Raw genomic sequence first — 115,343 nt, 5'->3', positions numbered from 1 at the left:
TTTACAGATATTCGTGAACCTTCGGTTTCTCTCTTCCGTTCAAAATGACTCCTCCCCCCTTTAACTGCCAACTGCCACTGTTTGCTGTTCATTGTTCACTGACAACTGCCTACTCCATTTGTTCCAGATAGGTCTTGCTATGGGTGACCAAAAAATCTATGAGCTGAAATTCATTGCGCTTTTGCAACAGGGATCTTTCCGGCAATTGGGCATCGCAATACAACAGAAAGTCGTCTATTTTATCCTGTGGCAATTTAAGATCCAGCACAAAAAATTCGTCATCATATACCTGCCGCAGCACCTCACTTACCTTTAAGGGCTCGCGCTCCACTTCGGTATTATTCCCTTTGGCAGCCAACATCAAGGCCTTAAAAATATTCACAAAATTAAGTCCGTCCTTCATCCCCTTGTCCGCATTGGACATGGCTATATTTTCCACCTCCGTTAAACGGTCCGTTTCGTATTCGTATTCCTTTTCCAGGAATTCCTTGTTTTGGGCCTGAAGAAATTTCTCCTGATTTTCAGGGGTTACCACTACCTCGTCCAATTCGGTCACCTTTTCGGTAACCTCTACTACCAACCTATTCTTTTCCAGAATTTCACTGGTAATATCCACTACCATCATCTGGTAATTAATGGCCGTAAACACCAATTGGTCGCCCTCTTTTACCATGATCCCGAACTCTCCCTTTTCATTGGTGATCGTAGCCCTTTCCGTGGTAACATTAATAACATTCTCATTGGGAACGTTCACATTTCTATACAGTACCTGCCCCCTTAAATACTGGCGATCATCATCTTGGGAATAGGAGATAGCGACACATAAGAAGAAAAGCAGGAAGAGAATTCTATTTTGCATTTTTTTATTTAAAATTAGATAAATTAAGCGTCAACTATCCTATTTTTCTCAAAGAAGTGTTTTTAACTTTACAAATTGGCTAAAAAATCGCCTCAATCCATAAAATTTAAACCACTTCAAAGAAATAAAAGGTATTGAACCTAGATCCCGCCGAAAAAGGCGGGATTAGTTCAACTTGCAATTTTAAGTGCGTCTTACCGACTTCCCAAAATTGAGTTTCACTAATAATAGGATCGACCCCAAAATCGAGGTAGTGGACCTGGATCCCGCCGAAAAGGGCGGGATTAGTTCAACTTGCAATTTTAAGTGCGTCTTACCGACTTCTTAAAATTGAGTTTCACTAATAAACTTAAGTGCTGCTTTTACCCCAATATCGGATAAAGAAAAAACAACTTAGGTTCATAAAAAAGATAAAGACCTTTAAACTTTTGTTAATTTGTATTCACCTCACCCGGCACGGGCGGATAGGAAACCCTGCCTAACGAACAGGCAGGCCCGATGCAGAGGCATAGTGAAAACTTTAGATTGAACTAGAAACAAGTAATTACCACCATATGAAACAAATATTATTGGCAAGTACCTCTACCCTGTTTGGACAAGGGTATTTGGAATATCTTTTGGAAGAATTGGAGTCCTTTTTCAAGGAGCGTTCCACCATTACCTTTATCCCTTACGCCAGACCTGGCGGTATTTCCCATGATGATTATACCGCCCTGGCGGCAATGGCCTTTTCCAAAATAAATAAAACAGTGGTGGGACTCCATACTTTTAAAGATCCGCTTGAAGGCCTTGCCCAAGCAGAAGGTATTTTTACGGGCGGGGGAAATACGTTTCTCTTGGTGCAACAATTGCACCAGCTGCAGCTTATGGCCCCTTTAAAGCAAAAAATAGAAACTGCCACCCCCTATCTAGGCAGCAGTGCAGGTAGTAATATTGCCGGTCCCAATATGAAGACCACCAATGATATGCCCATAGTGTACCCACCCAGTTTTGACACCTTGGGCGTGGTCAATTTTAATCTTAACCCCCATTATTTGGATCCGGACCCCAAAAGTCAGCACAAAGGGGAAACCAGGGAGACCAGGATCCGTGAATTCCATATCCTTAATACCACCCCGGTCATAGGCCTTCGGGAAGGCAACTATATTTTAGTGGACGGAGACCATAAAAGTCTTAAGGGAGAAGGTACGGCCCGTATCTTTGAAACTGGAAAAAAACCTTATGAAAGTAAGAATATTCCCTTTTAACAAGGATTCATTTCAGTTCACCTAGTAGTAACGTATTTTACCCGATAAAACTGTAAATATCTTACGATAACTTTACTTTTGATAGCCCATAAATTAAAAGTATAGGCATCCTATTTTTATAACGTATGGATTTAGGTATAAATCCGCCGGTTATGGATGCAAAATACTTTGGTCTTTGAACTTTAAAACAACACAATAGGAGAACACTAAAAAAAAATTGAAAATGAAATATATCCACTTCTTTTTTTGCCTGCTATTGGGAATGGCTGTGCAGGCCCAGATAAAGATCGGGGACAACCCGCAAAATATAGACCCTAGTTCGGTATTGGAGTTGGAGAGCAGCTCCAGGGTACTGGTCATAACGCGTGTAAACACTGCACAAATGAACGCCATTACGCCATCGGCAGGCGCCATGGTGTACAATACGGACATAGAATGTATCCATTATTATACAGGCGCGGAGTGGAAGGACATCTGCGATGCCGTGGCCGGTTCCATCACCTTTACCTCGGACGATGGCACGGTTGTAATTACTTCCACAGGGGGCAATAACTACGACCTAAAGGTAGGGGAGATTACCGGGATGAATATAGTTAACGAAACTGTATTCGGTGCCGATATTGCAACGGCCACTATTGGGGAGCGACAATTGGCGCCCAATTCCGTTGGCACCTCCGAACTACAGGACAATACGGTAGGAAAAACCGAAATACAGGAAGCTGCAGTAGGTACTTTAGAGATAATTGATGGCAGTATTAAACCAGAGGACGTAGAACCCGGGGCCTTTGATCAGCTATTGACGACCGATGCCGGCGGCAATGTGGTATGGCTCAACAAGAACGAGTTGGGGGCTACCCAGGCAGACCAGACCACCATTACGGGAGCAGGTACTGCAACGGATCCCATTAAGGTGGCCGATACCGTGATTGGGGATATTCTTGCCAATGCCAACAGTATTACCGTGAACGCCAACAATATTGCACAGAACAGTACGAACATTGCCACCAATGTTGCTACACTACTCACCAAGGAAGATCTTTCCAACAAATCGGATGATACGGCCCTGGGAAATTCCACTACCCTCTACCCCACCCAGAATGCGGTAAAGACCTATGTGGATTTGGTGTCTGGGGCAGCCAGCACCTTGAACGATGGGAATATTTTTGTGGGCAATGCCGCCAATGTAGCTACAGGGGTTGCCATGGGCGGGGATGCAACCATTGATAATACGGGAGCGGTAACTATTGCCGATTTGGCCATTAGTTCCCCAAAAATAGCACTGAATGCCGTGGGGGAACCACAGCTCGCCAACAATTCCGTTACCTCGGGGATTATTAGGGATGGCGAGGTAAGGACCGGGGACATTTTAAATGGAAATGTTACCGACGCCAAATTGGACAAGGCCAATATTCCCTTGAGTGGATTTGGGCCTGCTGCAGCCGATGTAAGCTTGGGCAACAATAGAATAATCAATTTAGACGACCCACAAGACCCTCAGGATGCCGCTACTATGGCGTATGTAGATGCCCAGATAGGTGGTTCTGCCCAGACAATTGTGAGTACAGATACTCCAACAAATTCCATAACAGCCGGAACGGATGGTGGCGCATATTATGTTGATGGAGATGATGATTCCAATAACGAAATAGAACTCCCGACCGGTGGAAACGCCGGACAAGTACTTTCCACTAATGGCGCTGGTGTTTATACTTGGGTTGATGATGATGGTGGTACTGATACTGATGAGCAACAATTGACACTAGAGGCAGGCAACCTTCTTACTTTAGAAGATGGAGGTACGCCTATCAATCTTACTCCATTTCTTGATAATACCGATAATCAACAATTGACTCTAGAAGCAGGTAACCTTCTTACATTAGACAACGGAGGAACACCGATAAATCTTACTGCTTTTTTGGATAACACCGATTCACAAAACGCGGCTGCAGTCCCGGTAACCGCCACACCAACTAATTATACAGCAGGTACAGCTAATGTAGAAGCACATTTAGCGGGAATAGATGTGGCAATTGGGGCCATAGTAGGTAATCAAGACCTGGCCAGTGTGCTCGGAAATGACAATAGTGCTGGAAACCTTCAAATTAGTGATCTTATGGATCCAACGCTGGACCAAGATGCAGCCACCAAAAAATATGTGGATGACAACATTGTGGCAGCTGGGGGTGGTGTACCAACGGACGAATTAATAACGGCATTCGGACTTAATACTACGACGCTTACTATTACGGAAGATGGTGTTGATTGGCCTGTAGATTTAGACGCTGTGTTTGCAACTGATGCGGAGCTTTCATCTAACATAGCTTTAAAAGAGGATACAGCGAACAAATCAACCGATGTCAACCTGGCGGACGCCACAAATACCCTTTTCCCGACAGAACTAGCGGTAAAGACTTACGTCGACACCCAGATCGCAACCGTATCGGACGATGATATTACCGCAGTCTCATTTGATGGTACGGACCTCACAGTGACCGAAGGCGCCACTTCTTTTTCCGCTGACATCTCGGCACTGGACGATTCCTCGGCCATAGCAACGGTACAGGCAGATGTCGATGCAAACGAAACTGCGGCAAACAACGCCATCGCATTGAAGGAAGATACAGCGAACAAATCAACCGATGTCAACCTGGCGGACGCCACAAATACCCTTTTCCCGACAGAACTAGCGGTAAAGACTTACGTCGATACCCAGATCGCAACCGTATCGGACGATGATATTACCGCAGTCTCATTTGATGGTACGGACCTCACAGTGACCGAAGGCGCCACTTCTTTTTCCGCTGACATCTCGGCACTGGACGATTCCGCGGCCATAGCAACGGTACAGGCAGATGTCGATGCAAACGAGACTGCGGCAAACAACGCCATCGCATTGAAGGAAGATACAGCGAACAAATCAACCGATGTCAACCTGGCGGACGCCACAAATACCCTTTTCCCTACAGAGCTAGCGGTAAAAACTTACGTCGATACACAAATCGCTGGAGCTGCGGCAGATGACGATATTACAGCTGTCACATTTGATGGTACGGACCTGACGGTGACCGAAGGCGCCACTTCTTTTTCCGCTGACATCTCGGCACTGGACAATTCCGCGGCCATAGCAACGGTACAGGCAGATGTCGATGCAAACGAAACTGCGGCAAACAACGCCATCGCATTGAAGGAAGATACAGCGAACAAATCAACCGATGTCAACCTGGCGGACGCTACAAATACCCTTTTCCCGACAGAACTAGCGGTAAAGACTTACGTCGACACCCAGATCGCAACCGTATCGGACGATGATATTACCGCAGTCTCATTTGATGGTACGGACCTCACAGTGACCGAAGGCGCCACTTCTTTTTCCGCTGACATCTCGGCACTGGACAATTCCGCGGCCATAGCAACGGTACAGGCAGATGTCGATGCAAACGAAACTGCGGCAAACAACGCCATCGCATTGAAGGAAGATACAGCGAACAAATCAACAGACGTCAACCTGGCGGACGCCACAAATACTCTTTTCCCTACAGAGCTAGCGGTAAAGACATACGTCGACACCCAGTTAGGGGCAATTTCCGCACCGACCATCGTAAGTGGAGATACAGGGAATCTCATTTCGGCAAGTGGAACCGACGGTGGGGCACTTCTTCTATCAGGTACTGTGCCTAATATCTTTACTACAAATGGGAGTCTATCTGGTCCAAGGACTCTTAATTTAGATGGTAACAATCTAGTTTTGAGTGGTTCTGGAAATGTGGGTATTGGAATCGCCCCAACAGTAAAACTACATGTTGATGGAGATATACTGGCAACTGGCACCATAACTCCTGATTATGTTTTCGAAAAATATTTCCAAGGCAAAAGTATTCTCAATTCCAATTATGAGATGCTTAGTCTAAGCGAAATTGAGGAATATACTAGAACGAATAATCATTTACCAGGTGTTCCCTCTGCCAAGGAAGTTGAACAAAAAGGAGGGATTCTTGTGAATAGAGCTACTGAAATCAACCTCGAAAAAATAGAGGAATTGTTCCTACATACCATAGAGCAGGAAAAGAAAATAGAACAATTAACATCCGAAAACCAATCCCTGTCCGCAGAACTACAGTCGCTCCGCAAGGACATGGATGAAATAAAGGCGTTATTAAAGAATAAGAACTAAGGGGGTTGGCCCAAAGAAGATGAAACGTATAATCAGCATACTCGTATTGATGATAGGGCTAGGCCTACAGGCCCAAACGGCCCTGTACAACAGTGGCAACATCCGTATCCACGATGAGGGACAGATTGGTTTCCACACCGATCTGATCAACAATGCGGCCTTTGACCAGAATTTGGGACTGGCCGGTTTTTATGGCAGTAATACGATCAGTGTTTCCGGCGCCTTTATGCCTGCTTTCTTCGATACCGAGATTGCCAATGACCAAGGGGTATTGCTCAACATCGGTATGAGCGTTAGCTCCAACACCAATTTTGTGGCAGGCAACTTTATGACCCCAAGACTACAACAGGATATTTATTTTAATTTTCTGCAGGATGCCTTTTATGTAGGCGAGGGCGATCTTTCCAAAGTTGACGGCTATGTTACCCTTAACAACGAACAGAATTTTATTTTTCCAGTAGGCGATTCGGAGCAGTTGCGCTCCCTGACCCTAAATAGCAGTGGCACCAATAGCTTTGCCAAATGTGCCTATTATTTTGAAAATCCATCCAACCCTGCCACCTTTCCACAGAGTTTTGATCCCACCAAAAAGCCCAGGACCATGGGCGATATCAGTGAGGTGGAGTTTTGGCATTTGGAGGGCAGTGTTTCTTCCAGCATACAGATCAGCTGGAACGAGCGCAGCAATATGGCCGCCCTTACCGAGGAGGTGGCCAAGATAATTCCGGTAGGTTGGAACATTGGCGGTAAATCCTGGGTTAACCTGGGCGCTGCCTCCGTAGTAGGCGATCTGAACCAGGGCTTTTTAATTTCGGACAATTTTGTACCGGACGATTATGCCATCATCACCTTTGCCGCGGAAGCCACGGCCAAGGAATTGCTTACGCTGGACAATTACCTGGTAACCCCCAATGGGGATGGTGTAAACGATGCCCTATACATTGAGGAACTGGAACTTTCCAATGACGATACCATCAGTATTTATAACCGGCAGGGCCAAAAGGTATATGAGGAGGACAATTATACCAACGGATTCACCGGTTTCTCCAATCTGGACAATTTGGTCATAAACCGTGCAGCCGGATTGCCCAATGGTGTCTACTTCTACGTAATTGCCATGAAGGACCTTAAACTTAACTATCAAGGATTTTTGTATTTGGAACACTGAAAGTTTCAAAGTTGAAAGTTTTATATCCAATTTCCCATATCCAGTATCCAATTTCTAGCAACTAAGCCCCTTTATCCATCATCTTGTATGTATTTACTTACAAGTATTCCATCGATGAACGGCATATTCCTTGGTTCAAATTTTCAACTACGCTGGTACACAACAGCTTTTATTGTATTCACAACATTTATTTAACATTCCTTTATAGGTCAGTTAATTTTGGAGTCATATAGGTTTTTGCACCCCAAACCCCCTTCAATGGACTTTAAAAAATTATTTCTTATACTGATCTTGATGAGTTGCACCTTTGCAACTGCACAAGTAAAAATTGGTGAAAACCCAAACAGCATTAATGCGGCTTCCATAGTTGAATTGGAAAGTACTACCAAGGCGTTTGTACTTACAAGGGTTACCAATTCCCAAATGCAAACCATTAAACCTCTTCGCGGGGCAATGGTCTTTAACACGGATGCGCAATGTGTTTTCTTCTACAACGGAACACAATGGAACAGCCTTTGTACAGGTGGCCCCTCGGCTACCGGAGGTGTAGGCATACAATCTACCGTAGACAATGGCAACGGGACGTTTACCTTCAATTATACAGACGGAACAAATTTTACGACTTCAAACTTAACAGGACCACAAGGTCCTGCTGGTATTAATGGTATAGACGGAGCCAAGGGTGACACTGGAGCCAAGGGAGATCAAGGCGAAAAAGGAGACACAGGTGCCACAGGCCCTCAGGGTATACAAGGAGTAACCGGAGCGACTGGTGAAAAAGGTGAAACCGGAGCCAAGGGCGACCAAGGTGAAAAAGGAGATACAGGGGCCACAGGAGCTCAGGGAATCCAAGGAGCAACTGGAGCAACTGGTGCCAAAGGTGAAACTGGAGCCAAGGGAGACCAAGGCGAAAAAGGAGATACAGGTGCCACAGGAGTTCAAGGAATCCAAGGGGTAACCGGCGCTACAGGCGAGAAAGGTGAAACCGGAGCCAAGGGAGACCAAGGTAAAAAAGGAGATACAGGTGCTACTGGTGCTACTGGTGCTCAGGGAATTCAAGGGGTAACCGGCGCTACAGGCGAGAAAGGTGAGACCGGAGCCAAGGGCGACCAAGGTGAAAAAGGAGACACAGGTGCTACTGGTGCCCAAGGTATACAAGGAGTAACCGGTGCTACAGGAGAAAAAGGTGAAACTGGAGTCAAGGGCGACCAGGGCGAAAAAGGAGATACAGGTGCTACTGGAGCTCAAGGAATACAAGGGGTAACTGGCGCTACAGGCGAAAAAGGTGAAACTGGAGCCAAGGGAGACCAGGGCGAAAAAGGAGATACAGGGGCCACAGGACTTCAAGGAATTCAAGGGGTAACCGGCGCAACTGGTGCCAAAGGTGACAAGGGTGAGACCGGAGCCAAGGGCGACCAAGGCGAAAAAGGAGACACAGGTGCCACAGGAGCTCAGGGAATTCAAGGGGTAACCGGCGCTACAGGCGAGAAAGGTGAGACTGGAGCCAAGGGCGACCAGGGCGAAAAAGGTGAGACAGGTGCTACTGGTGCCCAAGGTATACAAGGCGTAACTGGAGCTACAGGAGAGAAAGGTGAAACTGGAGCCAAGGGAGACCAGGGCGAAAAAGGAGATACAGGTGCCACAGGACCTCAGGGAATTCAGGGGGTAACCGGCGCTACAGGCGAGAAAGGTGAAACCGGTGCCAAGGGAGACCAAGGTGAAAAAGGTGAGACAGGTGCTACTGGAGCTCAGGGAATTCAAGGAGTAACTGGAGCAACTGGTGAAAAAGGTGACAAGGGTGAAACCGGAGCCAAGGGCGACCAAGGTGAAAAAGGAGATACAGGTGCTACTGGAGCTCAAGGAATTCAAGGAGTAACCGGGGCTACAGGCGAAAAAGGTGAAACCGGAGCCAAGGGAGACCAGGGCGAAAAAGGAGATACAGGTGCTACTGGTGCCCAAGGTATACAAGGGGTAACCGGCGCTACAGGCGAGAAAGGTGAGACCGGAGCCAAGGGCGACCAAGGTGAAAAAGGAGACACAGGTGCCACAGGTCCTCAGGGAATTCAAGGGGTAACCGGGGCTACTGGCGAGAAAGGTGAGACTGGAGCCAAGGGAGAACAAGGTGAAAAAGGAGATACAGGTGCCACAGGCCCACAAGGAATTCAAGGTGTAACCGGCGCTACTGGCGAGAAAGGTGAAACTGGAGCCAAAGGCGACCAAGGTGAAAAAGGAGATACAGGTGCTACTGGTGCCCAAGGTATACAAGGGGTAACCGGCGCTACTGGTGAAAAAGGTGAAACCGGAGCCAAGGGAGACCAAGGTGAAAAAGGAGACACAGGTGCTACTGGTGCCCAAGGTATACAAGGAGTAACCGGCGCTACAGGAGAGAAAGGTGAAACCGGAGCCAAGGGAGACCAAGGTGAGACAGGTGCCACAGGCCCTCAAGGTATACAAGGAGTAACCGGTGCTACTGGTGCTCAGGGAATTCAGGGAGTTACCGGCGCTACTGGTGAAAAAGGTGAAACCGGTGCCAAGGGTGAACAAGGTGAAAAAGGAGATACAGGTGCCACAGGCCCACAAGGAATTCAAGGTGTAACCGGAGCTACTGGCGAGAAAGGTGAAACCGGAGCCAAGGGCGACCAGGGTGAAAAAGGAGACACAGGTGCCACAGGTCCTCAGGGAATCCAAGGGGTTACTGGAGCTACAGGAGAGAAAGGTGAGACAGGTGCTACTGGCGAGAAAGGTGAGACCGGAGCCAAGGGCGACCAAGGCGAAAAAGGAGATACAGGTGCCACAGGAATTCAAGGAATTCAAGGGGTAACCGGCGCTACTGGCGAGAAAGGTGAAACCGGAGCCAAGGGAGAACAAGGTGAAAAAGGAGATACAGGTGCTACTGGTGCTCAGGGAATTCAAGGGGTAACCGGCGCTACAGGCGAGAAAGGTGAAACCGGAGCCAAGGGCGACCAGGGTGAAAAAGGAGAGACTGGAGCCAAGGGCGACCAGGGCGAAAAAGGTGAGACAGGTGCTACTGGTCCTCAGGGAATTCAGGGGGTTACAGGAGCGACTGGCGAGAAAGGTGAAACCGGTGCCAAGGGCGACCAGGGTGAAAAAGGAGATACAGGTGCCACAGGTCCACAAGGTATACAAGGAGTAACCGGAGCAACTGGTGAAAAAGGTGAAACTGGAGCCAAGGGCGACCAGGGCGAAAAAGGAGACACAGGTGCCACAGGCCCTCAAGGAATTCAAGGGGTAACCGGCGCTACAGGCGAGAAAGGTGAGACCGGAGCCAAGGGCGACCAAGGTGAAAAAGGAGATACAGGTGCTACTGGTGCTCAAGGTATACAAGGAGTAACCGGAGCGACTGGTGAAAAAGGAGATACAGGTGCTACTGGTGCTCAGGGAATTCAAGGGGTAACCGGCGCTACAGGCGAGAAAGGTGAGACCGGAGCCAAAGGTGACCAAGGCGAAAAAGGAGACACAGGTGCTACTGGTGCTACTGGTGCCCAAGGTATACAAGGCGTAACTGGAGCTACAGGAGAGAAAGGTGAGACTGGAGTCAAGGGTGACCAGGGCGAAAAAGGAGATACAGGTGCCACAGGCCCACAAGGAATTCAAGGAGTAACCGGGGCTACAGGAGAAAAAGGTGAGACTGGAGTCAAGGGAGACCAAGGCGAAAAAGGAGATACAGGCGCCACAGGAGCTCAGGGAATTCAAGGCGTAACCGGCGCTACTGGCGAGAAAGGTGAGACCGGCGCCAAGGGTGACCAAGGCGAAAAAGGTGAGACAGGTGCTACTGGTGCCCAAGGTATACAAGGCGTAACTGGAGCTACAGGAGAGAAAGGTGAGACTGGAGCCAAGGGAGACCAAGGTGAAAAAGGAGACACAGGTGCCACAGGTCCTCAGGGAATCCAAGGAGTTACCGGCGCTACAGGCGAGAAAGGTGAGACTGGAGTCAAGGGAGACCAAGGTGAAAAAGGAGATACAGGTGCTACTGGTGCCCAAGGTATACAAGGAGTAACCGGAGCGACTGGTGAAAAAGGTGAGACTGGTGCCAAGGGCGATCAGGGCGAAAAAGGAGATACAGGTGCCACAGGCCCACAAGGAATCCAAGGGGTTACCGGCGCTACAGGCGAGAAAGGTGAAACTGGATCCAAGGGCGACCAGGGCGAAAAAGGTGAGACTGGAGCCAAGGGCGACCAAGGTGAAAAAGGTGAGACAGGTGCTACTGGAGCTCAGGGAATTCAGGGGGTTACTGGAGCGACTGGCGAAAAAGGTGAAACCGGAGCCAAGGGCGACCAAGGTGAAAAAGGAGATACAGGTGCCACAGGCCCTCAAGGAATTCAAGGGGTAACCGGCGCTACTGGCGAGAAAGGTGAGACTGGAGTCAAGGGAGACCAAGGTGAAAAAGGAGATACAGGTGCTACTGGTGCCCAAGGTATACAAGGAGTAACCGGAGCGACTGGTGAAAAAGGTGAGACTGGTGCCAAGGGCGATCAGGGCGAAAAAGGAGATACAGGTGCCACAGGCCCACAAGGAATCCAAGGGGTTACCGGCGCTACAGGCGAGAAAGGTGAAACTGGATCCAAGGGCGACCAGGGCGAAAAAGGTGAGACTGGAGCCAAGGGCGACCAAGGTGAAAAAGGTGAGACAGGTGCTACTGGAGCTCAGGGAATTCAGGGGGTTACTGGAGCGACTGGCGAAAAAGGTGAAACCGGAGCCAAGGGCGACCAAGGTGAAAAAGGAGATACAGGTGCCACAGGCCCTCAAGGAATTCAAGGGGTAACCGGCGCTACTGGCGAGAAAGGTGAAACCGGTGCCAAGGGCGACCAGGGTGAAAAAGGAGATACAGGTGCCACAGGCCCTCAAGGAATTCAAGGGGTAACCGGCGCTACTGGCGAGAAAGGTGAAACCGGTGCCAAGGGCGACCAGGGTGAAAAAGGAGAGACTGGAGCCAAGGGCGACCAGGGCGAAAAAGGAGACACAGGTGCCACAGGCCCTCAAGGTATACAAGGAGTAACCGGTGCTACAGGAGAGAAAGGTGAAACCGGAGCCAAGGGAGACCAAGGCGAAAAAGGAGATACAGGTGCCACAGGACTTCAAGGAATTCAAGGGGTAACCGGCGCTACAGGCGAGAAAGGTGAAACCGGAGCCAAGGGAGACCAGGGTGAAAAAGGAGATACAGGTGCCATAGGTGCTACTGGTGCCCAAGGTATACAAGGAGTTACCGGCGCTACTGGCGAGAAAGGTGAAACCGGTGCCACAGGCCCACAAGGAATTCAAGGAGTAACCGGCGCTACAGGAGAAAAAGGTGAGACCGGAGCCAAGGGCGACCAGGGCGAAAAAGGAGATACAGGTGCCACAGGTCCTCAGGGAATTCAAGGGGTAACCGGCGCTACAGGCGAGAAAGGTGAAACCGGAGCCAAGGGAGAACAAGGCGAAAAAGGAGATACAGGTGCCACAGGACCTCAGGGAATTCAGGGAGTAACCGGTGCCACAGGAGAAAAAGGTGACAAGGGTGAGACTGGGGCCAAGGGCGACCAGGGCGAAAAAGGTGAGACAGGTGCTACTGGTGCCCAAGGTATACAAGGAGTAACCGGTGCTACTGGCGAGAAAGGTGAAACCGGAGCCAAGGGCGATCAGGGCGAAAAAGGAGATACAGGTGCTACTGGTCCTCAGGGAATTCAGGGGGTAACCGGCGCTACTGGCGAGAAAGGTGACAAGGGTGAGACCGGAGCCAAGGGCGACCAAGGTGAAAAAGGAGATACAGGTGCCACAGGCCCTCAAGGTATACAAGGAGTAACCGGTGCTACAGGAGAAAAAGGTGAAACCGGAGCCAAGGGCGACCAAGGCGAAAAAGGAGATACAGGTGCCACAGGTCCACAAGGTATACAAGGAGTAACCGGTGCTACTGGAGCTCAGGGAATCCAAGGAGCAACCGGCGCTACAGGCGAGAAAGGTGAAACTGGTGCCAAGGGAGACCAAGGCGAAAAAGGAGATACAGGTGCCACAGGACCTCAGGGAATTCAGGGGGTAACCGGTGCTACAGGAGAGAAAGGTGAAACTGGAGCCAAGGGAGACCAAGGCGAAAAAGGAGATACAGGTGCCACAGGACCTCAGGGAATTCAAGGCATAACCGGTGCTACTGGCGAGAAAGGTGAGACTGGTGCCAAGGGAGACCAAGGCGAAAAAGGAGATACAGGTGCCACAGGCCCTCAGGGAATCCAAGGGGTAACCGGCGCTACAGGCGAGAAAGGTGAAACCGGAGCCAAGGGAGACCAAGGTGAAAAGGGTGAGACAGGTGCTACTGGTGCCCAAGGTATACAAGGAGTAACCGGAGCGACTGGTGAAAAAGGTGAAACCGGAGCCAAGGGCGACCAAGGTGAAAAAGGAGATACAGGGGCCACAGGAGCTCAGGGAATCCAAGGAGTAACTGGAGCTACAGGAGAGAAAGGTGAGACTGGAGCCAAGGGAGACCAAGGCGAAAAAGGAGATACAGGTGCTACTGGTGCTACTGGTGCCCAAGGTATACAAGGAGTAACCGGAGCAACTGGTGAAAAAGGTGAGACCGGAGCCAAGGGCGACCAGGGTGAAAAAGGAGATACAGGGGCCACAGGCCCTCAGGGAATCCAAGGGGTTACCGGAGCGACTGGTGAAAAAGGTGAGACCGGAGCCAAGGGCGACCAAGGTGAAAAAGGAGATACAGGTGCCACAGGCCCTCAAGGAATTCAAGGGGTAACCGGCGCTACAGGAGAAAAAGGTGACAAGGGTGAGACTGGAGCCAAGGGCGACCAAGGTGAAAAAGGTGAGACAGGTGCTACTGGTGCCCAAGGTATACAAGGAGTAACCGGAGCGACTGGTGAAAAAGGTGAAACCGGAGCCAAGGGAGACCAAGGTGAAAAAGGAGATACAGGTGCTACTGGTGCCACAGGCCCACAAGGAATTCAAGGAGTTACCGGTGCTACTGGTGCCCAAGGTATACAAGGAGTAACCGGAGCAACTGGTGAAAAAGGTGAGACCGGAGCCAAGGGCGACCAGGGTGAAAAAGGAGATACAGGGGCCACAGGTCCTCAGGGAATCCAAGGGGTTACTGGAGCGACTGGTGAAAAAGGTGAAACTGGAGTCAAGGGAGACCAAGGCGAAAAAGGAGATACAGGTGCTACTGGTGCCAAAGGTGACAAGGGCGATAAAGGTGATACGGGAGCTACCGGACCAGCGGGTCCAGCAGGATCTGATGGTATTGATGGTGCCATTGGACCTAAAGGAGATAAAGGAAATACCGGTGCTACCGGTCCAACCGGTGCCGCTGGCACCAACGGAACCGATGGGGCCACTGGACCAACAGGGCCAGCAGGACCAACGGGACCCCAAGGAGATAATATGATCAAAGCTATAGGAAAAATATCGGCAGCTGGTGGAATTATTAAAGCAACAGCAGGAATAACGGTAACCAAATTATCCGGAAAAGGGCATTATAGGGTTAACCTTCCTTCCGGTATGGTCTCCACTGATAATTATATTATTCAATTGACCCAACCAGACCGTAATGGAGCTGGTAACGACAACCCAGGCATAGGATACATTAATCAGACATCCTCCAGTTTTGAAGTCATAATTGGGGATAATGACAATGGAGCGTCCAACCGGGTAAGATTTAATTCTGAATTTATGTTTATGATTCTGGATTTTTAAGAAATGATGAAGAGAATATTTAACCTGATCATATTATTTAATTGTATTATGGCCCTAGAGGCCCAGGTAGATGGCGAGCTGCTGTTGACCGTGCACAACCTTGATGCCACTGAATTGGCTGGTGTTACCGGTCCCAATACAGGTAGTTTGGCATTCAATAGCACTAGCAATTCCTTTACCAACTATGACGGTATTCAATGGACCCAAGCCACAACGGATGTATACCTAGGCGATATTAAGACAGGTTTTGGCAATTCGGACCAGGGTGGTTGGTACGTACTGGATGGAAGAAGAATCAATAGCCTGCCCTCCAATGCCAGAACGGCTGCCTCAGCCTTAGGATTTAGAAGAAGGCTGCCCAATGCCCAAGATAGGGTCCTTAAACAAAGTAACGGGAGTCAAGGTCTTGGTAACACCGGAGGTAGTAATCAAATATCATTGACCCAGGCAAATTTACCCAATGTAAATTTTTCTGGAACCACCTCAGCCAATGGGAACCATAACCACCGCGTGTCCGGTTATTTTAGTGATGAGAGAATAAGAAACAATGTTGATGCCTACAGAAATTTATTATTGGCAGGAGGTGGAACCATTTCCAGCACAGACGGCGATCACGATCACAGTTTTACGGTAAATAGTGGTGGGTCATCCAGTGGCATAAACCAATACCAACCCTTTATTGTGGTAAATACATTAATTTATTTAGGCGAATGAAACATAACTTATTAATTCTTCTGATAATCATTTTGGTGTTTCCCTATTCCAGGGCACAAACGCCGAGCGCCGAGGAATTGGTTACTATTCATTCCGTAGCCAATAGTACCGGCATGAACAGTATAAGCGGTGCCTCCGCCGGAGCTTTGGTATTTAATCTAGCCGATAAGAACCTATATATTTATGATGGAACAACTTGGCAGTTGGTTGGTGGCAACGGACCGGAAATTGGACGAACAAAACACAGTTTCCAAGCTACGGATCACGGTGGATGGTATTTACTTAATGGAAGATCGTTAACCAGCCTCTCCACTTCCGCAGCCAGTGCAGCCAATAGCATAGGGATTACAGGAAATCTCCCCAACGCCACGGACCGCGTCCTAAAACATCCAAAATCGGGGGAAAGCCCTGGCGATATAGGGGGCGAAGCTAGCACTACCCTAACCCAGGCCAACTTGCCCAATGTAAACTTTAGTGGTTCCACGAGTAATGATGGCAACCACAATCACGACTTTTCGGGCTATTTTTCCTGGGAATCCATCAGACATAGTGCTGATGCCTATAGGAATATTTTGCTTAGTGGAGGAAGTAACAATACCAATACCACGGGCAACCACACCCATACTGTAAATGTTAGCAGTGGAGGTTCCGATCAGCCTTTCGAACAGTATCAACCTTATTTGGTAGCAAATACCTTTATATATCTAGGCGTATAATTCAAAATAAATCTATCTGTAACCAATGACCAAAAGAATTGATCCTACCATTCCCAAAAATAATACCGCTCCCACTAATCCAAGGATTCGTGTGGTATACGCTTATATTATGGCTGTATTGTTTTTTGCTACCTCCTTTGTAACCCAGGCCCAAATAGACCCGGAATTACTATTGGGGCTGCATAGTGCCAGCACTACGGAGATGAATGCAATCAGCGGATCTATTACAGGCTCCATGCTCTACAATACCACAGATAAAAAAATATACTTTTACAATGGAACCAATTGGACAGCCCCCTCCAATGACAACTGGTTGTTGGACGGGAATACGGCAGTTGCAGGAGCCTCTTTTTTAGGAACTAAAAATGATGTGGCCATGGACATTAGGTCCAATAATACCAGCATTCTGAAATTTGGTCGTAGGCAAACCCTTGGATTGGTTCAAAATTATCCGGATTATACGGACCAAAATCAGTATTTAACCTACCTACAAGGGAACAATGGTGTATCTGCCCTTCAATTCCAGGCGGATGGGGCATCTTTTTACAAACCTATGTTCTTTACAAATTCTGATGGTAATTTTAGACTTAAGGGCAGTGCTGCCGGAACCGATTTATTTGAGATCGGATCTGCCGGCACTTCAAATAACGGAGAGGTAGAATTTATTATCGGCGACGACGGAGCGGAACCCTTTATCTTTAAACGATATGATTATAGGGATGGTTTGCTCAAAGAACTTTTCCGGGTACAGGGAAGTACCGATTCCCAAAATGCACTGCCCAGGGTAGGTGTCAATACCGGATCGCTTGCCAATTCAACCTTACAGGTAAACGGCTCCCTATCTACCGCCATTACCACTGCCGGAAGTAATCTAAGCCTGAACGAAAGCCATCATACCGTGGTGATAAATTCTAATATATCCATTACCCTCCCCGCGGCAAATGGAGCAACGGGTAGAGTATACGTCTTAAAAAATATTACACAGCAAACTTTGACCGTTGGTTCCTATATAAATGAATTGGGGGATCCAACTACCGAATTAACTCCCAAAACCGTTATCTGGTTACAGAGTGACGGGACCCAATGGCAATTGATCAATCGCCTGGGCGGTCTGAACGGAAATGGAGGCAGTGACCCTGACGGCACCTTGACCACAGATTTAACCGTTTATACCTTCCAGGATCAATGGAACAGCGGATTTCAATTACAATTCGGGAATAGGACCAATTCCCCAATAGATTACAGGATCGTAGTTGAAAATGTCCCCTATGATACCATCCCAAACCTAAATTTAGGCAACCATACCCATGAGGTAATAGATAACGGGAATGGTACCTATAACCATATATTTGGAAGCACACAGGCACTAGGGGCCTATGACAGTACCACCATAAGAGGATCCAGGGTTTCCCCCAGGGGCATTGGGGATAGCTGTAACTGTGTCTCATTTTATAAACTGTAACGAACTAAAAAATATTGAACATGTATCCAGTGAAGTTAATCAGGAAATACCCAGTTTTATAAGCTTTAGGCAGCTCAAAAATGATATATCATGAAAAAAAGGCCTGCCAGGTAAGAGTTAAAAGCAAATAATTGGATAAACACAACAAACAATGCTAAAGTCACCCATATTTCCAAAACCTTATGAACTGTATTAAAAACATATTTATTACAATGATATTCATAGGTGTATTGTTAGGTAATGCACAGGATGCAGTACATAACTATGGCAATATTCAAATCCATGAAACCGCCAAGGTAGGTTTCCATATGGACGTCATAAACGATGGCACCTTTGATGAAAATTTAGGGTTGGTGGGCTTTTATAGCGATAAGGACCCCTTGACCATCTCGGGAGGCTTTACCCCTGTTTTTTATGATTCCGAGGTGGCGGTGAATGACGGACTTTATCTTGAAACAAGCGTTGGGATACTTAATAATTTCAACTTTATAGACGGAGACGTATTTACACCTAGGGACCGCTCCAACGTATACCTAAACTTTTCCGATGATTCGTTTTATGTAGGAGAGGGAAACACTACCAAAATTGACGGTTATGGAGCTATTGCCAATAAGGACAGTTTTACTTTTCCCGTTGGCGATGAAGGCCGTGTTCGTCCCTTGACCATAACTTCGGAAAGCGTTAATGCCTTGGCCAAATGCGCTTATTTCTATGTTGGGCAGGATAAACTATCCAGTTTCAATGAAAATTTTGATCCGGGCATTAGGGATTTTAATGTAGCTGTAGTTAGCAACGAGGAATTTTGGCGCTTGGAAGGAGACACCCCTAGCACAGTTACTTTGAGCTGGGATAACAGGAGCAATATAAGTAATCTTGGAGAGTATATTAGTGACCTTATAGTGGTAGGCTGGAGTAAAAGTGAACAGAAATGGATGAACCTGGGAAATTCGGACTTGCAAGGGGAGTCTTCCTTTGGATCGTTAAGTTCGGATACCTTTGTTCCCAATGATTACGAAATAATTACAATTGGTGGGGCCCTTGATCTAAATGAAAGCCTTACCACCATAGAATTGGGCAATTATTTTTTAACACCCAATGGGGATGGCACCAACGATTACCTGGTAATTGACGGCATAGAGGAATCTCCCAACAATCTACTGCAAATCTTTAATAGATATGGTGTTTTGGTATATTACAAAGAAAACTATAACAACGAATTTGAAGGGATTTCCAACCGAAATATGTTGGTCAATGGCGATACAGGACTATCCTCGGGGGTATATTTTTACATTATAACCTTAAACAATTTAAAAATAAAACATCAGGGCTATTTGTACCTGTCCCAAAATTCGGAGAATTAATTTAAAGGACCGTTGCATACGCCTATTTGTTGTCCCCTTTTATCAGGGTAGAACAACAGTAAAGTATTACTTGTCCAAGGAAACCTGCCACCCTTACACCCCCTTACCCTTTGTCGTAATTCCACCCCGGTCCGAACCAAATCTTGCAGAAATTAAGTAACTTTATAATTTCAATTTTATCCATAGGTCCCAAATTATATGGCAAATTATCCATTCAATGTAAAACGTGGCAGAATTTTTGGGGTATTTGGAGTGCTTATAATTAAATAATTATTACGCTATGCAAAGAAGATCTTTTATTAAAAAAAGTAGCTATACCGGAATAGCGCTTTCACTATTGCCAAGCCTCACGCTATCCCAGGATACAATTTATTCCGTAGACGAACTAATGGGCAAAGTGGATATTGAACTATACGGCAAGGACATCAACCTGAGAAAGGAAGCCCATGACGCCTTTGTAGAGATGAAAAGGGCAGCCTATAGTGATGGTATGGATCTAAAAATTGTATCCAGTTATCGTAATTTTTATCGTCAGGAGGGTATTTGGGAACGTAAATATTTACAATATACCGAGGAAAAAGGGATGACCAAATTAGGTGCCATTGAAAAAATTATAGAATATTCTACCATCCCGGGCACCAGTAGACATCATTGGGGAACGGACATAGACATCATTGACGGCTATCCAAAGACCACAGGGGACGTGTTGGTACCCGAAAAATTTGAGGAAGGCGGTCCCTTCGCGCTTTTAAAAAAATGGATGGACGACAATGCAAACAAATATGGCTTCTATTTAGTGTATACCGATAACCCCAAAAGAAAGGGATTTAAATACGAACCATGGCATTATAGCTATGCTCCTATTTCCATCCCCATGCTAAAGTCCTTTAGACGAAAGAATATTTTTAAACTGCTGTTGGAGGAAGATATCATTGGAAAGGAAAACTTCACCTCAGGATTTCTTAAAGGCTATATTCAGAACAATATTTTAGACATTAACCCAGACCTTCTCTAAATAGTTTTTTGTAATTTCATAACTATACCATAAAAAACACAGATGAGAAGAGGTAGTTGGAAAATTAGGATATTCATAGGCTTGGCAATCGTGGCCTTCGCTTTTGTACAGCGCTGCAATAACAGGGAGGAAAACCCTTATACCGGTAGGGTCCAGAACATAAACATGAGTACGGATCAAGAAGTAGCCATTGGCCTGCAAAGTGCTCCCGAGGTGGCCCAACAATATGGCGGTCTATATCCTGATGAACGACTACAGTCTTTTGTAGATCAGTTGGGAAATAAACTGGTAAACAATAGTATTGCCAGGGAAACACCATATAAGTATGATTTTCATTTATTGGCAGATGAGCAGACCATCAATGCCTTTGCCCTACCCGGTGGACCTGTTTTTGTAACCTACGCCCTCTTCTCCCAATTGAACGAAGCACAACTCGCCGGAGTATTAGGACATGAGATTGGGCATGTAATTGGTAGGCACTCTGCAGAAAGAATTGCGGATAGCAACTTTTGGCAGACCATAAGCATGGGAGCATCGGTAGGTGCCGATGCTGGTGGAATTGTCAATAGCATTGGCCAAAACACCCTCTTGACCAACGGCAGGGACGATGAATTGGAAAGCGATGAACTAGGGGTGCTTTTTATGATACAATCCGGTTACGACCCCTATGAAATGATCAAGGTAATGGAAATACTAAAAGCTGCCGGTGGACCCAATAGAGTCCCCGAGTTTCAGAGTACACATCCGGACCCCGATAATAGAATTGAACGGATAAAAGAAGCCATTGAGCGAATTAAAGGGCAACAATAACCAATTTCCCTTTCCAAGATTAGTATTTAAGTCGATTATTAGTATATTGCACCAGATCCAAATCTTATTACCTAGAAAACTTTACCCCTTATAGCTTTGATTTACAATCATCTAAATGAGACTATATGGGAACTTTATTACATTTTAAGAACATTTATTTAGCGGCATTCGAAAATTGTAAACCAGAATTTGTAGTAGTATTTTTAAAGATCTACTCCGTTTTCTGTGTGGCAATGTTATCCATGGCACTCTATGCATTTGCATTTAGAGCCTTTACCGGATTTGAATTCTAGATCATCAAGATTTGCTCTTTTACCTGAACACTATAAAGCAAATTGAAGCAATAAAAAAACCTATCGATTATTTTCGATAGGTTTTTTTTAAATGCATGCACTACAACTATTTCTTCTGTAGGCTGGCATTGATTACTTCCAGGGCCTCGGTGGCATTGGACAGTTCTGCGTGTTTTTTTGCGTTGTAACCATTATCGCACTTAATTTTAAGATCGGCTCCATTGGCAATAAGGAGTTCCAAAATCTCAACCTTATTGTAACGTGCGGCAAAGATGGCAGGTGTTTTTCCCAAAGATTTTTGGTTAACATCCTCACCTAACTCAATTAGTCGCTTTACGGTTTCCAAATCCCCCTTAATGATAGCCTTGCAGAAAGAGCTTAGATCACCCGGGTTGCCAAATAAAGCCGTTTCATTAATAGCATAGATACTGTTACTACTTTCAGCGCGAACGCCCGCAACCATAAACAATAATGCCATGGTGACTGTTAAGACTGTTTTTCTCATGATGAATAAGATTAATAAGTTGTTATTGATTACCATAACAGACTCCATTTGGTTAAATTTGTTTCACTTTTTTGGGTTAAATAACAAAATTTTAACAAAAAGCCTTCTTTTGACCCATCACTTAAAAAATAATCTTCAAGGGGCCTAAAATTTTCAAAAAAGCTGTCCCAAATTCTAGCAATCCAAATACAATAGTTATATTTTTGACATCACCAATAAACAAATCATGAATAAAAAAGTAATTTTAATGATTTTGGATGGATGGGGTAAATCCCCAGACCCTAAAGTCTCCGCTATAGACAATGCCAACACCCCCTTTATAGACTCCCTTTATACCAAATACGCCAATTCCAATCTCTTGACCGACGGAATGAATGTAGGATTGCCGGAAGGACAAATGGGCAACAGTGAGGTAGGCCATATGAACCTGGGTGCCGGCCGAATTGTATACCAAGATCTGGCAAAGATAAACTTGGCTATCGATCAGGATACCTTAAAGGATGAGCAGGTGCTAAAAGATGCACTACTTTATGCCAAAAACAATGATAAACCGGTCCATTTCCTAGGATTGTTGAGTGACGGGGGCGTACATAGCCACACCTCACACCTCAGGGGGCTTATTGATGCCAGCGAAAGTTACGGCCTTAAGAACACATTTATCCACGCCTTTAGTGATGGCAGGGACGTAGACCCCAAAAGTGGGATAGGGTATGTGGAAGCATTAAACAAATATTGCTCCGATAAGAATGCCAAGTTGGCCAGTGTTATTGGCCGCTATTATGCCATGGACAGGGATAAAAGATGGGAACGGGTAAAATTGGCCTACGACCTATTGGTGAATGGTGAGGGCCAAAAAACAAAAAATATTGAAGAATCCATATTGGCCAGTTATGAATCCGGTATTACGGATGAGTTCCTAAAACCTTTATTGGTCACTGATGATGAAGGATCCCCTTTATCCACAATTAAAAATGGTGATGTAGTTATCTTTTTCAATTTTAGGACAGACCGTGGCAGGGAACTTACCCAAGTGCTTAGTCAAGAGGACATGCACGAACTAAACATGCACAAACTGGATCTATACTATGTAACCATGACCAATTACGATGATTCCTATAAGGGAGTGAAAGTAATTTATGACAAGGATAATATTAGTGAAACTTTAGGGGAAACCTTGGCCAAAGCCCACAAAAAACAGATTAGGATTGCGGAGACCGAAAAATATCCCCATGTAACCTTCTTTTTTAATGGTGGCAGGGAAATTCCTTTTGAAGGGGAACAACGAATTTTATGTCCGTCACCCAAGGTAGCTACCTATGATTTAAAGCCAGAGATGAGCGCCTACGAGATAAGGGATGCCATCATTCCGGAATTGAACAAAGGCGAGGTGGATTTTGTTTGTCTCAATTTTGCCAACCCCGATATGGTAGGCCATACCGGAGATATGCAAGCCGCCATTAAGGCCTGTGAAACCGTGGATAGCTGTGCGGAATCGGTAATAACGGCAGCCTTGGCAAACGGTTATACCACCTTGGTCATTGCGGATCATGGAAATTGCGAGACCATGGTAAATCCGGACGGTAGCCCCAATACGGCACACACCACCAATCCAGTTCCCTTAATTTTGGTGGACAAGGAATTAAAGACTATAAAAGATGGGGTTTTAGGTGATATTGCACCAACCATCCTTAAGCTGATGGGGGTTCCACAACCGGCCTTAATGACAAGAAAACCCTTGGTATAATAATTTTTGAAATTTCAATACATTTGCCAGTACCCCCAAAGGTGAATTTTTAAAAGTATTGTTTTACATTTGCAATCTATGATAAAGATCAAGACTCTAGAAGAGATCGAATTAATGCGCGAAAGTGCATTGATCGTAAGCAAGACCTTGGGAATGTTGGCCAGTGAGGTAAAGCCGGGTGTAACCACCTTACAGCTGGACAGTTTGGCGGAAGCTTTTATAAGGGATCACGGAGGTGTCCCAGGTTTTTTGGGATTGTACGATTTTCCCAACTCCCTGTGCATGAGTCCCAATGCCCAGGTAGTTCACGGAATTCCCAACAACACCCCTCTTGTTGAAGGCGATATTATCTCTATAGATTGTGGAGTCCTTAAAAACGGATTCTATGGCGATCATGCCTACACCTTTGAGGTTGGGGAAGTTGAGGCCGAAACAAAAAAATTATTACAGGTCACCAAAGAATCCCTTTACGCAGGAATTCGTGAATTTAAGGTTGGAAATCGAGTAGGCGATGTAGGTTACGCCATTCAACAATATACAGAAAGCCAGGGTTATGGCGTTGTTAGGGAACTGGTCGGTCACGGATTGGGCAGGGAAATGCACGAAGATCCCGAAATGCCCAACTATGGCAAACGGGGAAGGGGCAAGAAATTTGTGGAAGGCATGGTAGTGGCCATAGAGCCCATGATTAATTTGGGCACTAGAAGAATAAAACAACTAAAGGACGGTTGGACCATTCTAACGGCCGATAATAAACCAAGCGCACATTTTGAGCATGATGTAGCCATCATTGATGGAAAACCAGAGATATTATCCACCTTTGCCTATATCTATGAGGCCTTGGGGATACAAAGTGATGAGGAAGCGGAGTTCCGCCAAAAGGCATTGGTGCTTTAACACTATAGGGGCTTCTTCAGGCTGTAACAAGTAAAGGACTACAGTACCACATATCTTTCTAGGTCAAAGAGTGCCATGGGCGTATAAAGCCATTAAAAATTACCTCTTGATAAATTTTGGTGAATTTCCTTTATTTCTATGGTAAATCCAGTAAAGCACTTTGAAAAAATTATTTAAATACATCTTAAATACCATCCCCCGGCCCATTCTTATTAAATTAAGCTATTGGGTGCGTCCCATTATGGCCCTTGGCATGCGGGGCGATCGATATACCGACCCCATTGATGGAAAAAAATTCAAAAGCTTTCTCCCCTATGGTTATGAACATCCCAGGGAAAATGTATTATCGCCCTCTACCCTATCTTTGGAACGGCATCGCTTATTGTGGCTCTATTTGAAAAATGAGACCAATTTTTTTACGGACCACCTTAAGGTCTTGCACTTTGCTCCCGAACAAGCCTTTTACAAAAGGTTCAGAAACCTAAAGAACATATCCTACACCACCACCGATCTAAATTCGCCCCTGGCCGATGTAAAAGCGGATATATGCAATCTTCCCTTCCCCGAAAATTCCTTTGACGTCATATTTTGCAACCATGTGCTGGAACATATTCCCGATGACACCCAAGCAATGAAAGAAATGTACAGGGTACTAAAACCTGGAGGATGGGGCATTTTTCAAATCCCACAAGACTTGAATAGGGCCGTTACCTATGAGGATAATAGTATAACGGACAAAAAGGAAAGGGCCAAAATATTCGGCCAGTACGACCATGTCCGAATTTACGGAAGGGATTACTTTGCAAAGCTTAGATCTGTAGGCTTTAAGGTAGTGGAAGTTGATTACACCAAAAAGCTATCCGATGCCGAAGTGGACCATTTTAGATTGGCCAAAGGTGAGATTATCCCCTTGGTTGCCAAATAACTACTCCAAGATATTCTCCTTAAAACCGTTGGTCATATATTCCAAGACCTTTCCCTCTGGGTCCAAATAGATAATATAGCCTTCCAATTCTTTATGTTGTGCCAATATTGTTTTTGTTTTCTCCAAATCCATGGCCATAAAAGAAGTGGCAAAGGCATCGGCAGTGGCACAATCATTTGCCATTACACTTGCTGCCAGGATATTTGAATTCTTGGTATAACCAGTTTTGGGATCGATGGTATGGACATATTTGGCACCGGTTTCTGGATCAATTTTGAATTTTCTATAATTTCCAGAGGACGCCATGGCAATGTCTTTCATATACAAAGTTCTTTTATAGGTCCTGCTTTCCTCCATCATGGGATCATCAATGGCCACTACCCATCTTTTTCCCTTGATCCTGTTCTCCCCTTGTGCCACCAACTCGCCCCCTACTTCGACCAAAAAATGGGCAATACCTTTATTCCTTAACAAAACTGCCAGACGATCTACCGCATAACCTTTGGCTATGGCGTTAAAATCGAAATAGATGGCAGGGTCCGCTTTTTTGATCCTATGGTCCAAATTAATGGCCACTTTGTTGAAACCCACGTAATCCAAAAGGCTATCTACCTTAGTACTGTCCATTTTCAACTCCGCACCTGGGCCAAAGCCCCAGGCGTTCACCAAAACCCCTACGGTTGGATCAAAATAACCATCCGTGGCTTCAAATACTTTGGCAGAAAGCTCAAAGACCTCCCTGAACATTGCATCCACAACAATGGTGGAATCCCCTGCATTTATTCTTGAGATGTCGGAAGTGGGTATGTAAGTGGACATCGACTGATTTAAAACTTGAAAAAGGGAATCTATTTCCCGTTCAAAATTCAATTCAGACTTGGACAAATAAGTGATGTTGTAGGAAGTTCCAAGAGCCGAGCCAGAACTCACATTCTTTACCCATTTAGTCTCACTGCTCCCACACCCTGCCCCCAACAGTATTAAAAAAAATAATGCTATACGGAATCCTTTATATTTTGATAAGTCCATCATATTCCAACACATAAGCTTCATTAAGATAAACCGGTAGGCTTCTATCCTCCGCATTGTAGAGACCAACCCCGGCATAATAGGCCTCACCGTTTTGGGCAAGGGCATGATCCTTAATTTTCTGCATTAGGGACCTGTCGTATTCCCTTGGATCCTGTGGATGCGGCACAGAGCGCACCACTATAAAAAATAACTTTTTATCCTTAAGACAGACAAACTGTGGATTGCGTTTGGGTTTGCTATTAACTCCCATAAACTCGAATCCTTCGGCTTCCAATTGTTTTCCAACAATGTTCATCGCCAAATTGTGCAATTCCTGTTCCGTTAAGGGCGTACTCATTGTCTTTACTTTAAGTTCCTACACCAAAAACAAATTCTGGCCTATTCACAACATGCTTATAAAAAAAACCTGTCAGGTTTTGAAAACCTGACAGGTCTATAATTAGACCTTCAAGGTCTTGGAATTCAGGAAGGTTATAGATTAACCTCCAAAATCGTCAAATCTAATATGTTCATCAGGGATTCCGAAATCCTCTCCCATTTTTTGAACAGCCTTGTTCATCAATGGCGGTCCACAGAAATACAATTCTATATCTTCCGGCGATTCGTGATGGTTCAAATAATTTTCTATTACACAGTTGTGAATAAATCCTACGAAACCATCTCCTGGCGCATCAATGTTCTCTTTCACTTTCCAGTTGTCCTCTGGCAAGGGCTCGGATAGTGCCAAATAGAATTTGAAGTTTGGAAACTCCTTTTCCAGTTTGTAAAAATGATCCAAATAAAACAATTCGCGCTTAGACCTACCTCCGTACCAATAGGTAACTTTTCTGTTGGTCTTTAAGGTGTTGAACAGGTGATATAAATGCGAACGCATTGGCGCCATTCCTGCACCACCACCAACATACAGCATCTCTGAATCGGATTCGTTGATAAAGAACTCACCGTAAGGTCCGGAAATTACCACAGGGTCTCCTTTTTTCAAATTGAAGATATAGGAAGATGCAATCCCGGGATTTACATCCATCCAACCGTTTTTGGCCCTATCCCATGGTGGGGTTGCAATACGAACGTTCAACATAATCTCCCTTCCTTCAGCAGGATAAGAGGCCATTGAATAGGCTCTTTCCACAGTTTCAGGATTCTTCATGACCAGAGGCCATAGGTTAAACTTATCCCATTCTGCCTGAAACTTATCAGGGGTTTCGTGCTCTTCCGGATGCGCGGTGATATCCATTTCAGAGAATTTCACCTCACATGGGGGAATTTCAATCTGAATATATCCACCGGCCTTATACCCCATATCTTCAGGAATTTCAACAACAAATTCCTTAATAAAGGAAGCTACGTTGTAATTACGAACCACTGTTCCCTGCCATTTTTTAATTCCGAAAACTTCTTCTGGAATAGTGATTTCCATATCCTGTTTCACTTTCACCTGACAGGCCAAACGAGCGCCATGGTTCAATTCCTTTTTGGAAAAATGTGGCGTTTCTGTTGGAAGGGCTTCCCCTCCACCGGAAAGTACGTGACATTCACACTGAATACAGGTTCCTCCGCCTCCACAGGCAGAAGGAAGAAATATTTTTTGGTTCCCCAAAGTGGACAACAGGGACCCCCCTGAACCTACTTCAATTTTCTTTTCACCATTAATCGTAATGGTTACCGGGCCTGATGGGGATAATTTCTCCTTGGTAAACAGTAATAATGCCACCAATAATAACAATAGTATTAAAAAAGCAACTACCGTTATCAGTATTGTTCCAATTGTACTTGTAGCTAAAATCATTTTTACTCGTTTATTATAGCGTTGTTATAAGAAACCGTATTTTCTTTGGTTTCCTCAATTATTTTATCTTCCTCTACCTTTTGGGCCGTATTCTGCTCTACTTCTTTTGGAGCTTCATCACCACCTGTCAACATACCGCCAAAACTCATAAAACCAATAGCCATAAGTCCAGTGATTATAAAGGTAATCCCAAGACCCCTGAGTGGGGCAGGAACATTGGAGTATCTGATTTTTTCACGAATGGCAGCAATGGCCAAAATAGCCAAAAACCAGCCAATTCCAGAACTTAGTCCGTAATTGAAGGCCAGTCCCAAGGTTTGGATATCCCTGGACTGCATAAACAACGAACCTCCCAAGATGGCACAGTTAACAGCAATAAGCGGTAAAAATATACCCAATGAATTATAAAGTGCAGGGGAAAATTTCTCCACAACGATCTCTACCAATTGCACCATAGTTGCTATGGTAGCTATAAAGAGTATAAAAGATAAAAAGCTTAGGTTATAATCGGCGTACTCAGGTCCCAACCAGGCCAAGGCCCCATCCCGTAACAGATACTGATCCAACAACCAGTTTAGGGGAACCGTTACCGCCAATACAAAGATCACAGCTGCTCCAAGACCAACTGCAGTAGTCACTTTTTTAGAAACGGCAAGGTAGGAACACATTCCTAAGAACGTGGCAAATACCATATTATCTATAAATATGGATTTAAAAAATAATTCTACATGTTCTAACATAACATTCTATACTTATGATGACTACTAGTTTTCCTCTATTAAAGCTTTGTTGCGTGAACGTTGCACCCATATAATGAGGCCAACAACGATCAGGGCCATGGGGGACAACAACATAAATCCGTTGTTCTCATATCCAATGGCATATAAACCTGTTTTTTCAATGGGATCTCCCAAGACCTTATACCCAAGTAATGTACCTGAGCCCAATAGTTCCCTAAAAAATCCAATTATGATCAATATTAAACCATATCCGGCAGAATTCCCTATACCATCCAAGAAGGACCTCCAAGGTCCGTTGGCCAAGGCGAAGGCTTCAAAACGCCCCATAATGATACAGTTGGTTATGATAAGCCCTACGAAAACAGAAAGTGTTTTACTCAATTCGTAAGCAAAGGCCTTTAGCACCTGATCTACCATAATTACAAGGGCGGCAACAACCACCAATTGTACAATAATTCTAATTTTGGACGGTATAATGTTCCGCATTAAGGAAATAACGACATTTCCCATGCCCAATACGAACATAACCGATAGGGCCATTACTATGGACGCCTTTAATTCTGCTGTAATTGCCAAGGCGGAACAAATTCCCAATACCTGGATGGTAATAGGGTTATTATCGGCCAATGGGTCTAATATTAGACTCGTATCTTTTTTTGAAAGTAGTGCCATAGTTTAATTTTTAGCTCTTATTGATTCCAAATAGGATTTATATAATTTTACGCTTTCCTTAATCATTGCGGAGAGGCCGTTACCGGTAATGGTTGCTCCTGCCAATGCATCAACTTCATTATCATCCTTGATTTCATTGGTTGGGTCGTTATTTCCCTTGGCAACTGCAATTCCCGCATATTCAGTACCCTTTAATATGGATTCTCCTGCAAAATCGTCCATAAAATAGCGCTGTTTGATATTGGCTCCCAAGCCCGGGGTTTCTCCCTTATGGTCAAAATACACGCCTTTTACCACTAAATTATTATCCAGGGCAACGAATCCCCATATAGCATCCCAAAGACCTTTGCCCCTCATAGGAATGATATAATACTTTGATCCGTCCTTTTCTCCAATAAACAAGGGCAACTTTCTTGTTTTGCCGGCTTTGGCCTCGGTTTCCTGTTTCTTAAGGTCTATTAGATAGGCATTGTCATCCTTTGTAATCTTATCCCCTTCAATGACCAATTGTTCCTTGATATATTTTTTAAATTCCCCGGCGACCTTATCGGTAGAAACAAAATTGACACTTCCTTCGTCCTCATTTTCGTTTACGCCCATGGCATAAAGAATATTCTGTTGCTTCTCCAGTCTTTCGTTCTCCTGGATCTTTTCACTCAAAGAGGAGGCAAAAAATGCCAAAAGAGACCCAACAATGACCACCATAATGGCGGCGAAAATAACGGTGTAACTATTTTTATCTGTATTAACTGCCATGATTATACTGTTTCTGCTTTTAATTCCTGTGCTTTTCCTTCTCCGTCCCTGGGCAAAATAGTAGCGTTCTTAGCCCGCTTCAATCTTTTATTTATATTCCCCCTAACCACATAGTGATCAATAGTTGGGGCAAAAACGTTCATCAACAAAATAGCCAGGAATACGCCTTCTGGATAAGCAGGGTTGAATACCCTTATCAATACCGAAATAAATCCTATAAAGAATCCATAATACCATTTGCCCTTATTGGTCTGTGCACCGGTAACCGGATCGGTTGCCATATATACTATACCAAAGGCCAAACCACCCACGATCAAATGCTGCCAAAATGCAAAACTCATTAATCCGTAGAACTTACTTGTTTCGGTTATCCAGCCCGCATCTACCACTCCGTTAAAGATAAGACCCATAATCAGGGCTCCTATTACGGCACTCACCATAATTCTCCAACTGGCAATCTTACTATAGATCAAGAACAGTCCGCCCAACAAAATAAGTATTGTAGAGGTTTCCCCAACAGATCCCGGAATAAATCCAAAAAACATATCCGAAACGGAATAAGACATTTCTGCCTCCTTACCCTGAGCCAAATAACCCAAAATGGTTTCCCCGGAAATAGCGTCCGGGCCACCGGCCAGGTCCACCGCCTGATGCACCCACACCTTATCCCCACTCATCCAGGTGGGATAGGCAAAGAATAAGAATGCCCTAATGGTAAGCGCAGGGTTCAAAATATTCATTCCCGTACCTCCAAAAACTTCTTTCCCGATAACCACTCCAAATACTACGGCCACGGCCAACATCCACAAGGGGGTATCTATAGGTACGATCAAGGGAACCAACATACCGGTAACCAAATATCCTTCCTCCACCTCATGGCCTTTAATTACGGCAAACAAGAATTCTACCGCCAGTCCAACCGCATAGGAAACGATTACCAAAGGCAGCACGGTCCATGCCCCCATAATAAAATTCTCCCAAGTAAGGAAGTTACCAAACAGGGAAGCTTGCCTTACAACGCCATTGGCAGCATCCACAGCTGCATAGTGCTGATAACCCGCATTGAAAATTCCAAATATAAGCACAGGCACCAAAGCCAAGATCACCGTATTCATCGTACGCTTAAGATCATCCACGGCACGTACATGGGACCCAGAATGTGTAGTTTCGTTGGGAGCATACAAAAAGGTATGGATTGCATTGAATGCAGGGGCCATTTTTTTACCCTTGTACTTCTCCTTTAGGTTATGTAAATTACTTTTTAAGCTCATCTTTTATCCTATTTCTTTATATAATAAATCCAACCCTTCCCTAATAATCTGCTGATGGGGCTGTTTAGAGATGCAAATAAATTCTGTAAGTGAAAAATCTTCGGGAGCAACTTCGTAAAGACCCAACTGTTCCATTTCATCCAAGTCCTTCACCATACAAGCTTTTAGAAGTTGTAAGGGGTATATATCCATTGGAAAAACCTCTTCGTACAATCCCGTTACCACAAATGCCCTGTGTTCACCATTGGTATTGGTATCCAAATCGTATTTCTTTTTGGGCTGCAACCAAGAGAAGGTCAAGGCCCTTGTTGAAGATATTTTATTGAAAACAGGCTTGTTCCATCCAAAAAATTCGTAATCATCCCCTTCGGGAATTGCCGTTACGGTATTGTTATAATGCCCTAAATACCCATCCGGTTTTGTTTTCGAACCTGTAAGGACATCCCCATTGATCACCCTGAAGTTTTCGGTATTCACACCACTGGCATATAGAAAGGTGGCTATTTCCGACCCTATTCTGGTAGTGTAATATTTTGGAGCCTTAACGCTAGACCCAACCAGGGCCACGACCCTTTCAGGATTATATCGTCCCGTTATCAGAAGCTCCCCTATAATTACAAGGTCCTGTGGCGTTATTGTCCAAACCACTTCACCTTTGTTAATGGGGTCTATTTTATTGATCTGGGTACCTACCAGACCTGCTGGATGGGGACCGGAAACCTTATGTATTTCAGCTCCTTCCATTTTGGAAAAAATAGACTCTTTACCTTTGCCAACAGAGACATGTACCTTTCCGGGAGTTAATTTTCCCAGGACAGTAATTGCTGCCTGAATTTCATTTTCCTTACCCTTTAATGCGTAATCCAAATCGGCCGCCATAGGACTGGTAACATATGCCGAAATAAATATGGCCTTAGGGGTTACACTTGGGTTCGCAATAATATCATAAGGTCTTTGCTTAATAAAAGGCCAACACCCAGATTTTAAAAGCAACGCCTTCACCTCCTCAGCTTTGGCGCTTTTAGGGGACAAAGGTGCATGGGACACAAATTCCTGGCTTTTGTCCGCCAATATTTTCAATGTTAAAATTCTTCTTCTCGCACCTCTCACTACCTCAACCAATTCTCCGCTAACAGGGGAAACAAAAAGCATCTCTTCTACATTTTTATTGTAAAAAAGTGGCTCTCCCGCCTTTACTTCAGCTCCTTGCTTAACTAATAATTTAGGTGTAATTCCGTGAAAATCCTGAAGATTGATTGCATAAACATTACTTAAAACAGCTTTGGAAGTGGTCTTTTCCGCATCACCAATAAGATTAATGTTCAAGCCTTTTTTAATTCGGATGTCTTTAGACATATTTAGTAGACCTTAGGTTATCAAAATTTCGAGCAAATTTACTACTTAATAGAAAGTTTTCATAATTATTACTTATAAATTTAGAGATTAAACCACCCTAACTTATTTAGGCTTGCTTTTTGCTTACCTTTACTGTAAAATATTACCAAATGAGATTGAATCTTTTTGCGCTTATTCTGTTCCTGTGCATCCGTTTTACTTTTGCCCAGGTTCAGATGGAAATCAACCCTCCAACCAATATTAAGACCATTATATTTAAAGGTGATACCGATGACCAATTTCCGGTCGTAAACTTGGGCGACCCGGTTTATTTGGAGTTTGACGACCTACTCGCCAATGAACAGGATTACTATTACAAGATTGTACATTGCGATTACGATTGGACCCCATCTTCCCTTTTAAAATCGCAATATCTAAACGGAATGGACAACGAGCGCATAGTAGATTACGAAAACAGCTACTCTACCTTACAACCATATTCCAACTACAAGCTTACCATACCCAACGATAATACCCGATTAAAAGTTAGCGGCAATTATGTATTGGAAATTTACAACAGTTATAATGAGTTACAGTTTTCCAGAAGATTCGTTGTCTATGAGGATAGGGTTACGGTGGGCGGCGTGGTAAAACGTTCCAGGGATTTCAACTATTTAAATGAAAAACAGGTTGTACAATTTACCATTAATGCCACCCAGGTGAAATTGGTAAACCCCAACAAGGAGGTAAAAGTGGCCATAATTCAAAACCACCTTTGGCCTACCGCCATTACCAATATAAGCCCTCAATTTATCCTGGGGTCGGAATTGGTATATAAATACGATAAGGAAACCAGTTATTTTGGCGGAAATGAATATTTCAATTTTGACACCAAAGACCTAAGGGCGCCAAGTTCTTCCATTTCCCGAATAGAACTTACAGACCTTTACCACCATTATTTATTTATGGACTATTTTAGGGATGACAGGCCCTATACCTATTATCCCGATATCAATGGCGATTTTGTGGTCCGAACCCTGCAGGGAGAGGACAGCTCCAGGGAGGCCGAGTACAGTTACATACACTTTACCCTGCCCTACACGGCCAAGATTGGCCTGAACGATGTATATGTATTTGGAAAATACAATAATTATGCACTTGAAGAGGAAAACAAAATGACCTATAATGAGGCTACGGGCAATATGGAGGCGGTTATAAAGATGAAACAAGGATTTTACAACTACAAATATGTGATGAAAAACAATGAAGGCGGCATTGACATGAACACTATTTCTGGGAATTTTCATTTTACCGAAAACAACTACCTCATCCTAGTCTATTATAGGAATTTTGGCGATATCTATGACAGCATTATTGGAGTTGGCTCTGCCAATTCCCGTTCCATCACCAATTAACCCCTGTTTCAGTCCGGCTTTACAACCCCTAATTCCTAAGGTGTCTTTAGGGCCATTAAGATATGGACAAGCTCCAATACCCTGGCAACAACAATTTAGCTTAATGAAAAAAGCGGCCAAGAAGATATTAACACTAGCTTAAACGTGTAAACAAAAAGTCTTATTATATTGCACCCTCTTAACTACAGGAGTACAAGAAAATCCTTAACCAATAATCAATAATGAACAGCAGCCTTCACCCAATTTGGAACAAAGCCATTTTTACCCTTCTTCTTTTCTTCGGACTAAGCTCCCAAGCGCAAGAGAGCAAACTCCAAAGCATCCTGAACGATTTCCACAACCACCCGGAACAGGTACTCGTTGCGGCCCACAGGGCCACCAACCCCAACTATCCGGAAAATTCCTTGGCGGCCATAGAGGAAAGCATCCGCATAGGGGTAGATATCGTAGAAATCGATATTAGAAAAAGTAAGGACGGGGAACTGGTAATTATGCACGACAAAACTATTGACAGAACGACCAATGGTACAGGGAAAGTGGACGATTTCACCCTTGCCATGCTCAAAGAGTTAAGACTGAAATTCGGAAATGATATTACTGAGGAGCAGGTACCCACTTTTGAAGAGGTTCTACAGTTGACCAAGGGCAAGATCCTATTGGATGTGGATTTTAAGCTAGAGGGCGAGGCAGCCGTAAGACAGACTTTTAAACTTATTGAAAAGTACGGAATGGCGGACCAAATATTATTTTTCCTTTATGACTATCCCGAAACCACACAGTACCAAGAATTGAACAAGGACATTAAAATAATGCCGAGGGCCTATTCCAGAAAGGACATTAGGGCCATTAAAAAACTAGAGGATATTTCCATTATACATATTGATGAAAGCTATTACAAAAATGGAATTATGCGAAGGACCATAAAATCCGGATATCGGGTATGGATAAATGCATTGGGCAAGTATGATGCAATGGAAAGACAAAGGAAAGATTCCGGGTTTGATGCCCTCTTGACACGAAAATACGTCAACGTAATTCAGACCGATTTGCCTGAAGAACTTTTAACCTACCTAAGATCCAAAAACCTACACCGATAACCTAGTTGCGAACAAAATCCAGGATAGAGGGATCAAAATTTAATTTCATAAATCCCCTTGCCATATCCATCACCATTCCTGATCACCAGTTTATGGCCTTGGTCGTCGTATTTCCAAAATACCTCATTTTCCAATAGTTTTCCGTCCAATAAAACCGATTCCGGGATTTTATTGGAATGAATCCTTAAAAGATGGGGGAATTTTTCTCCTTCCAGGGAAAGCTTTAGAGTCCCGGCTGCTGTTTCATAGGAAATTGTAGTTTCCCCCACGGTATCGGTATGATAATAATCAAAACTATTTTCGCCTTTAGGATAAACTAAAATCGTTGTATAGCCTTCGGAATCCAAATCCCCCAACCCTGTATAGGACCGTTTTATATCCAAGGGCACTATGGCGCCTTCCTTTATATAGACCGGGAATTCGTCCATTGGATATTCCCGCTCAATATCCACCTCTCCATCAATGAGTTCCTTATCGTTGAAGAAGTATCTCCACTGCCCCTTTGGCAACGCAATAGTCCTTTTTTTGGAATCCATATATATTGGGGCCACCAGAAAATCATCCCCGAACATATAATGATACTTTCCTTGCTTTAGCGGTGTCTGCAACCTTCGCCCTCCGTTATGGGCCGTTACCACATAGTGATACATATAGGGCACCAGTTCTGTATGTAGCCAGGAAAACTTCCGAATTACCTCCAGCTCCTCTTCCGTTCTCTTCCAAAGTCGCCTCTCCCCATGTCCCCCATTCATGAACAGCCCGCAAAAAGTGGAGAATTGAGTCCAGCGCATATACAATCTTGGCGGAATTGTTTTCCCCGAGAATCCTGCTACATCAGACCCTACAATATTATAACCCAGGGCCGCACTGTTAAGGACACTCTCTATGGCCGACTCAAAACCTTGAATTCCATCCAAAGCAATATCAACATTTTCATCCCCGCTCTCCATAATCATTTCATTGCTAACCCATTCGTGCTTCTGATCGCCTACCCAATTTACAGGGGAGGCGTCTATTGGCGTAAAGCCTTCGGGATGAAAGCCACGGTCCATGGATCGGGAAAGTGTAACAAACTCTGGATTTTGGGTAAGTCCATGCCTATATTCGTCCCTGTAATAGTGGTCCATATAGGTCCTAGTGGTCATAATTCCCTGGGAAGTCCTCTTGTAAAATATGGGTATCGGACCCAGTTGGTTCCAGAATAGGGTTGCCGTGCCATCCAGTTTCCATCCATCGATACCCAGGTCAAAGACATTTTGTTGCAACCCCCTCCACCAGTCCATAGCCCTGTCATTGGTATAATCTATAAAACCGCCTTTGCCTTTCCACCATTTATTTGGCTTGCTGGATTTAACCAGGAAACCATTATCCTTGGCCTTCTGGTACCAATCCTTGGAATCCTTTATGTGGGTATCATTACTTAAACTATTTACCATGGATGTCATCCAAAGTACCACCCTATAGCCATCGTCCTGAAGCCTATTAAACCACAGGTCGGGCTTTTTATAAAGAGTCGTATCAATTTCAAAATCATTATAGCGCAGAGACCAGGGACTATCCAAAATAATGGTTCTCACTGGAATATCATTCTCCTTATACCCAGTAAGTAACTCGTCCACATAGTCCGAGGTATTAACATCATCTTCCCAAAGCCAACATTCCAAGGCCCAGGGAGGGGTTAAAGGCGGATTTCCATGTCGCTGATCATTGAACGGCATTCCCCATACGGGGAAAATCCAATAAAAATAGGAGACGACACTTAAAGTCCCCAGCACCCAAACACCAATTTTAAAAGCCCTTCCTTTCAATTTATTTTTTAATTTTTCTAAAGAATCGGAAATATATGGTCAAAAGAGAGTAGACCATAAATACAGAACCTATGGTAAGAAGCAAGGAACTGTATTCGGCAAACACTTTGCTATAGCCCTTTACTGCATTTCCCCTGACCATATAGTACAGCCCAAGGAGTATTAAAAACAGGGCACTTACCATAGCTGTCAAGGCCATTCTTTTATGCAATGGCATAAAATGCTTTCTTCTGTAGTTCCACAGTAATTGGAATAAGACCAACCATATAGCCCATGATAACACTTGCCAAAAATTCAACGTTCTAAAATAATTTACCGCGGTAATGAAGGGTTGGAACAATAAATTTTCCCCACTATAAAAAGGTCGATCCTGGTACATTAGAACCTTCACCCTACTTTGATCCCTGGTCCTTATTATGTCCAAAATGGATTTTTCCTTTTTATCCGGGTCCATTTGATGCCAATTTGGAATTTGGAAGGCATTCCATATGCCACATGCCCTACCGTAACCGTGAAAATCGAGTCCGCCCATCATAAGGAGCTTATTATCTTCACAGAACTTCTTAAGGTCCTTAAATAGGGTTCGGTCATAATAAAGTTCCTTGCCCACATTTTCAATTTCAAAACCATCTGCACCTAGCTCCCTATAAAACTCCTTATCCTTTCCCTTCCCATCAAACCAATGATTTATTATTACAGCGCCGCCATGCTTATGCACTAGGTCCACAATAAGGGAATCGGGTTTATCCTTGGTTTCAAATTTTCCGTTCAGCCCCAACAGACTCATATGATTGGAACCCGAATGCTCTTGACCGACCATGACCAAAGGTTCTATAGGAAATTGATTGTACCTTTGCCTGTTTACAAATTCCAATGTTTTTTTGTGATTGGCATGGTCTGTTATAAAAAAGGCATCGAAACCATTCCTCTTGTGCCAAGTCCACATTTTTTCCTGGGATATCAGTCCATCATGACTAAATTCGGTATGGGAGTGGCTAGTTAGCAATATTTCATCCGAGCTATTGTTTACAATGGTATTATTAGGCAGTCGAATGAAAAGAATAACTACAAAAACTGAAAAACAAATACCGATCAACAAAGGTAGGTTCCCCAAAAAACGCAAAGCTTTTCGACTTCTGTTGGGAGGTGCAGTTACTTTAAAAATCTTGGAAAGACTCAGGCATAAATAAAAAACCAAAATCCACAGCAGCGTAATCGGTAATTCCTGTAAGGGATAAATAGTCCGGTTTACATATAACAACAACCCCAATATTGGTTCAAAAATAATTCTCAATACCGGAATATGGATATCGTATTCGGGAAGGGTTTCGAGGCTAAGGGCATCAATAATATGGATATCCAAATGAAAAAAAAATGCCAGAAAAGCGACCATCAAAATCGGAATTGCAACAAAAGACTTTTTCAACATTTTAATATTATCCATTAGGCTAGGTATTCCAGATATACCAGTTTACAATAAAAAAAAAACCTTTACAAAGAAACGTATTAAGCCCCCCTGGGCAGAATTTTTAATGTACAGGATTATACTCGTTCCTATAATTGAATTGAGCTACATACTTTTTTATCCTTTCCCTCTGTTCCTCCGTAAATCGGTCCAATGGTTCCGCATTGTGATCTTGGCAAATACCCATGGCCAACAAAGCCGATTTGGTACCCTTTATATGTCTGGAGGAATACTCCCCTACCTCATAAATGGTCTGGTGGACCATAATGACCTTTTCCCGCAATAACTTTATTTTTTCCAAATCTTGATTCATTGCTGCCTCATATAGATCTACAAATAGCCTTGGGAAAAAATTGGCTCCCCCGGCTACGGAACCATGACCACCGTTCATAATCGTCTCTGGCAAAAACAGCTCGGTTCCGGCGATTATGGAAAAAGATGGATCGTTCTTAAACTCTTCTATCAGCATATACAGATAGGTTAGATCCCCGGAACTATCCTTAATGCCTATGGCCCCCAATTCCTTGGCCCTCTTGACCACGTCTATGGATAAATGAAGTTTTGTACAACTAGGCATATTATACAACATAAAGGGCAATGGCAACATAGGCACCAAACTTTCCAGATAATCCCCCATTTCTTCTTGGGCAATGGGAAAATAGTAGGGAGGTGCCACTACCAAGGCGTCTGCACCAACCTTTTTTGCATGATTGGCTATTTCCATGGTCCCATCAAAAGAAGTATCTGTAATCCCCACCAAGACAGGAACTTTTTTATTTACAATTTTACAGGTTTCGGATATGAGCTGTTTCCTAACCGCATAACTGAGACTAGGGCCTTCCCCTGTGGTTCCCAAAATAAAAATTCCGTGGACACCGCCGCTAATTAAATGGTTTAATAAATTTTTCAACCCCAAAAGGTCTAGTTCCTTATTCTCAAGCAAAGGTGTTACCATGGGTGGTATTATTCCTTTTATAGCCAATTTCATGATTGTATAATTAAAGGATTAATATTAAATAATGGCAATACCTACCAATGGACAAAAAGTTGTAATAATCAATTTCATAATGGTTGGTAATTTAGGTTGTTTATGAATTTATATGTGATCAATAGATCTGTTTAATGGATAATGGGACCTACTGCCACTAATTGTATAAAACTCGATTTGTTGCTCTAACAAAATAAAGTCAATTTAAAAACCCGTGCCACTACAATATTGTTTTAATTGCATTATATTTTAACCTTATTTCTGAATAATTTAATTATATTAGTCCAATATTGTCAATATACCAAGCCATGGAATTTATTTTTGAAAAAATATTTGTACCCAATAAGCATTCATTTATATCGAGAAAATTACCCTTGGCGTCCAATGCCAGAATCCATTCCCACAGAAATTTTGAATTAAACTTTATTACTTCCGGATCTGGCAGAAGAATTGTTGGCGACAACATCTCTGGATTTGAAAAAGGGGATCTGGTTCTCCTAGGGCCTAATTTGCCCCACTGCTGGGAAGCCTTGGATTTTGAAAAGGGAAATGATCCTTTTTGTATTGTTACCCACTTTTCGGAAGATATCATTAATTCCGACTTTTTTAGGATGCCAGAGCTGGAGCAGGTGGTAGACCTTTTAAAGCAGTCTAGCACCGGGCTCCGTTTTAAACTGGACAATGATAGCCACATAAGGCAAAGCCTCGAATACATGACACAATTGGACGGCTTGGAATATTATATTGAAATGCTTAAAATATTTAATTTTCTGTTGCAGGTAGATGAAAGGGAAAACTTATCCAATCCCAATAACAGTTCGGCCGTTTTCTCCAAGAATCTGGATAAAATAAATAAGGTCTACGAATATGTTTTTCAAAATATCCAGGAAGGCGTAAAATTGGAGGAAGCCGCTGCCGTATTGAATATGGCACCCAGTTCCTTTTGCAGGTATTTTAAAAAGAAGACAGATCTTACCTTTATGGAATACGTAAAAAGTGTTAGGGTTGGCATAGCCGCCAAATTATTGGCCGAAACCGATAAACAGATCACTCAGATCTGTTTTGAAAGCGGGTATAACAATCTGGCCAATTTTAACCATTACTTTAAACATATTATGGGAAAAACCCCATCGGACTACCGCAAGACCTTTAGGTAATATTTAGTTGTTCCATGCCACTCCCATATGGTTTGCTATGGCCTGTGCAACCGGAAGAGGCAACAGGTATTATTCCTCCTTTAGAATTCCTCAAATTTACACCTCCCTATAGAACAAACAGTATCTGGATATGCCATTGCATATCGTTAATTTTTTGCACCTTCCAACCCTTTGTCCAAAACAGTTTCCGTATGTTGAAATCGATAGGTACCCTTTGGCCGTACACCCGCCGTCTGTACGGTATATTGTTTATACTTTCCTATCCGAGATGCGACCAAACACATTAATAAGAAAACCGAAAAGTACCACCATAAATGAAATTAAACTGATTGGAGGCAGGCCTCCCTGCCATTTTGAAGGACTGGCCCATGTGGCATACCCCATAAAAAAAAGATGGGTTCCCAGTAGAAATAACAGGACCAATAGAAATTTCTTGGATGTAATAAGGTTTATAAGTATTTCTTTATTTTTAGAGCGATTTCTAAAGCACCAGTGATAAAGACCCAGTATCATAAAGCTGGCCATGCCGGCGAACAAACTAAAATTCCCTATAACGGAAAGGCTAAGATCCTTATCGAAAAACTTGGGATAGTAATGGGGATTAAAAATCAGAAAACTAAGTAGCAGGTGGAATATGGTCAACAGCAGGCCTGAAATTCCCCATATTTTTCTGCTTTCCAACCCAAAATTTAATGTTGAAAACCCCAAATTGTCCAAGGGTCCAATGGAGAAACTAAACGTAAGTAAAACTATTGCGGCCAAGGAGACGCCTTTGTTGAGAATAAATATTGGCACCTCTTTCCAAGCAACAGTTCCCACCACATTATATCTTAAGACCGCATAGCCCATTGAAATAATTAAAACAAGCCAAATAAATCTTAGGTATTTCCTTTGTGCACTTTCCTCCATTAAAACCAAGCTTCAATTTAATTCATGGGAAATCTATCCCTGTCTCCCAAGTCGCCGTGTACGCTTATGGCTATGACAGCCAAAATAGCTAGCACGCCCAGTACGAGGATCAAATGGAGAAGCCATTTTTTAAGGACTATTTTATCCATATCGGTATAGGTATACTGCAAACTACCCGATCGGAGCAAAGCAAAGATCAAAATGATGTTTAAAACGTAAAGATGATGGTTAAGGTGCATTTCTCCCCCAAAAATGCCCGTTACTGCATAGCTCATAAATGTGTAAGCTATTAGCATTGTAAAAAAGGTATACAAGACATCTTTTTGGGAAAATTGATCCTTTTTAAATCTCAAAGAGAGGGTTATTATCATAGCGAGTAACACCAACACTACCATTATAGTACTTGTGGAGGCAACGGATTCTATATTGGGCAAATTCTCCAAACGCCTGGCAATATGGGCATAGGTAAGTGATTCCCTGTAAACGATCAACGGAATAAAGAGCGCCACAATAAGCAGGGCCGACCAGTTTTCCCATTTGGCGGCCCTTGGAATCTCCTTTGGCCACTTGGAAGTATATACTCCATAGGCCATACCAGAGCCACCACAAAAACCAATGCAGTATTCCATAACGTTCCACATATTAAAAGGAATTTGCCATACATTGCCAAGAACATGTAAGAAATTACCAAAGCTAAAACCTATACCTCCGCCCAGCATGGCATAAAAGGCCACCCTAATGGCCGAATTTCTCTTTTCCCTGGCCATATACCATAACATGGCCAAGCCCGCTCCAAGACACACGGCCCAGGCCTCGGATCTGGGAGGGGTCATCTTGAAACCGATCTGCTCTATAAGAAAATAATAACCGATAATTCCACCGGCCGTCATTTCGGATAGCAAGGCACCCCACCTTACCCTGTTTTCCTTTGTAGAATCCAAGGTTAAACCTACTAGGCCACCGCCCAGTAAGCCGAATAAACCTCCAATAACGAAGAGCATCCCCAAGCCGTAATATGCATTGACAAAGTTATCGGCGAAACCATAGCCAACAACCTTGCCATAACTGATCATTCCCCCTGCTCCCCAACCTACGGCCGATGCCAGAGCCACCAACATCATTTTGTTATACCAATCCTTTCTGCCGGATACGAGTACCAGGGCCAGACCTCCTATTGCCCCTGCCCAGGCAGCACCCTGTTCATGTCCAAACTGGCCCCGAATGGCCCAAGCAGTGGCCAAAGACATGGCCACTATTAAAACCTGAACTCCTATTTTACTAGTTTTCATACTATTTGAGATGATTATTTTCTTCTTTTTATTTCAACGGTTTCAATTTCATTGCCGTTAATATCCGTCACATACAAAAAGGCATTCTTCTTATTGATCTGTACATTGACAAAATGTTCTATTTTACTGGATTTCTGAGTTTCCGGTAAGGTGAGCTCTATATCGTACAGTGGAGCTCCCGCTCCCGCAGAGGTAATATAATGCACCCCATTTTTAGTGGCCCGGTGATAATGGTGATCATGCCCGTTCAAAAAAACCTGAACCTTATGTCTTTCAAAGATATCGCCCCAGAATTTACGGGTCTGTTCGGCTTCCGCCTTTCTGTTTTTCATGGCGCTATACAAGGGTTTGTGTTGAAAAATGAAAACAAAACCTGCCTCCTTGTTCAATTCCAAGACATTTTCCAACCATTTTTTCTGGGTGTTAAAATACTCGGAAAAGGCATCTTTCCAGAAGGCATCACTGTTCTTTTCCGTGATAAAATCGGGCTCTGAAATTTGCTTGCCTTCACTGTCCAAAACAATAAAAAGGGCATCTCCAACGGTGAAATAGTAGTATTTTTCATTGTTGGGCAAATCGAACAGGTCATAGTAATAGGGCGAATCCTTTTCATGGTTGCCCAAAACGGGATAGTAGGGCGTATTTCTCATTAGCTCCTTATTTACCCCAAAAAAGGCTTCCCAATCGCTAATAGATCGTCCGTTTGCCACCAAATCCCCCGAATTGATAATAAACCTGGGATTGGTCTCCATGATTCTGGCCACTATTTTGGCATGCACGTCGTGCCTGTTCCTGGAGTCGCCGGTAACAGCAAAATTAAAAGGTATTATTTCATCTGGGTAAGTGGTAAGAGTACCTTTACCTTCATCCGAACCATCGTTAAGAACATCATATTGGTATTCTGTATTGGGTTCAAGGTTCCCAAGATGAATTTTGTGGTGTTTGTATTCCCCAATGGTCTTTACGTTTCCATCCTTATCCGTAATGGTGGGCGCACTCTCCAAAGTGGACCAACATATGGTGGCATCTTTGGTTCCCATTTGCTGAATATAAGGGCCAAAGGCAATTTTGTCCTTTACTTGGGCAACACTGATAAGACTACTTAACAAAAAGGACAAGAACACTAGTTTTTGCATGATTTTGAAATTTAGGAATCGGAACAAATAATCCGACATTAGAAAAATATTAATAAACGATAATAAACCCCATGGCAGCCCTGTTTTCATTATGGAACCGATACAAGATTAGGGGGACAGTAAACCATCATCCCTTCCGAAAAGTCGGGATTGGACGGACTTTCGCATTTCAAGGGAGCTGTCGCCTTTACATTGCGGGACTCCTTAATAAAAAGAGGCAGCCCTTGCGGAATGCCTCCTTTAATATAGTCGCTAAACTAATTCAAATAGTAATTTAGTACGGTTTTCCTGTACCCTGCAACAACCACATTTTAGACCAGGCACTGTTTTTACTATCTGGTGCAGTAAATGGGGTGGTTTCTAATTTATCAATGGCACTATTGGCATTTTCAGTATTGGTATTGATTTCGTCAATATTATAATAAAAACGCAATGGAATGGCAGCACGCTTTCTAGAAGGTCCTTCCGTAAAAACATTTGGCAACCCTGTCCGCCTATAATCGAACCATGATTGGGCTGCGGAAGTCCAACTGGCAATCCATTTTTGCTCCATGATATCCTCTAAGCCTCCAAAACTTTTTCCTGACATATAATCTGCATAGTCCTCTCCAACGCCCCAAGCTTCAAAAGACTGTTTAATTCCTTCGTTATAATAGTTTTCCGCACTTCCTGTTGTCCATCCTTTAAGTGCTGCTTCCGCCAAAATAAAATTAACCTCCGCTGCAGAAATTAGTCTAGCCTTTAATAACGGCCCGCTAGCTGCTTTATAAATATCATTTAACTGGGAGACAGAAGGGTTATAAGTTCCTTGTGATGGGTTTATCTTTAGGTTAAATGCCGGGCCAAAAGGAATGGCCGTTGGCAATCCCACATACTCCTTATTGTAATTTACGGGCACACCGACAAGTTCCAAATGGTCATCGACCAATTTTTGCCCTACAAATCTTTCACCGTCCCGAATTTCGTCAGTGTCCTCAGGCTCTCCTTCTGCTAATACCAAAGGAGTTTCAATTTTATTGGCCCAAACCCCTAACCTAGGGTCATCCAAGGCCAGTAAAGCATCAACTAATGTGGCCGCCATCTTAATTCTAAAATAGGCTCCTGCAGGATCATCATTAAATTGGGTTGTTGAAGGCCATGAATCTGCCCCACTAGAACCTACATAATCCACGTTCGCATCATCTGCAGCAGTAAGAATTAATGGATATTGAGTGGGATTAGACGTAATTCTTCTAATTCCGGCTTCCGCTAAGGCCGGTTCTTTTTCAGATAGCCGCATGTAATAACGTAAGGCAACAGAATTAGCAAATTTCCGCCATTTTGATGCATTACCTTCGAATAGAATATCTTGTTCTTCTTGAATGGCAAAATATTCTCCCTGGCCCTTAGACAATAAAGTATTAGCTCTTTCTAAATCTGCCAAAACTCCAGTGTATATATCCTTCTGATTATCAAAAGAAGCATCAAAAAAATCTACTCCTTCATCACCTTTAAGGGCATTGCTATATGGTGCATCACCATAAAGATCGGTTATTGTCCCGAATAAATAGGACTTAAGAACCAAGCCCGCACCGATATGGAATTCAAAATTATCAATTTCCGCCTTTTCAATAAGAGTTTTGTCATTTAACAAAAGACTATAATAGCCGTTCCAACTATTGGATCTATTGTCCCAATCGTAGGAATTGTGCCCCCCGGACCAGCCATCCTTTTGGGTATGTTGCATCACCCCGGCAATATCTCCAAATCCTTTACTAACCACATCCTTAGCCGTTCCTGAAATCACGGTAGCCAACAATAGATTAGGATCTACATTGTCTTCCCCTATTTGATTAGGGTTTTCATTTAAGTCTTCTAAACCGTGGCAAGAACTCAAAACGATGAGTCCTAAAACCAATAAGGCTATTTTATTTTTTATCTGATACATCATGTTATTCGTTTTTTATATTAAAATGTTATACCAATTTTAAAACCAACTGGAATAACCCATGGATCCACATTGTAGCGCTCAATACCCTGCTTAAATTGGGTACCTCTCTTATCTTTTCCAGATTCTGCCTGAAAGGCTCTTTCCGGGTCTATTCCAAAAGCAGAATCCTTGGTCCACAACATTATATTCCTACTGTAAACCGATACGCTAACATTATCCAATCCTGTATTGGTCAAAAGCTTTTTTGGTAGATCATAGTTTAAAGAAATTTCCCTAAGTTTTATATAGTCGGCATCAAACATATGTTGTGTTCCAAATGCCCATGGATGGGAATAGGAAAATGGCATAAACAGGGTTCCAACGTCTCCCAGGTTTTCACTTTCGAGTACAAAGTTACCATCCTCATCATAAGTTCCTATAACTCCCGGGTCAAAAACACCGTCATATACTACAGAGCCACCGAAATTTTCTGGAAGACCGCCATTGCCAGGGGTACCACCTATAGACCTTAGATCTTCACTAAAAATAAAATCTTCAGCATTGTCCAAAACCCATTGTTTCAGTTCTGGTCCTGCCTGGGCAATACCAGGGTTAACCATTTCCAAAAGTTGGCTACCAAAGCCATCTTCCGTCATATATCTGGAGGTCTGTGACATGTACTGTCCACCAGAACGCCAGTCGAAAGTCATATTCAAGGTAAAGTTCTTATAGGTCAAACTTGATTGCAGTCCTACTATAAAATCAGGATTATAATTACCCACTTTAACCTCTTCTTCCTGTGGCAACCATTCTCCTTCATCGGGATCTATTAGGGGATAACCAAAATAAGGGGAATTTTCATCGGTTACCCTTAATTTTTCCAAGGAATATATATTGCCAACCAAACCATCTTCACCTGTGGCCGGATTGGCTACATAGCCTCTCGACTTACTTTTATTTTCACTCCAGAATTCAATAAATTCCACACCATCGGATAATTCCAAAATTTTGGACTCATTCTTCGTGAAATTAAAATTTAAATCCCAATTAAAATTCTCTGTTCTAATAGGCGTAACTCCTAGAGAAAGCTCCCAACCTTTACTTTCCAAAGCGCCAGCATTAATACTTACACTGCTATACCCTGAAGATCCAGGAATTGGGATATTTGGCACAATTTGATTTCTGTTTTCCACGGTGTAATAAGTTCCTTCAAACCGGAATCTGTTTTTGAACATGGTTAAATCTAAACCAAATTCTTCAGAAGTAGCTTTTTCTGGCTCTAAGGTAGGAGTGCTTAAACCTCCAGAAGCGCTATATAATACCGCATTGTCCCACACCCCTGCATTGTTATAATAAGCCCCAAGTTGGTACGGATCCGTATCATTTCCTGCTCTGGCCCAACCACCTCTTAATTTTAAAAGATCCACCTTGGGAATATCCACCACTTCGCTTAACAAAAAGCTTAGGGATGCAGAGGGATAAAAATAAGAACGATTGTCTATTGGCAAAGTACTGGACCAATCATTCCTAGCACCCACATCCAAATAAAGCATATCCCAAAAACCAAAATTAGCCAAGGCATATACACTATTGATACCTCTTTCACTCATAAAGCTAGAATAGTTCAAAGCTGTTGGAGCAATATTCTTTACAGTAAACAAGTTTGGAACAATAAGTCCAACCCCAGAGAATGCAGAATTGCTAAGCCCCGTATTTTTTTGGTACATTAAGTTTCCACCACCAGAAAGACTAAAATCGAAATTACCAAAATCTTTTGTGTAGGTTGCCAATAAATCTATATTGGTTTCCAAGCCTTCAGTTTTAGAAATACCATAGGTTCCATTGTTGGTCTCCTTACTATACCCAGGAGCCATTTTGGTTTCTTGAGTCTGATTATAACTATTTATATTATAACTTGTCCGTAACTTAAACGAAGGGGAAACGATCCAATCCAAGGCCACATTCCCATAAATCCTGAACCTGGAATAACTGTTATTTATCTCATTTGCCAAAAAGTAGGGGTTATCATAACCCGGCAAAATTGTTAGTACATCCGTACCAGGTAAGTCATAATCCTTTAATATCCCAAGATCAATATTACTTGGTGTACTATAGGCAAATTGCAATGGATTAGCCCCCCTGTTGGAAGCCGGCCTATTATCGGCATAACTATGTACCACATTTACATTGGTACTTAGAATCAGCTTATGATCCATATTAGACGATGCCGATAGCGAAAAACTGTTCCTATTGACATCCGAGTTGGGAACCAAGCCTGTATTTTCCATATTGGACAGCCCCAATCTGTAGTTCATAACGTCAGAACTATTTGAAACCGAAAGACTATTATTGGTAGTTATCCCTGTTTGCACAAAATTTCTTACGTTATTGGGGTAGGATATTAATTCCGTTGGAATCGGTACGCCATTGGCGTCCAATGGTGCCCTCCATTGCACCGCATAATACCCCTTATCCAATTCCGGGCCACCAACACCACCAAACGAAATATCAGGCATTAAATAGCTACCGCCCTGAGATTCCGGAGAATATGAATATTGGCCTGTTGCAAATCGAGTATTCTGATCCAAAAATTTATAAGGCACATCAAAAACAGTACTAGAAGAAAAATTCACTTTCATCTTTTCTTTGTCCTTGGCTTTTTTGGTCGTGATCAATACCACTCCATTACCAGCACGGGAACCATATAATGCAGCTGCACTAGGTCCTTTCAAGATACTAACATCTTCGATGCTATTGGGATCCAAATCCGAGATGGCATTACCATAATCCACTCGGTTATCGTTCCCAAATCCCCCAATATTGTTCAATGAATTGGATACCGGCACACCATCTATTACAAAAAGCGGTTGGTTATCCGAGCTCAAGGAAATGGCTCCCCTAATGACCATACTTACCGAAGAACCCGTACCTCCGGTAGAGTTCAGGGTAACCCCGGCCACCTTACCGGATAGGGAGTTCAATACGTTCTCTTGGGCAACCCTGGTCAATTCCTCCCCAGCAACATTTTCAACGGAATACCCTAAAGACTTGTCCTCCCTTTTAATACCTAAGGCAGTTACCACTACCTCATCCAAAGCCTGAGCACCAGGAGCCATAGAAAGGTCAATGGCAGTTCTACCATTTACAGCTACCTCCTGAGTTTCAAAACCTATATAAGAATACATCAACACCCCATTTCCATTAGGAATATTAATACTGTAATTTCCATCGAAATCGGATGACACCCCCTGGGTTGTCCCCTTTAACACGATACTGACCCCTGGCAAAGGCATTCCATCTTCAGAGGACGTTATATTACCCGATACTGTATGCTGAACAGATTGAGCCATTGCGGTTGCCGTGCAAAATATCAGCAAGATCAACGACATCTGCCCCACCCTCTGTATTTTATTTTTTAAATATGTGTTCATAGATTTATATTCTAGTTAGTTATGATTTTTATTGTTCCCTAAATTACTCTACTGCGGTAAAAGTAAACACCAAAGCATTGGAATTTAAAGCAAAAGGAGCTGCACCACCAGGAACCAAAGCCCCATTTGCAACCACAAAAAGCACCAATCGCATTCGGTTCTCAGTAATTTCTTGAACAATTACTTTTCTCTGAAAATCCAGATAACCCACAAATCCATTATTGGTAAAGTCCAAGGTAGTCACACCAGGATATGTTAACATTCCCCCCGGATAAGTAGGCACAGTATAATCTTCCTGTTCATTATATTCAAAGGTTGTTCCAGGGTCCAGACTAAAAGTGGCCGTTACAAAAGGAAAATTAGGATCTGCAGAAACCTTAACAATATCAGAACCCCCAGATATAAAATCCTGATAAAAGTAAATACTAAAAGCAGCACCATCTTCTTTTAAATCCATTGAATAACTGCCATCAAAATGAAAGGTAAACTCATCATTATATATACTACCAAGACCCAATTGTCCAAATACCCCGGCAGGCAATGGCTCTAAATCTTCAGAATAGGCAGTAAGGTCCTGATCAGCATTGGCGAACCTATTGTTGGCTGCAACTGCATCAATTTTCCAAGTTTTCCCATTGGGGGCCGACGCACCACCTGTTAGTAACACATAAGGAGTAATCTCAATCCCTATCCTCGTTTCTTTGGTTATTGTAGTACCATCTGCCGAAGTGGCCGTAAATTTGGTTTCATAGTATCCTGCGCCAGGATAGTTATGTACAGGGTTCTGCTCGGTGCTCGTTGTGCCATCCCCAAAATCCCATAGCCACGAAGTAGCATTATTGGTCAGCCCTTGAAAGGCAACTTTTTTCCCTGCTATACTCCGAAATATATCAGCGGTAAATGGAATATCCTCCGAACCGGCACTATCATCCGAGCTACAGGAAGACAGGGATAGCATCATCGTAAATAAAACTCCATACAACAGTATTAGATTTTTTTTAGTCATAAATAACAGTTTTTAGTTAGTTTTTTTTTGCATTCAAAGATCAAAAATTACCATTTACCAATATCAAGTTATCAACTTAATAACCTTTAGTTAACGATACGTTAATATTAAGACCTTTTGATTACACTTTTACCAAAAATATATTTAAATTTTTCAAAACAATTCAGATATATTATTAAATATGCATTAAATATTAACCCTCGATTTAGGAAATTAAATATATTTTTGTAAAATAAGTCAATATTCTTATTAAGTTTTATGCATGCATAATAGGAGCATTTTTAACATTTAAATGTGAAGATTTATGAAAAATTATTCTTACAAACCTTGTAAGTCAAGATTGACCCTGCAGATTTTTGTCTTTTTAGTTTCTATTGGTGTGCATTCCCAACATCTTAAGGTGGGTGCGGCCAAAAGGATAATTACCCCTGATCCACTCATTTTAGTTTCCGGTGGTGTAGGAACCCCCAAACCCTCAACTGAAAAAAAAGGAGAACTCTACGTTAGGGCCATGGTATTGGAAAAGGGAAACGAAAAAATTGCCATCGTTAATATCGACAATCTCGGATGGCCGGCTGCACTTGGCAATAAAGCAAGAAAATTAATTAAGGACATTCCGTTCAACAATATATTAATAGGTGCCACACATACCCATAGTGCTCCCGATGCCTATGCCTTCCCTGATGAAAATGGTAATCACGCAGCCGATCTAAAGTATCTTGACTGGTGTGTAACCCAAATAGCCGACGCGGTGAACGAAGCTTCAACAAATCTGGAACCCGCCAAATTAAAAATTGCGGTGGGCGAAGCCAAAGGAAAAATAGCCTACAACTATTACGCTCCTGAATTGTACGACCCAAGATGCGGTATTATACAGGCACTTGGCACCAAGGGTAAAAACAGGGGCCTACCCATAGTTACTTTGGTTAATTATGCCATTCATCCAGAGGTGATTGGCAGTGATCAAGGAATACTGAGTCCTGATCTTATTGGCCCCCTATATGATAGAATTGAAGCCAAGGCAGGTGGGATGGCCCTATTTATGAACGGTGCCCAAGGAGGCATGGTAACGGCAGACAATAGACAGGACAATAATAAGGAAGCCAATGATTGGGAAGAATGCAAGCGGATAGGGAACCTTTTGGCAGATGAGGCCTTAAGAATAGTATCCGAGGCCGAAATCCAAGAGGATCCGCAACTGTATTGCACCTCCACACAGGCCGAATTTCCTATAGATTCGGAAATGATGCGATATATCTTAAATAATTCCCCATTAAAAATGGGTAAGTCCGACCGATCTGTAAGTACAACCCTCAACCTATTAAATATTGGCTCGGCCCAAATCCTGACCATCCCCGGGGAAGCCCTACCCAATATAGGATACTATTTAAAAAGAAATATGCCCACGGAACATCCTTTCCTTTTTGGTCTGACCAACGATGCCTTTGGATATATATTGACCAAAGAAGATTTTAACAGTTTTAAAAGATATATGTATGTAAGTCGCACTAGTCTAGGGGAGAAAACAGGAGAAATCCTTATCAATGATCTATTGACCCTTATCCATAACAGTCCAAAACCCAATTAATAAATCAATTCCTTAACAATTAACACAAGATCCAAATGAAAAAATTGGCTTCTATTTTTCTATCAATGTCCCTACTATGTATTATTTCCTGTAAGGACAGTCCAAAAAAACTGGCAAAAAACGATGCTACTACCGTAGCCGAAATAACCCCTTCCAACGCCTTGCAAAGCTACCTGAACAATGAAGACCAAACCTATAAATGGGAACTAAAAGAGAATTACGCCATAGGGGATGTAACCGCCTATGAACTTATGCTGACCTCCCAGAAATGGAGAGAACATGTCTGGACCCATGAACTAACCGTATTGGTCCCCAAGGAGGTGGCCCATGACGGAGCGCTTCTAATGATTACGGGCGGGAGCATAAAAGAGGGAATACCCAATTGGTCTTCAAATGAAGAAGACAAAAAATCCATCAGTTTTGCCCAAGTAGCCCAAAAGAACAAGGCCATAGTGGCTATAGTCAGGCAAGTTCCCAACCAACCCCTTTATGATGGCCTTACGGAGGACGAACTCATTTCCTTCACCTTGCACAATTATAAAAATGATAAAGACCCTACATGGCCCTTGTTATTCCCTATGGTTAAAAGTGCTGTCCGAGCAATGGATGCAGTTCAGGAATTTAGCAGTAAAAATCTTCAAAAAGAGGTCACACGCTTTACGGTAACCGGAGCTTCAAAACGGGGCTGGACTACATGGTTGACCGGAGCAAACGACAAGAGGGTGGAAACAATTGCCCCTATGGTAATAGACGTTTTAAATATGCCCGTTAGCCTGGACTACCATATTACGGCTTGGAACGAATACAGTATACAGATCAACGATTACATACAATTGGAAATTCCACAAACCGTAGGTACCGAAGATGGAAAAGCCTTGACCCAAATGGTGGATCCCTATTCCTATAGGGCCAATTTAACCATGCCAAAATTAATCTTTATTGGCACCAATGATGAATATTGGCCGGTAGATGCCATTAAGAACTACATTGATGATATACCCGGTGAAAATTACATTCACTACGTACCCAATGCCGGCCATGACCTGGGTGGAGGAGAACAGGCGGTGAGGGCCTTAAGTGCCTTTTGGGGGAAATCGCTGAACAAGGCACCCCAGGCAAGCTTGGCCTATGATCTAAACACCGACAAAACATCGGCTACCCTAACGGTCAAAACCACCTCGGATGAACTTCAAAATGCCTATATATGGTCTGCAGATTCATCGGATAGGGATTTTAGGGATGAGGAATGGACTTCCAAAAAAATAGATTCCAAAGACCATGACCATATTCTTCAGCAAGTAAAATTTCCCAAAAGTGGCTTTAAGGCTTTTTATATCGATTTGGAATATGCCGATCCCAATGGAGGAAAATACACCAAGAGCACTAGAATGTATGTAGCGGACGACGATGAAATCCTTTAATAAAAAACGTATATATTGGCTTTCAGGGATCATCGCTGTCCTGGCTCTGCTGGCATTTGCCATTTTTTACGCCAGGGGTACCAGCGCTGCATTGCCGGTCAATGAATATTATGCCTATGATAAGGCCATTCCGTTAAAGGATTCCCTTAACCTATTGAAGGATACCACAGACTTTAGCTTGTATCACCTATCCTATAATAGTGTACACCATAAAAGGGTTACAGGGCTTTTGAGCCTGCCCAAAAATAGCTCCACTCCCCTACCCGTAGTCATATTGATGCACGGCCTGGGGGACAATAAGAATGTGGATTATGTATCCTATGGCAACGATCTATTCCTTAAAAACGGTTATGCGGTTTTAAGGATCGATTTTAGCGAACACGGGGAACGGAAAAACGATGTTTATGATTTTAGCCTTACAGGAAATTACAAACACTGGAGCCGGAACATTATTAGTCAGACCGTCTTCGACCTAAGGCGTGCGATCGACTTTATTGAAACGAGGAAAGAACTGGATGCCCAAAGGATAGGGTACTACGGCATTAGTTTGGGTGGAATTACCGGCACTATTTTTTGCGGAATAGATAATCGCATAAAAGTTCCCATAGTGGCATTGGCGGGCGGACAATTGAACTTATTGTACGAAAAGGCTGCCCTGACCAAGGAGGCAAAAGATTTTGTAAGTATCATTGAACCATTAAACTTTGTAAAGCAGATTGCACCCCGTCCATTCCTTATGTTAAATGCCAAAAATGATGAAATAGTTCCTCCTTTAATGAGCACCCTGCTTTTTAAAGCGGCACAAGAACCCAAAGAGATTATATGGTACGATGCCAAGCACAGGGATGCGCCCTTGGATATCATATTTGGAGACGGACTCAACTGGTTTAAAAAATATTTATAAATTAAAAACTACAAAAAATGAAAAAATCATATCCAATTACCTTGTTCATGAGCCTTTGTATGGCTCTATTTGTAATTAGTTGCGGGGAAAAGAAAAAAAATACAGACAAGGCCAACAACGATGGCCCTAAGGAACCCGAAACAAGCTTAGAGGCAAAAAACTGGGCCGAAAAACTAGGATGGCCTGCCGGAAAAAAGGTAATCATGTTGCATGCAGATGACATTGGGATGTGTCCCGAGGCGAACATTGCCGCCAAGGAACAATTGACCAAGGGAGAAATACAATCCGCTGCCGTAATGATACCCTGCCCCAATGCCGAAGAATTTATCAATTGGGCCAAGGAAAACCCTTCAATGGATATAGGCCTACACCTAACACTCACCAGTGAATGGAAAAAACATCGATGGGGCCCTATAACTCCAGATAACGAAGTACCTGGATTATTGGACCCTGAAGATAAATTATGGCGCAGTGTCCCGGAAGTAGTACAGCATGCCACAGCTGAGGAGGTGGAAAAGGAAATACGGGCCCAAATTGAACAATCCATTGCCTGGGGCTATAGACCGGACCATATAGATACCCATATGGGTACCTTGTTCGGTGATCCCAGTTATGTAAAGGTCTATATGAAGGTTGCCCAGGAATACGGTATCCCGGCAAATATTATAGATATATCCGTACCAGCAGTTCTTGCCGAATTTAGGGCACAGGGCTACCCTATGGATGATTCCGTGGTAAAAATGTCCGAGGAGTACACCCTGCCCAAATTGGACTTTTTTTCCAGTGCCCCAAAGGCCGATTCCTATGTAGAAAAAGTGGAAGCTTTTAAAACCTTGATAAAATCCTTGCCAGCCGGACTTACAGAGATTATTTTTCACCCCTCCGTAGAAACCGATAACCTAAGGGGCATTACAGGATCATGGCAACAAAGGGTTTGGGAATCACAAATTTTTGCCGATCCCGATCTTAAGGAATTCTTCGAGGAAGAAGGGATAATTTTCACCAATTGGAAGGAAATCATGACCCGGTTCAATTCCATAAAATAAATGCTCAATAAACAAAGGGCATGCCCTGGTTCTACTTAAGGATACGCAAAGGGTCGGGGTATATACAGCAAATGCCTATAGAAACCCTATATATGGCAACAGATTATTTTAAGACCGGAAAAAGGAAACCCACCTCCCCCGGTCTTAAGATCAACCTTTACCCAAAACAACCCTTGAATTTAAAATATTCTAACCCTTTTAACAAAAATATTAACAGATGTTCGATTATTTGCTAATTTATAATGCAAATCCAATAAAATATAATAAGGAAAATAACTTTTAAAAAGTTTTATTTGTGTGTATCCCGATTATGGGAAAATGATAATGATTTACCTTAAAACCTATTTGTCATGAATTCTACCTCTGGAATTATCCTTGCCATTTCCTTGATTATTATTATGTTCGGGATGGGCCTATCATTGACCCTTTCCGATTTTAAGCGGGTGGTTACCTATCCCAAGGCTATGATCATTGGGCTTATCTGTCAGATGTTGTTGTTACCAATAATAGGATATATCATTGCCATTTCCCTAAACTTGTCCCCTACTACTGCCATAGGCATTATGCTATTGGCGGCCTGTCCTGGGGGACCAACATCCAACATGCTCTCATATTTGGCCAAAGGCGATTTGGCCCTATCCGTTTCCCTAACGGCCGTATCCAGTATAATTTCCATTTTGACCATTCCTTTCATTGTGCAATTTGCGCTGGAGGAATTTTCCAATGAGAGTATGGCCATTTCGGTCGATGCCATAACCATGATAAAACAATTGATGGTCATTGTAATTATACCGGTCGGAATTGGCATGCTCATAAAAAATAAATTTGAAGCCTTTGCCAACAAGATGGAGAAGCCCGTAAAAATAGCTTCTGCCATCATATTTGTTTTGGTAATCATTGGGGTGACCATTAGCGTCAAGGATGTTTTTATGAGCTATTTAAACGAAGCAGGGCTACCGGCCATACTACTAAATGTAAGTACTATGACCATAGGGTTCTTAATGGCAGTACTTTTTAAACTAACCAGACCACAGGCCATAAGCATATCCATTGAAACCGGAATCCAAAATGGAACCTTGGCAATAACTTTGGCAACCATAGCCTTGAACAATGCCGAATACTCTATTGTGCCTGCCATTTACGGCCTATTAATGTTTATTACGGCCACTGTAATTATTTTTATTAGAAAACCACTAGGGGTGAAAGATGAATTAAACCTGGAAAAAGATTCTGCCAATTAATCCTGACAAACATAAGATGGGAAAAAATCAATTTATTGTTGCCCTTGTTTTATTCGTCTTTTTTCTCATTCCCTTCCCTAACAATTTTATAGGCTCCTTAATCCCGGATTTTATGTTCAGCTTACGTATGGGCTTTGTTTTTGCTCTAGTAATGTGTTCCCTTGTTCCTTCCAAAGCATTCCGTTTTCTTATAAAAAACAAAAGGGTCCCTATGGGAACATTGAGTCCAAACATGGTAAATGGAGCCGTACTACCCAAGGTTATTGGGGCCAATATTGATCGGGTTACGCCAAAAAGCAGTATGTTCATTTTATCCAACACCCAAAGCTTTATTTTTGGTCTCAAATTTTTGAACACCCCCTTGGTCAACAAAACAATACAGCTTAATGGGGTTTATGGCAAAGCAAAAAATCCGAACTTTAGGTATAATAAATTATGGTCATGAGAATAGTATTGGTTTTATGGATGACCCTATTGATCATTGGTTGCAAGCCGGATGATTACGACCCTTCCCTGCTGCCCAAAGGTTTTGCAAACAACATCAGTCTTAAAGTAGCCTATACACTAGGGGCCATTGAGCCTACCCTTACCAAGGTGGAAGTACCGGAAAGCATCATGGAACACAAGGACCTTGTTTATAAGACCATTAACAACACATCATTAAAACTGGATATATATCATCTTAAGGCTTTAAAAAAAGAAGCCCCCCTTATTATTTTCATACATGGTGGTGCTTGGGAGAAAGGAAAGAAAAGCAATGTTTTACATTATTTAATCAGTTATGCCCAGAAGGGATATGTTACAGCCTCCCTACAATACAGATTAAGTGGTGTGGCAAAGTACCCTGCACAGCTCTTGGATGTAGGGGATGCCGTAGGTTGGTTGAAATCGCATGCAAAGGATTATAACATCAATATACAGAAGGTAGCCATTGCGGGCGGTTCTGCAGGGGCACATTTGGCCATGCAATACGCCTACACCCATTCTTCCAGTGCACAGGACAGCAATGGTATAGCCACCAAGGTCCAGGCCGTAATAAATATTTACGGTCCTTCGGATTTAACGACCGAGGTTGCAAAAAAAGAAAAACGGGTACATCGATTATTTGGAAAAACTTATGAAGAAGCCCCGGAAATGTACAGAAATGCTTCACCTATAACATATGTAAACAAAAACTCCCCTCCTACCATTTCCTTTCACGGCACTTTGGATGAACTGGTACCCTATGGCCAATCCAAAAAACTCCATGAAACCCTAAATGCATATGGGGTGCCCAGTTACTATCACGAGTTAAAAGGTTGGCCACATGCCATGGACCTTTCAGCAAAGGTATTCTCATATATTCAATATCATACAGATATATTCTTGGAAAAACATTTAAAATTATGATTAAAAATATTTTCTTATCCATATTTACACTTGCCTTACTATTGGGCTGCAAGGCCAAACAATACGATGTATCCATACCTCCAAAAGGTTACTCCAGCAATACAAGCCTGAAAATTGCCTATGCCACAGGGGCCTTAAAAATAATAGAAACCGACTTCCCTGTTCCAGAAGATATAGAGGAATACAAAGATGTTGTCTATAAGACCATAGACTCCATTCAACTCAAATTGGATATTTACCATACCAAAACGATCAAAAAAGACGCTCCACTAATTATTTTTATTCATGGCGGCGCATGGAAAAAAGGTGACAAACACGATTATTTGGCGTATTTGATTAGCTACGCAAAGAAAGGTTATATTACAGCTACCGTACAATATAGATTAACCGATGTTGCCAAATATCCTGCCCAACTCCATGATGTGGAAGATGCGGTAAGGTGGTTAAAATCAAATGCCGACAAATACCATATAAACCCAAACAAAGTAGCCATGGTCGGTGGTTCCGCTGGTGGCCACCTGGCCTTACTGAACGCCTATTCCAATACAAAGGAAGATGTAGATAATAACGGGATATCCGCCTCAGTACAAGCTGTCGTTAATTTTTATGGCCCATCCAACCTTACCGATGAAACAGCCATAAAGGCATCCTCGGTACAATATTTAATAGGCAAATCCTACGAAGAGGCCCCTGAATTGTATAAAATGGCCTCTCCCTTATTTTTAATTTCAAAGAATGTACCCCCAACCATAACATTCCAAGGTACCTTGGACGAATTGGTACCCTATGAACAATCGGACATATTACATGCCACCCTTCAAAAGGCCGGTGCCATATCATATTACCACAAACTAAAAGGGTGGCCACATACCATGGACGCCTCCGTAAAAGTAAATGCCTATTGCCAGTATCACATGGATAGGTTTTTTGAAAAGTACATCCCTTTAAACTAAGATTACACGAGACCCAATGAAGTTGCTGAAAAAAATAGCGAAAATCACTGCCATTGCCATTGGAATGGCCATATGCCTAGTGCTTATTGCTATTCTAATTGCTGGGTATAAATACCAAAGCATTGTAAAGGCAACTCCAAAGAACCATACGGAGAAACTAATTCCAGGGCCATTAGGTACATATGTAAATACCTTTATAGGTACAGGAGGCTTTCCCTATTGGGTATGTGGATTTAACTTTCCCGGTGCCACAGTCCCCTTCGGGATGGTGCGCCTAAGTCCAGAAACCATGTCTTTATACAACAACACCAAAGACTTTAGCACCTCAGGGTATTACTATGGCGACAACAAAATACTTGGCTTTAGCCATACCCGTTTGGCCGGGACCGGAGCTACCGATGGAGGTCATTTTCTATTTACACCAACCACCACACCACATAATAAAATTGATTTCCAATTGGATTATGCCCATAAATTTTCCCATAATGATGAAATAGCCTTTCCTGGCTATTACCGCGTAGCACTAAAAAAAGAGGGTATTGTTGCCGAACTTACGGCCACTGAACGCAGTGGGCATCACCAATATACATTTTCAAAAGAAGGCGACAAAAATTTACTTATCCATATTACCAATACTACAGGAAACCATCGGGCAAAGGAAGGATTTGTAAACATACGTCCGGAGAACAATGAAATTGAAGGATCCGTTAGAACATTTGGCAGCTTTGCAAGTAGGTTTGATGGTATAAAAGTGTACTTTGTGGCTAAATTTGATCAACCATTTTCCGAATATGGCATTTGGGACGGTCAAACATTGGATCAAAATAGCCTGAGCAAGAAAAGTGACAGTCTAAAAATTTATCTCGGATTTACCCGGAAACACATTAATGCCAAAATTGGCATTTCCCATGTTAGTATTGAAAATGCGCGTTTAAACCTGGAGACAGAAGCAGGCCATCTTAGTTTTGCGGCCATACTGCAAATAGCCAAGGACAAATGGGAAAAAAAACTGGCCTTAATCAAGATTGAAGGTGGCTCCCTGGAAGAAAGGAAAGTCTTCTACAGTGCTTTATATCGCAGTTTTCAAATGCCTACCATCTTTAACGATGTAAACGGGGAGTTCAAGGGATTTGACAAAAAAATACACCAAACTACCGATTACAACTACTACACGGATCTATCCTTATGGGACACTTTCCGCACCGTCCACCCATTATTCAATCTCATAGCAAAGGATGAACAAAGAGATATGTTGGTCTCTTTAGTGGAAATGTCCAAACAAGGGGGCAGCCTTCCACGCTGGCCCTCTGGGTATGGATATAGCAACTCCATGCTGGGCTCCCCAGCGGATATGGTCATTGCGGAATCTTACTTAAAGGGTATACGCAATTTTGATGTGCAGCTTGCGTATAAAAAAATGAGACAAGTGGCCCTGGAGCCCATTCCCAAGGACAGTTCCGCTGCTGGCCGGGAGGAGATAGATAAATATATCGCCTACGGCTATTGCCCTACGGAATTTGGGGATGAAGCCGTAAGCAAGACCTTGGAATATGGCTGGGCCGACCATTCCATTAGTCTTTTGGCCAAAGAATTACAACTTATGGAAGACCAGGACCTTTTTGAAGGCCATTCCAAATTCTATAAAAATGTATGGAATCCGGATACCCAATATTTTCAAGCCAGACATGAGGATGGGCGGTTTGTGGAAAAATTTAAGCCCTTGCAACTTACTTATACGGACTGGGATGATGAGTATACCAAGGATTATACAGAAGGCAGTGCATTGCAATGGCGATGGGCCGTACCCTATGATCCGGAAGGCCTGGTATCGCTTTTTAGGGATAGAGATTATTTTGTGAGCGAACTGAATAACTTTTTTGCCAAAGCCGATCCAAAAAAAGCTACCTGGACCCCAGGCTCCTATTACTGGCATGGCAATGAACCGGATATCCATGCCGCCTATCTTTTCAATGCCGTTGACAGGCCCGACTTGACCCAAAAATGGGTGCGTTGGATTTTGGATAATAAATACGATAATTCCTATGTGGGCATAGATGGCAATGATGATGCCGGAACCTTGTCCGCTTGGTATATCTTTAGCTCCCTTGGTTTTTATCCTATTGCCGGAACGGACATTTATCAATTGGGCGCACCATTATTTAAGAGCGCTATTCTACAAATGGGAGAAAACCAAATGACCATAGACACGGAAAACTATGATCCCAATAATATCTATGTAAAAAAAATATTGCTGAACGGGCGTCCCTTGGACCGCACTTGGATTAAGCACGAAGAAATAGCCGAAGGGGCCCAACTGACCTTCATTATGGCCAAAGAGCCACAGTTTTTAATTAACAAACAATCATCTAAATCTACCTTATGAGACTTTTATTTTTATTGTGTACCTTGTTAGTAGTATCGTGTAAAGGAAAAATGGAAAAATTACCGGAAGTAGTTCCATTGGACCATCCTGCCATAGTGGAACAGGAATTTATTTATGAATTGGATGATGCACTTACCCCGGAATGCCATGCTTCTACAGTAGAAGTAAGCAATGGTACCGTTATAGCCTCTTGGTTTGGTGGCACCGAAGAAAAAAATGACGACGTTGGTATTTGGGTATCCCGAAAGACCAATGGTTCCTGGACTATCCCAGTAGAAGTAATAAATGGCGTACAGGAAGATGGTAGTAGATATCCCTGTTGGAACCCGGTATTGTTTAAACCCAAAGACCAACCACTGTTTTTATTCTATAAGGTAGGGCCTAGTCCTACCGAATGGTGGGGACTCTACATGACCTCTAATGATGATGGTAAAACGTGGTCCAAACCGGTAAAACTTCCTGAGGGAATTCTGGGGCCCATTAAAAACCAGCCCATACAATTGGCAAGTGGTGAAATACTCTCCCCTTCCAGCACGGAAGATGAAGAGGCGGGTTGGCAAGTTCATTTGGAACTTAGCTCGGATAACGGAAAAACTTGGTCCAAAACCCAGCCCTTGAACGACGGCAAAGAACTAGGCGCCATACAACCTGTGGTCTTTAATTATGGCAATGGAAAATTACAGCTTTTGAGCAGAACCGAAAATGAGGTCATTGCCGAGAATTGGTCTACCGACTACGGAAGCACCTGGAGCAAAATGAAAGCCACGGCTTTGCCCAATCCAAATTCCGGAATAGACGGGGTAAGTTTAAAAGATGGGCGACAATTATTGGTTTACAATCCCACCGGAAAAAATTGGGGCGATAGGGTACCTTTGAGTTTGGCCCTGTCCAATGACGGCACCAAATGGAAACGCGTTCTGGACTTGGAACCTTTAAGGGAGAATACGGATAAGGAGGGCGAAGAATATTCATATCCTACCATGATACAGGCTCCCGATGGGAAAGTGCATATTGTATATACTTGGAACAGAAAGACAGTGAAGTATATCGTCTTGGATCCACAAAAACTTAATTAAGAACAATCATGGGAAAATGGTTAAAGGTTTTGCTGAAATTTGTTGGGGCATTGATAGTTCTCTTGGTAGTTCTTTTCTTTTTTGCCACCAGTACCATTGACACCACACCCTATTTTGAAACGGAGTATTACAGGAATACCATTCAAAATATAGAGGAAGCCGTCAAGAATAAAACCGAGGCCAAAGGCCCGCTGCTTGCCGGATTTGCAAGGACTAATATCACCCCCAAAATTGTAAGTGGCACTCCGGACCCCACCAAAGGTGAATTCAACAATATAAAAATGGCCGGTTATGGTAGCGGTAAAATTGCAACCGGAGTTCACGATTCCATTTTTGCCAAGGCAATCGCAGTTGAAGTAAATAAAGAAACCGTGGTTTTGATCAATGCCGATCTAGTGGCAATACCGGAAGACGTTGTTATCCAGGTTACCGAAAACCTAAAGGGAAAAATAGCCCGAAAACAGCTTTATTTTGGGGCTACCCACACCCATTCCAGCATTGGCAATTGTATGCCCGGTTATGTGGGAAAAGGCTTTGGTGGGGAATATCAACCGGAGGTAGTGGAATGGCTTGGTCAAAAATTTTCCGCCCTCATATTACAGGCTTTGGCAGACAAACAACCCGCCCAATTCTCTTCGGGCTATATTAAAGTACCCAATTTGGTACGCAATAGGATCATTGGGGAATCCGGGCGACTTAATGATAAACTAGACCTTTTGTCCTTTATGCAGGAAAATGGTAGAAAGGCCACTATTGGCGCTTTTTCCGCCCATGCAACCGTAATAGGTACAGACAACGAACTGTATACAGGGGATTATCCCGGATATTTCCAAAGGCATTTGGAAGAAAATGGGGTTGAGCTGGCCATGTTCTTCGCAGGAACGGTCGGAAGTCATTCCAACAAAGGACTAGGTGAGAAATTTGATAAAGCCAAATACATTGGGGAAACCCTTGCCGATTCGGCCCGATCTGCCTTGTACAAAATGAAATATCTCCCTAATGTGGATCTGACCGCCATATCTTCTGAAATAGAAATCCCAAAGTTGCAGTTTCTCTACATATCGGACCGCTTACGCCTTTCCTCTTATCTTGGAAGTAAACTGATGCCAAAGACAAACCCTATCCAAGTTCAAGGTCTAAAATTGAACAACCTCATTTGGCTTGCCCTACCATATGAACTAAGCGGGGAATACGGTTTGGATTTAAAAAATGCCTTGGAACTCCAAGGGTACAATTCCGTTCTCAGCAGTTTTAACGGCCAGTATCTGGGATATATCGTACCACAAAAGTATTATTATTTTGACACTTACGAAGCTCGATTAATGGGTTGGTACGGCCCCAGCATGGGGGATTATTTAATGGAGCTCAATTTTAAAATGGCCAATGAATTAACACATAGTAAACTATAAACAATGAAAACTTTAAAAAAGGGATTAAAAATATTTGGGATAGGCATCCTTATACTCTTATTGGTAGGGGCATCGGTAGTGATGTACAATTGGCGCGACCGTCATCCCGACTATTCCATCGATCTTAAAATCGAGAACAAAACCCCGCAACCCATAACAGCCGGATTTTCCAAAAAGCCCATTACCCCAACTATTGTAGACACTTGGAACGATGCCAATGGAAACAATAAATACAGCAAGGATGAAGGCGATACTTATAACGACAACAATAACAATGGGAAATTTGATGCGTATTGGATTGCAGGAATGAGCAACGCCAAACCTGCCCAGGGAGTGCATGATGATGTCTGGTCCCGGGTTATGGTGATCGATGATGGCAATACCAGGATAGCCATGATTTCTATGGATGCCATTGGTTTTTTACATGGGGATGTAATCGACATCAGAAAACGAATACCTGCCGAGCTGGGAATAGATTACACCCTGTTATCGTCTACCCATACCCACGAAAGCAACGACCTTGTTGGCATCTGGGGCGAAAACATCTTCAATTCCGGCGTAAATCCAGAAATGATGGAATATGTAAAATCCCAAACCGTTGCGGCTATAATTGAGGCTGCCAACAACCTTCGTCCCGCAAAATTGGTTTTTGCCGAAGACCTGTCCGGAGAAGATGGCAAACTCATAAAAGACACCCGAAAACCAATTGTAAAGGCCACTGGAATACATTTAATGCAGGTTCTGGATGCCGAAAACGACACCACCCTGGGAACCCTAATCAATTGGGCAAACCATCCCGAAACGCTATGGTCTCAAAATTTATTGATCAGTTCGGATTTTCCCCACTATATTAGGGAAGGCCTGGAAAAAGGTGTTTACAACGGAGAGGAATTGGTAACTGAGGGACTTGGCGGAGTGGCCATTTATTTTTCGGGAGCTATTGGCGGATTAATGGCACCACATCCCTCTTTGGGGATACCCGACCCCTTTACTGGGGAGGAATACTTTGAACCTACATTTGAAAAAACCAAGGCGCTTGGAGATCAAATTGCCTTGATGTCCTTGACCGCCCTAAAACAAAAGGGTGATACCTTGACCAATTCGAATATTTCTTTAAGGGCAAAGACTATCTTGGCACCATTGGACAATACTACCTTTAAGATTGCCAGTGGTATTGGCCTGATCAAGATGGGAATGCCCGAATATTTTAAATCCAGGACCGAAGTAGGGGCCATTCGAATAGGCCCTGCCCTATTTTTAAGTATCCCTGGGGAAATATATCCCGAAATTGTGTATGGTGGCATAGAGGCCCCCGAAGGTCGCGAATTTAACATACAGCCCTTGGAAATTCCACCACTTCAGGAATTGATTTCCGACAAGTACAAATTTTATTTAGGACTTTCCAATGATGAAATTGGATATATAATACCAAAAAGCGAATGGGACACGGGAAAACCGTACCTATACAATGATGAAGGCGACACCTATGGGGAAGAGAATTCCTTGGGACCGGAAACGGGGCCCATCATTTATAAGGCCTTAACGGAAGTAATCAAGGATTTGGACTAGCTACAAGGAATTTAACATCCGTATACAATTTTAAACCGTTGGAGTCAAGTTTTTAATCAATTTCCCATAACTTTAAGGTTCTGTTACTACCAGCACCTTAATATATGTACACCATCATCGATATAGAAACTACCGGAAACGGGATAAAAGGAAATAAGATTACTGAAATTTCCATATTCAAATTTGACGGTCATGCAATCATCGATGAATATACTTCGCTGGTAAACCCTGAATGTGAAATACCCCATTTCATTACGGGATTAACGGGCATCGATAATGATCTGGTGCGCCATGCCCCCACTTGGGAAGAAATGGCTGCAAAGGTATTGGAAATAACAGAGGACACCATTTTTGTAGCCCATAGCGTAAATTTCGACTACAACGTTATCAAGAATGAATTTCAGAATATCGGAATTAATTTCTCCCGCAAAAAGCTATGTACGGTTCGATTGTCCAGAAAACTTATCCCTGGCCTAAAATCCTATAGTCTGGGAAAATTATGCACTTCTTTGAACATTCCCCTGACAGATCGCCACAGGGCAAAAGGGGATGCCCAGGCCACGGTAATCCTGTTTAAAAAACTGTTAAGGACAAACGGGGCCGAAAAGGTATTCAAAGCTTTTCTCAATGCACGCTCACAAGAAGCTACATTGCCCCCATTGTTACCCAAGGAAATCTTTGAAAGACTACCCCATTCCCCTGGTATTTATTTTTTTAAGGATGCGAAGGGAACCATAATATATGTAGGGAAAGCCATTGATATCAAAAAGCGGGTGCTTGGGCATTTTTACGACAAGTCCAACAAAGAAATTTTAATGTGCAGGGCGACTCACGACATCGATTTTGAATTATCCGGGAACGAGCTAATTGCCCTATTAATGGAATCTGCAGCCATTAAACAACATTTCCCCCTATACAATCAAAGTCAGAAACGAACACCAACAGAATACGCCATTTTCTCCTATGAGGATCGCAATGGAATTCAACACTTGGCATACAACAAATTGAAATTAACGCCCAATCCCATATCCACTTTTAATACCATAACGGATTGCCGCTTGTTCTTGGAAGACCTATGCAAGAACTACGGCTTATGTCCCAAATTCTGTCATTTACAGGAAAATATTAGCAGCTGCTCCCATTATAGTATTACCAACTGTTCTGGAATATGTAAGGGAACCGAATCGCCTTTGGATTATAATACCAAAGTAAGAAACGCCATTGATGACTTGATGGACAGAAACCGAAATTTAGTGATCAAGGAAAAGGGCAGACACGCCGAGGAAGAAGCCTTTGTATTGATTATCAACAACAAATACAAGGGTTACGGATTCCTACCGCGGCAGGAGCAGATAAATAATATTGACGCCCTGGAAAATTTTTTGGAACTCCAAAAAGAAAATACGGATACCAAACGCATTTTGTCATGGTATTTAAGAAAATACCCGAACAAGGCCATTGCCTTCTCCCCTCTTTCCATTTGAAGAAGCACGGCCGGTTGTTTCAAATAAATGAAATACCCGACCTACTTTTTTTTACCACTGTTCATCAACATCAAAACAGCGGTGACAAGCCCAACACAAACAGCTCCAAAAACAGCAATCATTACTATTCCGTTACTCCAATTTACCAATGGCAAGTATTGTAGAATCATAGGTAATTATTTTAAATTCAGTAAGCTAAAATATATACAAACAGCACTGTAAAATATGATAAATATCACTTTTAAAGTGTCGTTGGACAAACATAAACGGTTACCTTATAACCGGAATTCTTTATTTCCTCAAAGCCACCTGCTATATCCACTAAATTATGGATGCCCCTACTTTTTAAAATGGATGCCGCTATAACAGACCTATATCCACCTGCACAGTGTACATAAAAGGTATCCTCCTTAGGAAATTCGGCCATATGGTCATTTAAAAAATCCAAAGGGGTGTTGTTGGCATTTTCCATATGCTCGGATAGGTATTCCGATTCTTTCCTTACATCAAAAACAGGAACTTCCTTATTATCCAGAGTGGCCTTCAATTCCTTGGCGGAAATGGATGTAATTACATCATATTCCTTACCGGAATTTTTCCAGGCTTTGAAACTTCCCTTTAAATACCCTATGGTAGCATCAAAGCCAACCCTGGATAATCTTATGATGGCTTCTTCCTCCCTACCTTCCGGTGCTACAAGTAGGATAGACTGCTTGGTATCGGCAATAAGGGCTCCTACCCATGGGGCAAAACTACCATCCAGCCCTATGAAAATAGATCGAGGAACAAATCCCTTTACAAATTCGTCCTGGTTTCTTACATCCAAAATTACCGCATCCGTGGCATTGGCAGCTTCCTCAAAGGCATCGGGAGACAAGGCAGTGGTACCTCTTTCCAATACGTCCCCTATATCCTCATATCCTTCTTTGTTCATTTTCACATTGAGCGGAAAGTATTTTGGAGGTGGCAATAATCCTTCTGTAACCTCCTTAACAAATTCTTCCTTGGTCATATTGGCACGTAGGGCATAATTCATTTTCTTTTGATTGCCCAAGGTATCCACGGTCTCCTTCATCATGTTCTTTCCACAGGCCGAACCTGCACCATGTGCGGGATAGACCACCACTTCATCGGCTAAGGGCATAATTTTGTTTCTAAGACTATCGAACAATAACCCGGCCAAATCCTCTTGGGTCATATTGGCCGCTTTCTGTGCCAAATCCGGTCTACCCACGTCCCCTAAAAACAAAGTGTCCCCCGAAAATATAGCGTAATCCTTACCCTTTTCGTCCCTCAACAAATAAGTGGTACTTTCCATGGTATGCCCTGGGGTATGCAATGCCTTAATGGTAATATCCCCCAACCTAAATTCCTGACCATCTTCTGCTATAATCGCATCAAAGGAAGGATTGGCCGTAGGACCATAGACAATAGGTGCCCCAGTTTCTTTGGAAAGGGTTATATGCCCACTTACAAAATCTGCATGGAAATGCGTCTCAAAAATATATTTTATAGTGGCATTATCCGCTTTGGCCCTTTTTATATAAGGTTCCACCTCACGCAAGGGGTCAATTATGGCCACTTCTCCTTTACTTTCTATATAATATGCACCCTGCGCCAAACATCCTGTATAAATCTGTTCTATTTTCATCTGTAAAAATTTATTGGTTCCTAATAAGCCATCCGAGTAATTATCGGTAGCAATTCACCATGAAACAATCTAGTTGCCATCAAAGTTGCCCTGGCCCATTTTCTTAATCTTTTTTTTGTGTGGTGATTAAAATTTAATCAAAATAATCTTAAATGGACAATCACCTTTACAAAGGTAAATAATATAGACCTCCCCGAATGCAACATTAGTTACTTTGATTCTGATGTGCCACTCTTTCCCTTAGCAAAGGAATGGTATTGGGATCATCATGATAGGCTACGGCTTCCTTTATCTTAACAAAAAGATATTCTTTATGCAGACAGTTGATAATTCCGCTCTTGAATATTATGTCGCGAATGGGGCCCGTAGCACCCGCAATATAAAACTCGATGTTCCGATTGTGAATTTCTTCGATAACATTGATCAACATGGCAGATGCGCTAGCATCTATATAATTAATGGCCTCGGCATTTAAAATCACCGCTTTCAGGGAGCGGCCCTTGACATTGATGAACTTGAAAAGTTCACTTTTAAAATAACCCAAATTCCCAAAATATAGCTGGGAGTCGAACCTTACGATCAAAAGATCGGATCGTACCTCTGCCTCGTCACCAAAACGACTAATATTTTTATAATAATCGGATCCCTTTATTTTTCCCAAAACAGCAAAATGAGGTTTGGACGTCCTGTATACCATCAAAAGTAGGGATAGTAATACCCCTATTAGAATACCCTCCACTATGCCAACACCAAGGGTAATTAAAAAAGTTATCAAAAGAACCATAAACTCATCCTTGCTTTGGTTCCATAATTTTTTTGGATAGGAAAGATCTATTAGTCCAAATACGGAAACCATAATAATTGAAGCCAGTGCCGCCTTTGGCAAGTTATAGAACAATGGGGTAAGAAACAATAGTGTCAGGGCCACCATTACCACACTGATCAGTGAGGCCACGGTAGTCTTGGCGCCCGCTTCATAATTTATTGCCGAACGGGAAAAACTTGCTGTAACCGAATAGGACTGAAAAAATGAACCTATCATATTTGAAGCCCCCAATGCTATCAACTCTTGGTTGGGGTCTATGGTCTCTACTTTATTTTTTTCTTCAAATGCCCTCCCGATGGAAATTGCCTCCAAATATCCAACCAATGCCAATGTTAGGGCAATAGGCCATATATCCCTAAACTTCTCCATGCTAAAACTATGAAGATTAAAACTTGGTAGGCCTGCTGGGACCTCCCCTACTACCTGGACATCAAAGGCCTCCAAATTAAAAAAATAAACCCCCAAACTGCTAAGTACAACGACCAATAATATTGCCGGAAATCTGTCATACCATTTTTTAAACGAAACAATGATCAGAATTCCTATTATCCCAATAGAGAAATCATAAATATTGGTTTCAGACAAATGCTGAAAGGCATTCATAACCAGCTCGTGAAATTTATTGCTATTTATGATATCCGCTCCCAATAAGTGCTTTAATTGACTAAAAATAATGATTAAGGCAGCGGCAGAGGTAAATCCACTGATTACAGGTCTAGACATAAAGTTGACCAGAAAGCCCATACGCAAAAAACCAAACATCAATTGAAATGCACCTACCATAAACGACAGGAACAATGCCATTAAAATATAGTTTTGCACCCCTGATATGGCAAGGGTGCCCAAACCAGCAGCCACCAAAAGGGAATCCATGGCCACCGGCCCTACGGCAATTTGCCTGGAAGTGCCCAAAAAAGCATATGTCAAAATAGGGAACAAGGAAGCGTACAAACCATAAACCGGTGGCAGACCGGCAATCATAGCGTAGGCCATACCCTGGGGAATTAAAATTATACCCACGGTTATACCTGCCACCAAATCTTTTCCAAAAAGGCTTTTGTTATATTTTGGAAGCCAGTCCAAGAAAGGTAAAAATCTCCTCATTCACCAAATTTAGTATTAAATACCTAATTCCTATGTAACGAAGGTTACAGAATTTAAACCTTTATACCCATTCCTCCCATTCAAATTGGTATTAATAAACATTAAATATTTTATCTTGTACCCTCATTACAAATTTACACTTGGAATATGCAGAAAATACCCTACATCATAAGTTGTCTTATAGCTACTGTAATCCTTTGCCAGTGCAGCACGGTTAAATCTGTTTCTGAAGAAAATAAGGACGGTTGGATTTCCATGTTCAATGGTAAGGACATAAACGATTGGACCACCAAAATTCACCATTATGAGGTTGGGGACAATTACGGCGACACCTTTAGGGTAGAAGATAGTATCATAAAAGTGCGCTATGACCAATATGAGGGCGATTTTAATGAACGCTATGGCCACCTATATTACAACACCCCCTACTCCTATTATCATTTAGTGGTAGAGTATCGTTTTGTAGGTGAATTGCACCCGGGAGCCCCAAGTTACACCATAAAAAATAGTGGGGTAATGTTCCATTCCCAAGATCCCAGGACCATGCCCAAGGAGCAGGATTGGCCCATTTCTGTGGAAATGCAGTTTTTGGCCGGACTGGAAGAAGGAAAATCACGGCCCACCGGCAATATGTGTTCCCCGGGAACCGATGTGGTATACCAAGGTAAAATTGACCCGAGACACTGTATCAATTCCACTTCCAAGACCTATTTCGGAGATCAATGGGTACGCGCCGAGGCCATTGTTTTGGGAGATTCCATTGTGACCCATATTGTAAATGGGGAGGAGGTACTGCAATACACAAAACCACAAATAGGAGGCGGTGTTGCCAACAGATATGATCCGGCCATCAAAATCGACGGTAAATTATTAAAGGAAGGTTTTATAGCCTTACAGGCGGAGGGGCAGCCCATAGACTTTAGAAAAGTAGAATTAAAAAACCTCAAGGGTTGTATGGATCCCAAAGCGTCCAATTATCGTAAATATTACATAAAATCCGCTCCGGAGGATTGTAAATACAACTAATTACCGCATAGCGACCAACTATTGAATATTTCCGCCTACGGGCAATCCACTGGGAACCTTTTCGGGGATTTCCTTATCAAAATTTTCATCGTTAAGGGTATTTAAAAATGAAATGATCAAGGACATATCCTTAACACTGAGTTGAAGCTCCCTTACAAAGGGATCGAACATTTCCTTGGATACCGAGGGATTCCGTGTTTTCCCAAAAGAAATATCCTCATAAAATTCCAATACCTGTTTTAAATTTTGAAAGGCACCATTGTGCATATAGGGTGCGGTAAAACGCAGGTTCCTAAGAGAAGCGGTCCTAAAGGCGAAACTTTCCTGAAATCCACTGTCGGGTTCTGTTAACTTTTTGTTTTCCGGCACACCCAATACGTGCAACTTATAGTCCGAAAACATGGGTCCGTTATGGCAATTGATGCAACCTACGGATTTAAAAAGCTTAAAGCCTTCCTTTTCGGAATGGGAAATGGCGTTTACATCCCCAGCCATATATTGATCAAAGCGGGAATTGTTGGCCACCAAAGTCCTTTCAAAGGAAGCAATGGCCATTCCTATATGAATACTGTCTATTGGTGCATCCGCACCAAAAGCTGCTGCAAAAAGATCTTTGTATTCAGGTATGGCCTGAAGTCTTGCAGCCACTTCACTTAAAATTTGAGACTTTGAAATATGAACACCCTTCATTTCTTCCAAGGTCTTAATGGGCTCCAATGCCTGCTTTTCCAGACTCTTTACACGATCATCCCAAAACATGGGAGCATTTTCCGGATCATAATCATCCTTCCCGTGTATACCATTATATGCGGTGTTTAGAATTGTGGGGGAATTTCGTTTCATTTGAGGAATTTCATTGGGCTGCTTAAATACCCTTTTACTCCCCAACCCCTGACCATTTGCACCAATGGATAGATCCAGGAACTCTGCATATCCGGTAGCCGGGTGATGGCAACTGGCACAAGCAATGTCCTTACCGCCCGAAAGTATTGGGTCATAAAAAAGTAGTTTCCCCAAGAGTTCCTTTTCTTCGGAACTTGGATTTCCTATGGGCGTTTTTATAATTTTGGGTAGGGCAGCAACCTTGGCAACCATCTTGGGCCGGGGTATATCTATTTCCCCTTTCTTGGCAGGATTGCCACAACCCGCCAACAATACGGATAGGACCAGAACATACTTACAAAAACCAATCCTCATTCAACTTTACTTTTACCAAGACAAGTTTAACACTTAAACTGCTCAATAACAAATACTAAACTACAAAAAACTATAGATCCAACACTTTGATCTGATTTCGGTAAAGTTCAATTTTACCTTCATTTTCCATTTTTTTCAATAAGCGGGATACTACCACCCGTGAGGTATGAAGGTCGTAGGCTATTTCCTGATGGGTTGCGTACAATACATCATCATGGGTTACTTTGGCCTTATCCTGCAGGTGCTTCAATAAGCGCTCATCCATTCTTAGAAAGGCAAGGGTATCTATGGTCTCCATTAGTTCCATCATTCTAGCGTGGTAACTGTCCAAGATAAACTGTTGCCACGTTTTATATTTCCCCATCCAGGTTTCCAAATAGCCCACCGGTATCATTAATAATTCTGTATCTGTTTCCGCAACGGCGCGTATTCCACTCTTTTTGTTTCCCATACAACAGGAAAAGGTCATAGCACAAGTGTCCCCTTTTTCAACAAAATACAATAATAGTTCATTGCCATCATCATCTTCCCTTAGCACCTTAATGGCTCCGCTTAGCAGCAAAGGCATGGACTTAATATTAGCACCAATTTCCATTAGGATTTCGCCTTGACCAACCTTTTTATAGCTGCCTACCGTCCTAATTTCTTCCAACAACTCCGGTTCAAAAATATAACCATAATGTAATTCCAATGCTTCTGTCATACTATTCGTTTCAAAGGTTAGGTTGTATTATTACCGAAAATATCCTTTCAGACGTACTTACCGTCTGAAATCCGTTGTGCAAATCCTCCTGGCTTACCGCATATGGATAAAAGGAAATGGGTTCTATACACAGCATATTGGGTACTTCTGTCCACAACATAAAATTCCCAAAGCCTTCAGTTTTTAAATTAATCTCCCCTACATCCGACAAGGTAAGGGAATTGCAGTCCAAAACCGGCAGGGCCCTATTGCCTGCATCGAGTATCTCCTGTAGGGCAATGGTACGATCAGAGGTTCTAATGGAAATATTTTCCGAATATAGTTTAAACGCAGGATGATATCCCAACATAAAAGGCATTCCTGCTTCCCCGGTAATTTTGAATTCAATTCTTAGGCCGTTTTCAAGAATCTCGTAGGACTTTGTAAATTCAAAATTATAAGGCCAGGACAAATATTCCTCCGTGGATTTGGAGGGGAATTTGGAATTCTTGATTGCGGTACCTGACACATATTGTTTCCTATAGATGGACTTGGTTTTGGTTTGGGAAACGAGTTGGTATACCATTTCCCTCAATAGACCATGTTGATCCTGAACAGCTGCACCTTTAGGGGTTGTAACCCTAAAATTTGCCTCATTGGTAGGCCCTATAATTGGAAACATTTCCGTATCCGAATTACGCCATCCCGGACTGCCCTTTTGGTGAATATACTCATGGCCGGCAACTGCATAGCCCACCAATTCCCCTTCATCTATTGTTACAATCTGATCCTGTAGGTTTAGCTTTACCATTTGCTTATACTTTTTAAGAGAAAATTCATCACTTTGTTATTGATTCGGGATTTAAAATTTACAATATATTCTATTCGAACTGTATAGCCTTAACGGGAGATATTTTAGTAATAATATAGGACGGCAAAAGCAACATCAGCAAACATAAAATCAAAACGCCAATGTTGAGGACTACCACCGCCGTCACGTCAAGGTACACTGGAATATAATCTATATAATACTCCTTGGGGTTGGGAAACTTGAACATACGGAATTTGTATTGCAACCCTATAATACCCAATCCAATGATGTTGCCCAACACAAGGCCAACACCTATCAGGTAAGCCGCATTGTATAAAAATATCTTTCGTATACTCCAATTGGACGACCCCAAAGCCTTTAAAATACCTATCATTTGGGTCCTTTCCAAAATTAAAACAAGGAGGGCGGTAATCATATTGATACCTCCTACAATAATCATAATACCAATGATCAATGCTATATTAAAATCGAAAAGACCAAGCCATTCAAAAATCCTGTAATATTTGTCCTTTATGGTCTGAGTATCCAGATTGGGCAAGGTCTTTCCGTAAATTTCCTTGGCCTTATTGTCCATTTCATCAAAATCGTCCACAAAGATTTCAAAGTTTCCCACTTCATTATCCGCCCATTTATTCATATGTTGAATATGGCGCAGATCAATAAAAATATAGGAGCCGTCCAGCTCTTCAAAACCACTGTCGTAAATGCCCGTAATAGTAAATCTCCTTTGATTGGGTATCTTGGATGCATCGTCTTCCTTAAAGAAAATAGCAACGAAGGAATCCCCTGTCTTCAATTTTAAACGCTTGGCCAAAACCTGTGATATTAATGCCTCATCATTGATTTCCCCTGTAAAATTGGGCAGGGTGCCATCCACTAAAAATTCCTTAAAAACATTCCAATTGTAATCCGCCCCAACACCTTTTGCCAAAATACCTTCAAAAGTCTCTTCGGTTCTTATTATCCCCGCCTTGGTGGCTACCCCTTGAATATGCTGTATCCCGCTGACCGATTTAAATTCCGGATAAAATTCCTGATCAAGGGAAACAGGGACCTTGGACACGTCGGAGGTATTGCTGTCGTAATTATAAATCTGGATGTGGCCGTTAAAGGCGGCTATCTTTTCCCGTATTTTGTGTTTTAGACCAACCCCGGTGGAAATAGCCACCAACATCATTATCACCCCCAATGCAATGGCCGCAATAGCTATTTTTATTATTGGTGCAGAAATACTAATTTTATGCTCCTTACCTGTAACAAGGCGTTTGGCAATAAAAAATTCTAAATTCAATTTATGGCAGTTTTTTCCATTTTCAAAAATACAGTTTTATTATTGTTTTTTACACTTTCTAGTTGTGGAAACCACACCAAAACCCATAATAAAGCACTTAATTCCGTGGCGGTACAGGATAGCCTTGCTACAGATCTCCCTATAATTATAGCAGCCAACAGAACTGCATCCTACCTCCCTTTACTTGAAGGAAAAAGAGTAGGAATCGTAGCCAATCAGACCAGTGTAATCTTTAAGGATACACAACCCTTATCCTATACCCATATTGTGGATTCCCTATTGTCACAGAACATAGATATTAAACAGGTATTTGCACCCGAACACGGATTTCGGGGAGAAGCCGATGCCGGGGAGAAGGTAAGCGATGGAAAGGATGATAAAACAGGACTTCCCATAATCTCCCTGTACGGGAAAAACAGAAAGCCTTCCAAAGAACTATTGCAGCATGTAGACATTGTACTTTTCGACATACAGGATGTAGGGGTCCGTTTCTATACCTATATCGCTACCATGCAATTGGTCATGGAGGCTTGTGCCGAAAACAATATCCCCATGATTGTCCTGGACAGGCCCAACCCGAACGGGCATTACGTTGATGGCCCTACCATGGAAACCGCGCACAGGGGCTTTTTGGGATTGAACAACATCCCTTTGGTTTATGGTATGACCATAGGGGAATATGCCAACATGATCAATAACGAAGGGTGGCTGAAAAACAAAATTGTGGCCGACCTGACCGTAATCCCCATGGAAAACTACCATCACCACAAAGATTATATTTTACCCATTAGGCCCTCCCCCAACCTTCCCAATAACACCTCTATTTATCTCTACCCCAGTTTGGGATTGTTTGAAGGGACCAATGTAAATGCAGGCCGTGGAACCGAGTTTCAGTTTCAACGGTATGGCGCCTCCTTTATGGACAGTACCAAATATAATTTCAGATATACCCCTTCTCCGAATTTTGGATCGAAAGACCCAAAAGAAAACGGCAAAATATGTTATGGCAAGGACCTTGCCGATACCCCTAAAATAAATACCGTTAATTTGGATTATATATTGGATGCCTACAAAAACACCAAGGACAAAAGCTTATTTTTTAACACAAGTGGTTTTACCAAGCATGCCGGTACAGCAAACCTACAAAAGCAGATAGAAGGTGGCCTTTCCCAAGAGGAAATAAAGAAAACCTGGCAAAAGGATATTGAGCAATTCCAGAAAATAAGGACCAAATACTTACTTTACAATTGATCCGTGGATGTTATATCCATTTTTTTCGGTGATTTATATGGCTTGAACGGAATTTTCAACAATGCTCCTATATCTGAATTTTCCTTTTCATTGGGATAGGTATCCACCCCATATATAATATCATTATTGGACAATCTCATAAAGGTTCCCAGAAGTCTATCCCAAATGGAAAATATATTTCCATAATTACTATCCGTATAGGGTAATTTATAATGGTGGTGCACTTTGTGCATATCCGGCGAAACAATAACCCAGCTTAAGACTTCATCCAGCTTTTTGGGCAATGAGATATTGGCATGGTTAAATTGTGACAAAACAACCGAAAGGGCCTGATATATCATAATGATGGCTATAGGAGCCCCTACCACAAAAGTGCCGAAACAAGTAAAAATAAATCGCACCACACTTTCTCCAGGGTGGTGCCGATTGGCAGTTGTGGTGTCTACTTCATGATCGGTATGATGTATAAGATGAAACCCCCAAAGCACCTTTACCCTGTGCTCTACCCAATGGGCCAACCAGGCACTCAGAAAGTCCAGCATCATTACACCCAACAACACCTTACCCCATAAGGGCATCACGGGCAACCACTGTAGAATCCCAAAATTATTGGCTATGGTCCAATCACTGGTTTTTAGCAGCAAAAAGGCCAAGGGAATATTCACAAGAATGGTGGTTAGGGTGAAAAAAAGATTGACCCCTGCATGTTTTAGCTTGCTATACTTTAACTGAAACAGGGGGATAATATACTCCAATGTCCAAAAAAAAGCAATCCCTGAAACCAAAATAACACTTCTGTGTGCGGGAGGGATGGTTTCAAAATAATTGTAAATGGCTTCCATAGCCTAAATTTACAAAATAGTTGTAGTTAAATAATTACCCTTCAAAAAGTAATTTATGGCCGCCCTACTACAATCAGTGTTTATTTTCGTAATTGCCTACTTTAACTTAATTGTTTTTTTCATTTCCTCCACAATATTGTAAGCCGCGGGGCAAATAGCCACATTTTTTAAGGTAAGATTACTTATCTGTTGAAATTTTTTCCTATCCGTATGCGGAAATTCACGGCATGCCTTAGGCCTTACATCATAAATGGAGCAGTAATTATCGGCTCCCAAAAAGGTACAGGGAACACTTTGCAGCACATGATCGTTATCTTCGTCCATCCTCAAAAATTGATCAATAAATTTCTGGGGTTTCATTCTAAAATGCTTGGCAATACGCTCTATATCCGCATTGGTAAACAAGGGACCCGTGGTCTTGCAACAATTGGCGCAGTTTAAGCAATCGGTTTTCCTAAACTCCGCCTCGTGCAGGTCCTGCATAATATAGTCCAAATCCTTTGGTGGTTTTTTTCGAAGTTTGCCAAAGAATTTTTTACTCGCACTATGTTTTTCCTGTGCCAGCTCGGGAAGTTGTCTTATTACCTCATCCATTGTGGAATAAACTTTTAAAAGTTGGTTAAAAGTCCCACATTTGCATGTAAATAACAAATTTAAATGGCTAAGGACATTCTGGGCAAGGCACTTTTGGATTATCAATCCGGTAATTATTCTGAAGACATCAAGACCTATTCGTCATTGGATGAGGAAGATATAATACCCATCCCCTATTTATTTAGGGACTTTAAGAAAATGCCCCCCTTGGAACAAAAGGCCCTTAAGCTTTGCAAGGGCAGTATCTTGGACATTGGCTGTGGAGCTGGCAGCCACAGCCTCTATTTACAAAAAAAGGGCTACCCTGTTACCGCACTGGACCAATCGCCCGGAGCCATTGAAACTTGTAAACAAAGGGGCATAGAGCAAACTGTGTTACAGGATATTCAGGATTTTGAACTTCAAAAATACGACACCCTTTTGATGCTCATGAACGGTATAGGAATTGTAGGTAAGTTAAAGAATATAGATCGTTTTTTTTCACATTTAAAATCGCTCTTACAACCTAAGGGTCAGATACTCTTGGATTCCAGTGATATCATTTATATGTACGAAGAGGACGAGGATGGGGGCTATTGGATTCCTGACAATCAAAATTACTACGGGGAAGTTTCCTTTGAAATGGAATATCAGGGTGAAAAAAGTGAGCCCCTGGATTGGTTATATTTGGACTATAACACTTTGCAACGCGCAGCAAATGCAAATAACTTATCTTGTGAGCTTATAAGCCAAGGAAAACATTACGATTATCTGGCTAAACTTACGGAATTGAGGTAATACCCAAGAATATTTGACGTTATCTTAAAAGTTACAGCCTTTAATAAAAACTACAATAATGAAGAAATTGCCCATAGTGCTTTTGTTGGCGTTTGCCTTGACCATAGGTTGCTCCAAGGACTCCAGTGACAGCGACTCCCTAAAGGTAGATAAAACGGCCAACCTAAAAGATCCGGGCGATTCCGCCAACGACTTGCTTTCCGACTCCGAATATAAGAACTTGGCCATCGAAATTGCATATGTAGCAAATTATGCCCCCACGGAAACAGCAGTTTCCAATTTTGTAGACTTACTCAACGAGCGTTCCTATAAGGATAACATAAGCATTATTTATAAGAAATTGGATTCACCCCAAAAGGATAGCCTGTCCATTAATGAAATCTTTGATTTGGAAAAAGAAAATAGGACGGTGTACAATAATGGTGACACCTTAGGATTGTATATCTATTTTACCGATGCAACCTCCAGTGACGACAATCCAGATGAGGATCTGGTAACCCTGGGGGCCGTTTACCGCAACACTTCCATGGTAATTTACGAAGCCACAATAAGAAATCTGGCTTCCAGGAGTTCGTTGATCAGTACTTCCACTGTAGAAGCAGCAACTCTAAACCACGAAGCCGGACATTTATTTGGATTGGTAAACTTAGGAACAACGTCTGTGAACGAACATGAAGACCCCGAAGCCAAGAGTCATTGCAGCGAACAGAATTGCCTAATGCGGGCAGAGCTACAATTTGGATGGGGAATGGCCAAAATGTTATCGGCCAAGAACGGCGCAATCCCTAGTTTTGGTACGGAGTGCCTAATAGATCTACGGGCCAATGGAGGCAGATAAGCTGAAAATAAAAATCAATTATAACATGAAAAAAATAATTACCACTACCAATGCACCGGCTCCAATAGGGCCTTACAACCAGGCCGTAATGGCAGGAAACACTTTGTATATCTCAGGGCAAATTCCCATTGACCCAAAGACCGGGGAGTTGGTATCAGGTGATATCAAAAAGGAAACCGAGCAATCCATGCAAAACTTAAAAGCCATTCTTACCGAGGCAGGAATGACTTTTGAGAATGTTGTTAAATCATCGATCTTCGTAAAGGATATGCACCAATTTTCACAAATAAACGAAGTATATAGCGCCTATTTTGATGCGGATACCGCTCCAGCCAGGGAAACTGTTGAAGTAGCCAATCTTCCAAAATTTGTAAATGTCGAAATTTCTATGATAGCTATTAAATAGAGCCTTTGTGAAATTCGACCAAACCTTCAATGGGTCTTTGCCTTATAACACCTAAGATCAGATCGTTTCTTTCTACTACCGTAGCCAGTTCTTCACGTAGGTAATAGGCAATACTGCCCACAAAACTAACGGGAACCTTGGTGGCCAATTCAAACTGCATAATGTAGTTGTTCACAAACTGCTGAAAGCCCTTATCTATCACCCCTCTGCAATAGGGGTGGTTTTTATTTTCTACAATAAATCGGGCAAAAGTGGCCAAATAGGTATTTGGGTTGGGCTGTTTGTAAAGGTTCTCCTTGATTACATCGGCATCCAAATTGTATTCTTTTGCAAACTTGGTTGCCAAATCCATTGGGATTTTATTAAAGTAATAATCCCGGATCAATTTCCTTCCAAAAAAGTTACCACTACCATCATCCATAGGAATATACCCCAAAGAGGTAACCTTTTGATGCAATTTCTCACCGTCATAATAACTGCAATTGGAACCCGTACCTAAAATACACACTATTCCGTGCTGCCCTATTTTTGTTGTGGCAAATATGGCCGCATAGGTATCTTCCTTAACCTCTGCCTGGGCATTGGGAAAAAAATCATTAAAAATCTCTGTTAAAAACTTCTTCATTCTATCGGTACCACAACCGGCACCGTAAAAATACAAGTGGGTAACCTCTTTCCTATTCTTGGAAAGTTCAAAATTATTGGCCAAACGGTCTTCGATTACAGGACGTGTCAATACTTCAGGACTCAATCCTAAAGTTTGGGTCATGAACAATTGGTTGCCCTCACCATCCATGGCAATCCAATCCGATTTTGTTGCACCACTATCTACAATCAATATCATATAACAAGATTATTAATAAAGAATCCTGAAAATAAACAAAATATTGCTTAATCTCAGGATTCTTTTAATTATTACCCAATAAGACTATAATTTATGGATGTACTGCGCTAGGTCGACCAATTTATTGGAATATCCGGACTCGTTGTCGTACCAGGAAACAACTTTGAAGAATTTTGAATTCAATTCAATTCCTGCTCCAGCGTCAAAAATACTGGTTCTGGCATCCCCAATAAAATCTTGGGAAACAACCGCTTCCTCTGTATATCCTAAAATTCCTTTCAGTTCTCCTTCAGAAGCTTTTTTAAAGGCCTTCTTGATCTCCTCATAAGAAGTCTCCTTCTGCAAGCGTACTGTTAAATCCACCACGGAAACATCGGCAGTTGGAACTCTAAATGCCATACCGGTTAGTTTGCCCAACAAAGAAGGAATTACCTTGGTTACCGCCTTGGCAGCACCTGTTGAAGCCGGAATGATATTCAATAAAGCACTTCTACCGCCTCTCCAATCTTTTCTTGAAGGACCATCAACAGTCATTTGAGTAGCTGTTGTTGCATGCACAGTGGTCATTAAAGCCTCTTCAATACCAAAACTATCGTTCAACACTTTAGCCAAAGGAGCCAAACAGTTGGTAGTACAAGAAGCATTTGAAACAATGGTATCGGATGCCTTAACCTCTTTGTGGTTAACTCCCATAACAAACATTGGAGCATTACTGGATGGGGCTGAAATAACTACTTTTTTGGCGCCACCATCTATGTGATACTGTGCAGTTTCAAGTGTTGTGAAAATACCGGTACATTCCGCAACGATATCGGCACCAACCTCGTCCCATTTTAAATTCTTTGGATCTCTTTCCGCAGTAATCCTAACCGTTTTACCGTTTACCACCAAATTACCATCCTTTACTTCAACGGTACCATTGAATTTCCCATGAACCGAATCATATTCCAACAAATAAGCAAGATGTTCTACATCCAGCAAATCGTTAATAGCAACTACATCTACATTATCCCTTTCTACAGTAGCTCTAAAGACCAATCTTCCAATTCTACCGAAACCGTTAATCCCTATTTTCAAGTTTGACATTTCTATTGTTTTTAATGTTTAAGTTATGTTGTCATGATATCGGAAACCCTCATTAGCTCCTTATCAATTTTTGTATGTCCTTTTATTGCCTTACTGATAGGTGTCAGGGTAATTGTATTATCCTGTATCCCCACCATTAAGTTAGTTTTCCCTTCCAATAATGCTTCAACTGCCTTAACGCCCATTCTACTCGCCAAAACACGATCAAAACAAGATGGCGACCCCCCTCTTTGCATATGTCCCAAAACGGATACACGTACATCGTAAATGGGAAGATGTTCTTCTACGTATTCTTTTAGTTCAAAAACATTTTTACCGGTCTTATCCCCTTCCGCTACCACCACTATACTCGATGATTTTCCAGATTGCTTACTGCGCTTCAAGGATTCCAACAATCTTTCGAGACCTAAATTTTCCTCCGGAATCAAAATCTCCTCAGCTCCGGCGCCAACACCTGCATTTAAAGCGATATGACCAACATCCCGGCCCATAACCTCTACAAAGAAGAGTCTATTGTGCGAACTGGCCGTATCCCTAATTTTATCTATACACTCAACAGCCGTATTCAAGGCTGTATCAAATCCTAAAGTATAGGTTGTACCAAAAATATCGTTGTCTATGGTACCTGGGATACCGATTACCGGAAAGTCAAATTCCTTATTAAAGGTCAGTGCACCTGTAAAGCTGCCATCCCCACCAATAACGACAAATGCATCTATACCTGCTTTTTTCAATTGATCGTAGGCAATTTGCCTACCTTCCTTGGTCCTAAATGGTAAACAACGAGCCGATTTAAGGATTGTGCCCCCCTTGTTGATTATATTGTTAACACTACGGGCATCCATTACCTTAAAATCACCTTCCATCATGCCTTCGTATCCTCTATAGATACCAACGCATTCTACCTTTAAATAGGCACATGTACGCACTACTGCCCTAATAGCAGCATTCATTCCCGGTGAGTCTCCTCCTGATGTAAAAACACCAATCTTTTTTATTGCTGAAGCCATAAAAATTTTAAAAAGCAAAACTAGCAAACTTATTTCAATAATTGCCCGACTTTGGCTTTAATTTGACAACAATGAGCCACTCCAACGTTTTCGTTGAATAATTTTTTGAAAATTGTTAAATTCATAATCAATTCTTCAGAAAAAGTGATTATTTCGAAATTGCCCAAAACAGCTAAAAAGGCTCAAAAAAATCTTAATTCCTCCCTAAAATTTTACGTAATAATGCCTTAAAACTATCGAAGTCTACTTGATAGGAAAGTCCAACACCCTGGGTATATCCCTGACGGTCTGCCAGGAATTGTTGGATCTCATTTTCCCGATTGAAAATTTTGGCACTAAGGGTCCCTTCTTCGTTCAACAAAATCTGAACTTCCACGTCTCCGGCAACTACGGTTTCCGATACTCCGCCTACCGGGACCCCCACCCTTCCATTGAGCAAAACCCTATCGCTGATCTGGGTAGACAAGGTTACCCCTAACCTATTCTCCGTTTGAATATCCGTGCTCCTGTCCAGAATACCTTGTTCATAAGACAATCCAAAATTTAATTTATCGTTGTCGCCCGCCAACAAGGAATTGAGTATTCCCGAGGCGGACTGTAGAAGATTTCCTGTAACGGCCTGTTGATTGATTCCTGTTTGTTCATTGACAAAAGAGCCTTGAGCCAATAGGAAAAGGGCATTTTTTTCGGCTATTGTGGGGTCTTGCAGTCTGTATTCCAATTCGGACTTGACTATGGAATTGGTACCTGGAAATTCTATCCTCCAATCTATAACCGGACTTTCCAGCTCTCCCGTTAGCCTTACCACTACATCGGTGGGTATACGCCTGGTATATCCCGGATTATCCAAGAGTGGAGCTGGATTTGCATTTAAGGAATAAACGGCTTCCATGTTTAATTGTGCCGCCAAGGGCTCCCTCTCCCAGGTAATGTTACCTCCAGGTTTCACTTTAAAGGTCTTATCTACGATACCGCCAAACTTATAGCGAAACTGTCCCGTCACTACCACAAAATCCCCATACATATTAAATTTACCGTTGGTATTGATCTCTATGAACAAAATTCCAGCTCCAGTTCCCTTTAAGGAACTACCTGTTTTGGTATCTACAACAATTTCAACCTCCGCATCAGGAGTAACATCCAGGTTAAAAGCCAGCTCAAGACCTTCCACCTCCTTTAAAACCCGTTGGCCCTTATCCGTATCCTCAACTTTCTTTCCCACAAAATTGATAAATGAAAAATCCCCCACACTAACTACATCGCTAATTGGGATTTTTAAGGAAGTACCCCTTGCCGTTTCCCCATCTACATTGATCGTAAGGGCATTGGTAGGTCCAAATATCCTACCCGTACCATTTAAATAGCCAGCTCCATAGTACAACACCTCTTCCTTAAACGGTGTGTTCAATATTAGAAATCGATCATTATTGGTATCCACATCCAAATCCAAACTCCAATCCTTAAACAACTTATGGGTTATGGTACCATCCAAAGTTGCCTTAGTATTCATGGCAACATCGGTAAGTTTGATCTTTTGAAAATTAAAGGTTTGGTCCATTAACTTTACCCGGGAGTAGGGAGCAAAACTATAATCCACATTTAAATAGGGAATGGCAATACCGGCCTCGTTCAAGGACAGTACACCGCTCCAATTAGGGTTGTTTATTGGGCCCTTTAAAATGGCGCTTCCCTGTAACAAGCCCCTTATATTGGTAATAATACCTTCTCCCAAGGGACTAAATGGCTCCAGGTTGAACTTATTGAAGTCCACTATGAGATTTGCCTGTGGAATCTCCTCCCTATTGGAGATATTACCCACCACACTGAGCTTCTCGAACCCTTTATCCTTCAAGGAAGTGTTCACCACAAAATCCGTTAGATCCCTATTACCCACTATCCCAATGGCCAAATCCCCCAAGGTAATATTGTTGATCCCGAAGTCCTTTATATTTAAATTGGAGGAAGGCAGGTAAACATTATCCTTCTGCAAAACGTTCAAGGTACCATTCACCTCCCCGTGCAATTTAAGACTGTCTATGGAAGGCGTAATCTTCCCCAGGGTAACTATCTTAAACTGTAGCTCTATATCCTTATAGGTTGAATCTGCCAACTGTCCCCTTAGCCTAATTTGTTCCTGTTCATTATTGTTCATTACCACTTCCTCTATGGAAATGCTATCGAGGGTCTTGTTGATTACTACCTTGTTCTTATTGTTTCCATCCTTGTTCAAGATCCATTTATTTCCCTTAAAACTTATATCGGACGTTTTGAGACCGATAACAGATTTATTCTCTTTGTTGAAGGTATGGTAAAAATTGAGGTTGTAACTATCATTATATTCGCTTCCACCTCTAAATTCCGTTCTAAAGAACAATGTATCCTTCAAGGTGGTATTGATCAAATTAAAATCTTTAACGTCATAGTAAGGGGTTGCCAAATCCCCAATGGAAACATAGGTATTGAACAAGGGGTTCTTATTGTCTATTTTAACATCTATACTGTCCAATTCATTGCCGTATGCCACTATACTGGGCGATTTAAAGGTTAGTTTAAAATCTCCCTCATCGGCAATGATATTTCCCTTGATAAAGGTATTGGGATCGAACTTCACCTCTGGAAAAAATACGTCCACAATCTTGTTGTAGATCTTGAAATTAAACGCCAATCTCTGGTTTTCAGATATATTGAACGGTCTATAATTTGTATAAATACTTCCCAAAGAATTTTGCAGCAACCTGCCCAGTTCCTTGACTTTAAAATTGCCCTTCAAAAATCCGGTAATAATATCCGGGGAATTAATATCAATTATACGGGTACTGTCGTTTTCAAAGGTGGATGAAACCTTAAAATCCTCAAAGTAGTAGGTATCATTCTTGTTCTGATAATTGGTTTTGGTAAATTTTATATCCCCTACAATATTATCCAAAGAATTTCCGGAAATATCCATATTAACATCTCCCTTAAAAATGGAAACACTATCATTTATAAAGTTTATCTTTTTGAGATCTGCATAATCTACGGAAGCAATAAAGTTGAAATTATTCCTGTTTTCGGCAAAATCCGCCAATCCCTTAAAACTGAATTTTATATTTTCGTCCTTACACAATAGGGAACCATCAAAAAGTTGTTCCTTTATAATACCTGATACGCTGATATCCTTAAAATCGTAACCGTTAAAATTTAAGGAATACACCTGCCCTATTACCTCGGTATTTAAATATTCCATGACCACTCCCTTGCCCTCCACATTAAAATCCAGATTGGTAATACCCACATCCTTTCGTTCTATTAGCTCTCCTAGATCAAAATCGATCAAAGAGACAAATCCTTTGTAGGAGGCATCGTCAATATGATCTATATCGGTAAGCTCAAGATCCACATAGCTGCTGCCTATGAGGGTATTTATGTTGGCTTTTGTATTTATTGAGGATTCCGTAATAAGAGCATCGCCCCTAACCGTAAACTGCCCCAATCTTTGGATTGAAGACGGCAATACATCCAAAATATTCGGTAGCAGGGCCCTTAGTTCATAATAATTGGAAGTAACATTCTTCATATTGGCCATTAGGGCAAACTTACCATCCTTAACGAACAAATTTTTAAAATTAAAATCCCCTCGAATACCTGTATTATCCATTGTTAAAAAAAGATCGTTGGTATTCAAGTCGTTCAATACCCCATTGGCTACAGTGGAAAATGTTACTATTTTGTCGCTTCCAAATTGATTATAAAGCAGGTTTACTTCATTCAAGGCCACTGTAGACTCTATAAATTCAGCATCAATTTTTACTTTATTTAAAAAATCCTTAAAGTCTTCCCTATCATAATCGAATACCACCTTGCCCAATAAATTGGATTGAGGCGTTTTAATGCTCAAGGAATCGAAACGCATTTGCTGTTTTGTGTATTTGAATTCGGTAGCCATTTTTTCTACCACTACCCCTCTTGAACTCCGGAAGGACATCTTCTCTATTTTGGAATTTACGTCCGGGCCAATTATGGTAAATTCGGAAGCCGAAATGTTCAGATCGGCAAAATTCAGCATTTCCCTGGTTTCACGGTTTTCATCAATGAGCTTAAATTTACTATCCGTAATTTCCACATCTGCGGACGAAAAATAAAATGGTGGCGTACCGGGTTTACGAGGTTTTTTATCGTCCAACTTATCAATAAATACCTCGAGGTTGGTGTTCTTGTCATCCTGATAGGTCCTAAGCTTAAAATTGAGGCGCTCTATGGCTATGTCCCCAAACTCCAACTTGCCGTTAACCAAATTGCGTACATTTAGGATTGAGGTACTTAAATTGTCTATATAGAACAGGGTATCCTGTTTGTAATCTTCAATATAAACGCCTTTAAGTGAGGTATCCCAGGAAATTAGGGAAATCCTTAAGCGGTCAATATTAATGTTGGTGCCAAATTCCTTGTTGATCTCTGTAGTGGCATACTTGGCAAAGCGGGTCTGGACAAAGGGCAAGGAAAGTATTACACTGCCCAAAACGCAAATAAGAACGAGCACCAAAAATACTCTGACCAGGATTTTTCTTAATTTTTTGATAGGGCTTTATGTTTTACCTTTGTACATTCAAATTTTATTCCAAACAAAGTGGATAATCAAACTATTTACATTTTAGCCATTGAATCCTCGTGCGATGACACTTCTGCCGCTGTATTGTGCGGCAATAGGACACTAAGCAATATTGTGGCAACGCAAAAAATACATGAGGAGTATGGGGGGGTTGTTCCCGAACTAGCCTCAAGGGCACACCAACAAAATATTGTCCCTGTAGTGCACCAAGCATTAGCCAAAGCAAATATCGATAAAAAACAGTTATCCGCCATAGCTTTTACACGTGGACCAGGACTTATGGGATCTTTATTGGTAGGAACCTCCTTTGCCAAGTCCCTTTCCTTGGGATTGGACATTCCATTAATTGAGGTAAACCATATGCAGGCCCATATTTTATCGCACTTTATTGAGGAAGAAAATTACAAAATGCCCTCCTTCCCTTTTTTGGCAATGACCATTAGTGGAGGACATACGCAAATAGTACTGGTAAAGGATTATTTTGACATGGAAATTTTAGGAGAGTCCTTGGATGACGCGGTAGGGGAGGCCTATGACAAGAGCGCAAAAATATTGGGACTACCTTATCCAGGTGGACCCTTGGTGGACAAATATGCCCAGCTTGGCAACCCCAAGGCTTTTCCCTTTCCCAAACCCAAAGTGGACGGACTCAACTTTAGTTTTAGTGGTTTAAAAACGAGTATACTCTATTTTATACAGCGGGAAACAAAAAACAACCCAAATTTTATAACTGAAAACCTGAACGACATTTGTGCTTCCATACAATACACCATCATCAATATCCTAATGGATAAATTAAAAAAGGCCGTAACACAGACGGGAATAACACAAATAGCGATTGGCGGTGGAGTATCGGCAAATTCGGGTATTAGACAGGCCCTAAAAAAAGCGGAGGACAAATGGGGATGGACCACCTATATCCCAAAATTTGAATACTGTACGGACAATGCCGCCATGATAGGTATAGTGGGATATTTAAAATACAAGGAAATGGATTTTGTGGACCAAAGTGTTACCGCCAAGGCGAGATATGTAATTCAATAACCAAATAAAAGGTCCAAGCTTGCCTAATACTTGTTCCCCATTCCCCTATAGTAAGGCATTTTTTTTGCATCGGCCTCTTGAAACTTTAAAATATTATGGCATATAACGAACAGTTTGCACAACGGATCAGGGCTAGTTTTGATTTGCAGCCCCAAGCCGTACGATTTAATATTACCGAAAAAAAAATGTTCGGGGGAATTGCTTTTTTATTTTGCGGAAAAATGACCGTAGGCATTATAAAGGAGAACCTTATGGTAAGGGTGATCTCCAGCAAAATGGATGGGATCCTAAGTTCGGAACATGTGCGGCCCATGGATTTTGCAAAACGCCCCATGAAAGAATTTGTATATGTTTCCCAGGAGGGAATCGCCTCAGAGGAACAGCTGCTGAACTACATTGAATTAGGACTGGAACACGCCAAACAAAAATTGAACAAACTCTAAATATCGCTACTAGCCCATGCAACTTTTTTACCACCCTGAATTGGAAAACAACACGGACCAATTTATTTTTCCAACCGATGAAAGCAGGCATATCAGCAAAGTACTGAGGAAAAATTCGGGCGACATATTACAGATCACCAATGGCAAGGGCCTATTTTTTGAAGCTGAAATACTTGTTCCCGATCATAAAAAATGTAGGGCCAAGGTAATTTCCCAAACCCAGGCACCTCCAAAACCATATGAACTCCATATGGTAGTGGCGCCAACAAAACTTAACGACCGCTTTGAGTGGTTTTTGGAGAAGGCAACGGAAATTGGAGTTCATCAAATCACACCCATAATTTGCGAACATTCTGAAAGAAAGGTCATTAAAATGGACAGAATGGAAAAGGTTATCCAAGCCGCCATGAAACAATCCCTACAAGCCTATCTACCACAATTAAATCCGGCCATTCCTTTTAGGGAGTACTTATCACTACCAAAAAATGGGGAGCTTTTTATAGCGCATTGCGAGGATGATAAAAAAAAGGAATTATCCCATTGTGCGTCTGCCAAAAAAAATACAACCGTATTAATAGGACCTGAAGGCGATTTTTCACCTGAAGAAATAAGATTAGCTCAAGAGAACGGATTTAGGGCGGTTGCTTTGGGAAACACAAGGTTGCGAACAGAAACAGCAGCCATCGTGGCCTGTACCACTATTGCCCTAGTAAATTTATAATAGCCTATTGGGGCATATCTTGGTTAGGCATACTTTTATGGTCAATTAAATTTTCTTACGATACCATGAAGTGTTTACACAGCCCTTTTAGTTTTTTAACCCGTTAATATTCTTAAATTTGAATATCACAAACATCCGAGTGCATATGAAGCAGCTAGTTGTAATAATATTGATGTTCAATTTTTATTTGGCCGAAAGTTCACATGCACAGGAAATTGCCATTTTAAAATATGGAGGCGGAGGGGATTGGTACGCCAATCCAACAGGGCTCCCCAACCTAATAAAATTCTGCAATCAACGACTTAGGACTACCATTGACCCCAAACCGCAAACCGTAGAGGTTGGCAGCGCCAATATTTTTCAATACCCCTTTTTACATATGACCGGGCATGGAAATATTTTTTTTACCGAGGAGGAAGCAGAAAACCTAAGGACCTATTTATTGGCTGGGGGATTTTTGCACATAGATGATAATTATGGAATGGAACCTTACCTGCGCAAAGAACTAGCCAAAGTATTTCCAGACAAGGAACTCACGGAATTAGGGGTAGACCACCCCATATTTCGGCAACAATTCCAATTTCCAAAAGGGTTGCCCAAGATACATGAACATGATGGCAAACGGCCGCAGGCGTTTGGCCTATTTGAACAAAACCGCCTGATCCTGCTCTTCACCTTTGAAAGCGACCTTGGGGACGGATGGGAAGACCCGGAAGTACATAACGACCCTCAGGAGGTCCGTCTAAAAGCGTTACAAATGGGCGCCAATATAATCTCCTACGTTTTTAAAAGTTAAAGTATGACATCAAAGACAATTGCGGATGGTATATTGAGGGCACTTGGAATTATTGTGGCCATTGTTATCCTATTGGCCTTCCTCTATAAAATTAGTGCTGTTCTCATATACATTGCCATAGCTGCAGTTGCCAGCTTAATAGGGCGCCCCATAGTTCTGTTTTTTCGCCAAAAGTTAAAATTCAATAATACCGTAGCTGTCATAATAACTATGATATTCCTTGTTGGGGTGGTTGCGGGGGTCATTGCCCTATTTGTACCCCTACTTATTCAACAAGGGCAGAATCTATCCCTTCTCAACATAGATGCCTTGCAGACCAATTTAGAGGACCTCTACGGTCAACTCCTTCAATATATTGGAGTTAAATCCGAGGACCTGGAACAAAGTATTAAGGATTCACATTTGTTTTCCAACCTGAACTTTGGAATTCTTCCAGATTTCCTGAACTCCATTATCGGTATATTGGGGAGTTTTAGTGTGGGACTTTTTTCCGTTCTATTTATAGCCTTCTTCTTCCTAAAGGATAGTAAGCTTTTTGAGGAATCCATACTCACACTAATCCCTAGTAACAAGGAAAATAGGTTTCAACATTCCATGGAAACCATCAAAAATTTACTTTCCAGATATTTTGTTGGCCTGGTGTTCCAAATCCTTATCCTATTTATCATTTATTCCATTGTACTATTCATTTTTGGGATTGAAAATGCCATTGTAATAGCTTTTCTCTGTGCCCTTTTAAACCTTATTCCCTATATAGGCCCCATTATTGGAGGGATATTAATGGCGGTTTTAACCATGACCAGTAATGTGGGTGCCGACTTTAGCAGCGTAATTTTACCCAAAACGAGCTATGTTATGATAGGCTTCATCATTGGCCAATTGGTAGATAACTTTTTTTCCCAACCCTTCATTTTCTCCAATAGTGTAAAGTCGCACCCCTTGGAAATTTTCCTGATCATCATCATTGGAGGTCTTCTTCTTGGGGTCGCCGGAATGATAATAGCAGTACCTGGCTATACCGCCATAAAAGTAATCTTAAAGGAATTTTTCTCCGAGAATAAAATTGTAAAATCCCTTACCAAAAATTTATAACCCCGCCTTGAACAAGAATATTCAAACGCCTGAAATTCAGAATTTTATAAATGAAAATTTAAGGACAGAACTTATCTCCCTTTTGTTGAAGCCATTAAACTTGGAAGGTGTTACCAATAAGGAAATTGCGGAACAAATTGAAGCCAAGAGCAGATGCAGGGACAAACTTCCCCTATGGTTTGGCACTGCCAACATATACTACCCCAACAAATTAAACATTGAACAGACCTCTTCCCAAACCACGGCCCTCTATAAAGCTGGAAGAATAAACGGAACCACGCTTTTGGACATGACCGGCGGCTTTGGGGTGGACAGTTACTATTTCAGCCTAAACATAGGACAGGTGCATCATTGTGAAATGGACCGAGAATTATCCGCAATAGCCGACTATAATTTTCAGGTTTTAGGCCGGACCAACCTTCGTACCCATGCAGAGGACGGAATAGATTTTCTAAAGAATTCGGACGTTGATTTCGATTGGGTATATATAGATCCCTCCCGCCGTAATGATCTGAAGGGTAAGGTTTTCTTGTTATCGGATTGCATTCCGAATGTCCCCGATCATCTAGGAACAATTTTGACGAAGGCCAAGAATATCATGATAAAAACCTCCCCTCTACTTGATTTGTCGGCCGGTCTTGGCGAGTTACGTTGTGTTAGGGAAATTCATATTGTTGCCGTAAATAATGAAGTAAAGGAAATCCTGTGGATATTGGAACGGGCTTATAAAAATGGAGTATTGATAAAGACGGTAAACCTAAGTGGAACGGCAAAAGAAAAGTTCAGCTTTTCGCTTGATGAGGAAAAATGCGCGCTTTCCAATTACTCGGATCCCATGGAATATTTATACGAACCCAATCCGGCCATCCTAAAGTCTGGGGCTTTCAAGACCGTTGGGACCAGATATAATTTGCTCAAGTTACATGACCACTCACATTTGTACACCAATGACCATCTCTTGGAATTTCCTGGACGGAGATTTAGAATTGTAAAAACCATTCCTTTTAATAAAAAAGAAATACAAAAACTGGGGATAAAAAAAGCAAATGTCACCGTTAGAAACTTTCCGATAAGCGTGGCGGAAATTAGGAAAAAGTTTAAAATTAAGGATGGAGGGGAAGTTTATCTGTTTTTTACCACCAATCCGGAAGGTGAAAAAATTGTTGTTTATTGTCATAAATTATAAGGGCAGTACGCAGCATGTTATAGCTACAATTAAGTAGCCTAATATTTGAGACTTCTCGTCGCTCATTCTTCGCTCTGTCGAAGCGACTATTATAGTCTAGATTTCACATGGAGTTACATAAAAGATCTTGGAATCACTTAAACAATTTCAATCACAATCCCATTTAAAGTTGGCCACTTTGTCATTGGATGCGGTACCGAGATTGTAATGCCACCATTCGGTCCTTATGGACCAGAAACCATATTTTTCCATGGTCTCCTTTAACAACAGTCTATTGTTCAAGATAGACTGCGGTAAATCCAAATTATCGTGGTATGCCTTTTTTCCAAAAAAATCAAAATCGGTCCCCATATCCAATTCCTCACCATCCAAAGTAACCAGGCTAATATCTACGGCACCACCCTTATTATGGATTGACCCCTTAACCGGATTGGCCACATACTGTGGATTGGGGACAATGGCCCACATTTTATATTGTACATCATTGGGACGATAGCAATCGAAAAATTTTATTTTATACCCTTTTCCGATCAAGTCTTTGTTTGCCAAAAGCAGTGCTCTGGCGGTTTTGACCCTAAGGTAACATTCGGCACAATCATAGACCTTCTCCTTTAAGAAATTATTATTGGTGGCATAGCGCAGATCGTATTCAAAATCATCACTATAATCGGCCAACCTTACAAACAAGGTATCGGCCAGGCCTTCAAGGGATTTTAGTTTGGGCTTTATTACTTCTTCTTTCTTACCTACATCGATCATTAACGAATCCACGACCTCCAATTCCGCTTCCACATCCTTTTTCAAATTTTTGTTTACGACCATTTCCTTACACCCAAAGAAAAAAGTCATTGCCAAAATGGCCATTCCCTTAAAAGCTGTCCACTTCCTATTCATACATTTCAGTGCCAATTGTTAATCCTTTAATTCACCTAGGTACTTTTTTCCCCACAGCAAATTAACAAAAAAGCCCCTAAAAAGAGGCCTTTATATATTTCCAATAGGGATTGCGAAAAAATACCATTACTTCCCTATTGCCACTATTGAATGATTTAAGTCAACAGCTTGCCATTTTCGTCCCAGGTAGCGATTTCGTTTCTGGTACTCTGATCGATACATTTGGCAACCCATTCTGGATCGTAGGCCACCCCATGTTGTTCCAAGACATCCTCCGGAACACCATCCCATACATTAGGTGTATTTCCTTTATAGCCCAGTTCGGCGACTCCTACTTTGGATGAATAATAACCACAGATAGTTAATCCCCGCATCAAATAGAAAAATTGTATTTCGAGTGGTTGCGTCTCCAACGATTTATCAGGATCATGATAACATATGGTATCCAATATCTGCTTTTGCTGTTCCAGGGTAGCCAATTTAAATTCGGTTCCAAAATCTGTATTGCTTTTATGATCCAGCCACATTAACCCCCCCTTAAGGGTAAGCTGCAATTCTGGGATATCCTTGCCCATAAATTCGATAAATTCCGGGACCTCTGCCTCAATCGGCCCTCCATTGGGTTCTCTGGGAGGAAGTATTACGGTACTCAATACCGCAATGGTCTCCATTTCGTGTTCGGTAAAAAGCTGTTCTGCATTTAATTTTTCAATAAGTTCCAACTCCTCTGGAGTACGACCAAAATAATGGGTATTTTCGGCTGCGGCTATGGCCTCCTTTGCAGAATCGGGTCCATCTGTCTTACAGCCATGAAACGCCAAGGCAGATGCACCGGCACCTAGAATTATTGTCTGTATACTTTTTCTTCTATCCATGGTCTAGATATTTTGCTGTTTTAATTGTTCAATAATATAGTCACTGGCTCGCCAAGATAATGCCAAAATAGTCCAAGTACAGTTCTTATCCGCCTGGGAAGTAAAAGGTCCCGCATCAACAATAAAGACATTGTCCACATCGTGTAATTGATTGAATTTATTAGTGACCGATGTTTTGGGATCATTGCCCATTCTGGTAGTACCAACTTCGTGAATAATACGTCCGGGCGCCTCAAGTCCATAGTCGCGGTCCTTACCAGGCTTTTCCCCTAAAGGTTCTGCCCCAATATTGTGGAAAATCTCTTCAAAAGTGTCCTGCATATGCTTGGCCTGATTTTTCTCAAATTGGGACCATTTATAATTAAACTTCAATACGGGAATGCCAAATTGATCCACGGTGGTAGGGTCTATTTCACAATAGTTCTCCTTACGGGCAATACCTTCGCCCCTTCCGGCAATCCCTAGTACGGATCCGTAATATTTTTTAACATCATCCCGTAAGCTATCCCCATAACCCCCTACTTTGAGCCCAAAGAATTTGTTGAATTCATTGGGGTTGAAACTAAAACCATAACCAGGCATTTTCATCCCTCCTCCGACTTCTATATGATAGCCTCTAGGGAAATCCAACTTGGAGTTATCTCCCCACCAAGGAGAGTACACATGGTTACTTCCCACTCCGTCCTCGTTATAGGATACTTTCCTGTTCATCAATGCCGGTACAAAAGCGGCTCTACTGGCCCCAGTGGAATCGTGCAAATATTTACCCACGAGGTCACTGCTATTTCCCAAGCCGTTTGGATGTTGTTTGCTTTTCGAATTCAAAAGAATACGGGCGGAACTACAGGCAGAAGCTGCCAAAACTACCACCTTGCCCCTTAATTTGTATTCTTTTCTATCGTCCTTACTGATGTAGGACACTCCCGTTGCCTTACCCTCCTCATTGGTAGTAACTTCCCTCACAACACAATTGACGAATAATTTAATTCGGCCCCCGCTTTTTTGTGCAGGAAATATTAAACAACTCCCGGATGAGAAATCGGCATAAACCGAACAGGAACGTGAACATTGTCCGCAGTAAAAACACACACCACGTTCTGTATTGATTCTTTTGGTGAGCATGGAAAGTCTACCGGGAATAGTAGGTATTCCCGCCTTTTTTGCCCCATTTATATAAAAAATCTCATGCAATCTTGGTTTTGGCGGAGGCAGAAAGAAACCATCCGGATCATTTTCCAGTCCTTCATTGGTACCAAACACCCCGATTAGTTTATCTACCTTATCATAATATGGTTTTACATCCTCATACCCAATTGGCCAGTCCTCCCCATGACCATCCCTGGTCTTCCCCTTAAAATCCTTTGGCCCAAAACGAAGGGAAATCCTTCCCCAGTGATTGGTACGCCCACCCAACATGTGAGATCGGAACCAATCAAATTCCGTACCAGGCTCACGTGTATATGGCTCCCCCTCTATCTCCCAACCGCCATAAGCAGCATCAAATTCCCCAAATGCCCTAGTAGTATTTGCTCCCCTTCTAGGAGATTCGTAATTCCATTTTAACTGATTCATGGTTTTCGGATCTGCCGGATCAAAAAATGGACCGGCCTCTACTACCGCAACATTGAGGCCGGCGTCGGCCAATTGCTTTGTGGCCATACCGCCACCAGCACCCGAGCCAACAATTATTACATCATAAATTTCTGAGGATTCTTTTATCTGCATATTGGAATGAATTAATAATGAACTTCAATATAAGTTTAAAACGAAATCAAAATAGAATTTTTTATCCAAAGAACCTGAAAATTCATGTATTTTGATATAAAACCATTAATAATTGATAATATGTCATTAGAAGTTTGAGGTCCCCGAAAGCAACAAATAAAATTACTGCCCAATTCCTTCTTCGGAAGTCCATGGAATAAACAAAAAGCCTCCAAAAGGAGGCTTTTTCAGCAATATCAATAATTGAAATCTAGATTATTTTAAACCTTCCAAATACTTTAAACTCTTTGGCACTTGGTCCACCACCCTGGAACACTCGTCCTCTATGAACATATATTTGATGCCCAATCTTTTGGCTTCGGCCACAACGCCCGCTATATCCACTTCCCCAGTTCCCAAAACTACATTTGTTTCAACATCGGCATGGCCCGTATTATTTTTAGTGGTTCCTTTTTCCATATCCTTCAAATGCATTAAAATGAATTTTGAAGGGTATTTTTTTAATAATTTCGTAGGATCTGCACCTGCGTGATGTACCCAATACACATCCATTTCAAAATCGAAATAATTGGCATTCTCCGCCATATAATCAAAGAGTGTACCATCACCATAGGGCCTAAATTCAAATCCATGGGCATGATACGCCAATTTCAGGCCCTTTTCCCTTAAAAGTTTCCCAGCCCTGTTGAATACCTCAACAGCCTTTTGTGCATCCACAAAACCAAAATTGTTGCCATGGTGTGGGATCCATGCACACATAACATAGGTGGCACCGTAACTTTTAGCCTTTTTTACAACCTCCTCCGGAGCAATGGCCAAATCGTTGAATGTGGCACCTATACTAACCATTTTTAAATTATTTTTGGCAAGTAGTTCCTTAAACTCCTCCTCGGGCATCCCGTAGCTATCCCCTCCTTCCAAAACGGTAATACCCCAGTCATTTACCAATTTCAGGGTACTTGGAATATCTTCCTTAAACTGATTTCTAAGGCTGTACAATTGTAATCCCACCTCTTGGGCCGTAACACTTACTGTTCCAAAAAAAACTATGGCTATTAAAAATAGCCATAGTACCTGTAATCTCTTCATCCTATATTTATAATTCGATATCACTTAATATTTTTAAGTCAACAAATTACCTTCGTCATCCCATTCTGCCATATCGTTGCGCTTACTTTGGTCCACGCATTTGGCAATCCATTCAGGGTCATAGGATTTTCCATGCTTTGCCAAAACGTCTTCCGGCACCCCGTCCCAAACATTGGGGGAATTACCTTTATACCCCAACGCTTCAATACCTTCCTTTGAAGTATAATATCCGGTAACGGTTAAATTGCGAACCAGGGAAAAGAATTGTTGCTCATATGTCGGATTTTCCTTGTCCGGAAATGCAATGGCATCCAAAATCTCTTTTTGCTGAGTTTCGGTTGCGGACTTAAATTCCACTCCGTAATCTTTATTGCTCTTGTGGTCCAACCACATTAGGCCACCTTGCAGTGGAGTTTGATAGGCAGGGATATCTTTGGCCATAAATTCTATAAAATCGGGCACTCCGGCATCGGTAGCACTACCATAGGTTCCGCTGGCAGGTAAAATCAAGGCACATAACACTCCTAAAGTAGCCATTTCATGTTCGTTAAAAAACTGTTCCGCGTAGAGTTTTTTCAGCAGCTCCTTTTCCTCAGGAGTCCTCCCGAAATGCTTTTCTTCCTGTACCAAGGCCTCTGCAGCTCCAGCCTCCCCTTCCGTTCCCGGCTTACATCCATTTATTGCCAATCCACCCGCTACACCACCAAGGATAATGGATTTTATACTTTTTCTTCTATCCATAATACTAGATATTTTGTTTTTTCAATTGCTCAATTATATAATCGGACGTTCTCCAGGCCAGGGCCAGGATGGTCCAAGTAGGGTTCTTATCCGCTTGGGAAACAAAGGGTCCTGCATCAACTATAAAAACATTATCCACATCGTGCATTTGTTCCCACTTATTTACAACAGAAGTTCTAGGGTTATCGCCCATCCTTGTGGTACCTACTTCGTGGATTATTTCTCCTGGGTTAAGCAACCCGTAATCCCGATCCTTTCCTGCCGGTTTCCCTATGACCTGTCCGCCCATGTTGTGGATTATTTCCGCAAAGGTTTCTTGCATGTGCTTGGCTTGTAAACGTTCGTGATCGGACCACTGATAGTTAAAGCGCAATACTGGAATACCAAATTCATCCACCTTTCCCGGGTCAATCTCACAATAGTTGCTTTCCATGGCTATAGATTCGCCACGTCCTGCAAAACCGATCATTGCTCCGTAATATTTCTTTACATCCTCCCTAAGGACATTGCCATAGCCACCTACTTTTTCGCCAAAGAACTCATTCATGGCATTGGGATTAAAGCCGAAACCGTAGCTTGGCATCCCCATTCCACCCCATATTTCTATATGATAACCTCTGGCGAAATCGAGCTTCTTATTGTCCAGCCACCAAGGGGTATATACATGCATCCCTCCAACACCATCTTCGTTGTACGTCTTTCTATTCATCAGTTCTGGGACAAATCCGGTCATTCCTCCCCCAGTGGAGTCGTGAAGGTACTTCCCTACCACTCCGCTACTGTTTCCAAGTCCAGCAGGGTGTTGCTTGCTTTTGGAATTTAAAAGGATTCTTGCAGTACTACAGGCCGATGCGGCAAGCACAACAATTTTCCCCTTTAATCCATATTCCTTACGATCCTCCTTGTTCACATAAAGCACTCCGGTGGCCTTACCTTCCTCATTAGTAGTTACCTCCCGTACCATTGCGTTCACAAAAAGGTCTATTTGGCCTCCGTTTTTTTGAGCAGGGAAAATTAAGCAGCTCCCCGACGAAAAATCGGCATATATCTGACAAGACCTACTGCATTGTCCACAATAAAAACAGACCCCGCGATCGTTGTTGATCTTTTTTGTCACCATGGACATCCTTGAGGGGATGACCGGTATATTGGATTTCTTGGCCCCATCTATATAATAAAGCTCATGCAATCTAGGTTTTGGAGCAGGAAGAAAAAACCCGTCCGGCTCGTTTTCCAAACCTTCTTTGGATCCAAAAACACCAATTAACTTGTCTACCTTATCGTAATACGGTTTTACATCTTCATAGCCAATAGGCCAGTTTTCCCCAAGACCATCAATATCCTTGTGTTTAAAATCCCGTTGACTGAAACGCAAGGAGATACGTCCCCAGTGATTTGTTCTACCCCCTAACATACGCGACCTAAACCACGAAAATTTTGACCCATTTTTTTGGGTATAGGGTTCCCCATCAATTTCCCAACCACCATAAGCTGCATCAAATTCCCCAAAGGCCCTTGTGGTACTGGCACCTCTACGCGGTGATTCATAAGGCCATTTTAACTGTGTGATCTGTTCAGGGTTCTTAGGATCAAAAAATGGACCCGCTTCCACCACGGCCACTTTTAGTCCGGCCTCTGACAATACTTTTGTTGCCATACCTCCACCGGCACCCGATCCAACTATGATTACGTCATAAATAGTTGAAGATTCTTTTATCTGCATACTTTGAAGAATTAATTTTGGGGTTCAAGATAAGTTTAAAAAAAGTTTAAATTAAAATTTTTTGACCGAACAACCTGAAAATTCATGTAATTTGACACAAATCCATGGATAACCGACAAAATATTAATGGCATTGTTATTACAAAAATTATGGAGCCATAATTTATTTCCAGACTATCTTAATGATATCCTTTCCTTTATTAAAGGGGAACATATCCTTAAAAATTCTTCAATTGCTCCAAAGCTTCCTCTGCGGTAGACACTGGAAGTTTGCACGTATGGTCCTGACAAACATAGATATACGTGCCGTCGTCCGCGTAACGCCCTTTAAACAAAGGTAATTCACTGTTTTTATCACTGCCAACAATTAAGGTATTTGGCAAATTATGTTGCTGTAGTTGGGACAATAATATCTTGGCATCATCGCCAACAACCGCAATTTCATAAAAAGGATAGGCTGTTTTCAGCAAGAGGGAGTTCCATTTGGAATAATTATAGGCATTTTCCTCCAAGGCAGAAATCATGGAAGAAAGCATGGACCGCGCTTTGAGTGTGGCTACCTTATTGTAATCTATATGTCCCAGAAGAAACAAATTCTCCGCCATCATAGCGTTTGGCGATGGCAATACCCCATCATCGGTTTTAATTATTTTGGCAATTAATTCGTCATTGGAGTTAAAACTGTACATCCCGGATTCTTCATCTGCAAATTTGTCCTGTGCAATTTGATTGAGTTTTTTTGCAAAGTCCAAATAGGAAGGGGACATTGTTGTACTGTAGAGTTTTAGAGAGGCATTGGCCAAAAAGGAAAAATCCTCCAAAAATCCATCGCTTTTTTTACTGCCCTTTTTGTAAGTATGGATCAACTGATCTTTGTCCAGACTATTCTTTTCAATAAAACGGAACACCCCCTCGGCTTTTTCCAAATAGGCCGCATCCTTAAAAACATTATAGGCATCCACAAATCCATTGATCAGCAAGGCGTTCCATGAGGTAATGATCTTGTCATCGGTATTGGGCCTGACCCTTTTGTTCCTGGCAGTCAATATTTTCTTTTGCCAGCGCTCCTGGTAAACCGCCCATTCTTCCAAAGAAATGTCATGTTCCTTTATAAATTCGTCATCACCTGAAGTCCTAAAAAGCACATAGGCATCATTTTCCCAGATATTGGAACGCTTTATATTGTAATATTTGGCAAAAATTTCAAAATCGGCCCCTAAAACAGACCTTAACTCCTCTTCTTTCCAAACATAAAATTTACCTTCCTCCCCTTCGCTATCGGCATCAATGGCCGCATAATAACCGCCATCCTGGTTTTTCATTTCCCTATCCAAAAAAGCAATGGTTTCTTCCACAACTTTCCTATACATCGGTTCTCCATATACCTTATATGCCTTGGAGTAAAGGCTCAATAATTGGGCATTGTCATAAAGCATTTTCTCAAAATGCGGCACCTTCCATTGCGCATCGGTACTATATCTATAGAATCCGCCAGCTATATGATCGTAGACGCCTCCCCAAGCAATCCTATCCAATGTAGTCTTAACAAAATCCATGGCATCCCGATCCTCTGTTAAAACGGCATAATCCAACAAAAAATCCAGATTCACAGGGATCATGAATTTTTGTGATCCTTTATTTCCTCCCCATTTTAGGTCCCAGTTATCCTTCCATTTATCAACACTATTTTTAAGGACCTCCGGCGTCAACATGCCCAAGTCCGAGACCGGCTGTATAATATTTACTTCCTGTATACCTTGGGCCACCATATCGGCATACTCATTGGCTTTCTTGGGGTCATCCTTATAGAGCTTGCTAACTTCAGACAAGACCTTGCTCCATTGTTCCTTGGTATGGTAAGTACCCCCATAAATAGGTTTTCCATTGGGTAGGGTAATAACGTTCAAAGGCCAACCTCCATTCCCTTTAATAAGTTGCAGGGCAGTCATATAAACATGATCCACATCTGGTCTCTCCTCCCTATCTACCTTGATATTAATAAAGTTTTCATTCATCAATTTGGCCACTTCCTCATCTTCAAAAGTCTCTTCTTCCATTACGTGGCACCAATGACAGGAAGAATAACCAACACTTACCAATACCAACTTATCCTCTTTTTTAGCTTCTTCCAAGGCACTTGGACTCCAAGGCCGCCAGTTTACCGGATTATGGGCATGCTGTAATAAATATGGACTAGTTTCATGAATGAGGTCATTGGTATATTTATGGTCGCTTTTCTGCCCTTTTATATCGGAACAGGAAAATAGGATCATTGCCAACAATAAAAATAGATTACAAAAAGAAAGCCTAAGGCACATATTACGGGTCATAAAATGCAAATATTGTTCAGGCTTGAAAAATACAACAATTGCATACAATTATCCCAGAATTAAACAAAGTTCTACACCCATGAAACTGTTAATTTTCAACAGCCCCTCCTTTTTTCTGTGCCAAAAACCAATCGTAAAGCCCATTATTCGCATAGGTCCTGTCCCAGGCATTATGACCTACCCCTTTGTAAATGGTCAAATCCACATGGTATCCCATTTCCTTTAATTTAGCAACCATTTCGATGGATTCAGATATGGGGATCGACTTGTCCTGGTCGCCATGAAAGACCCGGATGGGCATATTTTTGTTTATCCATGAGGCATAAGGAACCGGAGTCATTCCACAAACCACGGCCAAAGCGGCAAATTTATCCGGATATTGGACCGCCATTTCCCAGGCTGCACCCCCTCCTCTACTGAGGCCGGTAAGGTATATTCTATTCTCGTCCACTTTATTGGTAGCAATAATACTATCCAAAAGTTGATGTACGGCCCTGGTGTTCCACCACATTTTTTCTTCCGGATTCTGTGGGGCCAAGATTAGAAAAGGGAATTTCTTGCCCCCGGCAATAAGTTTTGGAGGCCCATTTCCCTTTACGGATTTTAAATTTCCCCCGGATTCACCCCCGCCATGCAAAAAAAGCAATAGGGGGAATTTTTCCTCCGAATTTACCTCATAATTCTCTGGGTAATAAAGATAGTACCTCAAGGTTTCGGAAGTAACAACCTCCATTTCGGAGTTGATCAGTTCAGGAGAGGATTGGGAAGCACAGCCTTCAAAAATAAACAGGCAGCAAAAAGCTAAAGCTATTGTTTTCATTGGTTCTATAATAATGTATAATTTAGGAATTCCTATATTTTTTCAAGGTCATATCCCAGTAATATTTCAGTTATCGATCAGCATTCCAAGTTGGTAGGAAATTCGCAAATTGATGCATTTTTCTTTAACCAGCCCCCTGTTTATACTTTTATTTAACATTCAAGATCAATCCTTAAACAAAAAATAGTATAATAGTTATAAATACCTAAATGTATTTTCTTTTCGGGTTTTCGTTTTACTTTGGTACATTTATCGAGCAAACAAAAAAATTAGTATGAAGAAAGTCATCACTTTCGGGGAGATCCTATTAAGACTGTCTACCGAAAGACACCTTCGGTTTTCACAGGCCACCAATTTTAACGCCACTTATGGAGGCGGTGAGTTTAACGTAGCAGTATCCTTGGCCAATTATGGTTTTGATGCCGAATTCGTTACCCGTTTGCCTAAGAACGATATAGGCGAATGTGCCCTACAGGAAATCAGAAAGCACAATGTGGGCACCACCAATATTCAGTTTGGAGGAGACCGACTGGGCATTTATTTTTTGGAAACAGGTGCCGGTACCCGTGGAAGTAAGGTAGTATACGACAGGGCCAATAGTGCCATCGCCGAAATGGAACCAAACACCATAGACTGGAAAACAGTATTTAAGGATGCCAATTGGTTTCACTGGAGCGGGGTAACCCCTGCCATTTCCAATAATGCGGCTGCCGTTTGCTTGGAAGCTGTCAAAGCTGCCAGTGAAATGGGAATCACTATTTCATCCGATTTAAATTATCGATCCAAACTGTGGAAATACGGAAAAGAACCAAAAGAGATTATGCCTGAACTCTTAAAGTACAGCAATGTAATCTTAGGGGATTTGGATACGGCCTTTTTTATGACAGGGCAAGAAAAACAAGATCCGGACTATCAGGATATGGACTCTTTACCCGAACTGTACGACCTTCTTTACAAAGGCTCCCCGAACCTAAAATATGTGGCCACCACCTTGCGTTATTCAGTAAATGCTTCCCACCAGAAAATTGGCGGTATCTTATATGATGGCAAAAAAATACATTATGCTAAAATAAGGGAGGTAACCCCTGTCGTAGACCGGGTAGGAAGTGGCGATGCCTTTATGGGAGGCCTAATATATGGCCTCCTACAGGACAAAATAGACAATCAACAAACCATCGACTTTGCCGCGGCCGCCTGCTGTATTAAGCATACGATTACGGGCGATTTCAACTTGGCCACCCTTGAAGAAATTGAGCAATTGGCAGGAGGAAATTCCTCTGGGAAAGTAAGCAGATAAAACAAGAATATCCATATGTCACAATTTTCTAGAATTGAAGTAGCTGCATTGATGAAAGAAACGGGACTTGTACCCCTGTTCTATCATCCGGATGTGGAATTAGGAAAAAAAATATTAAAAGCATGTTACAACGGCGGTGCAAGATTAATAGAGTTCACCGCGCGTGGGGATTTCGCCCACGAAGTATTTGCTGAACTCCAAAAATACGTCATTAAGGAATTACCGGAAATGGCCGTTGGGGTAGGATCTGTTACCGATGCAGCAGCAGCTTCCCTTTATATGCAAATGGGTGCCAATTTTATTGTAACCCCCTCCTTACGCGAAGATATTGCCATGGTCTGTAATAGAAGAAAAGTATTATGGAGCCCTGGATGTGGGTCTTTGACAGAAATTAACAAAGCCGAGGAATTAGGCTGTGAAATTATTAAATTATTCCCTGGAGCCAATTTCGGACCAGATTTTGTAAAAGCCATTAAAGGACCTCAACCATGGACCAGTGTGATGCCGACAGGCGGTGTAACCTTGGAAGAATCCAATTTAAAAGGTTGGTTCAATGCAGGGGTTACCTGTGTAGGCATGGGTTCCAATCTAATTAGCAAAACAGTGGTGGAAAACAGGGATTACAGTGCCCTGGAGAAATCGGTAAGGGAAACATTGGCTCTTATCAAAAGAATTCGGAACTAGTAAAAGCATCCATCGTCTGCCTACCTAGTTCGGTATTGTAAAAGAAAAACCTCTGATTTCTGGTAATCAGAGGTTTTTTTTAGATTTCTACATATTGTTTTCCCTAGAGAGGAAGGTCTATTTGTTATAGGGATCTCCTTATTCCCAATTCCAGCCCCCTTAACTCTGCTAGGCCCCTAAGTCTTCCTATAGCAGAATAACCTGGGTTGGTTTTCTTCCTAAGGTCATCCAACATTTTATGGCCATGATCCGGACGCATGGGCATTCGAAGATCTTTTCTTCCTGCAGCACTCCTCTTTAGCTGTTCTTCCACCAGGGCTTTTAGCACCCCATACATATCTACATCCCCGGCCAAATGATCGGCCTCGTGAAAATTACCTTTTTCATCTCGCTGCGTACTCCTCAGGTGCATAAAGTGTATACGATGCCCCAAGCGCTTCACCATACCCACCAAATCATTGTCCGCTCTAACTCCAAAGGATCCGGTACAAAAGGTGAGACCGTTGTTGGGACTATCCACCGCCTTATAGAGATCAAGAATATCCTGCTCCGTACTAACTACCCTTGGTAATCCCAAGATTGGATAAGGTGGATCATCTGGATGTATGCACATACGTACCCCTGCTTTTTCGGCAATTGGAATTATACTTTCCAGAAAGGAGAACAGGTGCTTCTTAAGTTCCTTGGCTCCAATATGGTCATAGGTTGCCAAAATCTGATTGAACTCCTTTAAACTATATCCTTCTTCCGCCCCAGGAAGTCCGGCTATTATATTCTTGACCAATTTTTTTTGATCCTTCTCCGACGTTTTTTCCAAATATTCCCTGGCCGCTTTCTGCTCTTCCGGGGTATAGGACTTTTCAGCACCTGGGCGCTTCAATAAGAAAAGTTCAAAAGCCGCAAAGGCGTCCTTTTCAAACCTCAAAGCCGTGGACCCGTCCTCCAACTCATAATCGAGGTTGGTACGTGTCCAATCCAATACGGGCATAAAATTGTAACAAATAGTATCAATCCCACATGATCCCAGATTGCCAATGGTTGTCTTATAATTTTCCACATACTTCTGGAAACCGCCCTGTTGTGTCTTAATACTTTCATGGATGGGAACACTTTCCACCACAGACCAGGTCAGGCCCACCGCTTCTATCTCCGATTTTCTCTTTTTAATTTCATCCACAGGCCAAATTTCCCCATTTGGAATATGATGCAGTGCCGTAACCACCCCTGTGGCCCCGGACTGTTTAATATCCAATAATGACACAGGATCTTTAGGTCCGTACCATCTCCATGTATTTTCCAAAGTTAAACTCATTAATACTATTTTTATAAATAAAGCATTACCCCGTAGGCAGCAATGCAACTAAATTATTTTAAACCAGCTGTTCTGTCAACTAAATAATTTACCAAGATATTAATTTTAAAAGTATTGCACCGACCATTTTGGGAAAGATTAAAAAAGTATCACAAAATATATTTTATTCTTAAACTTGATTAAAATTCCTTATCTTATTTAGGCATTTAAATACTTTGTACTACTTTTATCGATTCAACCAAAAATGAACAAAAATTTAGCTCTCCATGATTAAAAGTAAAATCGACAAGGTTACCAGTTTTGAAAAACGGTTTGAAAAAATCAACACGGTCATCTTCGAGTCTTCCGAGGTTGCATCCAAGGCAGCGGCAGCTGAAATAGCGACATTGATCAAGAAAAAACAGAAAGCCAAGGAGATGTGCGTCCTTGGACTCGCTACTGGTTCCACTCCAAAAAGGATGTACGCCGAACTCGTACGATTGCACAAGGAAGAAAACCTCAGTTTCAAAAATGTGATAGCCTTCAACTTGGATGAATATTACCCAATGGAACCGGACGCCATACAAAGTTATGTGCGTTTTATGAAGGAATTGCTCTTTAACCATGTGGACATAGAACCTGGGAATTATCACATACCCGATGGAACATTGGCAAAAAAGGATATTGCCGATTATTGTAAGGAGTATGAAGCCAAAATAGACGCTTTGGGCGGGATAGACCTTCAAGTCTTAGGTATTGGTGGCAATGGGCATATTGGTTTCAACGAATCAGGTTCCCTTCCCAATTCCAAAACCAGGCTGGTTACCCTGGACCATATTACAAGGGTTGCCGCGAGTAAAGATTTTCAAGGCTTATACAATACTCCCAAAACGGCCATAACGCTGGGAATAAAGCAAATAATGCAGGCCAAGCAAGTTATCCTTATGGCATGGGGAGAAGGGAAATCCTCAATCATTAAGGCTTCTGCCGAGGGTCCTATAACCGAACAGGTACCGGCATCCTATCTACAGGAGCATCCAAATAGTGTGTTTATCCTTGACAAAGGTTCCTCCTCAAAACTTACCAGAATAAGTACCCCCTGGATTGTTGAGAAAGTGGAATGGGATGAAAAAATGATCAAGAAGGCCGTTGTGGGTCTTGCCTTAAGATTGGAGAAACCGGTATTGATGTTAACAGAGGCCGACTATATAGAAAACGGTATGAGCGATTTGTTGACCGAAGTCGGGGATGCCTACGATATTAACATCAGGATTTTCAACAAACTACAACACACCATTACCGGTTGGCCAGGAGGTAAACCCCACGCCGATGACAGCAATAGACCGGAAAGAGCAAATCCGGCAAAAAAACGCGTACTTATTTTTAGTCCGCACCCAGATGATGACATCATTAGTATGGGGGGTACGTTCATGCGCCTGCAAAACCAGGGCCATGAGGTACATGTGGCTTATCAGACTTCCGGGAATATAGCGGTAGCAGATGACGAAGCCTTGAGATTCTCGGATTTCGTGATAGATTACAACCGTTCCTTTGGACTGGACAATAGAAAATCCATTGAGATATACAAAAAGGCTACAGAGTTCATCAAGAACAAAAAAACCAGTGAAATAGATATCGAAGAGGTAAGAAACATCAAAGGTCTTATCCGCAGAAGTGAGGCCAGGGCAACGAGTTATTACGTTGGACTTACGGACGAGCAGATACACTTTAACGATCTGCCCTTCTATGAAACCGGTACTATTGAAAAGAATCCTCCAGGAGAGGAAGATATTAAAATCACCATGGATTTGATCGAAAAAATTAAACCACACCAAATATATGCTGCAGGTGATTTGGCAGATCCACATGGCACCCACAAGGTGTGTTTGGACATTGTTTTTGAGGCTCTAAAAAGACTTAAGCCCAAACCCTATATGAAGGATTGTTGGGTATGGTTGTACCGAGGAGCTTGGCAAGAATGGGATATAGAGGATATTGAAATGGCCGTCCCTATGAGTCCGAGTCAGGTTTTGGCCAAGCGCTATGGAATTTTCAAGCACCAATCCCAAAAAGACGGAGTGGTATTCCAAGGTTCGGATACCCGGGAATTCTGGCAACGTGCAGAGGACAGGAACAAGGAAACGGCTACCAAATACGATGAATTGGGCTTGGCGCATTACGCTGCCATGGAAGCTTTTGTCCGCTACAAATTTTAAGGAAAAATAATTCACAAACAAAAAGGCTGCCTCATTGGGCAGCCTTTTTTATATGATAAAATACTATCTAGAATTCCAATTCAAAGTATAAACTACTTGCCTCGTTTTCTTCGGTAATATCTTCCCCTTTTAACACCTCTCCAGTACTGTTCAACAGTTTTAGATTTAATTTCCAATACCCTGTCATGGTCAAGGACAACTTACCCTTATAGGATTTGGAAGCCGCATCATAGGTTAAATCCTCATTGTTGGGGGAACTGTGGTTACCCATACCTGGCATTCGCGGATCAAGTGCTACCGAATAGTTTTCCACATGGGAAAAGCTCATCATACTGTCCATTTTATAAAGCAGGGCCTCTATATCGTTAACGGCAACTTCAGGATCGGTCGGTTCAACCATGGCCAAGACATACCTCGTTTCATCACTACCCATAAAAGAAGAAACCGTTTGCTTGCCATCACTTGGTGCTGTAACATCTATGGTTTCCGTTACCGAAAATTCCTGTCCCGCTACCGTGTAGGTGAAAGTTATGTCCCAGAATTCATCTGCATTACCAGGCATCTGGAATACAATATACCCTTTGGCCACCGTGTCATAATCATCCGTAATGTTTAGTTCGGATATTGGACAGGAATGGTTCATGCTCATCATATGCATTACGGGCAACCAGGTAATTTCCGGATTGGCATAATAAGTATCATCGGCAGTATTCTTTATACGTACAAAAAGTTCATTGTACCCAGTTGTAAAGCCGGTTTTTTCTTCGGAATACAGCTCCAAACTATGGCCATTGGCCGTAATATTTGTTACTAAATTAAATTCTGCCAAAGGATCAATTTCGTTTTTAGGTGAATCGTCCCCATCTGATGAACAGGATGACAGCCCTATGGCGGCTATAAATGTTATTAGACCTAGTTTTATTGTTTTCATAAGTTTATTTTTATTTAATTAATTGAATAAGAAAGTGTTAAAAAGAAGTTTCGCCCCATACGCGGAATGTTTTTCCAATCGGTATAGGTGGAGTAGTTTTCATCAAAAATATTCTCAACCCCGAACTTCGCGTACATGGAATCGTTGTTAAAATTAAAGGTCTTCCCAAAGGTCAAGGAACACACCGTATAGGCCTTTGTTTGATCTTCCCCGAATTCCGGGTTATAGTTCACTTGTTTTCCTGCACCGGTAACCCTTAGGGCTGCCGAGAACGACCTATTGTCAAATTGAAACCCTGAGCGGTAGGAAAATGGACTTATAAAGGGTATGTTTCCCCCATTATTGTCGGTACCACGATGATAGGAAATCAACCCGGACCATTTCAGTTCTGGCAGAATGGCGTATTCCAAATCCAAGGATGTGTTGAACAAATTGGCATACTCCAGGTTCTTGTAGATCTTTACCCCTTCCGCTCCTATGGTCATCACACTCAGGGAAGGATCAATTTCCCCAATGATATAATCGGCGATATGGAAATAATTGGCCTCGGCACTTAGCTTTAGCTTGGATTTTTCCCAAGAGATCTTGGCATTGGCCTCCATGGACTTTTCATTGGCAAGTTCCGGATCCCCAATATAATCATGGTTATCGAAGCTGTTGAACAAATAAAACCCATAACCTTCGGTTACGGAAGGTGCCCTATCGCCATAGGAAAGTCCCGCATTAAAATGCCATGGCATCCACATTTTATGCCATTGCCCAGAAATACTTTTTAGGAATCGCGTTTTGGATTTCTCCATCTCCGGATAAAAAATCTTTAGACTATTCAATCCAAACTCGTCTGCAACATTTTGGTTCTGAACGGTCATCCTGGTCGCTATTTTAAGAAAACTACCATTTAGGTCCAGTTCATCTTCCGCATAGATTCCGCCATTCGCAGTACGAACATCGGGCCAAGTAAGCATAAACATGGGCAATTCATTAGGGTCATTGGGGTACATTGTCATTTCTGCCAATGATTTGTTGTAATACCCATCTACCTTAAATAACAATTGATGTTTTTTGGCCTGTAGTGCTGCTTGGGTATAAAATCCATAAGTATCGCTCCAACCCGGCATATCCATGTGGATGGGTACATCTGGCCTTTTGGTATCGTCCATGACATGGGTTACCTTATTAAAATACAACTTGGATTTCCAATTACGTAAACTGCCCCATAAGGTATTCTGTTCAAAACCCACCGATGCAATAATGGCCCTTGCCAAGGAAACATCCATAGTCAGTGCCGGATAACCTACATCCCTTGCTTCATCGTAAATAAGACTCGCGGTCAGGGCTTGATCTTCGGCAATTTTATAACCCCCATTGGCCGAAAAATTATATTTTTCAAACTGGGAGAAATCCACTTCCTGATCGCCCCCTGCAAAATAATTTTCCGCTTTGCGATAAATAATATCCGTATCCACATAGAAATTGGGATTCGAATAATTAAGTTCTGCCCCAACAACCCCCATTTGGTTGTTGCTCTCAAAACCTGTCTCCACTCCACCATAAAGGCCCGTATCCTTAAAATTACCACGATCCAGCTCCAAATTAATGGCTCCACCGATGGTATTTCCATGTTCGGTACCTTGCTGACCGGACGCTATATGCGCCTGCGATAGGTTGGACACATCCACATAGGAGGTAACTGGATCCATTTTATCGGTACATGCCCCAAAGATCTTCATTCCGTCAATAGTTACCGAAAGACGTTCCGAAAACATATTGTTCAAAGTTGGTTCCCAGGCATATGCTCCCCGTTTCACCATATCTACTTTTTTAGAGGATTCCAGATACTCGTCCAAAGTGGAAAGGGGTTTGGGCTGCCGATGGTAATCCAAAGCCTTTCTGGCCGAAATTAGGATTACTTCGTCCAAATTAATGGTTATGACCGAATCCCTTTGCAAAACCAATTCCTGCGCGCCAATGTCTATGGGGAAAATACAAATCCCCAATAACAAAACCCAATAATTAATAGGTCTGCCAGTTTCCATAAGTATTAGGTATACCTTATGGACACATTTAAAAATGTTCATTTGATTTATTTAGATAATACAATTCCTTTAAGACGCCATAAGCCTTGTAGAGGTATTGGACCGAGCCCAATTCCCTATGGCGATGATTGAATTATCCCAGCTCTGGTGGCTGTGCAATATCTGTAGTATATAGAGCGGGAATTAAAGTTTGGATTCCCTTATAATTATTTTGTACTGTAAAATCGTATTCATTGACCGATCCAAGAACGAATAAAGGGTCGAACGGAGAATTGTACTGTATTTCAAAATTGAACCGTTTGCCCTCAAACGGGTTTTTATCGCTTCCCTCCGATTCTTTGGCCAATTGTTTGGCCAAGTAACATTTACCATCACAATGTAAGGAAGGGGTAGCCCTATTTTCGCAAAGATTCTCAACAATATAATCGTAATTTACTGCATATTCCGCTAAAGGCCATAGTGGCTTTATCAGCATAATTATCGCAACAAATAGGACTAAATGTTTCATTATCAATTTTTAAATTAAGGCAGGCTCCATGATAAAAGACGGCCATATTTAAAATACAGGACAAATATAATACATATTGAATAGATATAAAGATGACAATTGTCAGGTAATGCACCTATTTGTTTTTATTCAATTTAAATAAGCAATAATGTAACCTGTGTTACCCAATTTCATTTTTAGTTGTTTAATTTTAAACTTAAATTAAACCTTAAGTTTTTTTCATGGAGGATATGCTCTTTTATGATAGAATGCAATTTGCCTTTACTATCACCTTCCACTATTTGTTTCCACAACTTACCATGGGTCTTTCCCTGATCATTGTCTATTTTAAATGGAAATTTCTTAGAACCCAAGTAGGCCATTACAATGATGCCGCCAAATTTTGGATGCGGATCTTCGCGCTTAATTTTGCCATGGGGGTCGTTACCGGAATACCAATGGAATTTCAATTTGGGACCAATTGGGCCAAATTTTCCGAATTGACCGGGGGAATCATTGGGCAGACCTTGGCCATGGAAGGGATGTTCTCTTTTTTCCTGGAATCCTCCTTTTTGGGGCTATTTTTGTTCGGTGAGAAATTATTGGGGCACAAATTACATTTTGTAACAGGTTTCTTGGTGTTTCTGGGTTCCTGGGCCAGTGGCTTTTTAATTATTGCCACCCATTCCTGGATGCAGCATCCGGTAGGATATGAAATATTGAGCAATGGCAAATTTGTATTGAATAATTTTACTGCCCTATTTTCAAACCCTTGGCTTTTACCCTCCTATTTGCACAATCAATTGGCCAGTTTGGTTACCGCATCTTTTGTAATGGCTTCCATTGGGGCCTTTTATATTTTGAACAACAGACATAGTAGCTTCGGTAAGTTATTTGTTAAAACCGGGGTCGTCTTCGGGCTTGTGTCCTCGGTATTGGTAGCCTTTCCTACGGGAGATTGGGCAGCGAAAAATGTGGTGGAGCATCAGCCGGTTACCTTCGCTGCCATGGAAGGGCTATTTGAAACCCAGGACGGGGGGTCGGAAATTGTATTGATCGGGCAACCCAATGTGGTTGATAAAAAATTGGACAATAAAATTGCGGTCCCCAATATATTGAGTTTTTTAACCTACAAAAAATGGGATGCGGAAGTGAAAGGATTAAATGAATTTGAACCGGAAAACTATCCCACCAATATTCCGGGCCTATATTACGCCTATCACATAATGGTAGGACTGGGTACCCTATTCATAGCGCTAATGGCGGCGGGAGCCATTCAGTTATGGCGTAAAAAATTATACGCCACCAAGTGGATTTTGTGGTCCCTGCTGTTCTTCCTTCCCTTTCCCTATATTGCCAATACCACCGGATGGTATACCGCAGAATTGGGGAGACAGCCCTGGTTGGTATATAACCTATTGCGCACTTCGGAAGGAATTTCCCCAACAGTATCCTCTGGAAATACATTGTTCACCTTATTGGGATTTATTGGATTATATCTATTGTTGGGGATGCTATTTTTGATATTGGTAGGTAAAATTATAAATAAAGGACCTGTAACTACTGAAGCTTAATTATGGAAATATTCTGGTATATAGTTTTAATGAGTATGTTGGCCATTTATGTCGTCTTGGATGGTTATGATTTTGGAGCGGGAATAGTACATCTATTTTTCGCAAAAAAAGAAAAGGACAAGAAAGCCATTACCAATGCCATTGGCCCTTTTTGGGATGCCAACGAGGTCTGGCTCATCGCCTCCGGAGGTGTTCTTTTCTTTGCCTTCCCTACCTTATATGCCTCTTCCTTTAGTGGGTTTTACCTACCGTTGATCATGATTCTTTGGTTGCTGATCTTCAGGGCCATTGGACTTGAACTACGGGGTCAAATACACCACCGATTATGGGAGACCGTATGGGACAAGGCTTTTGGAATTGCCAGCTTTCTATTGGCCCTTTTCTTTGGCATAGCCTTGGGCAATGTTGTACGGGGCGTAAATTTGGGAATGGTAGAAAATGGCGTCTCCGCCCACGAAGCCCACTATTTTTTTCTCCCCTTATGGAATCCTACTTTTAGTCCAACGGCTGCACATTTAGGAATTATTGATTGGTTTACCATTTTACTGGGTCTGGTGGGAGTGGTCACCCTAACCATCCATGGTGCCAATTGGGTTATCTACAAGACCAATTCGGACCTCAACGACAAATTGAGGACCGTTATCTTTCGGCTCAATTTTGTCCTGTTGGCGTTGGTAATCCTCTCCCTTGTGGTATGGCACGTTATAGCGCCCAAGCCTTTCCTCAATTTTATTGAAACGCCATGGCTATGGATTTTTCCTATATTGACCCTTATAGGTCTAGTTGGACTCTTTTGGGTAAAGGCCTTTAAAAAGGACGGAATAGGATTTATATTCTCCTCCTTGTTCATTCTGGGCGGCTTTGCCTCTACCGCGGCATCTATTTTTCCCAAGCTTCTGCCGTCTACCAATTCTATAAATCCATCCTTGACAGTTTACAATGTAGCGGCAGATGAATACGGACTTTCGGTGGGAATAAATTGGTTTATAATTGCCTTTATACTGTTAATAGCCTATGTATTTATTCAATATAGGGTATTTAAGGGCAAAATGGATGATATTGGGTACGGGGAGCATTGACATCCAAAACCCTATGCCCCACACTAAAAAATGGTGCCAAATTTTATTTAAGATAAATTTGTCCGAAATAAGAATAAGAATTATATTTGTATTGATTTAATATAGCATTAATATGTTTTCAAAGGCTTGCGAATACGGAATAAAAGCTACTATATACATAGCCGTAAAATCTATGAGACACACG

General features: G+C 42.1%; 91 protein-coding genes (1 of these 91 only partly in view). 47 read left to right on the top strand and 44 right to left on the bottom strand.

Annotation, left to right across the window (positions count from 1 at the left end; all coding sequences use genetic code 11):
• Positions 1-109: 109 nt before the first annotated feature.
• Positions 110-859 carry a carboxypeptidase-like regulatory domain-containing protein gene (locus tag QSE00_RS02800; protein ID WP_110356595.1) on the bottom strand — a complete coding sequence of 250 codons (750 nt, stop codon included), beginning with the start codon at positions 857-859 and terminating at the stop codon, positions 110-112.
• Between the two features lie 554 nt (positions 860-1,413).
• Here QSE00_RS02800 and pepE point away from each other — a divergent pair.
• The 11 genes from pepE (at position 1,414) to QSE00_RS25145 (ending at position 21,505) form a co-directional block, all read left to right on the top strand.
• Positions 1,414-2,106: a dipeptidase PepE gene (pepE, locus tag QSE00_RS02795; RefSeq protein WP_286104801.1), complete on the top strand. Its 693-nt coding sequence runs from the start codon at positions 1,414-1,416 to the stop codon at positions 2,104-2,106.
• 223 nt (positions 2,107-2,329) lie between these two features.
• Positions 2,330-6,277: a hypothetical protein gene (locus tag QSE00_RS02790; RefSeq protein WP_286104800.1), complete on the top strand. Its 3,948-nt coding sequence runs from the start codon at positions 2,330-2,332 to the stop codon at positions 6,275-6,277.
• 19 nt (positions 6,278-6,296) lie between these two features.
• Positions 6,297-7,445, top strand: coding sequence for a gliding motility-associated C-terminal domain-containing protein (locus QSE00_RS02785; RefSeq protein WP_110356593.1), 1,149 nt, complete (start codon positions 6,297-6,299; stop codon positions 7,443-7,445).
• Between the two features lie 258 nt (positions 7,446-7,703).
• On the top strand, positions 7,704-15,134 hold the full coding sequence (locus QSE00_RS02780) for a hypothetical protein (protein ID WP_286104799.1): 7,431 nt from the start codon (positions 7,704-7,706) through the stop codon (positions 15,132-15,134).
• Between the two features lie 3 nt (positions 15,135-15,137).
• Complete coding sequence (locus QSE00_RS02775) at positions 15,138-15,848, top strand: hypothetical protein (RefSeq protein ID WP_286104798.1); 711 nt, start codon at positions 15,138-15,140, stop codon at positions 15,846-15,848.
• Positions 15,845-16,564, top strand: a complete 720-nt coding sequence (locus QSE00_RS02770) for a hypothetical protein (protein WP_110356590.1) — start codon at positions 15,845-15,847, stop codon at positions 16,562-16,564. Before QSE00_RS02775 ends, QSE00_RS02770 begins: the two co-directional genes overlap by 4 nt.
• Before the next feature lie 25 nt (positions 16,565-16,589).
• Complete coding sequence (locus QSE00_RS02765; protein ID WP_286104797.1) at positions 16,590-18,026, top strand: hypothetical protein; 1,437 nt, start codon at positions 16,590-16,592, stop codon at positions 18,024-18,026.
• A gap of 212 nt (positions 18,027-18,238) precedes the next feature.
• Positions 18,239-19,387 carry a gliding motility-associated C-terminal domain-containing protein gene (locus tag QSE00_RS02760; RefSeq protein WP_286104796.1) on the top strand — a complete coding sequence of 383 codons (1,149 nt, stop codon included), beginning with the start codon at positions 18,239-18,241 and terminating at the stop codon, positions 19,385-19,387.
• A 280-nt stretch (positions 19,388-19,667) separates the two neighbouring features.
• The gene (locus tag QSE00_RS02755) at positions 19,668-20,402 is read left to right on the top strand and encodes a M15 family metallopeptidase (protein ID WP_286104795.1); all 735 of its coding nucleotides are present in this window, start codon (positions 19,668-19,670) and stop codon (positions 20,400-20,402) included.
• Positions 20,403-20,444: 42 nt separating this feature from the next.
• A complete protein-coding gene (locus QSE00_RS02750; RefSeq protein ID WP_110356586.1) occupies positions 20,445-21,212 on the top strand; it encodes a M48 family metalloprotease in 768 nt (255 codons plus the stop codon).
• Positions 21,213-21,337: 125 nt separating this feature from the next.
• Positions 21,338-21,505, top strand: a complete 168-nt coding sequence (locus QSE00_RS25145; protein ID WP_309148926.1) for a DUF6747 family protein — start codon at positions 21,338-21,340, stop codon at positions 21,503-21,505.
• A gap of 106 nt (positions 21,506-21,611) precedes the next feature.
• Here the strand turns inward: QSE00_RS25145 and QSE00_RS02745 are convergent, their stop codons facing one another.
• On the bottom strand, positions 21,612-22,010 hold the full coding sequence (locus QSE00_RS02745; RefSeq protein WP_110356585.1) for an ankyrin repeat domain-containing protein: 399 nt from the start codon (positions 22,008-22,010) through the stop codon (positions 21,612-21,614).
• A 226-nt stretch (positions 22,011-22,236) separates the two neighbouring features.
• On the opposite strand from QSE00_RS02745, the gene gpmI reads away from it, so the two are divergent.
• The 3 genes from gpmI to QSE00_RS02730 all read left to right on the top strand — a co-directional run bounded on the left by gpmI (position 22,237) and on the right by QSE00_RS02730 (position 25,576).
• Positions 22,237-23,754, top strand: coding sequence for a 2,3-bisphosphoglycerate-independent phosphoglycerate mutase (gpmI, locus tag QSE00_RS02740; protein WP_110356584.1), 1,518 nt, complete (start codon positions 22,237-22,239; stop codon positions 23,752-23,754).
• Between the two features lie 78 nt (positions 23,755-23,832).
• Positions 23,833-24,651, top strand: a complete 819-nt coding sequence (map, locus tag QSE00_RS02735; RefSeq protein ID WP_110356583.1) for a type I methionyl aminopeptidase — start codon at positions 23,833-23,835, stop codon at positions 24,649-24,651.
• A gap of 160 nt (positions 24,652-24,811) precedes the next feature.
• The gene (locus QSE00_RS02730; protein ID WP_110356582.1) at positions 24,812-25,576 is read left to right on the top strand and encodes a class I SAM-dependent methyltransferase; all 765 of its coding nucleotides are present in this window, start codon (positions 24,812-24,814) and stop codon (positions 25,574-25,576) included.
• Here the strand turns inward: QSE00_RS02730 and QSE00_RS02725 are convergent, their stop codons facing one another.
• The 8 genes from QSE00_RS02725 to QSE00_RS02690 form a co-directional block, all read right to left on the bottom strand.
• Positions 25,577-26,608, bottom strand: coding sequence for an FAD:protein FMN transferase (locus QSE00_RS02725; protein WP_286104794.1), 1,032 nt, complete (start codon positions 26,606-26,608; stop codon positions 25,577-25,579).
• The gene (locus QSE00_RS02720; protein WP_286104793.1) at positions 26,586-26,945 is read right to left on the bottom strand and encodes a Na(+)-translocating NADH-quinone reductase subunit F; all 360 of its coding nucleotides are present in this window, start codon (positions 26,943-26,945) and stop codon (positions 26,586-26,588) included. The genes QSE00_RS02725 and QSE00_RS02720 overlap by 23 nt, the downstream gene beginning before the upstream one ends.
• 141 nt (positions 26,946-27,086) lie before the next feature.
• The gene (gene nqrF, locus QSE00_RS02715) at positions 27,087-28,394 is read right to left on the bottom strand and encodes an NADH:ubiquinone reductase (Na(+)-transporting) subunit F (protein ID WP_110356579.1); all 1,308 of its coding nucleotides are present in this window, start codon (positions 28,392-28,394) and stop codon (positions 27,087-27,089) included.
• Between the two features lie 2 nt (positions 28,395-28,396).
• On the bottom strand, positions 28,397-29,134 hold the full coding sequence (gene nqrE / locus QSE00_RS02710) for an NADH:ubiquinone reductase (Na(+)-transporting) subunit E (protein WP_110356578.1): 738 nt from the start codon (positions 29,132-29,134) through the stop codon (positions 28,397-28,399).
• A 24-nt stretch (positions 29,135-29,158) separates the two neighbouring features.
• Positions 29,159-29,806 (bottom strand): NADH:ubiquinone reductase (Na(+)-transporting) subunit D, encoded by a 648-nt coding sequence (locus QSE00_RS02705; RefSeq protein WP_110356577.1) that lies wholly within the window; start codon positions 29,804-29,806, stop codon positions 29,159-29,161.
• Between the two features lie 3 nt (positions 29,807-29,809).
• A complete protein-coding gene (locus QSE00_RS02700) occupies positions 29,810-30,562 on the bottom strand; it encodes a Na(+)-translocating NADH-quinone reductase subunit C (RefSeq protein WP_286104792.1) in 753 nt (250 codons plus the stop codon).
• Positions 30,563-30,564: 2 nt separating this feature from the next.
• Positions 30,565-31,833 (bottom strand): NADH:ubiquinone reductase (Na(+)-transporting) subunit B, encoded by a 1,269-nt coding sequence (locus QSE00_RS02695; RefSeq protein WP_286104791.1) that lies wholly within the window; start codon positions 31,831-31,833, stop codon positions 30,565-30,567.
• 3 nt (positions 31,834-31,836) lie between these two features.
• A complete protein-coding gene (locus QSE00_RS02690) occupies positions 31,837-33,189 on the bottom strand; it encodes a Na(+)-translocating NADH-quinone reductase subunit A (RefSeq protein WP_110356574.1) in 1,353 nt (450 codons plus the stop codon).
• Between the two features lie 149 nt (positions 33,190-33,338).
• Here QSE00_RS02690 and QSE00_RS02685 point away from each other — a divergent pair, with 149 nt between their 5' ends.
• Together QSE00_RS02685 and QSE00_RS02680 are read left to right on the top strand one after the other, a co-directional pair.
• The gene (locus QSE00_RS02685; RefSeq protein ID WP_286104790.1) at positions 33,339-34,583 is read left to right on the top strand and encodes a type IX secretion system plug protein; all 1,245 of its coding nucleotides are present in this window, start codon (positions 33,339-33,341) and stop codon (positions 34,581-34,583) included.
• 221 nt (positions 34,584-34,804) lie between these two features.
• Entirely contained in the window at positions 34,805-35,680 is an 876-nt protein-coding gene (locus tag QSE00_RS02680; RefSeq protein WP_286104789.1) for a glycerophosphodiester phosphodiesterase family protein, read from the top strand.
• 32 nt (positions 35,681-35,712) lie between these two features.
• Here QSE00_RS02680 and QSE00_RS02675 read toward each other — a convergent pair whose 3' ends face one another.
• The 3 genes from QSE00_RS02675 to QSE00_RS02665 all read right to left on the bottom strand — a co-directional run bounded on the left by QSE00_RS02675 (position 35,713) and on the right by QSE00_RS02665 (position 39,941).
• A complete protein-coding gene (locus QSE00_RS02675; protein ID WP_286104788.1) occupies positions 35,713-37,488 on the bottom strand; it encodes a TIM-barrel domain-containing protein in 1,776 nt (591 codons plus the stop codon).
• 1 nt (position 37,489) lies between these two features.
• Complete coding sequence (locus QSE00_RS02670; protein WP_286104787.1) at positions 37,490-38,932, bottom strand: PHP domain-containing protein; 1,443 nt, start codon at positions 38,930-38,932, stop codon at positions 37,490-37,492.
• Positions 38,933-39,017: 85 nt separating this feature from the next.
• The gene (locus tag QSE00_RS02665) at positions 39,018-39,941 is read right to left on the bottom strand and encodes a dihydrodipicolinate synthase family protein (protein WP_110356570.1); all 924 of its coding nucleotides are present in this window, start codon (positions 39,939-39,941) and stop codon (positions 39,018-39,020) included.
• A 308-nt stretch (positions 39,942-40,249) separates the two neighbouring features.
• Here QSE00_RS02665 and QSE00_RS02660 point away from each other — a divergent pair, with 308 nt between their 5' ends.
• On the top strand, positions 40,250-41,098 hold the full coding sequence (locus QSE00_RS02660; protein ID WP_110356569.1) for an AraC family transcriptional regulator: 849 nt from the start codon (positions 40,250-40,252) through the stop codon (positions 41,096-41,098).
• Positions 41,099-41,347: 249 nt separating this feature from the next.
• Here the strand turns inward: QSE00_RS02660 and QSE00_RS02655 are convergent, their stop codons facing one another.
• From QSE00_RS02655 to QSE00_RS02630, 6 genes are all read right to left on the bottom strand, one after another.
• Positions 41,348-42,007, bottom strand: a complete 660-nt coding sequence (locus QSE00_RS02655) for a hypothetical protein (RefSeq protein WP_110356567.1) — start codon at positions 42,005-42,007, stop codon at positions 41,348-41,350.
• A gap of 17 nt (positions 42,008-42,024) precedes the next feature.
• Complete coding sequence (locus QSE00_RS02650) at positions 42,025-43,296, bottom strand: hypothetical protein (RefSeq protein ID WP_286104786.1); 1,272 nt, start codon at positions 43,294-43,296, stop codon at positions 42,025-42,027.
• A gap of 14 nt (positions 43,297-43,310) precedes the next feature.
• Complete coding sequence (locus tag QSE00_RS02645; RefSeq protein WP_286104785.1) at positions 43,311-44,432, bottom strand: metallophosphoesterase family protein; 1,122 nt, start codon at positions 44,430-44,432, stop codon at positions 43,311-43,313.
• A gap of 274 nt (positions 44,433-44,706) precedes the next feature.
• Positions 44,707-46,362, bottom strand: coding sequence for a SusD/RagB family nutrient-binding outer membrane lipoprotein (locus QSE00_RS02640; protein WP_286104784.1), 1,656 nt, complete (start codon positions 46,360-46,362; stop codon positions 44,707-44,709).
• Positions 46,363-46,379: 17 nt separating this feature from the next.
• Positions 46,380-49,772, bottom strand: coding sequence for a SusC/RagA family TonB-linked outer membrane protein (locus QSE00_RS02635; RefSeq protein WP_286104782.1), 3,393 nt, complete (start codon positions 49,770-49,772; stop codon positions 46,380-46,382).
• Between the two features lie 43 nt (positions 49,773-49,815).
• A complete protein-coding gene (locus QSE00_RS02630; RefSeq protein ID WP_286104781.1) occupies positions 49,816-50,778 on the bottom strand; it encodes a PKD domain-containing protein in 963 nt (320 codons plus the stop codon).
• Between the two features lie 304 nt (positions 50,779-51,082).
• On the opposite strand from QSE00_RS02630, the gene QSE00_RS02625 reads away from it, so the two are divergent.
• From QSE00_RS02625 to QSE00_RS02565, 13 genes are all read left to right on the top strand, one after another.
• Positions 51,083-52,366: a hypothetical protein gene (locus tag QSE00_RS02625; RefSeq protein WP_286104780.1), complete on the top strand. Its 1,284-nt coding sequence runs from the start codon at positions 51,083-51,085 to the stop codon at positions 52,364-52,366.
• Positions 52,367-52,401: 35 nt separating this feature from the next.
• On the top strand, positions 52,402-53,787 hold the full coding sequence (locus QSE00_RS02620) for a PhoPQ-activated pathogenicity-related family protein (RefSeq protein WP_286104779.1): 1,386 nt from the start codon (positions 52,402-52,404) through the stop codon (positions 53,785-53,787).
• Complete coding sequence (locus tag QSE00_RS02615) at positions 53,774-54,691, top strand: alpha/beta hydrolase (protein WP_286104778.1); 918 nt, start codon at positions 53,774-53,776, stop codon at positions 54,689-54,691. The genes QSE00_RS02620 and QSE00_RS02615 overlap by 14 nt, the downstream gene beginning before the upstream one ends.
• A gap of 17 nt (positions 54,692-54,708) precedes the next feature.
• Positions 54,709-55,737 (top strand): polysaccharide deacetylase family protein, encoded by a 1,029-nt coding sequence (locus QSE00_RS02610; protein WP_286104777.1) that lies wholly within the window; start codon positions 54,709-54,711, stop codon positions 55,735-55,737.
• 350 nt (positions 55,738-56,087) lie between these two features.
• Positions 56,088-56,978: a bile acid:sodium symporter family protein gene (locus QSE00_RS02605; protein WP_110356561.1), complete on the top strand. Its 891-nt coding sequence runs from the start codon at positions 56,088-56,090 to the stop codon at positions 56,976-56,978.
• A gap of 211 nt (positions 56,979-57,189) precedes the next feature.
• On the top strand, positions 57,190-57,423 hold the full coding sequence (locus tag QSE00_RS02600; RefSeq protein WP_181422884.1) for a hypothetical protein: 234 nt from the start codon (positions 57,190-57,192) through the stop codon (positions 57,421-57,423).
• Positions 57,420-58,367, top strand: coding sequence for an alpha/beta hydrolase (locus tag QSE00_RS02595; protein ID WP_286104776.1), 948 nt, complete (start codon positions 57,420-57,422; stop codon positions 58,365-58,367). Before QSE00_RS02600 ends, QSE00_RS02595 begins: the two co-directional genes overlap by 4 nt.
• Positions 58,364-59,320, top strand: a complete 957-nt coding sequence (locus QSE00_RS02590; protein ID WP_110356558.1) for an alpha/beta hydrolase — start codon at positions 58,364-58,366, stop codon at positions 59,318-59,320. Before QSE00_RS02595 ends, QSE00_RS02590 begins: the two co-directional genes overlap by 4 nt.
• A gap of 16 nt (positions 59,321-59,336) precedes the next feature.
• Positions 59,337-61,703, top strand: a complete 2,367-nt coding sequence (locus QSE00_RS02585) for a GH92 family glycosyl hydrolase (RefSeq protein ID WP_286104774.1) — start codon at positions 59,337-59,339, stop codon at positions 61,701-61,703.
• Positions 61,700-62,779, top strand: coding sequence for a sialidase family protein (locus tag QSE00_RS02580; RefSeq protein ID WP_286104773.1), 1,080 nt, complete (start codon positions 61,700-61,702; stop codon positions 62,777-62,779). Before QSE00_RS02585 ends, QSE00_RS02580 begins: the two co-directional genes overlap by 4 nt.
• Positions 62,780-62,787: 8 nt before the next feature.
• Positions 62,788-64,188, top strand: coding sequence for a neutral/alkaline non-lysosomal ceramidase N-terminal domain-containing protein (locus QSE00_RS02575; RefSeq protein ID WP_286104772.1), 1,401 nt, complete (start codon positions 62,788-62,790; stop codon positions 64,186-64,188).
• A 3-nt stretch (positions 64,189-64,191) separates the two neighbouring features.
• Positions 64,192-65,757, top strand: a complete 1,566-nt coding sequence (locus QSE00_RS02570; protein ID WP_286104771.1) for a hypothetical protein — start codon at positions 64,192-64,194, stop codon at positions 65,755-65,757.
• A 104-nt stretch (positions 65,758-65,861) separates the two neighbouring features.
• Positions 65,862-67,241 carry an exonuclease domain-containing protein gene (locus QSE00_RS02565; RefSeq protein ID WP_286104770.1) on the top strand — a complete coding sequence of 460 codons (1,380 nt, stop codon included), beginning with the start codon at positions 65,862-65,864 and terminating at the stop codon, positions 67,239-67,241.
• A gap of 41 nt (positions 67,242-67,282) precedes the next feature.
• Here the strand turns inward: QSE00_RS02565 and QSE00_RS02560 are convergent, their stop codons facing one another.
• The 3 genes from QSE00_RS02560 to QSE00_RS02550 form a co-directional block, all read right to left on the bottom strand.
• Positions 67,283-67,411: a hypothetical protein gene (locus tag QSE00_RS02560; RefSeq protein ID WP_258364839.1), complete on the bottom strand. Its 129-nt coding sequence runs from the start codon at positions 67,409-67,411 to the stop codon at positions 67,283-67,285.
• A 71-nt stretch (positions 67,412-67,482) separates the two neighbouring features.
• Positions 67,483-68,892 (bottom strand): MBL fold metallo-hydrolase, encoded by a 1,410-nt coding sequence (locus QSE00_RS02555; RefSeq protein ID WP_286104769.1) that lies wholly within the window; start codon positions 68,890-68,892, stop codon positions 67,483-67,485.
• Positions 68,893-69,097: 205 nt separating this feature from the next.
• On the bottom strand, positions 69,098-70,822 hold the full coding sequence (locus tag QSE00_RS02550; protein ID WP_286104768.1) for a SulP family inorganic anion transporter: 1,725 nt from the start codon (positions 70,820-70,822) through the stop codon (positions 69,098-69,100).
• Positions 70,823-70,969: 147 nt separating this feature from the next.
• On the opposite strand from QSE00_RS02550, the gene QSE00_RS02545 reads away from it, so the two are divergent.
• Positions 70,970-71,848: a 3-keto-disaccharide hydrolase gene (locus QSE00_RS02545; protein ID WP_286104767.1), complete on the top strand. Its 879-nt coding sequence runs from the start codon at positions 70,970-70,972 to the stop codon at positions 71,846-71,848.
• Positions 71,849-71,866: 18 nt separating this feature from the next.
• Here QSE00_RS02545 and QSE00_RS02540 read toward each other — a convergent pair whose 3' ends face one another.
• From QSE00_RS02540 to QSE00_RS02525, 4 genes are all read right to left on the bottom strand, one after another.
• The gene (locus QSE00_RS02540) at positions 71,867-73,045 is read right to left on the bottom strand and encodes a cytochrome-c peroxidase (RefSeq protein WP_110356549.1); all 1,179 of its coding nucleotides are present in this window, start codon (positions 73,043-73,045) and stop codon (positions 71,867-71,869) included.
• A 70-nt stretch (positions 73,046-73,115) separates the two neighbouring features.
• Positions 73,116-73,748 (bottom strand): Crp/Fnr family transcriptional regulator, encoded by a 633-nt coding sequence (locus QSE00_RS02535; RefSeq protein WP_110356548.1) that lies wholly within the window; start codon positions 73,746-73,748, stop codon positions 73,116-73,118.
• 10 nt (positions 73,749-73,758) lie between these two features.
• Positions 73,759-74,538 (bottom strand): aldose epimerase family protein, encoded by a 780-nt coding sequence (locus QSE00_RS02530; RefSeq protein WP_286104766.1) that lies wholly within the window; start codon positions 74,536-74,538, stop codon positions 73,759-73,761.
• A gap of 70 nt (positions 74,539-74,608) precedes the next feature.
• Positions 74,609-75,850 (bottom strand): ABC transporter permease, encoded by a 1,242-nt coding sequence (locus tag QSE00_RS02525; RefSeq protein WP_286104765.1) that lies wholly within the window; start codon positions 75,848-75,850, stop codon positions 74,609-74,611.
• A 3-nt stretch (positions 75,851-75,853) separates the two neighbouring features.
• Here QSE00_RS02525 and QSE00_RS02520 point away from each other — a divergent pair, with 3 nt between their 5' ends.
• A complete protein-coding gene (locus tag QSE00_RS02520) occupies positions 75,854-77,101 on the top strand; it encodes an exo-beta-N-acetylmuramidase NamZ family protein (RefSeq protein ID WP_286104764.1) in 1,248 nt (415 codons plus the stop codon).
• Here QSE00_RS02520 and QSE00_RS02515 read toward each other — a convergent pair.
• Positions 77,092-77,943: a sterol desaturase family protein gene (locus QSE00_RS02515; protein WP_110356544.1), complete on the bottom strand. Its 852-nt coding sequence runs from the start codon at positions 77,941-77,943 to the stop codon at positions 77,092-77,094. The genes QSE00_RS02520 and QSE00_RS02515 overlap by 10 nt on opposite strands.
• Before the next feature lie 96 nt (positions 77,944-78,039).
• Positions 78,040-78,537, bottom strand: coding sequence for a YkgJ family cysteine cluster protein (locus QSE00_RS02510; RefSeq protein WP_286104763.1), 498 nt, complete (start codon positions 78,535-78,537; stop codon positions 78,040-78,042).
• A 63-nt stretch (positions 78,538-78,600) separates the two neighbouring features.
• Here QSE00_RS02510 and QSE00_RS02505 point away from each other — a divergent pair, with 63 nt between their 5' ends.
• From QSE00_RS02505 to QSE00_RS02495, 3 genes are read left to right on the top strand one after another with little or no spacing between them, the layout of a single operon-like run.
• On the top strand, positions 78,601-79,314 hold the full coding sequence (locus tag QSE00_RS02505; protein WP_110356542.1) for a class I SAM-dependent methyltransferase: 714 nt from the start codon (positions 78,601-78,603) through the stop codon (positions 79,312-79,314).
• Between the two features lie 58 nt (positions 79,315-79,372).
• The gene (locus QSE00_RS02500; RefSeq protein ID WP_286104762.1) at positions 79,373-80,152 is read left to right on the top strand and encodes a hypothetical protein; all 780 of its coding nucleotides are present in this window, start codon (positions 79,373-79,375) and stop codon (positions 80,150-80,152) included.
• A gap of 25 nt (positions 80,153-80,177) precedes the next feature.
• Positions 80,178-80,558 (top strand): RidA family protein, encoded by a 381-nt coding sequence (locus tag QSE00_RS02495; RefSeq protein ID WP_110356692.1) that lies wholly within the window; start codon positions 80,178-80,180, stop codon positions 80,556-80,558.
• Here QSE00_RS02495 and QSE00_RS02490 read toward each other — a convergent pair.
• The 4 genes from QSE00_RS02490 to QSE00_RS02475 form a co-directional block, all read right to left on the bottom strand.
• Positions 80,551-81,402 (bottom strand): N-acetylglucosamine kinase, encoded by an 852-nt coding sequence (locus tag QSE00_RS02490; RefSeq protein WP_110356540.1) that lies wholly within the window; start codon positions 81,400-81,402, stop codon positions 80,551-80,553. The two genes, QSE00_RS02495 and QSE00_RS02490, sit on opposite strands and share 8 nt — an antisense overlap.
• An 84-nt stretch (positions 81,403-81,486) precedes the next feature.
• On the bottom strand, positions 81,487-82,488 hold the full coding sequence (gap, locus tag QSE00_RS02485) for a type I glyceraldehyde-3-phosphate dehydrogenase (protein WP_110356539.1): 1,002 nt from the start codon (positions 82,486-82,488) through the stop codon (positions 81,487-81,489).
• Between the two features lie 23 nt (positions 82,489-82,511).
• A complete protein-coding gene (gene pfkA / locus QSE00_RS02480) occupies positions 82,512-83,498 on the bottom strand; it encodes a 6-phosphofructokinase (protein WP_110356538.1) in 987 nt (328 codons plus the stop codon).
• A 193-nt stretch (positions 83,499-83,691) separates the two neighbouring features.
• Positions 83,692-88,017, bottom strand: a complete 4,326-nt coding sequence (locus tag QSE00_RS02475) for a translocation/assembly module TamB domain-containing protein (protein ID WP_353477433.1) — start codon at positions 88,015-88,017, stop codon at positions 83,692-83,694.
• A gap of 87 nt (positions 88,018-88,104) precedes the next feature.
• Between QSE00_RS02475 and tsaD the strand changes: the two genes are divergently transcribed.
• From tsaD to QSE00_RS02445, 6 genes are all read left to right on the top strand, one after another.
• Positions 88,105-89,130, top strand: a complete 1,026-nt coding sequence (gene tsaD, locus QSE00_RS02470; protein WP_286104759.1) for a tRNA (adenosine(37)-N6)-threonylcarbamoyltransferase complex transferase subunit TsaD — start codon at positions 88,105-88,107, stop codon at positions 89,128-89,130.
• Positions 89,131-89,225: 95 nt separating this feature from the next.
• Positions 89,226-89,573 carry a TfoX/Sxy family protein gene (locus QSE00_RS02465; protein WP_286104758.1) on the top strand — a complete coding sequence of 116 codons (348 nt, stop codon included), beginning with the start codon at positions 89,226-89,228 and terminating at the stop codon, positions 89,571-89,573.
• Positions 89,574-89,589: 16 nt separating this feature from the next.
• On the top strand, positions 89,590-90,294 hold the full coding sequence (locus tag QSE00_RS02460; RefSeq protein ID WP_110356535.1) for a 16S rRNA (uracil(1498)-N(3))-methyltransferase: 705 nt from the start codon (positions 89,590-89,592) through the stop codon (positions 90,292-90,294).
• 145 nt (positions 90,295-90,439) lie between these two features.
• Positions 90,440-91,090 carry a DUF4159 domain-containing protein gene (locus tag QSE00_RS02455; RefSeq protein WP_286104757.1) on the top strand — a complete coding sequence of 217 codons (651 nt, stop codon included), beginning with the start codon at positions 90,440-90,442 and terminating at the stop codon, positions 91,088-91,090.
• Between the two features lie 3 nt (positions 91,091-91,093).
• A complete protein-coding gene (locus QSE00_RS02450) occupies positions 91,094-92,182 on the top strand; it encodes an AI-2E family transporter (RefSeq protein WP_286104756.1) in 1,089 nt (362 codons plus the stop codon).
• Between the two features lie 7 nt (positions 92,183-92,189).
• The gene (locus QSE00_RS02445; protein WP_286104755.1) at positions 92,190-93,368 is read left to right on the top strand and encodes a THUMP-like domain-containing protein; all 1,179 of its coding nucleotides are present in this window, start codon (positions 92,190-92,192) and stop codon (positions 93,366-93,368) included.
• A gap of 147 nt (positions 93,369-93,515) precedes the next feature.
• On the opposite strand, the gene QSE00_RS02440 is transcribed toward QSE00_RS02445, so the two are convergent.
• The 8 genes from QSE00_RS02440 to QSE00_RS02405 all read right to left on the bottom strand — a co-directional run bounded on the left by QSE00_RS02440 (position 93,516) and on the right by QSE00_RS02405 (position 103,564).
• Positions 93,516-94,262 (bottom strand): M15 family metallopeptidase, encoded by a 747-nt coding sequence (locus QSE00_RS02440; RefSeq protein ID WP_286104754.1) that lies wholly within the window; start codon positions 94,260-94,262, stop codon positions 93,516-93,518.
• A 155-nt stretch (positions 94,263-94,417) separates the two neighbouring features.
• Positions 94,418-95,137 carry a gluconate 2-dehydrogenase subunit 3 family protein gene (locus tag QSE00_RS02435; protein ID WP_286104753.1) on the bottom strand — a complete coding sequence of 240 codons (720 nt, stop codon included), beginning with the start codon at positions 95,135-95,137 and terminating at the stop codon, positions 94,418-94,420.
• Between the two features lie 3 nt (positions 95,138-95,140).
• Positions 95,141-96,862, bottom strand: a complete 1,722-nt coding sequence (locus QSE00_RS02430) for a GMC family oxidoreductase (protein WP_110356530.1) — start codon at positions 96,860-96,862, stop codon at positions 95,141-95,143.
• A gap of 255 nt (positions 96,863-97,117) precedes the next feature.
• On the bottom strand, positions 97,118-97,951 hold the full coding sequence (locus QSE00_RS02425) for a sugar phosphate isomerase/epimerase family protein (protein WP_286104752.1): 834 nt from the start codon (positions 97,949-97,951) through the stop codon (positions 97,118-97,120).
• Between the two features lie 33 nt (positions 97,952-97,984).
• On the bottom strand, positions 97,985-98,692 hold the full coding sequence (locus QSE00_RS02420) for a gluconate 2-dehydrogenase subunit 3 family protein (RefSeq protein ID WP_110356528.1): 708 nt from the start codon (positions 98,690-98,692) through the stop codon (positions 97,985-97,987).
• A gap of 4 nt (positions 98,693-98,696) precedes the next feature.
• Positions 98,697-100,415: a GMC family oxidoreductase gene (locus QSE00_RS02415; protein WP_286104751.1), complete on the bottom strand. Its 1,719-nt coding sequence runs from the start codon at positions 100,413-100,415 to the stop codon at positions 98,697-98,699.
• Between the two features lie 217 nt (positions 100,416-100,632).
• On the bottom strand, positions 100,633-102,744 hold the full coding sequence (locus QSE00_RS02410) for a thioredoxin domain-containing protein (protein WP_286104750.1): 2,112 nt from the start codon (positions 102,742-102,744) through the stop codon (positions 100,633-100,635).
• An 88-nt stretch (positions 102,745-102,832) separates the two neighbouring features.
• Positions 102,833-103,564, bottom strand: coding sequence for a carboxylesterase family protein (locus QSE00_RS02405; RefSeq protein WP_110356526.1), 732 nt, complete (start codon positions 103,562-103,564; stop codon positions 102,833-102,835).
• Between the two features lie 274 nt (positions 103,565-103,838).
• On the opposite strand from QSE00_RS02405, the gene QSE00_RS02400 reads away from it, so the two are divergent.
• Together QSE00_RS02400 and QSE00_RS02395 are read left to right on the top strand one after the other, a co-directional pair.
• Positions 103,839-104,861 (top strand): sugar kinase, encoded by a 1,023-nt coding sequence (locus QSE00_RS02400; protein WP_110356525.1) that lies wholly within the window; start codon positions 103,839-103,841, stop codon positions 104,859-104,861.
• Positions 104,862-104,876: 15 nt separating this feature from the next.
• Positions 104,877-105,545 (top strand): bifunctional 4-hydroxy-2-oxoglutarate aldolase/2-dehydro-3-deoxy-phosphogluconate aldolase, encoded by a 669-nt coding sequence (locus QSE00_RS02395; RefSeq protein ID WP_110356524.1) that lies wholly within the window; start codon positions 104,877-104,879, stop codon positions 105,543-105,545.
• A gap of 124 nt (positions 105,546-105,669) precedes the next feature.
• Here QSE00_RS02395 and uxuA read toward each other — a convergent pair whose 3' ends face one another.
• Positions 105,670-106,845, bottom strand: coding sequence for a mannonate dehydratase (gene uxuA, locus QSE00_RS02390; protein ID WP_286104857.1), 1,176 nt, complete (start codon positions 106,843-106,845; stop codon positions 105,670-105,672).
• A gap of 278 nt (positions 106,846-107,123) precedes the next feature.
• Between uxuA and nagB the strand changes: the two genes are divergently transcribed.
• Positions 107,124-109,052, top strand: coding sequence for a glucosamine-6-phosphate deaminase (gene nagB, locus QSE00_RS02385; RefSeq protein ID WP_110356522.1), 1,929 nt, complete (start codon positions 107,124-107,126; stop codon positions 109,050-109,052).
• A 67-nt stretch (positions 109,053-109,119) separates the two neighbouring features.
• Here the strand turns inward: nagB and QSE00_RS02380 are convergent, their stop codons facing one another.
• From QSE00_RS02380 to QSE00_RS02370, 3 genes are all read right to left on the bottom strand, one after another.
• Positions 109,120-109,983: a hypothetical protein gene (locus tag QSE00_RS02380; protein WP_110357365.1), complete on the bottom strand. Its 864-nt coding sequence runs from the start codon at positions 109,981-109,983 to the stop codon at positions 109,120-109,122.
• Between the two features lie 14 nt (positions 109,984-109,997).
• Positions 109,998-112,061, bottom strand: a complete 2,064-nt coding sequence (locus tag QSE00_RS02375; RefSeq protein WP_286104749.1) for a TonB-copper family protein — start codon at positions 112,059-112,061, stop codon at positions 109,998-110,000.
• A gap of 91 nt (positions 112,062-112,152) precedes the next feature.
• The gene (locus QSE00_RS02370) at positions 112,153-112,527 is read right to left on the bottom strand and encodes a hypothetical protein (protein ID WP_146216346.1); all 375 of its coding nucleotides are present in this window, start codon (positions 112,525-112,527) and stop codon (positions 112,153-112,155) included.
• A gap of 221 nt (positions 112,528-112,748) precedes the next feature.
• Between QSE00_RS02370 and QSE00_RS02365 the strand changes: the two genes are divergently transcribed.
• The 3 genes from QSE00_RS02365 to QSE00_RS02355 form a co-directional block, all read left to right on the top strand.
• A complete protein-coding gene (locus QSE00_RS02365; RefSeq protein WP_110357367.1) occupies positions 112,749-114,080 on the top strand; it encodes a cytochrome ubiquinol oxidase subunit I in 1,332 nt (443 codons plus the stop codon).
• A gap of 2 nt (positions 114,081-114,082) precedes the next feature.
• Positions 114,083-115,159, top strand: coding sequence for a cytochrome d ubiquinol oxidase subunit II (gene cydB / locus QSE00_RS02360; RefSeq protein WP_286104748.1), 1,077 nt, complete (start codon positions 114,083-114,085; stop codon positions 115,157-115,159).
• Between the two features lie 112 nt (positions 115,160-115,271).
• Positions 115,272-115,343 carry the 5' end (the start) of an RrF2 family transcriptional regulator gene (locus QSE00_RS02355; RefSeq protein WP_286104747.1) on the top strand. It continues 363 nt past the right edge of the window, so only the first 72 of its 435 coding nucleotides appear in the window; the start codon lies at positions 115,272-115,274; its stop codon lies beyond the right edge, outside the window.

The organism is Arenibacter flavimaris (assembly GCF_030291335.1).
Taxonomy (GTDB): Bacteria; Bacteroidota; Bacteroidia; order Flavobacteriales; family Flavobacteriaceae; genus Arenibacter.
The sequence above is the reverse complement of the archived record's forward strand: the minus strand, read 5'-3'. Positions and strand labels throughout refer to the sequence as shown.

Coding starts and splice junctions, on each gene's coding strand:
- QSE00_RS02800 (WP_110356595.1), bottom strand. CDS start 859: ATGCAAAATAGAATTCTCTTCCTGCTTTTCTTCTTATGTGTCGCTATC.
- pepE (WP_286104801.1), top strand. CDS start 1,414: ATGAAACAAATATTATTGGCAAGTACCTCTACCCTGTTTGGACAAGGG.
- QSE00_RS02790 (WP_286104800.1), top strand. CDS start 2,330: ATGAAATATATCCACTTCTTTTTTTGCCTGCTATTGGGAATGGCTGTG.
- QSE00_RS02785 (WP_110356593.1), top strand. CDS start 6,297: ATGAAACGTATAATCAGCATACTCGTATTGATGATAGGGCTAGGCCTA.
- QSE00_RS02780 (WP_286104799.1), top strand. CDS start 7,704: ATGGACTTTAAAAAATTATTTCTTATACTGATCTTGATGAGTTGCACC.
- QSE00_RS02775 (WP_286104798.1), top strand. CDS start 15,138: ATGATGAAGAGAATATTTAACCTGATCATATTATTTAATTGTATTATG.
- QSE00_RS02770 (WP_110356590.1), top strand. CDS start 15,845: ATGAAACATAACTTATTAATTCTTCTGATAATCATTTTGGTGTTTCCC.
- QSE00_RS02765 (WP_286104797.1), top strand. CDS start 16,590: ATGACCAAAAGAATTGATCCTACCATTCCCAAAAATAATACCGCTCCC.
- QSE00_RS02760 (WP_286104796.1), top strand. CDS start 18,239: ATGATATTCATAGGTGTATTGTTAGGTAATGCACAGGATGCAGTACAT.
- QSE00_RS02755 (WP_286104795.1), top strand. CDS start 19,668: ATGCAAAGAAGATCTTTTATTAAAAAAAGTAGCTATACCGGAATAGCG.
- QSE00_RS02750 (WP_110356586.1), top strand. CDS start 20,445: ATGAGAAGAGGTAGTTGGAAAATTAGGATATTCATAGGCTTGGCAATC.
- QSE00_RS25145 (WP_309148926.1), top strand. CDS start 21,338: ATGGGAACTTTATTACATTTTAAGAACATTTATTTAGCGGCATTCGAA.
- QSE00_RS02745 (WP_110356585.1), bottom strand. CDS start 22,010: ATGAGAAAAACAGTCTTAACAGTCACCATGGCATTATTGTTTATGGTT.
- gpmI (WP_110356584.1), top strand. CDS start 22,237: ATGAATAAAAAAGTAATTTTAATGATTTTGGATGGATGGGGTAAATCC.
- map (WP_110356583.1), top strand. CDS start 23,833: ATGATAAAGATCAAGACTCTAGAAGAGATCGAATTAATGCGCGAAAGT.
- QSE00_RS02725 (WP_286104794.1), bottom strand. CDS start 26,608: ATGATGGACTTATCAAAATATAAAGGATTCCGTATAGCATTATTTTTT.
- QSE00_RS02720 (WP_286104793.1), bottom strand. CDS start 26,945: ATGAGTACGCCCTTAACGGAACAGGAATTGCACAATTTGGCGATGAAC.
- nqrF (WP_110356579.1), bottom strand. CDS start 28,394: ATGATTTTAGCTACAAGTACAATTGGAACAATACTGATAACGGTAGTT.
- nqrE (WP_110356578.1), bottom strand. CDS start 29,134: ATGTTAGAACATGTAGAATTATTTTTTAAATCCATATTTATAGATAAT.
- QSE00_RS02705 (WP_110356577.1), bottom strand. CDS start 29,806: ATGGCACTACTTTCAAAAAAAGATACGAGTCTAATATTAGACCCATTG.
- QSE00_RS02700 (WP_286104792.1), bottom strand. CDS start 30,562: ATGGCAGTTAATACAGATAAAAATAGTTACACCGTTATTTTCGCCGCC.
- QSE00_RS02695 (WP_286104791.1), bottom strand. CDS start 31,833: ATGAGCTTAAAAAGTAATTTACATAACCTAAAGGAGAAGTACAAGGGT.
- QSE00_RS02690 (WP_110356574.1), bottom strand. CDS start 33,189: ATGTCTAAAGACATCCGAATTAAAAAAGGCTTGAACATTAATCTTATT.
- QSE00_RS02685 (WP_286104790.1), top strand. CDS start 33,339: ATGAGATTGAATCTTTTTGCGCTTATTCTGTTCCTGTGCATCCGTTTT.
- QSE00_RS02680 (WP_286104789.1), top strand. CDS start 34,805: ATGAACAGCAGCCTTCACCCAATTTGGAACAAAGCCATTTTTACCCTT.
- QSE00_RS02670 (WP_286104787.1), bottom strand. CDS start 38,932: ATGGATAATATTAAAATGTTGAAAAAGTCTTTTGTTGCAATTCCGATT.
- QSE00_RS02665 (WP_110356570.1), bottom strand. CDS start 39,941: ATGAAATTGGCTATAAAAGGAATAATACCACCCATGGTAACACCTTTG.
- QSE00_RS02660 (WP_110356569.1), top strand. CDS start 40,250: ATGGAATTTATTTTTGAAAAAATATTTGTACCCAATAAGCATTCATTT.
- QSE00_RS02655 (WP_110356567.1), bottom strand. CDS start 42,007: ATGGAGGAAAGTGCACAAAGGAAATACCTAAGATTTATTTGGCTTGTT.
- QSE00_RS02650 (WP_286104786.1), bottom strand. CDS start 43,296: ATGAAAACTAGTAAAATAGGAGTTCAGGTTTTAATAGTGGCCATGTCT.
- QSE00_RS02645 (WP_286104785.1), bottom strand. CDS start 44,432: ATGCAAAAACTAGTGTTCTTGTCCTTTTTGTTAAGTAGTCTTATCAGT.
- QSE00_RS02640 (WP_286104784.1), bottom strand. CDS start 46,362: ATGATGTATCAGATAAAAAATAAAATAGCCTTATTGGTTTTAGGACTC.
- QSE00_RS02635 (WP_286104782.1), bottom strand. CDS start 49,772: ATGAACACATATTTAAAAAATAAAATACAGAGGGTGGGGCAGATGTCG.
- QSE00_RS02630 (WP_286104781.1), bottom strand. CDS start 50,778: ATGACTAAAAAAAATCTAATACTGTTGTATGGAGTTTTATTTACGATG.
- QSE00_RS02625 (WP_286104780.1), top strand. CDS start 51,083: ATGAAAAATTATTCTTACAAACCTTGTAAGTCAAGATTGACCCTGCAG.
- QSE00_RS02620 (WP_286104779.1), top strand. CDS start 52,402: ATGAAAAAATTGGCTTCTATTTTTCTATCAATGTCCCTACTATGTATT.
- QSE00_RS02615 (WP_286104778.1), top strand. CDS start 53,774: ATGAAATCCTTTAATAAAAAACGTATATATTGGCTTTCAGGGATCATC.
- QSE00_RS02610 (WP_286104777.1), top strand. CDS start 54,709: ATGAAAAAATCATATCCAATTACCTTGTTCATGAGCCTTTGTATGGCT.
- QSE00_RS02605 (WP_110356561.1), top strand. CDS start 56,088: ATGAATTCTACCTCTGGAATTATCCTTGCCATTTCCTTGATTATTATT.
- QSE00_RS02600 (WP_181422884.1), top strand. CDS start 57,190: ATGGGAACATTGAGTCCAAACATGGTAAATGGAGCCGTACTACCCAAG.
- QSE00_RS02595 (WP_286104776.1), top strand. CDS start 57,420: ATGAGAATAGTATTGGTTTTATGGATGACCCTATTGATCATTGGTTGC.
- QSE00_RS02590 (WP_110356558.1), top strand. CDS start 58,364: ATGATTAAAAATATTTTCTTATCCATATTTACACTTGCCTTACTATTG.
- QSE00_RS02585 (WP_286104774.1), top strand. CDS start 59,337: ATGAAGTTGCTGAAAAAAATAGCGAAAATCACTGCCATTGCCATTGGA.
- QSE00_RS02580 (WP_286104773.1), top strand. CDS start 61,700: ATGAGACTTTTATTTTTATTGTGTACCTTGTTAGTAGTATCGTGTAAA.
- QSE00_RS02575 (WP_286104772.1), top strand. CDS start 62,788: ATGGGAAAATGGTTAAAGGTTTTGCTGAAATTTGTTGGGGCATTGATA.
- QSE00_RS02570 (WP_286104771.1), top strand. CDS start 64,192: ATGAAAACTTTAAAAAAGGGATTAAAAATATTTGGGATAGGCATCCTT.
- QSE00_RS02565 (WP_286104770.1), top strand. CDS start 65,862: ATGTACACCATCATCGATATAGAAACTACCGGAAACGGGATAAAAGGA.
- QSE00_RS02560 (WP_258364839.1), bottom strand. CDS start 67,411: ATGATTCTACAATACTTGCCATTGGTAAATTGGAGTAACGGAATAGTA.
- QSE00_RS02555 (WP_286104769.1), bottom strand. CDS start 68,892: ATGAAAATAGAACAGATTTATACAGGATGTTTGGCGCAGGGTGCATAT.
- QSE00_RS02550 (WP_286104768.1), bottom strand. CDS start 70,822: ATGAGGAGATTTTTACCTTTCTTGGACTGGCTTCCAAAATATAACAAA.
- QSE00_RS02545 (WP_286104767.1), top strand. CDS start 70,970: ATGCAGAAAATACCCTACATCATAAGTTGTCTTATAGCTACTGTAATC.
- QSE00_RS02540 (WP_110356549.1), bottom strand. CDS start 73,045: ATGAGGATTGGTTTTTGTAAGTATGTTCTGGTCCTATCCGTATTGTTG.
- QSE00_RS02535 (WP_110356548.1), bottom strand. CDS start 73,748: ATGACAGAAGCATTGGAATTACATTATGGTTATATTTTTGAACCGGAG.
- QSE00_RS02530 (WP_286104766.1), bottom strand. CDS start 74,538: ATGGTAAAGCTAAACCTACAGGATCAGATTGTAACAATAGATGAAGGG.
- QSE00_RS02520 (WP_286104764.1), top strand. CDS start 75,854: ATGGCAGTTTTTTCCATTTTCAAAAATACAGTTTTATTATTGTTTTTT.
- QSE00_RS02515 (WP_110356544.1), bottom strand. CDS start 77,943: ATGGAAGCCATTTACAATTATTTTGAAACCATCCCTCCCGCACACAGA.
- QSE00_RS02510 (WP_286104763.1), bottom strand. CDS start 78,537: ATGGATGAGGTAATAAGACAACTTCCCGAGCTGGCACAGGAAAAACAT.
- QSE00_RS02505 (WP_110356542.1), top strand. CDS start 78,601: ATGGCTAAGGACATTCTGGGCAAGGCACTTTTGGATTATCAATCCGGT.
- QSE00_RS02500 (WP_286104762.1), top strand. CDS start 79,373: ATGAAGAAATTGCCCATAGTGCTTTTGTTGGCGTTTGCCTTGACCATA.
- QSE00_RS02495 (WP_110356692.1), top strand. CDS start 80,178: ATGAAAAAAATAATTACCACTACCAATGCACCGGCTCCAATAGGGCCT.
- QSE00_RS02490 (WP_110356540.1), bottom strand. CDS start 81,402: ATGATATTGATTGTAGATAGTGGTGCAACAAAATCGGATTGGATTGCC.
- gap (WP_110356539.1), bottom strand. CDS start 82,488: ATGTCAAACTTGAAAATAGGGATTAACGGTTTCGGTAGAATTGGAAGA.
- pfkA (WP_110356538.1), bottom strand. CDS start 83,498: ATGGCTTCAGCAATAAAAAAGATTGGTGTTTTTACATCAGGAGGAGAC.
- QSE00_RS02465 (WP_286104758.1), top strand. CDS start 89,226: ATGGCATATAACGAACAGTTTGCACAACGGATCAGGGCTAGTTTTGAT.
- QSE00_RS02460 (WP_110356535.1), top strand. CDS start 89,590: ATGCAACTTTTTTACCACCCTGAATTGGAAAACAACACGGACCAATTT.
- QSE00_RS02455 (WP_286104757.1), top strand. CDS start 90,440: ATGAAGCAGCTAGTTGTAATAATATTGATGTTCAATTTTTATTTGGCC.
- QSE00_RS02450 (WP_286104756.1), top strand. CDS start 91,094: ATGACATCAAAGACAATTGCGGATGGTATATTGAGGGCACTTGGAATT.
- QSE00_RS02440 (WP_286104754.1), bottom strand. CDS start 94,262: ATGAATAGGAAGTGGACAGCTTTTAAGGGAATGGCCATTTTGGCAATG.
- QSE00_RS02435 (WP_286104753.1), bottom strand. CDS start 95,137: ATGGATAGAAGAAAAAGTATACAGACAATAATTCTAGGTGCCGGTGCA.
- QSE00_RS02430 (WP_110356530.1), bottom strand. CDS start 96,862: ATGCAGATAAAAGAATCCTCAGAAATTTATGATGTAATAATTGTTGGC.
- QSE00_RS02425 (WP_286104752.1), bottom strand. CDS start 97,951: ATGAAGAGATTACAGGTACTATGGCTATTTTTAATAGCCATAGTTTTT.
- QSE00_RS02420 (WP_110356528.1), bottom strand. CDS start 98,692: ATGGATAGAAGAAAAAGTATAAAATCCATTATCCTTGGTGGTGTAGCG.
- QSE00_RS02415 (WP_286104751.1), bottom strand. CDS start 100,415: ATGCAGATAAAAGAATCTTCAACTATTTATGACGTAATCATAGTTGGA.
- QSE00_RS02410 (WP_286104750.1), bottom strand. CDS start 102,744: ATGACCCGTAATATGTGCCTTAGGCTTTCTTTTTGTAATCTATTTTTA.
- QSE00_RS02405 (WP_110356526.1), bottom strand. CDS start 103,564: ATGAAAACAATAGCTTTAGCTTTTTGCTGCCTGTTTATTTTTGAAGGC.
- QSE00_RS02400 (WP_110356525.1), top strand. CDS start 103,839: ATGAAGAAAGTCATCACTTTCGGGGAGATCCTATTAAGACTGTCTACC.
- QSE00_RS02395 (WP_110356524.1), top strand. CDS start 104,877: ATGTCACAATTTTCTAGAATTGAAGTAGCTGCATTGATGAAAGAAACG.
- nagB (WP_110356522.1), top strand. CDS start 107,124: ATGATTAAAAGTAAAATCGACAAGGTTACCAGTTTTGAAAAACGGTTT.
- QSE00_RS02380 (WP_110357365.1), bottom strand. CDS start 109,983: ATGAAAACAATAAAACTAGGTCTAATAACATTTATAGCCGCCATAGGG.
- QSE00_RS02375 (WP_286104749.1), bottom strand. CDS start 112,061: ATGAACATTTTTAAATGTGTCCATAAGGTATACCTAATACTTATGGAA.
- QSE00_RS02370 (WP_146216346.1), bottom strand. CDS start 112,527: ATGAAACATTTAGTCCTATTTGTTGCGATAATTATGCTGATAAAGCCA.
- QSE00_RS02365 (WP_110357367.1), top strand. CDS start 112,749: ATGGAGGATATGCTCTTTTATGATAGAATGCAATTTGCCTTTACTATC.
- cydB (WP_286104748.1), top strand. CDS start 114,083: ATGGAAATATTCTGGTATATAGTTTTAATGAGTATGTTGGCCATTTAT.